This is a genomic window from Winogradskyella pelagia (assembly GCF_017581965.1).
Classification (GTDB): domain Bacteria; phylum Bacteroidota; class Bacteroidia; order Flavobacteriales; family Flavobacteriaceae; genus Winogradskyella; species Winogradskyella pelagia.
In genome coordinates this window covers 173,014-288,356 of sequence record NZ_JAGEVF010000003.1, presented here as the reverse complement: position 1 = coordinate 288,356, position 115,343 = coordinate 173,014, and the positions used below count along the sequence as shown (strand labels likewise).

Sequence of the window (115,343 nt, the reverse complement as noted above, 5' to 3'; positions counted from 1 at the left end):
TGCTGAAATAGCAGGTTCTGTTGCAATTACAAATGGTCTTATATACATAGAATTACCAACACCTGGTTTTATCCAATCGCTATCTAGTTTTAAAAGTTTTTCCAATCCTTCAAAAAAGAAATCTTTCCGAAATTCAGGGATGGCCAAACGCGCAGCCGATTTATTGATTCTGTTGAAATTTTGATCTGGTCTAAACAAGAATATTCTACCGTCATCATCCTTGTAGGCCTTCATGCCTTCAAAAACGGCCTGTCCGTAATGAAACACCCTAGCCGAAGGTTCAATAGTCATCGCTTGGTAGGGCATTATCTGTGGCGTTTGCCATTTACCGTCTTCATAGTCGCAGACAAACATATGGTCGGTAAATACACGGCCAAAAATTAGATTATCAAAATCTACGCTGCCTATTTTAGAAGTTTCAGATTTTACTATAACGATTTCGTTCGGGTTGGTTTCAATCATTTATACCTTCATTTTATGAGGTGCAAAACTACGAAATCATAAGCGTTAAAAAAAGGTAATATTATCTTAATATTCCGTAAATTTGCAATCTAAAATTAATCGATTTAAATCAATAAAAATGAAGAAATTAGTATTGATATTCGCTTTAGGAATATTAGCTTTTGGATGTAAAAATGAAAAAAAATCCACTGAAACAGTTGCTGTTGAAGAAAACCAGGAGATGGCGTACGCCTCTTTTGGAATGGAAATTAATGACGCCGAGGCACTAAATGCTGATCGCATGTTAGAGCAATACAAAGGCTTAAAAGCAGGTGATACTTTAGTTACAAAAATGCGAGGCAAGATAAAGGAAGTCTGTTCCGTAAAAGGCTGTTGGATGACTCTTGATCTTGATGCTGAAAATCAAGTCATGGTTAAATTTAAAGACTATGGTTTTTTTATGCCTTTAAATGCTGAAGGTGAAGTGGTAATAAATGGTAAAGCTTTTGTTACCCAAACTTCTGTGGATGAATTAAGACACTATGCTGAAGACGCAGGTAAGTCTGAGGAAGAGATTGCTGCAATTACAGCACCAAAATTAGAATACAGATTTGAAGCAGATGGTGTCCTTCTTAAGCAGTAGTTTACGTCTTTTTCTAGTTCTTTTAAGTATTTTTACGTTTAGCTGTAAAGACAACAAAAGTGTTGAAGAGGAGACCGAGTCTACTAACAATGACTTTATCATGTATCAGCCTTCTGAGATGGCTAATTTTATGAATGCCCTATATGCCTATAATCAAGGTATAAAAGAGCAAATAACAAATGGAGAAGTGCCAACGCATATGCCTTTAGATTTAATGACTTTGCATTCTGCGGAAATGACCAAAGGAAAAGATAGAAGTCAGGCTTGGCAGAATGTGGTAGATGTCTATATAGAATCACAAAAGCAAGTTGCTGATTCTTTGTCTTCTGAAGATCTAAAATTACGGTATAATGCAGCAATTAATAATTGTTTGGCCTGCCATAAGACAGAGTGCACGGGGCCTATTCCTAGAATACGTAAACTTTTGATTCAATAACTATTGAAGCGCAAAATAATTACCACTTCAGATGGGTCAAAAACGATTCAGATAGAAGATTGGAATGAACAGTATCATTCCATTCACGGTGCCATACAAGAAGCAAATCACGTTTTTATTAAACATGGTTTGCTTTTTTTTAATTCAAGAGAGAATAGAGACTCAGGTGCCTCCGAAATTAGTATTCTTGAAATGGGTTTTGGTACTGGGTTAAATACCTTCTTAACGTATATTGAAGCAGAAAAGCTATCCTCATCAGTAAATTATGTAGGCGTAGAGGCCTATCCTGTTAATGAAGAAGAAATTGCACAATTAAATTATCCGGAATTGGTCTCTTCAGCACATGCCGAAGTTTATACCAAATTACATGCTTCTCCTTGGGAAGTACCCGTATCCCTGTATTCAAATTTTAGCGTAGAAAAACTGCAAATAAAGTTTGAGGATGTCAATTTCTCCAATCAATTCAATATCATTTATTTTGATGCCTTTGGAGCTCGTGTTCAGCCAGAATTGTGGACAGAAGTCATTTTTTCTAAGATGTATAAGGCTTTAAAGGTGAATGGAATATTAGTTACCTATTCGGCAAAAGGAAGTGTAAGACGAGCTATGCAATCCGTTGGTTTTACTGTAGAGCGATTACCAGGTCCACCAGGCAAGCGGGAAATGCTTCGTGCACTGAAAAAATAAAAGGCTCTAACCTTTGTCCATTTGTACATCTAGAGTTTTATTTTCTTATAGTCAAACGTTAAATCCAATTTAAAGTCTCAGTACCAGCTTTCTGCCTGCAGTATCTTTGCAGTATGAAAAATAAGAGGGTTTTAATTACTGGGGCAACGGGCTTAATTGGAAAAGAAATTGTGAAGCAATGCCATGATGAAGGAATTAAGGTTAACTATCTAACAACTTCAAAAGCTAAACTATCAGTTGATGATGATTATAGAGGATTTTTGTGGAATCCTGCCAAAGGCGAAATCGATAAATCTTGTTTGGAAGGGGTTGACGCAATTATAAATCTCGTAGGAGCCTCAATTTCTAAGCGATGGACGCCAAGCTATAAAAAGGAAATCTTAGAGAGCCGTACAAAATCTTCAGAGCTTTTACAACATACCATAAGATTTAATAATTTTACTATTCAGCACGTAGTGTCAGCAAGTGCTATTGGAATATATCCTTCTAATCTTACCAAATATTACGACGAAGAAACAGATGAAACCTCAGGGTCTTTTTTAGGTGAAGTAGTTGAGGCATGGGAGGCTGCTGTAGATGGGTTTAAAGATTTAGGGTCGAAATTAACAAAAATACGCATTGGTTTAGTTCTTGCAGAAGATGGTGGCGCATTGCCAGAAATTGTTAAGCCTGTAAGAATTGGCGCTGGCGCCGCCTTTGGAAGCGGAGAGCAATGGCAAAGTTGGATTCATATCAAAGATTTAGCTCAAATATTTCTGCATACGCTTACTAATGGTCTAGAAGGTGTATATAATGGTGTAGCTCCAAACCCTGTAACTAATAATGAGTTAACAAAGTCTGTTGCTGAAGTTTTACAAAAACCTTTAATCTTACCTAATATCCCAAAATTTGCAATGAAATTGGCCTTAGGCGAAATGCATATCCTATTATTTGAAAGTCAGCGTGTTTGTGCAAAGAAAATTGAGGATAAGGGATTTCAATTTAGATTTGCCAATCTAAAACCAGCTTTAGAAGATTTATTGCTCTAGCCAAAAAAGCTTATTTGGTGCTGAAATTTAAAGATAAATATTTGTGACTAATCGCTCCACTGTAGGGTGCTCACTACCACCAGAAGGTTCTACGGTAATATTTAAGGATTCTGAGTGATTAATGTAATTCATGGCTAACAGCGGTTGGGTTTTATCAATTATACCCATATTAATCATTTCGCCATCAACATCGGCCCACATTTGGTAATCGTGATCAGCATCTAATTCTGGAAGCCCTTCTGTATTAATAACTACGGATTTTATGTTGTGATTAACATAGCTCACTAACTTTCCGTCAGGCATTAAATCGTTGCCTTCTAAAACATATTGTTTAGTCTCTGGATGCGATAGTACCGCATAAAACTCCGAGGATTCCTTATAGGTCTTGCTTAATTGGTCTAATTTAGAATTGAGCTCTTTTTTGTCAGTTTGAACGGTTTGGAAGTCTGATTCGAGCTTATTTAATTGAGAATACAACCAAATAGAACTCACTAAAAGCAATCCTGCAAAACTCGCTGCGATACCAAAATAAAATTTAAAAGAATTTGAACTTGGGAAAGCCTTTTCGTTTTGAAGTGAGGATTTAGATTGTCTTATATCTTTAATTAAATTGTCCTTAACAGATTTTGGTGGGGTTATAGCATTCTCAAATCCTAACTTTTCAAAATCTGCTTCAAGTATATCAAAATGCGCTTTTAGTTCTTTATCGGAAGCTAAAACCTGCTCAATATACTTTTCGTCACTTGGATGTAATTCTCCAAGAATGTATTGTTCTAAGATGCCGTCTTCTATAATGTTTTTCTTATCTCCCATCATCATTAAACATGTGTCAACATTAACAGAACAAATGAAACTGATTTGGTATAAGAAGTCCTTAGTTGTTTTAGGGCTTGCTTAATGTAAGACTTAAACGTTCCCAAGGGTACTCCCATTTCTTCGTGCGCCTCTCTGTGCGTTAACCCTTTAAAATAAACCATTTCAATAGCTATTTTATGATGGTCTTTCAATTTTGTAAGGGCACCTTTCAATTCTAAATGCTCTGCGTCAAATGAAATTTCTTCTTCTTTTTCTTTATATACACTAAAATCATCGGTTTGGATGAGCTTTATAGGTTTTCTCAAAAGATTTAACACCTTATTTTTTGCAATTCTATAGACCCAAGTGTAAAATCGCCCCTTGTCAGCATCGTATTGATATGATTTTTCCCAAACCGTTATAAAGGTTTCTTGAAGTAGGTCTTTAGCCTTACTCTCATCCTTGATCATTTTTAGGATAACACTGTAAATAGCACCAGAATACTTATCGTATAATAAGGCTAAAGCGCGCTCATCTTTTTGCTGTAGTTGTGTTATGAGCGTTTTATCGTCTTGCATTAGTGTTAAAGATTTCCCAAAAATAGGCTTTGTCTCATCCATCTCAAATGAGCATGTGTAAATATAAATGAAAGCACTTCAAAAAATAAAAAAAGTGTAAAAATAGTTTAACCTAAAATTTAAAAAATTATGAAGAAGTTTATTCTAGTATTAACCACTTTTGTGGCATTTACGGTAAGTCAAAACGCTACAGCGCAAAAAACAATTGTAGATGTTGCAGTTAGTAACGACAATTTTTCAACATTAGTAACTGCATTAAAAGCAGCGGATTTGGTAGGTGCATTGCAAGGAGATGGACCATTTACAGTATTTGCACCAACAAACGATGCTTTTGCAAAAGTAGACAAGAATGCTCTAAACAGTTTATTACAACCAGAGAATAAAAAAGCACTAGCTAACGTGTTAACTTACCATGTAATTCCGTCAAAATTAATGGCAAGTGATGTGGTTGCTGCCCTCAAAAAAGGAAACGGTAAAGTCGAAGTTAAAGCGTTAAACGGACAAGTTTTAACGGTAATGCAAAAAGACGGTAAAATATGGTTGAAAGACCAAAACGGCAATTACAGTGAAATCACAGCGACAGATGTAAAAGGAAGTAATGGAGTGATTCATGTAATTGATACTGTGGTAATGCCTAAATAAGTTTTAGTGTATTAATAATTTCAGTATTACCGCAGGTTGCTATTGATCAGATTTTGTGGTTGATGGTTTATGATTAATAGCAGCGGCAATTTATTTTTAAATTGCTATGAAAAGGAAAGCACCCGAGAAATCGGGTGCTTTTTATTTTTAAGTATGTAATAAAACAGAACTTAAATATTAAGTTTAAGCTCTTACGTATTTAGTTGGAGTTTAAACCAGAATCTTGAAATAAGTTCTAAATTTTATTTTTTAGGTTTAATAGGATATTTTTTCATCAACTTTTTAACGTTTTTTGGAATAGTTTTTTCACGTTTCTTAGATTTTTCGTTGACTTTTGAAGTTATAACACCTTGCCAGACCAGTTCTTTGCTACTGCCATTGTACATGTCCATTACAAAAGTTCCTTCTTTGTAATCATAATCTGAGTAAGTTGTATTTGCAGAGCCCATACCTCCATAACCCCAGCCCCAACGTCCGCGATATCCCATGCCTGTATTATAGGTTGTGTAGGCCGTGGTAGTGGTTTTTTCTTGTACAACTATAAAAAGTGTAATATCTAAATCGGCATTGGATTTCACTGCACTCATGGACCGTGCCTCAAGCTCTGCATTAATAGCATTTAGAATACGTTGTTTATCAAAATCGTTTAGAATTTTGTCACTATTTTCTTGCCACCCAACAATTCTATAGGTTTTAAACGCTTCAAAATCCGTGTCTTTGTTGTAATCTGCTTTGACCTGAGCATTAATAGTAATACTGAAAAGAAATACCAAAAGAAATAAATTTATAGTTTTCATAGAGTTTTAAAAATTTTAACGTTGAAATATTTTAAGTATACAATCTATAAATATTTTGCTTGAGAAACAATAACTGTTTGTAATTATCTCCATTGTAACATATTATTCATCAATTAAGAGTATTGAGTTAAAACTGCAATTTTGAATAAAAAAAACACCTGTACACGGGCAGGTGTTTTTAAGTAAATTAGTTATGATACTATGCTTTTTGGGCCACTAAAGTTACTTTAAGTTCAATGTCATCGTTAATGAACTTATCTCCTAAATTGTCAAAAAACGATTTAGACCCATATTTAATGTTCCATTTAGAGCGATCAATAGTAAAGGTTTCGCTAGTTAAAGTCATCATGTCACCTTCCATTGATGTTGTTACAGGAAAACTTATGTTGTTGGTAGCATCTTTCATGGTTAGATTACCAGAAAGCATGGTTTTACCATCAACAGTAGAAATACCAGTTACTTCAAATTTTGCATTAGGATAAGTTGCAACATCAAAAAAGTCGGCACTTGTAAGGTGGCCTCTAAGATCGGCATTACCATCCTCTTCTTTAGGGATGTCTAATACATCAATACTTGCCATATCAATGGTAAAGTTTCCACTTTCTATCTTACCATTGGCAATGTTAACGGTACCTTCGGAGACATTTATGGTACCATTATGTGATCCTGTTGGTTTAAATCCTTTCCACTCAATAACGGATTTGTTGTTAACAGCAGTGAATGTTATTGCAGAAGCTTCTGCAACCGCAGCTTCTTCTGCTTCTTTAGTTTCGGCCTCTTTGGCTTTATCTTTACAACTCGAAAATGTAACAATAGCTACTAAGGCTATAATTTTAAGGAATGAAGTTTTCATAATAATTATTTTCTTATGGTTTAGGGCGCAAAGGTAGCTATAAGAAAGGCACTACATTGATAAAAAAATGTTAATGACATTTTGACATTATTACAATAATGGCAGTACTTTTGCCAACCTGTATAAGATGACTTTAAACAAGAACTCAAAATGAGTAAAAAAGACAAAAAAATAAAAGCAGAAGAATCGCACATAGATGATGCGGCAACTGCGACCGCTGAATCAGAAGTAAAAGAGTCTGAAAAAGCTCAAAACACCGAAGAAAAGTTGCAAGATCAACTGGCTGAAGAAAAAGATAAGTTTATGCGGCTTTTCGCAGAATTTGAAAACTACAAAAAGCGCACCTCAAAAGAACGTATGGATTTATTTAAGACCGCTAGCCAAGATGTAATGGTTGCTTTGTTACCTGTTCTAGACGACTTTGAACGCGCTTTATTACATATAGAAGAGGATAAGGAGGCTGAAGAATTAAGAAAAGGGGTGTTATTAATATACAACAAACTTGTAAACACTTTAGAACAAAAAGGATTGTCTAAAATAGAGGTTAGTAAAGGTGATGATTTTAATGCAGATGACCATGAGGCAGTGACCCAAATACCTGCACCAAGTGAAGATTTAAAAGGCAAGATTATAGATGTTGTAGAAAGAGGTTATAAATTGGGAGACAGGGTTATACGTTTTCCAAAAGTGGTTATCGGACAATAAATAAGAGCTCTAAGTACACCTGCATAAATTATGAAAGAAGATTTTTACGATATACTCGGTGTTAGCAAAAATGCATCGGATTCTGAGATTAAGAAAGCCTATCGCAAGATGGCTCTAAAATATCATCCAGATAAAAACCCAGACGATAAGGAAGCCGAAGAAAAATTTAAGAAGGCAGCTGAGGCTTATGAAGTATTAAGCAATCCAGACAAAAAAGCAAGATACGACCAGTATGGTCATCAGGCATTTGATGGTGCAGGAGGCTTCGGAGGTGGCGGTATGAACATGGATGACATTTTCAGCCAATTTGGTGATATTTTCGGAGGTGCATTCGGAGGAGGTGGATTCAGTGGCTTTGGAGGAGGCGGGCGCCAGCGCGTCGCTAAAGGAAGCAACCTGAGAATTCGTGTAAAGCTAACCATAGAAGAAATAGCTAACGGTGTAGAGAAAAAAATTAAAGTAAAACGCAAGGTGCAAGCGCCTGGCACTACTTATAAAACATGCAGCACATGTAATGGTAGTGGGCAAGTTACTCGAATAACCAACACAATTTTGGGTAGAATGCAAACGGCTTCACCCTGTCAAACGTGTGGCGGTGCTGGCCAAACTATAGACAAAAAGCCTGATGGTGCAGATGCTAATGGGCTAATGGTTTCAGAAGAAACCGTTACTGTAAAGATTCCTGCAGGTGTTGTCGATGGCATGCAACTTAAAGTTACCGGAAAAGGAAATGATGCCCCAGGAAATGGTATAGCAGGTGACCTTTTGGTGGCCATACTAGAACAAGAACATCCAACATTAAAACGCGAGGGTGATAATTTACATTACGATTTATATGTAAGTGTGCCTGATGCCGTTTTAGGCACATCTAAAGAAATTGATACAGTCTCTGGAAAAGTCCGCATTAAAGTTGAAGCTGGTGTACAATCTGGAAAGATTTTAAGGCTTCGAGGTAAGGGGATTCCGAGTATTAATGGATATGGTAAAGGTGATTTACTTGTTCATGTAAATGTGTGGACGCCAAAAACTTTGAATAAGAAGCAAAAAGAGTTTTTTGAAAGTATGAAAGAAGACGAACATTTTGCACCAAAACCAGAAAGTTCGGATAAGTCTTTTTTTGAAAAGGTAAAAGATATGTTCTCTTAAAAACTGTCTGTTTAAGAAAAAATACTATCTTTGACTTATCGCTAATGCTAATTAGCGGTAATTTTTCTTTTTCATAGCAATTTTTTCCCATCCTTATCTTGTATAAGGGTGGGTTTTGTTTTTTAAGACTCTTTTTTTAAGAACATTTTAGGCTCTAAACTAGATGTAATTGGTTCTGGTATTCATCTTTATAGTTACCCTTAGATTTGTTTGGGTTTTTTATTGTAAACCTTTTAACTTTAATATCTTTACAGACTAACCGACGAAAATTTCAATATACATGAACGACTTATTAGTAGCTGATTCTGTATCCAAGAGTTACGGAAATTTTAAGGCGCTAAATGAAGTATCAATTGCGGTGCCAAAAGGTAGTATTTTTGGTCTTCTTGGTCCTAACGGTGCTGGTAAAACAACATTGATTAGAATAATCAACCAAATTACAATGCCAGATGAAGGTACGGTTGCTCTAGATGGTCAATTCCTGAGAGCAGAACATATTAAGGATATTGGATATTTGCCTGAAGAAAGAGGCCTCTATAAGTCCATGAAAGTTGGCGAACAGGCTCTGTATTTGGCCCAATTAAAAGGATTATCTAAAGTTGAGGCGAAGAAGCGATTAAAGTATTGGTTTGATAAACTCGAAATAGGGGATTGGTGGAATAAAAAGATTCAAGAATTAAGCAAGGGGCAGGCGCAAAAGATTCAATTTGTGGTTACCGTTTTGCATAAACCGAAATTACTCATTTTCGATGAGCCTTTTTCTGGTTTTGATCCAATAAATGCTAACCTTATTAAAGATGAAATTCTACAGTTGCGAAATGAAGGAGCTACGGTTATTTTTTCTACCCATCGTATGGAATCTGTCGAGGAACTTTGCGATCATATTGCGCTCATTCATAAATCGAATAAAATTCTAGATGGTCGACTCAATGATATTAAACGCAAGTTTAAGACCAACACATTCGAAATTGGATTACAGTCTCAGGACCCTAATAAGATTATGTCAGAAATCAAAGAGAACTTTGAGGTGTTGCCCGCTACCTTTAAGAACTTGCATGATGATATAAAAATTAATATAAAAATAGATGCCTCAACGTCACCAAATGACTTGCTCTCTTATTTAATGACGAAGGCTGAAATTCATCATTTTGTAGAGGTGTTGCCATCTGCTAATGATATTTTTATTGAAACTGTAAAAAATAACTGATAATGAATCATTTACCGCTCATTATAAAACGAGAGTATCTCACTAAAGTGAGAAATAAGTCATTCATAATTATGACCTTTTTGAGTCCACTAATAATGATTGGGCTCATCGCTCTAGTAGCTTATTTATCGCAATTAAATAAAGATAAAGAACGCACTATCTCCATACTTGATGAGTCCGGTTATCTCGGGGATGTTTTCAAAAATTCCGAGAACACAACATACAATTATCTGTTGGGAATGGATTTGGAAACAGCCATAACTCTCGTTAAAGAAAAGGAGGATTATGGGTTGCTCTATGCAAGCAAGACGCTCTCATTGGATGATGTTTCTGGTAGCATTAAGTTTTACTCTGAAGATTCACCTTCTATAACAGTAATCTCAGGCATAGAGAGTAAAATAGAACGCCATTTAAGGGAAGTGAAACTGCAAGCAGACGGTGTTTCTTTAGAGCAAATAGAGGCTTCTAAAACTCAAGTCAGTATAGCGCAAGAAAGTTTTGAGGGTAAAAAAAGTTCTAAGCTAGATAACATTGTTAAACTCGCTTTTGGCGGCTTAGCAGGCTATTTGTTGTTTATGTTCATTATTATTTATGGAAATATGATAATGCGAAGCGTTATTGAAGAAAAAACAAGCCGAATAATTGAAATTATAATTTCTTCAGTTAAACCAATTCAATTGATGCTTGGAAAGATAATTGGTACATCCTTAGCAGGCGTAACACAGTTTGCTATTTGGGTAGTTCTAGGAGGTGTTTTGTTGACTGTTGTTACCGCTATTTTTGGAATTGATATGTCTCAACTTCAATCACCGCAACAAGACTTGGTGAATCAAGCCATACAGAACCAAGGTGCACAAGCCATGGCAGAAAATATGATTATTGCAGTTAGTAATTTACCAGTTATCAATCTTGTTATTGCCTTTTTATTTTTCTTTATTGGTGGGTATTTGCTCTATAGTTCTTTGTACGCAGCTATTGGAGCTGCGGTAGATAATGAAACAGACACACAGCAGTTTATGTTACCCATTATTATGCCCTTGGTTTTAGCAGTATATGTTGGGTTTTTTACGGTAATTGAAGACCCTCATGGAACAGTTTCAACAGTATTTTCGTTCATTCCTTTTACGTCTCCAGTAGTAATGCTTATGCGAATTCCATTTGGTGTACCTATTTGGCAACAAGCCTTGTCGCTCATCATACTTGTTGCAACTTTTGTATTTACGGTTTGGATGGGAGCAAAAATATATAGAGTTGGGATTTTAATGTATGGCAAAAAACCAACTTATAAAGAGCTTTTCAAGTGGATAAAATATTAATCCAAATAAGAACATATTTTAATGTTAAGAATATAATATTAGATTTCTAAATAATGCAAGAGATAAAAGACATATTAAATTATACCTTTCATTTTTCGGAAAATATTTCCATAAGTGTAAAGGGAATTCTATTTGTCTCGGTAGTTATTTTGATTACCTCTATTATCCTAAAAGGAATACGTCGATTAATAACCCGAAACTTACCTACCGATGATAAAGCTAAGTTTGTAAGTCTTTTTTCATATGGTAAATGGGTTATTTATTTAATCATTTTTTTAATAACACTCAATACCATAGGCGTTAATGTTAATAGCGTTTTAGCCGCTTCAGCAGCATTGCTTATTGGCATTGGTTTAGCCCTCCAAACTTTTTTTCAAGACATTATTTCTGGGGTTTTTATTTTACTCGACCAAACAGTACACGTCGGCGATATTATTGAAATAGATGGTAAAGTTGGACGCGTGGAAGAAATTAAGTTAAGGACAACAAGAGCGGTCACTATAGACAATAAGGTTTTGGTCTTACCTAATCATTTATATCTTACAAATTCGCTTTTTAATTGGACACAGAACGGTACCTTAACACGTGAGTCTGTTGAAGTTGGAGTGGCCTATGGTAGTGACGTAGAATTAGTGAAGAAAATATTATTACAAGTTGCAAATGAAAATACGGACGTTTTAGAATTACCAGAACCTACGGTGCTTTTTACAGATTTTGGGGATAGTTCATTAAATTTTAAACTTATTTTTACACTCAACGATAGTTTTAAAGCTCCTTTTCCTAAAAGTGATATACGGTTTGCAATCGACAGATTGTTTCGTGAAAACAATATTACAATTCCGTTCCCTCAACGTGATGTACACATCTTCAATCAAAAATAGGGCGTACGGTTTATGAGTAATAAAATTAATTTGAAAGCCCTTGTAATTATTGTTGTAGGCTGTTGCATGCAGTTGCTTAATGCGCAATTAACTGATTTGGCTAGGCTGGAGTATTCATTTATACCAAGTAGCCGCTCAGAAGATCAGTATACAAGGCTCAGGGCTATGCTTAACTATCCCATAAAAATAAAAAATGACAGTTACTTTATTGTTGGTGGTGAGTATAATCGTATTATCCTTAATCTAAACGAACCATATCCTTTTGATACGAGGATCATTGATCGTCTCCATATTATTGACCTTAATCTTGGATACACTTTTAAAACCAGCGCGTATTGGCGTTTGGGCTTTCAATTTAACCCTAGAATTGCATCAACCTTAGAAACGAGTATAACAAATGAAGATATTTTTTTTAATGGTGGTGTCTTCGCCATTCATGACAAGACTGATGCTACGGATGTAGAGCGTCCTTTCAGGCTTATTGTAGGTTTAACTTATAATACTACCGTTGGTATACCTTTTCCTTTGCCTTTTGTTAGCTATTACAGAAAAATAAATCAAAAGTGGAGCTATACCGCTGGAATCCCAAAATCTAATGTTAAATATTTTGTTACTGAAAAAGCAATAATACAGACATTCGCTGCCTTAGACGGTTATTTTGCTAACTTGCAGCAATCCATAATTGTCAATAGAAAAAAGGCAGAAAACATATCTTTATCTGTTGCCGTAGCAGGTTTGGGGTTTGAATATTTTTTAACCAAACATCTTGTAGCCTATACCTACACCGGTTATACATTTCGTTTGGATAACGTTTTAAGAAACAATGATAGAGACGAGATATTTAGATTAAATAATCTCAATGCATTTTATTTAAGAACTGGAATTAAATTTAAAATCTAGTATGTCAAAAATTTTAATCATCGAAGATGAGGCAGCAATAAGACGAGTTTTGGTCAAAATTCTGTCAGAAGAGAACAAAACATATAGTGTAGAAGAAGCTGAAGACGGATTAGTTGGTATTGAAAAAATTAAGAAAGGCGATTATGATTTAGTCCTTTGCGATATTAAAATGCCAAAAATGGATGGTGTAGAGGTATTGGAAGCGGCAAAAAAGCTAAAACCAGAAATTCCAATTGTTATGATTTCTGGTCACGGTGATTTAGATACAGCTGTAAATACCATGCGACTTGGAGCTTTCGATTACATTTCTAAGCCACCAGATTTAAATCGTTTATTAAATACTGTAAGGATTGCGCTAGATAGAAAAGAGTTGGTTGTAGAGAACAAAATGCTAAAGAAAAAAGTTAGCAAAAATTATGAAATGATTGGTGAAAGTAAGGCTATTGATCGAATAAAAAATATGATCGATAAGGTTGCGCCGACGGATGCTAGGGTACTTATCACAGGTCCAAATGGTACCGGGAAGGAACTGGTTGCGCATTGGCTACATCAAAAAAGTGAGCGAAGCAAAGGACCAATGATAGAAGTAAATTGTGCTGCAATACCTTCCGAGTTAATTGAAAGCGAGTTATTTGGGCATGTAAAAGGCGCTTTTACATCTGCTAACAAGGATAGGGCAGGTAAGTTTGAAGCTGCAAATACAGGAACAATTTTCTTAGATGAAATTGGCGATATGAGTCTTTCTGCGCAGGCCAAAGTACTGCGAGCACTTCAAGAAAGCCGTATTCAACGTGTAGGTAGTGATAAAGATATTAAGGTTGACGTAAGAGTGGTTGCTGCAACAAATAAGAATCTTAAAAAGGAAATTGAGGAAGGAAAGTTTAGGGAAGACCTTTATCACCGCTTGGCGGTTATTTTAATTGAAGTGCCTTCGTTAAACGATAGGAGAGAAGATATTCCTTTACTGGTTGATTATTTCGCTAATAAAATATCTCAAGAACAAGGGAATACAAAGAAATCATTCTCGGCAAAAGCGATTAAATTACTTCAGAATTATGATTGGACGGGCAATATAAGGGAATTGCGCAACGTGGTAGAACGTCTCATTATTTTAGGAGGTAAAGAAGTAAGTGAAAGTGATGTTAGTGCTTTTGCATCTAAATAAAATGCTATGAAAGATATAAATATTAACGATTTTAGAATTTCATCTCAAATTAGAATACAGGATTTGCCAACAGCGGTTGACTTAGAAACTGATAAGAAGCACATTGAAAAGGCGTTAAGAAAGGTCAGTGAAGACCTCGCAGAAATCCAAAATACAATGTACGCACATGGCAAATATGCTGTTCTTATGTGTATACAGGGTATGGACACCGCAGGTAAAGACAGCCTAATAAGAGAAGTTTTTAAAGAGTTCAACGTAAGGGGAATCGTAGCACATAGTTTTAAAAAACCATCTCCAAAAGAGTTAAGGCACGATTACCTATGGCGTCATTATAAGGCGCTTCCAGCACGTGGTAAATTTGGTATTTTTAATAGAACGCATTACGAAAATGTTTTAGTTACGCGTGTACATCCCAAGTATTTGATGTATGAGAATATGCCTGATATTTTGAGTGTTGATGATGTAAATGAGAGTTTTTGGGATAAACGATTTAATGAAATTAATAATTTCGAAAAGCATATTGCTGAAAACGGAACTATAATATTTAAATTCTTTTTAAACATATCAAAGGATGAACAAAAATTCCGATTACTAAGACGTCTTAATAAACCCAATAAACATTGGAAATTCTCATCAGATGATTTAGATGAGCGTAAACTATGGGATAAATACCAGACTTGTTATGAAGATATCCTAAACCGAAGTTCTAAACCACATGCGCCATGGTTTAACATCCCAGCAGACGATAAGCCTACGGCAAGGTATTTAGTGGCAAAGATTATGTATGATACCTTAAAGAACTTTAAGGATATTCAAAATCCGGAGCTGCCGGCAGACGAAAAAGCAAATATTAATTATTATAAGAAACAACTAGAAAATGAATAAGACATTACTCTCTTTCAGACTAGCGCTAATTTGTTGTACGTTTGGCCTCTTGTTTTTCAGTTCAAATTTAAATGGACAATCAGATGAAGCGTCTATTAAAACATTCTACGACACGTCTTTAACTAACGGAATGAGCTATAATTGGCTAGACTATTTATCTAATACCATTGGAGGTCGATTATCAGGTTCTAAGAACGCAGAATTAGCTATCGAATATACAAAATCAGAACTAGAAAAGCTTGGGCTAGATAGAGTATGGCTTCAACCTGTTATGGTACCAAAGTGGGTTAGGGGAAATCAAGAAATGGCATATTTTGAGTCTAATGGAGTATTGAAAAAAGTCAATATTTGTGCTCTCGGCGGTTCTGTTGCTACACCAAATGGTGGGTTGAAAGCTAAGGTTCTTGAAGTGGGCTCTTACAAGGAATTAGCTGATTTAGGAGAAGAAAATGTAAAAGGTAAGATTGTATTTATAAACAGGGCACTACAACCAGAACTTATTAACACATTTCAGGCCTATGGAGGTTGTTCATCTGAGCGTTATAGAGGTGCGGCAGAAGCGGCCAAATACGGAGCCGTTGGCACTATCGTACGATCATTGAGTTCTAGACAAGACGACTATCCACATACAGGAAGTATGGGTTATGGTGATTTGCCAGTTAATCAGAGGATACCTTCTGCAGCGATTAGCACCAATGATGCAGTCATATTAAGTGAAGCGCTTAAAACAGATTCTAATCTAGATTTTTATTTCGAACAGAATTGCCAACAATTTGATGATGTCCTATCTTATAATGTTATTGGAGAGATGCGAGGAACGGAGTTCCCTGAAGAGTATATCGTTGTTGGAGGTCATTTAGATTCTTGGGATTTGGGTGACGGTGCTCATGATGATGGTGCTGGTGTAGTACAATCTATGGATGTTTTGAGATTATTAAAAGAAAGTGGCATCAAAACAAAAAGAACCATTCGCGTTGTGCTCTTTATGAATGAAGAGAATGGTTTGCGAGGTGGAAGAAAATATGCTGAAGAAGCAAAAGCCAATAACGAAAAGCATGTTTTTGCTTTAGAAAGTGATGCAGGTGGTTTTACACCAAGGGGATTTAGTTTCGATTGTAGCGATGTAATGTTTAATAAGGTGCTAGGATGGCAACCCTTATTTAAACCCTATTTGATTCACTATTTTGAAAAGGGTGGAAGTGGAGCAGATATAGGGCCTTTGAAAGATGGCAATGTTGTATTGGCTGGTCTGAGACCAGATTCACAACGTTATTTCGATCACCATCATGCTGCAAACGATACATTTGAACATGTTAATAAACGCGAATTAGAATTAGGAGCGGCAACTATGACGTCATTAGTTTATCTTATAGATAAGTATGGAACAGATACCATTTCAAAAAATAAAGAAATAAAGGATTGATGAAAATGACTAGAAGTTTTATTCTTGCTGCATTTACCGCACTATGTTCAGTGCTTACGGCACAAGATACATCTGAGAATCTACCCTTTAAAAACATCCCTGAATATCCCAATACCTTTAATGAGGGTACAGTTGCTGCAAGATTGGTAGATGCTTTAGGGTTTCGATTTTATTGGGCAACAGAAGGACTTACGAAAAAAGATTTAGACTATAAACCAAATGATGACAGTAGATCAACAATTGAGACAATAGACCATATATATGGGCTATCAAAAATTATTGTAAATTCTACTTTACAGAAAAATAACGAACAACAAAAGGAAAACCTAAGTTATCAGGAGCTTAGGCAGAACACTCTAAAAAATTTAAAAAAGGCCTCGGACATACTACGTCAATCACAGGATATTTCCCAGTTTACTATTAAATTTGGTAGTACAGAATATCCATTTTGGAACCAAATCAATGGACCAATATCAGATGCCATTTGGCATTGTGGGCAAATCGCAATTAATAGAAGAAGTTCTGGCAATCCAATTAATGCAAAGGTCAATCATTTTTTGGGGCAGGTATCCAACTAGGTCCGTGAACACGTTTATAATAGCGTCCTTGTTTGAGCTTTTTACGTTTTTGTCCTTTAAATTTAAATGGGATTGAAACGCTTCCCGCTTTTAAAAGTACAAAATGTAGATGTGGGGTTGTGGTAAAGCCTGTCATCCCAGATATACCAATTGGTTGACTATCTTCAATGCGTTCACCGACGTCAACAAGAGCACCTTCAAAATCTAAATGGACATAATGCGCTAAGCTACCATCATCGTGCACCACAATGATTTTGTTTCCTTTATCGGCGCATTTAGAAGAGCGGCAATATTCTTTAGAGTCTTCTTTGACAAAAACTACTGTTCCAGGGCGGGCTGCCGTAATAGTGTCACCAATTTGGGTTCCGATATCTATGGCATATTTGGAGTGAGTTTTATAATGCGAAAACTTACCGCCAAAGCTCTGAACTATTTTGTAGCGTTTACCTCTAGGGAATGGCAAAGAATATCTGTAATCTTTATCTATTTGACTGTTTGGATCTCCAAATGTGCCCTTAAATTCAATAAATCTGGTAACGTCAATCGCTGAAGTATCCTTTATCTTGCTTATTGGTAATGCTACAGCATTTTTCAAAGTATCTTTATATTTTACAAGTCCATATGGATTGACCTTTGTAAACCCTTTGGTGGAATCTAACGGTGTAAGATGTAGTTCTAGAGGAACTAAAAAAGGATTAACAAAGCTAATATAAACTGTGTCATTTTTAAGTACAGTTGTCCGTTTTACAGATTGACCAAAACAGTAACTGTTGATTATTAAAAGAATCAAACCTATGAAGTAAGGTCTTTCCATACCTTAATTTAGAAATTTTACTAAAATTAGTTAGACAATTTGAATTTTCAAAAACGTATAGAATTGGGTATAAAGCACTATGTTGTCAAAAATTTGTTATTCTAGAAGGGCTACATGTCTTCAGTCTCGTTGTTTTTGTCTTTTTTCTTTATTTTTAAATAGGCCGATAGCAATCTCATACCTAATCTTGCAAAAAGGATTATGGCAATAACCATTACCACATCAAATCCTGACATATTAATTCATTTAGTTGTTTAAATATAACCTAAAAGTCTATTGATTAAATGACTTTATGCCAGATTTAACGAATAGCTTTTAGTCTTTAACAACCCTTAAGCCTACGAAGTTGGATTTTATCATTTGAGTAGTATTACTGTCGTAATAGTCATAAGCGCTGTATCCATAAATACCATCGTTGTAATACTCTGCAACATTTCCGCCTAAATCATAAATCGTTGTTGAATTCACCTTAAATCCTTTCATGGTACCAACAGGTTTTAACAATGTAGATTTAACCATTTGCACTTTAGCTTTTAACTGCTCCGCATCGGCCGGTACTAGGTCGTATCCAGCCCAAGTATTCAATGTGTTTTCTGATTTTGCAGCTTTGTGAGCATAGTTATGTAATTTTTCAGCTTCCTTTTGATTTGGTAATCTGTAGGATTCGCCTGTGTGCTGAGATAACCACTTTAAATATCCATTGGCTTGGGTTCTATTTACAACAGCAGGTAAATTATCTTCGCCCACATTAAATGTAAATTCGGTGTCATAACTTTTAAATTGGGCATTAGTCACTTCAAACCGCCCAATAGTTAATGAATCTTCAGAGATTTCAACAGTTTCTGGAATTAAAGAGCCATTTAACATTTTACCATAAAGCCCATTTATCTTATTAGCCTTCTCTAAGGCTAAAAGACTTGCCAACGGGCTGTCTTTTTTAAAGGCTTCATTTTCATCACTTTGTTTACCAAGAAGGTATGTGTCTATCCATGCTAATTCCTCCTTCATTTTGCGGAGTTGATGTGTAATCTTACCTAGGCCATGTGGTTGACCAGGGAACCATAGAAACTTAACTGGAGCTTGTCCAACTTGTTGTAATCCTCTATAATATTCCCAACCTTGGTCTCTAGGAACAGCGCGGTCTTCACTGCCGTGGAAAATGATGGTTGGTGTTTTTATTTTTTCAATTTCAAATAATGGAGATTTTAATATATAATTCTCGTTATATGGTTTCCCATTGCGGTCGTCCCAAGGGGCACCACCAAAATAATGTTGGTCAAAACTTACTCCAAATCCGCAGGTACCATAATCTGAAGTCCAATTGACATCACCAGCTCCTGGTGCAGCAACTTTGAACATATCTGGATACCTAACCGTGAGCATGGTGGTAATAATGGCGCCATTAGACCATCCCATGGTACCAAGTTTGTCCTTATCAACTTTACCTTCGTCAGATAAAATATCAATAGCCTTTATGATGTCTTCCATTTCTGGTTCGTAATAATTCTCGCTAATGCTTTCAACAAAGGCCAAACCGTGATTGCTAGAACCATGATAGTTCGGTTTTAGAACAAACATGCCGCGTTGCGCTAAGATGTTTGGATAGGTACTCCACCGTTCTGACCAAGAATCTAAGTCTACACCAGCAGGACCACCGTGAATAGATAACATTATTGGGTAGCGCTTACCTTCCTCGTAATTTTCGGGATAGTATAAAATTCCTGTCACCTCTTCATCATTATACCCTTTCCATACCATTACCTCACTTTTGGTAATTGGTTTATTGCTTAGTGATGTATTCAATTTTACTAACTCTGTTTCATTAGATAGTTTATGTTCATCAAGTTCGGAAAGGTGATAAGAAGGTAATCGTGAAGCCGTTGAATATTCATATACTATATGTTTGCCATTGTCTGCAATGTCTAAAACTCTTACATGGTCATTTTTCTCTTTAAAATCGACAGCCTTCTTTTTCCAAGAATTGCCATTCTTTTTGTAATAGGCGAGTCGCCTAGTGGCTTTATTGGCCAAGGAAACCATTACATCATCCCCAACAACACGGTAGCCACCTGCATGACCGAGTTCCCAGTCTAAATCTACTTTGGTACTCGACATAGATTCTAAATTAAAATAATAGAGTTGGTTAATACCAGAACCATTGTATTTTGGGTTGTTTCCAAATTCTGAAGAAAAGTAGAATCCTTTGTGGTCATTGGTGAATTCAAAACCATAGGTAGGGTAATCAAACTCTTTTAGGATTTGAACAGTCTCTCCAGTCTCTAGGTTTTTTAAATATTGAAAAGGGTCTTTCTGCGCATCTGAAGCATAACTTCTGCTGCGTTGTACACCGTAAACTAACCATTTACCGTCTTTAGAAATCGAATATCCAGTTAGCGGTTTTTTATTAGTTGTAAGACGTAATATACGTTTATCTTTTAAAGCGTAGCTGTACACATGATTTGGTTTCCAATGCAAGGTGTCTTCGACTACGATAACATTGTCTTTAAGCTTTTCAGCTTCTTGTTCGTAAAGTGATTTTCCGTCATTAGACCTAAAAATAAGTGTGTTTTCATCTTTCCATGCAATACCAGAAATACCATTTTTAAACTCGTTGACTTCAATAGCTTCACCACCATATATACTCAGTTTCCATAACTTCTTTCCTTTGTCTCTAGATGATAAGAAATAGATGTTCTCTCCATCTTTTGAAAACAGTGGGCTGTAGTCATTTTCATCTCCGTTAGTTAATGGAATGGTTTTGTAGGTATCACCATCTTTAATGTCTAAACGTGTGAGGTATATGTTTGAGACAAAACGGTCTTTTTTCTTAACACCTTTACGCTTGGTCCATACAATCATGGAGTTATCTGGTGAGAACGATACCGAAGACATGGATTCCCTATTGATTATATTTTCTGGCGTCCAACGTGTCCCGTCATTTTTTTCTTGTCCGTAACTGGTAGAACAAAGTGCTATTAATAAAAATGTAATAGCAATCTCTATTTTTAATTTCATTGTGTGATAAATGTTATTTGATTAGTTGCCTTTAGCAGGTTCTGAAAATTTTGGAGGTTCAATTTTTAATTTCGGTCCAAGTTGTTTCATGAGTTCTGAAACGGCACGTTCAAGTTGAGGGTCTTTGTCGTTCTGTAAAGACTTAGCATCTTGACGCACCTCAATATCTGGAGCAATTCCTTTATTTTCGCCAATCCACTCATTATTTATTGGGTCAAAAACAGCATTATCCGGCGAGGTCACACGTCCACCATCTATAAGTAGATAATGCGTTGAAGATTTGACTAAGCCTCCCCAAGTGGTCATACCAATTAATTTTCCAGCTTTTTGTTGTCTAAATACCCAAGGGAAAAAATCACCACCAGAACCAGCGAGCTCATTTATTAATAACACCTTTGGTCCTAAAATTCCTGCTGGTAAGGTCATAGGCTTGCCATTAGGGACCTCATTTGTTAAGGCTGCCCTTAAACTACGTGTCATAAGGTCTACCATATAATCATCTAAAAGCCCTCCGCCGTTGAATCGTTCATCTATAACAGCACCTTCTTTATCTTGCTGAGCGAAGTAATAACGGTTAAAAGAAACAAAACCAGGACCTCCTGTATTTGGCACCCAAACATAGCCTAGTCTACCATTAGATAATTCATCGACCAATCTTCTGTTATCTTCAACCCAAGTGCGTTGACGAAGAGAATACTCGCTAGAAATCGGTTTAACAATCTCTGTCCAATGGTCTTTAAAGCTTGGTTTATCGTTAATATGAAGTGTAGTCTGTTTACCTACAGTTCCATCGAGATGCTCATATATATTATCACTACCGTTAAGTTCTTTCCCATTTATTCCAACAATATAATAACCTTCTTCGATGTTCATTCCAGGGTTATCTAATGGTCCTGTAAGACCTGGGTTCCAACTCTCCGTGGTATAAATTCTATTGATTTGCCACCTTCCATTATCAGGGTTTAAGTCTGCTCCTAACAAACCGACCTGATTTCTTTCGGTTTCTGGATAATCGCCACCTCCAACAAAACTGTGACCAACGGATAGTTCACCGTTAATTTGATCGATAACATAAGTGAGATCGGCTCTATGCTTTACAAAAGGTATAAGAGGTTTGTAGCGCTTATAGACTTTGTTCCAATCTCTACCGTGGGTATTAGGGTCATAGAAATAGTCTTTCTCATAGCGGATGGTCTCTTCAAAAATCTGTTCCCATTCCGCAGAACGATCCAGTTTCATTTGTAAGTTTACTTTAAGTGACTTAGCACCTTTAGCATTAGGTCCAGAAGTTTTGGCCACTTTCCAGTTACTACCAAATCGTGCTAATAGATGTTTTCCATTTGGAGTAACATAAACCGAACTTACATTGGCTGCAAACTCCTTCAACTCTTGATCTTTAAGAGTGAATTTATGCAATGTGGCGCCGCGACTATTAGGGATATTTTCAGATATAAAAATAGAACCTTTAGGACCTGCTATGATATTGCCATAATAGCGGGTAGGAATAGGAAGTGCTAAAGTGCGACGACCGATATCTTCAAAATCGATAACCATACCATCCTCTTTCTTTTCTTTTTCGTCCTCTTCTGAATCCTTTTTATCATCTTCTTCACTTTCGTCTTCAACCTCTTCTTCATCGCTTTTGGGTTTAAAAGGCGATGGGTCGTTTGCATCTAAATTAACGACATATGCTGCATAGGAGGCATCAGAGGTAATGGCACTTGTATTTGCCCAACCCGAACCTAATGCAACATTGGTACTAGCCAGAAAATACAATTGCTTGTTGTTTAAATCCCAAGCTGGTGAAAACGAATCTGCAAATTCATCTGTAATGGGAGTAGCTTTTTTATCTTGGATAGAATAGATTAAAATCTGTCTGAAATTATTAGAACTAGACTTTTCATAGGCAATCCATTTAGAGTCTGGCGACCATCTCAGTTGAATTCTACCACGATCGAGATTTGTGGTGCCTACATCGAATGTAGAGATTTTTTTAGTTTTAAGATTAACAAGTCTCAGTCTTACATCGTCATCTACAAAAGCAATGTAGTTTCCATCAGGTGACCATGAGGGATTCCATGCTAGCTTTGATTCGCCGATAGAGATTGATTCGGGCTCAGAAAGTCCGTCTTGCGAAGAAAGCATTAGTGCATATCCTTTTCTGTCGGCATCAGAAAACCAAGCAATTTTATCACCTTTAGGAGACCATAAAGGCCTTCTGTCTGCTGTACCTGAACTCTCTGTTATATTTCGTGAGTCACCAAATTCTAATGGTACAGTAAAAATATCACCTCTTGCATGCATTACAGCACGTTTACCGTTGGGAGATAGGGATACGTACCTAGAATCTCCGCTAACATTTTCCCATTTGGTTTCGGCCCATGGGAAGTCTCCAACAACATTAATGTTAAGCTGCTTTACTGCGCCAGAATTAATATCCATAGTATGCAGATAACCGTCGCGCTCATAAATCAGTGTTTTATCATGAGCTGAAATCCACTTTACATCTGAGCCTTTAAAATTGGTGACCTGTTGTAGTGATTTTGTTTCTGTATCATAGGACCAAATATTTGATGTCAAGTCGCGATCTGAAAGAAAATAAATCCCAGAACCAAACCATAAAGGTTTAATATCTGTGGTTTTGTTGTTAGGAAGCATTTCTTCAGATTGGGATGCTGTATCTAAAATAATCAATGGTGTATTTTGTCCACCTCTGTATGCGCGCCATTCTACATCCCAACGGTCCATTTTATCAATGATAAGACGTGTTCCATCTGGTGAAAATGCACCGTCATGACTCCATTGCTTTGTTAATAAAGTGGGTGAGCCACCTTTGACATTAACCGTATACAGTCTATTGTAGGGTCTAGGTGCTGTATCTCTTGAACTAGCTATTAGTATTGAGGTTCCGTCTGGATGCCATCCTCTAACTTCAGAACCAGAAGGATGCCATGTGAGTTGCTTTGGTTCGCCGCCCTCTTTAGAAACAACATATATTTGGTTTCTTCCGGATCGGTTAGATGTAAAGGCAATCCATCTACCGTCAGGGGAAAAATAAGGTTGTGATTCAACTGCAGCGGTACTAGTAATACGCTTTACATTAGATCCATTTCTATCTGCAATCCAAACATCACTACCATAGGTAAAAACAATGTTCGTATTGCTTAGATCTGGTTGTCGCAATAATCGCGTGCCTTGTGCAAAAAGAGGTGTGTTAAACACCCATAAAACAATAATGAAAAATGTACTTTTTAAGAAAAGCTTAGAATTTAAATTCATAATATTCGGTTGATTTTTTAGAGATTTAATTTACAAATAACTGAGCCACCATTTGTCTTTGTTAACTTTTTTATAGATCATATATTTTTTACAAATAGGGTAGAGGAGTAATACAATTCCTATCCACACCACATAAACTGTTAAAAGAGAATAACCATAACCCTGGAGTGCTCCAGACATTAGTTTGTTGTCATCAAGAATCATCAACTTCCAGTCTTTGCCAGTAATGATTAATCCAATAATGGCTGCGATATGAATAACAAAGATGTGAATGATATAATAGAAGAACGGAACACGACCAAAAACTGTTAGGAATTCCGTAAATTTTGATTTAAAATCTTCTATAAAAGCCAATACTAAAAATGTAGGTCCCAATGTAATTAGTAAATAACACAAAGAGGGAGGATACTTATTTACGTTAAAAAATGAGATGAACGTTTTTTCTGAAGTGGCTTGTACGGTCCAAGGAACAGGGTCAGCATAGATATTTAATCCCCTTAATGTAAAGAACAAAATCACCGAACTAAACCCTAAATACAACAGTATTTTTTTGCGTTTGATTTTTGGAAAATCTATATTGAATAATTGTCCAAAACAATACCCTAGGAGCATAGTTCCGATCCAAGGTAAAACAGGATAGGCGAACCAAACGAATCTATTTGGACTTAACGAAAGGCCATTGGGCTGATGCAAAATGTACCAAATTATAGACTTCAAAGATTCGCCCTGCATAGTAATACCATCTAATGCATTATGTCCGAGAACGATAATCGAACCAATAACCAGAACAATTTTTTTAGGAAGATAAATGACGAGACCAAGTACAATCATACTAAATCCAATGGCCCAAATAACTTGAAGATTAATAAAGCTATAAGTAACATCAAACCACCATAATAAATTATTTATAGCGATTTCTACAAAAATCAACCATAAGCCGCGAGTCATTAAGAATTTAGAAAGCTGAGGTTTAGACTTGTTTCTTCCATACAAAAAGGCTGAAGTGCCAGCTAAAAAAACAAATACAGGTGCACAGAAATGTGTAATAAACCGAGTGCTAAATAGAATAATGTTAGTGGACTCAAAGTTTTCTGGGTAGTTAGTGGTTAGGGCATTAATATGAAAATAATCTCTTACATGATCAAGAGCCATTAGTACCATAACGAGGCCTCTAATAACGTCTATAGAGCCAATTCTAGAAGTTTTGATTGATAACATAAAGTCTCTTTACAATAAAGACTAAGGGCACATAAAGGTAATAAAAAAAGCATTGCAGATATTGCAATGCCTTTTAATTAAAGAATGGTTGGTTAATAGTAAGTTTTTTCTTTATGTATTGTTAGTTTTCCGATATACTATCCTCTTCGGATTTAGCATTCTCCATTTGTTCAATGGCTTGCATTTCTAATACAATTTCACTAGGATCCCAATAGCCATATTGTCTAACAATTTTTCCATCTACAAAACGATAGGTCAAATGGACAGGCATATCAATGACCTTACCGGTCACGGCCACAGTACCTTGCCAATCTAGCCAGCAATTGACCCATGTCTCTCCATTATCAGTAACTACCATTTCATAATCCTGGTCTTCATCTAAAAAACCTCTTTTGGAGTAGTTGGCATCATTACCTTTGTGATAAGCCATAAGGTCCCCTTTTGAGAGAAAGTCCGTTTTTGTATTGAGATAAGACTTACAGGTATCGGCCATAACTTCCATACTGTAATCTTGAGCGTTATATTCTGAAATGAGCTGTTTTACGGAGTCAATTTCTGGAGATTGTTGTGTGTAACGCGTTTCTTTTTGTTGGCAAGCTGTAACAACAGCTAGTGCGCAAATTATTAATACGAGTTTTTTCATGTTTATATTAATTTTATTCTGATTTATAGGCTAGGTCTGGACGCATTCTGCCTTCTATTTCTTCCATATGCTGAATATTCTTAAACATTTCCCACATAGTGTTTTGGCCAGCTTCTCCCATTAAATCTTCATTGGCTTTAGACAATTCAGCCATATGCATCTCATTTTTCGCAGCTATAGATACTAGATAAAATTCGCGTTCAGCGCCAAAGCCACTTTTATAGACACGATAGTGCATTTTTGAATTTTTATCGGCAAACATTTTCTTTACGGCCTCAATTTTTTCGGTTACAACACTGCGATTTCCGGGAGTAAAGTAAATTTTATATTGCTCTCTGTAATTTTGACCTTCTGGTGTTAAGGTCATACCATTAGGCATATAGGAAAGCTCACCAACGAGGGTAACTATATAATCCCTTTCTATATCATAACACTTATCCATTCGCTGAAATAATGGCCAAACGGCATCACCACCAGCTTTGTTAGCAAGTTTTTCAGGCGGACTTGGTTTGTCCAAATCGGCCATTGAACTTATAGGATTAATAAAGTAATAATGGTTGTTGTTTCCTTGAAGGACCATCATATTGGTGTCGTCTATGGGATTATTCTCAAGGAGCTTACCAACTTCTGCGAGAATATTTTCGTATTCCATAGTCATCCCAGGTTTTACGACATCTTCGTGTACATGGAACATTTGTTGTGCAATAATTGAGCTAGAAAATAGGCACAAAACCCATAGACTCAGCATTAATCTTTTTGTTGTTTTCATTTTTTGAATTGTTTTTAGTTAATAGACAACCAAAACATAAAATTCAAAGAGAAATTCAATGAAATGTAAAGATTAAATTCACTGTTAGGGCAGTGTTAATGTAAAGGGTTTCTTACGGTAATTAATTAGTAATAAGGAGGTTATATCTTTCAATATAGTGAAATTTTATGAATTAGTCAGAATTGTACCTTGAAATTTGGTCTGGTCACCTTGCTTAAATCAAAATTAAAGGGGAATTTCAATTTGATTTTGAACTAAGTCTTCAAAGGATTCTCTTTTTCGGATGAGGTGACTTTCTCCATTATATATAAGGACTTCAGCAGGTCTATATCTAGAATTGTAATTGCTTGCCATAGAAAAACAGTAGGCACCAGCATTTTTAAAACAAAGGACGTCACCTTCTCGAATTTCTGCGATACGTCGATTATTTGCAAATGTGTCTGTCTCACAAATATAGCCTACTACAGAATAAAATCGCTCTTTCCCAGTTGGATTGGAAACGTTTAATATTTCGTGTTGAGACCCATAAAGCATAGGTCTAATAAGATGATTAAAACCTGAATCTACTTGGGCAAAAACAGTAGAGGTAGTTTGTTTTACAGAGTTGACTTTTGTAAGAAAAACACCAGCTTCACTCACGAGGAATTTTCCCGGTTCAAAAGCTAAGGTCAAGTCCTTGCCGTAATCTTTACAGAAGCTATTAAAGCGAAGGCTTAATTTTTGACCGAGTTCTTCAATATCTGTTTCAATATCTCCATCCTTGTATGGTACCTTAAATCCAGATCCAAAATCCGTGAACTCCAAATCTTTAAAATGAGCAGCCGTCTCAAACAAGATTTCACTAGCATACAAGAAAACATCAATATCTAAAATATCGCTACCTGTATGCATGTGAATTCCATTAATGCGCATTCCTGTGTTATCTACAATTCGCAATAAATGTGGAATTTGGTGTATGGAGATTCCAAACTTACTATCAATATGACCCACAGAAATATTGGTATTACCACCAGCCATAACATGTGGATTTATTCTTATGCAAACAGGAATGTGAGGATGTTTACTTCCAAACTGTTCGAGAATTGCAAGGTTATCAATATTGATTTGTACACCTAAAGCCGCAACTTCCTCAATTTCTTCTAATGACACTCCATTAGGCGTATAGATAATTGCCGATGGGTCAAATCCTGCTTTAAGTCCTAATAAAACTTCTTGTAATGAAACCGTGTCTAACCCAGATTCTAAAGTTTTAAATAGTTTTAAAACTGATATATTAGATAGTGCCTTTACAGCATAGTTTAGTTTTAAGCTTGGTACATCTTTAAATGCATTGGTGAGCCTTTGGTATTGTTTGATAATGGTATCGGCGTTATAAACGTAGATAGGACTTCCATATTCAGTGGCGATATCTAATAATTTTTGCTCCAAAGTTTTATTTTCAAAAATATGTGATAGTGATTTTTATTCTACAATTAATTTCGAGTTTTGTCATATTTACACAATTTGTTAATTATGTAACAATAAGATATTCTGAAGATTATTGCATTTCATGTATTTGTCAAGAAGTTTGTGCTTAAGAAAAATGATGATTTTAAAGTGATGGAGGGTTAAGTTTTAGACCACTTATATTATAATTTTGCTGTAATTATTCTAAATAATATCTTCCATTATTATCTCTGGTAAATCTTAATATAAAATTATTTTGAGTAACATTTTTACTATGCTTATTTTTGCACTACAAATCATGATCCATACGAAATGAATTTACACGAATATCAAGGAAAAGAATTACTAAGCAGTTTTGGTGTGCGCATCCAGCGTGGTATCGTTGCTCAAAGTGCAAGAGAAGCTGTAGATGCGGCCAAACAGCTAACCGCTGAAACAGGTACAGGATGGCATGTAATTAAAGCTCAGGTTCACGCTGGTGGACGCGGAAAAGGTGGAGGCGTTAAATTAGCCAAAAACCTTAATGAGGTAGAAGAGATTGCAGGCAAAATCATTGGAATGAATTTAGTTACCCCTCAAACATCAGCCGAAGGTAAAAAAGTACATCAGGTGCTCATTGCAGAGGATGTTTATTATCCTGGCGATAACGAGCCAGAAGAATATTACATGTCTGTACTTTTAAATCGTGGTACAGGCAAGAACATGATTATGTATTCGACCGAAGGAGGAATGGATATTGAGCAGGTTGCAGAAGAGACACCGCACTTAATTTTTACCGAGGAAATAGACCCAGCATTAGGCTTGTTACCTTTTCAGGCGCGTCGAATAGCGTTTAATTTAGGTTTGTCTGGTACAGCTTTTAAGGAGATGACCAAATTTGCAACAGCTTTGTATACTGCTTATACTAAATCTGATGCGTCTTTGTTTGAAATCAATCCTGTTTTAAAGACCAGCGATGATAAAATTTTAGCAGTTGATTCTAAGGTTACCTTAGATGATAATGCCTTATATAGACATAGGGATTTAGCACAGCTTAGGGATTTAAGAGAAGAAAATCCAATTGAAGTAGAGGCAGGGTCATTAGGCCTTAATTACGTTGACCTTGATGGTAACGTAGGCTGTATGGTGAACGGTGCCGGTTTGGCAATGGCAACCATGGATTTAATTAAACAAGCCGGTGGTGAACCAGCTAACTTTTTAGATGTCGGTGGTACTGCAGATGCTGCTAGAGTGGAGGCGGCGTTTAAGATAATTCTTAAAGACCCGAACGTAAAAGCTATTCTCATTAATATATTTGGGGGTATTGTAAGATGTGATCGTGTGGCACAAGGCGTAATTGATGCCTACAAAAATATGGGTAACATAACCGTGCCAATTATTGTGCGCTTACAAGGAACCAATGCCGATATCGCTAAAGATCTAATTGATAATTCTGGGCTTGACGTATTGAGTGCGACAGAATTCCAAGAAGCTGCTGATAAGGTACAAGAAGTATTGGCTTAGTTTCAAAAATCTTTAGGACTTGAATATAAAAATCTCACTTCGGTGAGATTTTTTGTTTGTGTAGCATTATAATATAGTTAGGATGTCTTCTTTTGTTTCTTGGGCATCGGTCCTCTTAAATGTATGATTAATCCATTTAGAAAATTTCTAAGAATCTGATCGCCGCACTCCATGTATTTTGGATGGTCTTCTCTTCTAAAAAAAGCGTTGAGTTCACTTTTTGAGATTCTAAAATCTACCAACTCTAATATTTTTACAATATCATCATCGCGCAGTTTATGTGCTACCCTGAGTTTCTTAAATATGTCGTTATTAGTCATTAGTGTTTTGTTTAAAATTAATAGAGCCATTTATAAGCTTGCCCAAAATAGGTGGACCATAAGAGTTCATTATGTTCGCCGTCTTTTATAATTTCAGTTTTAATGTGTTCCTTTGGTATATATTTTTCACTAAGCAATTTTGTCATATCTGCTATGTCGGATATCATGGTTTCGCTTTCTGCGGTCCCTGCTAAAAAATAAAATTTCGTTGATTTTGGAATTTTAGCAGATTTCACTTCTTCAAACACTTCTGGATTTATCCAAAATGCAGGGGAGAATACACCAGCTTTTCCAAATGTGTACGGATATTTAATTGCAGCATAAAAAGATATTAATCCTCCAAGAGACGATCCGAAAATAGTGGTATTAGAACTATTCGTTAGCGTCCTGTAGTTTTTGTCTATAAATGGTTTTAAGGTGTTTTTTATAAATAGCAAATAATTATTGCCATTGCCACCTCCATACTTTTCATTTTTAAAAGGCGTTAATTCGTCAATACGTTTTGCATTGCCGTGTTCAATACCAATAACAATGCTCTGGTTAGTGTGCGATGTGTCTAAATATTCATCAATTTGCCATTCTCCGGCATATGATGTTTTTGTATCGAAGAGATTTTGAGCATCGTGCATATAAATTACAGGATAGCGTTTTCTAGAAGATGCGTAGTTTTTTGGTAAATAGACCCATATTTGCTTTACGGTATCTAATTGCGGAGCAGTAATCGTGAATTTTGTAACTTGTTTAGATGCAGTACTTTGAGCTTCAATATCTGCACAAAAAACAACAGTTAAAATTGTTATAAAACAGCTTAAAATCCCCTTACTATAAGGCCTAATCGTTGATGAACGCTTAAAAATTCCGACTAAGTACATTTTATTTTTCGACAAGATACATTATATCAACGACAATAAAATATTACTTCGTTTTAAATTTACTTCATATTAAAATCCCTCATTAATGATTAACCGCGCTGAAAAACTGAGCTTGCTATCCGAGATGATTGCTTTCGCTCAAACAGATGACCATATTAAGTCCATAGAATATAATTTCCTCTTTAGTATAGCGAAACAATTAGAGGTATCTAAAGAAGACTTTGAATATTTATTCAAACACCCTGTAACCTACGTTCATCTAAAAACCCATAGCGAACGTATTGTTCAATTCCACCGACTCGTACTACTCATGAATCTGGACCACAAGGTTTCACCTAAACAATTGGTTAAAATCCATAATTTTGGGTTGCGCATGGGTTTAAGTCACGAGTCGATAAATCGGGTCTTAGATTTAATGGATAGTTTCCCTAATAAAATCGTACCACCAGATTTTTTAATAGATATTTTTAAAGTCCAGTATAACTAAAAGAAGTTTTTCTAGAGTTATTTTACTTTGAGCTTTTCTAAGCGCTGTTGATAAGCCGTGATTTCATCCCTGAATTTTGCAGCTTCCATAAAGTCCAATGCTTTGGCTGCTTGTTCCATTTGTTTGCGCTTCTCTCTGATTTTCTTTTCAAGCTCTCCTTTAGTTAAGTATTTGCTTTCGGGTTCAGCAGCAATTTTTGCATCAAGTTCTGTTTTGTAGGTGCTTACAGAATTTTTGGCTAGTGCACTGTCCAAACTTTTATTGAGTGCCTTTGGTGTAATTTTGTTGGCCGTATTGTAGGCGATTTGCTTTTCACGCCTGTAATTGGTTTCATCAATTGTGCGCTGCATACTTTTTGTAAAGGTATCTGCATACATTATCGCTTTGCCGTTAAGATTTCTGGCTGCTCTACCAACCGTTTGGGTTAGCGATCTGTTGGATCGCAAGAAGCCTTCTTTGTCAGCATCTAAAATAGCAACTAAGGAAACCTCTGGTAAATCTAATCCTTCTCGAAGAAGATTTACTCCAACGAGCACATCAAAAAGTCCTTTTCGCAGATCTTGCATAATTTCTACACGTTCTAAAGTGTCTACATCGCTATGTATATAACGACATCTTATAGAAATTCTGGTTAAATATTTGACCAATTCTTCGGCCATGCGTTTGGTTAAGGTCGTCACTAAAGTCCGTTCATCTTTTTCTATACGCTGTTGTATTTCTTCAATAAGGTCGTCAATTTGATTTAGACTTGGTTTTACTTCAATGATCGGGTCCAATAGTCCTGTAGGTCTAATAACTTGTTCTACATAAACGCCACCTGTTTTTTCCATTTCATAATCAGCAGGCGTTGCACTGACATAGATAACTTGATTTTGAAGCGCTTCAAATTCCTCGAATTTTAGAGGTCTATTGTCCATAGCCGCAGGAAGTCTAAAACCATATTCAACCAAGTTTTCCTTTCTGCTCCTATCGCCACCGTACATGGCATGTACCTGAGAAATAGTGACATGGCTCTCATCAACGACCATTAAATAGTCATCAGGAAAATAGTCCAATAAACAGAATGGTCTTGTTCCGGGAGCACGGCCATCTAAATACCTCGAATAATTCTCAATACCAGAACAATAGCCTAATTCCCTAATCATTTCTAAATCAAACTCGGTACGTTCTTTAAGGCGCTTTGCCTCTAGATGTTTACCTATGTCCTTAAAGTAATCGTGCTGTTTCACAAGATCATCCTGAATTAATTTTATGGCGTTTTGTAAAACATCAGGTGAGGTTACAAACATGTTGGCAGGATAAATATTGAGACGGTCATAGCGCTCTAGGACTTCATTGGTCTGTACGTCAAAGGCTTCAATTTCTTCTATTTCGTCTCCAAAAAAGTGAATTCTATAAGCGTTGTTGGCATAACCAGGAAATACATCAACCGTATCGCCTTTAATTCTAAAGTTTCCATTTTTAAAATCGGCCTCAGTTCTGGAGTATAATCCTTGAACCAGCATGTGTAAAAGTTTGGTTCGTGAAATAATCTGATCTCGTTCTAAACTAATAACGTTTTTTTGAAATTCTACTGGATTTCCTATGCCATAAAGACATGAAACGGAAGCAATTACTATAACGTCTCTGCGGCCAGATAGGAGCGAAGACGTTGTGCTCAATCGCATTTTCTCAATTTCCTCATTAATAGAGAGGTCCTTTTCTATGTATACGCCAGATACAGGTATATAGGCCTCGGGTTGGTAGTAATCGTAATACGATACAAAATATTCTACGGCATTATCAGGGAAAAACTGCTTAAATTCTGAATATAACTGTGCAGCCAGAGTTTTATTGTGAGCCAAAACCAATGTTGGACGTTGTACTTCTTTAATAACATTAGCTACCGTGAAGGTCTTACCAGACCCTGTTACACCAAGTAGAGTTTGGTAACGTTCATTGTTAGTGATGCCTTTTGCCAATTGTTCTATGGCTTCTGGCTGATCTCCAGTAGGTTTAAAGTCTGATTCTATTTTAAAGCGCATCCTACAAAGTTAAGATAAACAACGGCGCTTTTCAACTCTAAGCATAGATGAAACTCTTAAATTCATCCTAATTATGTGGATGGGAAAGCCCTAGCGCTTAAGTGAGAAGTGCCCTGTTAACTGAAACGTTTCGTTGCCTCTTTTAATATTTGCTAAATACCAATAATCATTGGATGGCATTTTTGCTCCTATAAAGGTACCGTCCCAACCTGCAGTATCACCATTTAAAACTTTGAGAAGTTTTCCATAGCGATTATAAATATGAACCGATTCAACTTGATCAATTTGTGTGTCAACACCAATAATGTGCCAGGTGTCGTTGTTTCCATCACCATTGGGTGTAAAAAACTTAGGAAAACCAAGTATAGCGGTCTCATCTTGAATTATTCCACAACCATTTTTATCCCTTACATAAACCGAATAAAATCCAGGTGACAGAAAAGAAAAGGTGTTACTACCTTGATATACACCATTATCTAAGGCATATTCGTAGTTACCTTCTCCATTTACTTCAACAGTTATAGAATTATTGTTGGAAGCTTCCTGAACGATAATGTTTGTTATCGTGGCTTCGTTTGATGCATCCACATAAATTAATCGTGAATGTGAACACCCTTGAGGGTGAGTAACCGTTACCATGTAATTCCCAATTTCATTGACTGAAATTTGAGAGTTGTTTATATTTAGATTTGTACCGTTTCTAAACCACTCGTAAGAAAAATTATTTGAGTTACCATTTGTAACACCAGCATCTAATAAAATTGTACTTGGAAAACTGTTTAAACAATAATACAGATTTTCATCTGGTTCTAATTGTGGAGTAGGATTTACCACTAAATCAATATTACTGTAAGCGTAGCAATTTCCATTATTTGTAATTTGCACATATAAAGTTTCCTCATTTGGCATGTTATTTTCAAACATTCCGATGATAGGATTAGTCTGATTAATCATATCATCCTGCGAGCTGTACAATGCAATGCCAGATTCAGCTGGAATTGTGTTCTGAGATTGAATAAAATTTTCAATATCAGTTGCATTAAATATCGCATAACCATCATTGTTCTCATCACAAATTTCATAATCATCTAGTACAACCTGATTATTTGCAACATCTAAAACGACTTCTGCAATCGAATAACAGCTATTACTATTTTCAACACGTGCATATACGGTTTGCAAAATACTTGTGTTGTTATATGAATTTGGATTTGTAATTGGATTATTATTTTGATTGGCATCAATAAAAAGCTCAAAAAAGTCAACAACATTTAACAAGCTATCTCCCGATGTTATGGCATTTGTAGCATCGTACAAATCATAAGTAGAATACCCATCTAAGTCTACATCACAATTAATTAGTGTAGTATTTGCAACTATTGGATTTGATGAATATTCAATTACAACTTCTCCAAAAAATGTACAATTAATACCATTAAATAACTCTAAACTATATGTGCCTGGTGTACTTACATCTAATGTTGGATTGGTTTCATCTATAAGTTGAACGCCATCCCTAAACCAGGTATAGGTACCATTTCCCGTGCCAGGAACACTACTAGTCAATGTTAATGTTTCATTTTCACAAAGCGCATTATTATTGGCATTAAGTCTGTTTGGTCCTAAATCTGCAGATAATCGAAAACTTCCCGCTTCAAGGAAAACAGCAGAATCATATCTATAATTAATATGGTCTGCTATAACAAGTTTTACATGGTACCTAACATTGGGAATAATATCTGCAACTGCACGTAGAACTTTGGTCTGGCCATTAAAATTTATAGGAGCGTTTATGCCATTCCAACTTCCAAAATAATCTTCATTTATGGGTGCACAACCTCCAGAACCTGGAATACCTGAATGTACAGTTGTAACTTTTATTGGTGTTGTTGTATCTGGAATCAGAGCGATATTATCGTATTCTTGCTCATTAGCTTGTCTAATGAGAAAACCAAACAAATCTGAAAATCGACAGGTATTATTATTACCTTCTTGGTATTCCTCTGATGCAAATAGAAACCTAAAACTTATTTGGGAGGCTTCAGCCGATGTGAAGTCGAATTCTAGTATGGTTGCGTTTATTGTTTGAGATTCATTTAGAATACGCTCTAAATCATCATCTCCAACCCAACCAGGAGCATCGTCATCACTTAAGGAGTCATTTGGACCTTCTACATTTTGTAATCGACCCGTACTTAAAACAATACCATTTGCTAAAGGGAAATTAGAGCCGGAAGCATCAAAATAACCATAGCTCTCATCAGTGCCATTAAAATTGCCACCAACGACATTTGTAACTACTACATCATAAATACAATCGCTTCCTATTAAAACGTCTTCAATGAGTTCTTGCGGCGAGTACAATTGTGCATCTACTTGCACATTTTGAGACCAAGACACAAATGTTGCTAGAAAAGAAATTAAAAACAGGCTTTTTTTCATGCAATGTAATTGGACCGCAAAGATACACCTGATTTAAACACTCTGTACCGAATATTTGTTAAACAATATTGGTCTTACGTACGTGACTAACGTTTTAGTGCGAAGTGCCCTTTTAACTGAAATGTTTCGTTGCCTTTTTTAATATCTGCTACAAACCAATAATCACTAGATGGCTGTTTTGCTCCGAGATAAGTACCATCCCAGCCTGAGGTATCAGCTGTGAGTACTTTTAGAAGTTTACCGTAGCGATTAAAGATGTGGATAACCGTTCCTGGTAATGATTCAACGCCAGCAAGGTGCCACGTATCAAACTGACCATCGCCATTCGGTGTCATGTGCTTTGGGAAATCAACAACGATAACTTCTCTGGTTACTTCTGCACATCCATTTAAATCTATAATGGTGATGGTATGATAACCAATTTGAACATTTTCAAACATATTAGATTCTTGTGGCGCTCCGTCATCTAATTGGTAAAGGTAATCTCCAATACCGCTGACCGTGACGGTTATATTGTTAGGGTCTGAGAAATCTATGGTTTCCGTAGCTTCAATAGTTGCAGTTTCAGAGTCGCTAACGTTAAACGTTTCAGAATTCTCACAGCCAAGTTGGGTAGTGACCTGGACCCAGTACTCACCAATTGCCGTAATCTCAATTTCTGGTGTAGTTGCCCCTGTTGACCATAAATACTGGTCTGTTGGGTTGTTGGTATTGGCCGATACAAGAAGGGGTAAATTGTCTAAACAAATAACCTGATTACCAATATCAAGCACAGGCAAAGGATTGATGATGGTATTAAATTGTGTGATACTAAAACAACCAGATGTATTATTTTCAACTCTAGCCCAAATAGTTTCGCCATCGAAGGCAAAATAATTAGTATCCAAAACGTTTAGACCTGTTTCTGCATTTTGCAGAGTATTGTGATAGGTCACTGTATAATCTGTTGGACTTTGACCACCTAAAATGATGGTGTTTTGTTGACTCAAATCGAATTCAAAAACACCATCGAAATCGTCATCACAGGTAATTAGATCTTGTGGTTGATTGGCTTCTGGTAGTGGATTTACATTAATGTTGAATTCGTAAATCCTATGACAATCTGTTTCGCTGAACCAAGCTCTTAAGTAAAGGGTGTCAAAATTTGTTAAATAGGTGTAATTGGTATCTATAGGATTAGAATTGCTCGAAGCATCTACTTCGTTTAAATAATAATTAATTTCTACTGCACTTGTGTCGTCAATAGCAATACTATTAATAAGTGTCAAATCAACACTGTTGAAATCATTAGCACAAATGTCAAATACTTCAAAATCATTGATAACAGGAGCTAGGTTTACAATAATATCTAGAGGTATTAGACTGTAACAATTTGATATCGTATTGGTTATTTTGATGTATACGGTTTGTGGATTTGAGGTGTTGCTATAATTTTCTGGATCAATAATAGGATTTGAACTTGCTTGAGCATCAGAGACACTCTCGTAGTAAACGATTTCAATATCATCTTGTCTTACGTCTAATATATCTAGTTCTGCATCGGTCAAATCTATGGTGACTATGCCATCATAATCATCATCACAAGTAATAAGGGGTTGTGATGGATTAGCTTCGGGAACTTGTATAATGTTGATAATAAATGACGTTATGGAATTACAAATAGTACCATTATCAATTTGAACAAAGATTTCTTGAGGATTTGAGGTGTTTGAAAAATTGAGAGGCAGTGGGTTTAGACTACTAGCAGCATCTGATTGTGATAAATAGAAACTTACATTTTCAATAGAATCAAAACCATTGGTAACTGTATTAGCAATGTTACTAAGGTCAAAATTCTCTATGCCATCGTTAGAACTATCATCACAAACAAAAATATCTTGAGGTTCATTAAATTCTGGATTGGTACCAACCTCAATCGTGAAAGAAGCTATAGCTAAACAAGTTTCATCCGTTATGTTTTCAACTCTACAGAAAATGATTTCTGGATTAGTAGTGTTTTGATAGGGTACTGTTTTGTTTATTGGATTTAATTTGTTTTCAGCATCATTAAGGCTACGATAGTAAGTAACAATTTTACCTGTTTGGGTGTCTAGTGCTTCTGTGTCCTTGGTTTCAAATAAAAAATCACCAATGCCATCGCTTTCATTTTCACAAATATTATAGGGCTCTAATTCGTTGTTTAGATTTCCTACATAAGGCAGTGTATTTACAATAATATCTAATTCTTCTACTGAGAAGCAACCTGTAATTGAATTTTCTATCCGTACAAAGAGTGTTTCGGTTTGTGCTTCGTAATTAGAAGTGTTGGTAATTTCATTTTCGTTAAGGTCAGCCTCTTGTTGTGTGTTGTAAAAGGAAATAATACGGTCTTGTGTTGAATTTATAATTTCTGGAATACTAACAGTTAGATCAATAAAGGATTGACCATCTCTATCAGCATCGCAAATTATAATGGCGTTTGGTGTAGCACTTTCGGGTGCTGGGAGCACTTCAATTTCAAAAGAATTAGAATCAGAACAACCAGTGTCATCAGAACTTATTCTTGTAAATAAGGTAAAAGGGTTGCTCGTATTAGTGTAGAGATTTGGTAACTCATTTTCATTAGCTTCAGCATCACTTTCCGTTAAGAAATATGAAACACTGAAACCACTTTGGCTTTGTGACACTAAATTGTCGAAGTTAGATAAATCTATTTCAGTAAAGCCATCTTGGTCTTCATCACAAACCGTAGCTGAACCAATAGAATCAAATTCTGTAATAGGATTTAAAATGAGCTCAATACTTGCTGCTTCAAAACATGTAGGGCTAGTAAGCGTTAGATATATGGTTTGAGGATTACTGGTATTAAAATAATCAACGGTTTGATCAATGTTATTAACGCCATTATCTCTATCGTCCTCGGTTTCGTAGAATTCTATAGTTATATCCGGAATTTCATTCATAATTCCAGACGCAATAGAAGCTAAATTAAAATCTTCGATACCGTCATTATTCACATCGCATCTTAAAACATCGTTGAGGTTAGTGGCAGTTAAGAGTAAATTTGTATGTATTTCTATTGGAGTTACTGCCGCACAACCTGTTATATTATCTTCTACCCTAATATAGACTACTTGCTCTTCAACAATGGTGTTACTATAATTGGTCTCGTTGGCAATAGCATTGATTCCGTTGGAAGCATCATCAAAGCTTGTGTGAAACGTAACGTTTACGCCAGTAAGTCCATCGAGAACTTCTGGGATGATACTTGTTAAATCGAAAAGTGCAAAACCGTCATGATCCGTATCACAGGCATCAATATAGTGCTCTTCTCTATCAATTACGGGTAGGTCTAAAACAGAAATATCAAATGACGTTGTTGTTCTGCATCCCGTTTGCGGATTAACTATACTTGCAAATAATTGTTCATTACTACTGGTGTTTACATATGGCATTGCTAAGGCGTTGCTCCCTGATTGAGCATCGGTTTGAGATATATGATAAGTAACAACTAAATTATTTTGGCCATTTGTAATTTCATTGTTCTTTACCGTTAAGTCTATTGTTGTAAAGCCATCAGTATCTTGATCATCACAAACCTCCAAAGGGGTTGGGTCAACAATAACAGGCAAAGAATTAACAATAAGGTCGAAACTTGAAAAGGCTAGACATCCATTAGTGTTGTCTTCTATCCTAACATAAATTGTTTGAGGACTTGTTGTATTCTGAATAGTTCCCGAAACAGAATTTGTATTATTTTGTGCTCCGGAAGATGATAGGTGATAAGAAATGCTGTAGCTCGCAGTTGGAACAGAAGCCAATACTTCAGAATCTTTTGTTGACAAATCAAATAGTTCAAAGCCATCATTGCTAAAATCGTCACATAATTCGAAATCTGTTATCGGATTGGAGGATTGTGTTGAACTTAGTTGAATATTGATATCATCCTCAATAATACAATTCCCACTCGCTAGTGGAATCTCAATCTCTACTCGGTAGTTTCCTGTCTGCAGTGCCGTAAGGGCTGGATTGTTTTCCCCATTTATTAAATTACCATTGAGGTACCAAGAGTAATTAGCATTGGGATTATTAATATTTCCATCTAAGACAACATCTGCTGCACAGGTTGAAAAATCGGCACCAAGGTCTACAGTAGCATCAAAACTGTTACCTTGAACGAAAACGGCGGAGTCGTAATTTTCATCTGTTTGGTCGGCGATAATAAGTTTTATCTGGTATTGCACATTTGGCTGTATGGTTGCGGTTGCAGAAAGTACAGTAGTTCTTCCATTATAATTAGTGTCACCCAAGTTGTAGCCTTCAAAAAACTGCTCGTTAGATGCGCTACAGAAGCCTACAATTTCATCGTGGATGGTTGTTGTATTTACTGGAATATTGGTTCCTGGTACTAAGGCTATGTTGGTAAATGGATTACCGCTGCCTACTTCGCGAATTAAAAAAGCAAAACCATCTGAATATTCGCAAGGAAAATCCGCAAAGTACTCCTCTGAGGCTAGGATGTAATTAAATTGTATTTGATTTGAAATTGACACAAAACTAAATTCAATGGAAGTAGCATTAAGTGTACCTGATATACCTAATGTAGAATCAAGATCGGTATCTGTGCCCCAAGTGTCGTTGCCCTCGTTTAAAACAGTCGTAATTTCTCCGTTTCCGGCTGAGTTAGCATTTCCCGTACTAAGGATAATTCCGTTTTCAAAAGGAAAATTAGAGTTGCCTCTTTCAAAATAGCCAAAACTGTTTAAACCAGAAACTGAACCATTTACGGGTGAAGAAATGTCGGAGACTTCAACGCAACCCTGGATGAGGTTATTTTGAATTAAATCCTCAATTGACGCACTAGTGTCTATTGAGACTTGCTGAGCATAGCTCATACCAAAAAGAAAGCTGGCGATCGCTATGAGGGCAAATTTAAGTTTTATCATGGTTGCGGTTAAGTTTATTGGTAATGTGTAATCTTCAGTTGGGGCTTAGGATGAACACTGTACCATAACATGCGCGGAAAAGTAGATGTAATTCAGATTAAATACAAAAAAATACGATGAAATACACTAAATGTTAACATATCTATTCCAGTTTAGCGATTAAACAACAAAAAGACCTCATAAAGAGGCCTTTTTTCCCAAATTGAATTGCTAAGATATAGTATGATATACTAAGTATCTCTTAACCTAAACTCAATGGCATGAAATTAAAAATTTAACAATTTAGTGTCAAATTATTAAGATGAAATACGCAAAACCTTAACAAAATTAGTAATTTACGTACACCCAGCCCACCATTGGTCGATAGTCAGAATCATTGAGGTTAAGTACAAAGTAATATGTACCCACCGGAACTCTGTTTCCAATTCCATTTATACCTCTATTAATGATTCCGGTCCAAGGCTGATCATTGTCACCTTCAAATATCAAAACACCATGCCTATTAAATATTTTCAGGTCATGGTCAACAAAAACATTGTAAAGCCCTTGAATGTTAAACCAATCATTGGTTTGATCATCATTTGGAGAAAACCCTTGTGGTATGCGAGGTGGACAATTTTCAATGATTAAGTCAAATGCTAGAATGCGATAACATGGAAAATCGGGAATTTTGATATATATAGTTTGAGGTATAGAAGTGTTATTGTAACTTGAAGGGTCTAAAATGCTATCGTTTCCGTTTTCTAAATCTTCTATGGATTCATAAAATTCAATTGTCTCTGGATGGTAGTCATTTCCTTCAATGGCTTGGTAAAGGTTAAATGTTGAGGTTGAAAAGCCTTCATTACAACCCTTAAGTGGCGCTAAAACTTCAATTTCAGGGCTGTTAATTAGCTCAATTACTCTTGTATTAGTATTGTTGGTTTCATCGGTCTCATCAACAATACCTGTCATATTGCCAATATCATCAACCATGGCTAAAACAGTTATTTCCGAGTTGACATCTTCAGGAATTTCTAAGACAATTGAGCCAATTTCATTTTCTCCAATAGGAATAGCTACGGTGGTCTGACTTTGACCAATTAAAACACCATCAAAATAAAAAGCAATGGGCGTGTTAGAAGGTAGTTGTTCTGTACTGTTGAGGTTAAAAACAGTATAGTCTAAAGCAATACTATTGCTATTGCATTGCACTGTTGAATTATCTAGTCTAATTGTGGCATCTGGTAACTTGCTGTTTAAAACCGTTATGATATTGTTTATAATGATAAGGTCTGCCCTGAAAATTCCAAAATCATCAAAGTCTCCAGTCGTCATGCGTATTATAGCTGAGGTATCACCAATGGCAATATTATTTTCAATGCTATAAACATCTAGATCTGCATTAAAAAAGTCCGTTGAGTTGGTAAAGGTATTTGTGCCATTAAAGGCATTGTCAGCTAAGTTTAAAGGAGGGTTTGAAATAATATTACCATTAATGGATAAAGATTCACCAAAATTGAGGGCGTTATCACCTTCCCAGGCTAAAAACCCAATTTTAGCACCTTCATTGTCGAATACATTAATATTATTGAGGTTGATCTCAATTTCTCCAACGTTTCTATTAATTATCTGTAGACCTTGAAAAAGACTGACTTGATTCAGCGGGAGAGATGTATCTTCATAAATCACATAGATGCTCCAGCCACCAAAATTGGTACGGTTTCCACAATATCCTGGATTTGAAAGTAAAACAGAATTTATATCTAAATCAGAAAAAGTATAGATACCATTGCCATTGGTGACTATAAAATCTGTTATATCCGCATAGGATGAAAAGTAAGTGAGTTCAACATTACTTTCAGTTGTATAATCTACGGTATACGTGTCATCAGCACTAAAAGGTGTACCGTTTAGAGATACATTTGAGTCGCCAGGGCCAGACCCAGCCCAATACAAATAGGCTTTTATGATAGTCTGGTTGGCATTAATATTTAAGCTAGCTTCAGAACTTTCTAATATGGTACAAAATGTATTACCGTTGTTTTCTAGTGGATTTAAAGTGTTACCAATGGCCAAATAATCATATCGACCATTAAATTGCTCGAATAATGAAACATCCTGCGCGTTCAGAGGGATACAATTAGCAAGAAAAAGATAACAGGTTATGAAGAATACCTTTTTCAACATTTGGTTTAATTGGTATGCTTAAATGTACGTAAATAGATTAGCGCTTCAAAGTAAAGTGACTGGTGAAGGTTCTGCCATCTTGCAAGGTTATACTAAACCAATAGTCACTTGTTGGCATTTTTTCACCATTGTAAGTGCCATCCCAACCTATACCTAAAGGATTAAGCTCTTTTAAAAGTTTTCCATACCTATCAAAAATGAGAATTCTTGAATTAGGTTGAAATTGTTCTGATACTCCTTTTATTTGCCAAAAGTCATTATAGGTATCGTTATTAGGCGTAAAAAATTTAGGAAATCCAATCACAGAAATATCTTCCTCTGCAATACCACAATTATTCTTATCTCTTACATAAACTGTATATAATCCAGGACTTAAATTCTCAAAAGTATTGTTGTCTTGGTAAGGACCGTTAATATTTTCAATCGCATAGTCGTAATCACCTTCACCTGAAACAAAAACGGTTACCGTGTTATTTTCTGTGGCATCAACGATTTCAACATCTGTCACTGTAGCGATATTAGATGGTAGCACGGTTATAGTCCTGGTTTTAGAACAGCCATTGGTATTAGATACGGTTACGGTGTACGTGCCAGGCTCATTAACTTCTATTTCAGTGGTATTTTCTCCTGTTGACCAATCGTAGAGGTAATTATTGGGTATATCGTTTATAACCCCACCGTCCAATATAATGGGCTCAGGAAAAAAATTAAGGCAGTATAAGGTCTCAAACTCTGTTTCAATATTGGGTAGTTCAAAAACCGTTAATTCAATTTCACTAATGCCGTAACAAGCATTAGAATTTTCAACTCTTGCAAATACTGTCTGGTTATAGGCTTGAGTATTTGTAAATGTGCTGTTCAGCGCATTGGTCTCTAAAAGAGCATCAGAATAGGTTTCGAAATACGTAATCACCAAGCCAGCAGGAGCACCCGCTAAAATAGTATCATTAGCATCGGCTAAATTAAAAGTGGTAAATCCATCCTCTGATCCATCGTCATCACAGAGCCCTAAACTAGCATTATTGGTTTGGGTGGCACTAACCTCTAATAACACCTCACTCATATTTGTACAGCCCGAGATATCGTTGGTCACCTTAGCAAATAATAATTGAGGATTCTCAAAATTTTGAAAATTAGACCCATCGATGGCATTGCTGTTATTATCAGCATCCATTTGAGACAAATAAAAATCAATGGAAACATCAGTGGCTCCAGCGATGATGTCGTTAGCTATTTCGTTAAGATTGAAACTCGTAAAGCCTTCTGGGATGCCGTCCTCATCACATTGAAACAAGCTTGCATTGTTGGCGATTGGTGCGTTGTTGATGATTAATGGAAAACTATCTGTACTATAACAGTCGGTATTGAGCGTGTTTTCAATTCTAACGAAAATTGTTTCATTTGCCATACCAGAATTGGTGTAAAGTAAGGGTAATGGATTATCGTTATTATCAGCGTCTGTTTGGCTAAGGTGAAAACTGACGGCTGTTTCAGTTTCACTCTGGCTACCTCTTACCAAAGGAATAATTTCATTAAAATCAACTTCGGCAATGCCATCCGTGATATCTCCGAGATTATCACAGAATTCAACTGTGTCATTTTGTATCACCTCTGGTGTGTCAAATATTTCAAGCTGAAACGAATTGACATCAAAACAAGCATTATTAGCTACATTATCAACTCTAACATAAATAGTCTGTGGATTGCTTGTATTTACAAATGGAAAGCTTATTGCATTTGTATTACTATTAGCATCAGCTAGTCTTTCATAGTAGCTCACTCTAAATTGATTAGGGTCTTGTGCTAACAAAGCCTCACTGTCTTTATTGTTAAAATCAAAAGTTGCCTGGTCGTCATTACCTGCATCATCACAGACTACAACATCAGTTAATGGATTGGCCACAGGAATATCAAAGATGCCAACCACAGCACTGCCTTCAATAGGGCATTCGCCATTATTGGGCTCAATAAAAACTTCATAAAATCCAGGCGTATCTATGACTAATTCAAATCCAATTTCTGGTAAAGGACTACCATTAAAGGTCCAGACATAATCTGCTCCAGGAATATCATCAGCACTCAAAGTATAGGTATCGCCATCACACAATTTTAGTTCAGTTGTGCTTTCACCGTTTCTTATGATATCTATTTGAGAATTAAATAAGGATTGTATGAAAGGAGGTAAACCAATTCTGCCAGTGTTTTGTCCATTACCGTTTACGTCTAACAAAACACCTTGCTCTTGGTAATCAGCAAATAACCCGTTTGCCTCTGGATTATTAATAACACCTAAATATCGAGATACTGCTGTATTTCCAGAAAAACTAAATTGTGCTCTATAGATTCGTCTGTCGATTCCTAGTTGCAATGCTCCAGCACTAATGGAATTAGACGTATGAATAACTTCTAGGGAATTTGGGATGTCTGGGCTTTCCAAGTCCCACTGTAATATTTGACTGGCGCCATTCCCAGAAGGGCCAATCCCAATGGTTGCGTAGGCTTTTCGGTTTTCGGCTGAAAACTCTACACCGTATGGACTATTATTATTTTGAGCACTATAAAGTTCTGAAGCATTTGTAACCTCGCCCGTATCATTATTAAAATCGAATAACCAAACACTACCACCAGCATCGCCTGCAAGGGTCTGTGATTCTCCATAATGCGCCACTAATAATTTAGAGCCATCTGGTGAAGCTTTAAGATAGCCTAAGGCATTTCGTCTATACCCTTCATAGGGAATATAAGGTCCAACTGTTGATATCACAGGTGTTGTATTGACACCAATATCGTCTACCTTGAAAGCGTAGAATTTATCTCCAAAATGGGTAACAACCCAAATGGAGGAGCAATCATTAGCACCTACAGCAGTAATTTTTTCAGAACATTTAAAGTCACTCTGAATTTGAACAGTTGGGTCGTATGTAATAAGTGGAATATTTTTTTCTACGACGTCAACGGCACCTAAACCACCATTATCAGTAATGTTAATTCTAGAATACATCAATCCATCATTAACACCATCGTTAGCAGTCTGCCCAGGTAGACCTGCAGAGTTGTTGTGATGTGGTTCATCAACTGTAAATATATAATAGAAATCTGGATCTTGCGGCTTTGGCACGATAACGCCTGAAGACGTACTAGAATCGTCACCGCGAAGTCCAGTGCCATTTAACATCACTTGGTGATTACGGTTCCAAACGGTACTTCCGTCTGAATAAAACAAAAGATTTCCATTTTGGTCTGAAATCGTAGTACAGCCTTCCAATGTATTAAGAGCGCCATTAGTTACGCCAGTTACTGTACCAGCTTCAGCATCAAAACGCACGCCGGCATTAGCACCAAAATACCAAAAGGAGGCTTCATTTTGGCTTTGAGCCAAAAAACTGAACATTAATAGGGTAAGTAGACAAGTAATTCTTATCATAATATCTTCAAAAAAGGCGCTGACTATGCGTTCCCTAAGTTGATTTCTTAAGGAATAATTAGATTTTCATAGCAACGTTTTCAAAGATATTATAAATCTCTCTTTTTTAGCAATCGATAAGACAAAAAGATAAAAAGTGCAGACCAGCCAACGACAATTACTATTTCATACCAATGAACCGCATAGTCATAAGCCATTTCAGTTTTCTCTGGGAATTTGGTCATTACAATACGTTGAATAGGTTGGTCTATTAATTTGTACATGGACTCTAAAGGCATAACGTTTTTAACCTTGAAGGCATCGTCACCGTTTCCAAAGATTTCATAGGCACCCCAAAACACGAGCCACTCTACGATATAAAGAACCACAAGAAAGGCTAAAGCAAATGCCGATCGCTTCACCAACATCCCAAAGAACAAACAGAGACTAAAGAAACCTACGAGCTTAACAAAATAGGCCAATAAGAACTCTATTTCTCTAACCACAATAGATGCTTCTGTATAACTCGAGTAGTACATGCCAATAAAAAATGTGGCCAATCCAATGAGTAGCGTTGCACAAAGCGAAAAGAAGACAATAGTGTAAAATTTAGAAAGAATAAATTCCTTTTTACTTAGGCCATCAATAAGATTTTGTTTTAAGGTTTTATTACTGTATTCATTGCCTATCATACTCACTACGACGATAGCAAAGAAAAATTTAAAATAAGAGGCAAAGAAGGTGGTGATATGCCAAATAATAGGAAAATTGAATATTCCCAGCTCACCAAGTTCTAGGGTAAAAAATCCAAAAAAGTTGATTTTAATAGAGGATAAAACAAGTACCGTAAAAGGAAGTATAAAGGATACGAAGATTAGGGCTCTACTTACCTTGTTGAGCCATAACTTCTGTAATTCTAATTGTATGAGACGTAACATAGTATTGATTGGTTAGGCCAATCCAAATTATTGGATTAAGCTGTTTTTTGATTGGATTCTAAATTGTCAGTTAACTGAAGGAACTGCTCCTCTAAGCTTTCTTTTCGTTTTACGAGATGTGAAAGTACTATACCTTTATCGAACATTACCTTATTAAACTCTGGTGCCGACATAGGCTCAGCAAGAAACCCTGTGATGAGTTCACCTTCAACTTTAACTTTACTGAAATTAGGATGTGTTTCTAAAAGATTCACCAATTCGTCGTGTTTTTCGCATTTCAGTTCAAAAAAGCCATGGCTGTTAATCATTTCATCAACGCGGCCTGAATACAACTTTTCGCCTTTTCGCAATACTACCACGTGTGAACATACCTTTTCCACCTCGTCCAATAAGTGGGACGCTAATAAAATTGTTGTACCATTTGCGGCAATGTCTTTAATGATTTGCCGAATTTGGTGTATACCTTGTGGGTCTAAACCATTGGTAGGCTCATCTAGAATAAGTATTTCTGGGTCGTTAAGTAGGGCAGAGGCTATAGCTAAACGTTGCTTCATACCCAAAGAATAGGTTTTGAACTTATGGTTTTTTCGGTCTAAAAGACCAACAATTTCTAACTTTTCCGCAATTTTACTATGGTCAACACCCTTGATTTTACAGACCAGTTTTAAGTTCTGTTCTGCTGTCATATAAGGATAAAAGTTAGGGCGTTCTATAATAGCACCAACTTGCTTTAAGGCATCATGGGTTGAGGTGTTGCCATCGAACCAAAGGAACTCGCCCGAGGTTTTATTCACCACGTTTAAAACGATACCTAGGGTAGTGGACTTACCACTACCGTTAGGTCCAAGTATGCCATAAACATTACCTTTGTTAATGGTAAAGCTCAGGTCCTTTACTGCAGTAAGGTACCCAAATTTCTTAGTGAGATTTTTAATTGTAAGGATTGGCTCCAAAGTGGATTGGTTTTTTGATTAGTTATTCATAAGACGAGTGAACTTTTTTTTTGTTACAAATCAATGGAATCTGAACTTAAAAGAAAGCTATTAATTAAGGTTTTGACAGATTTTTTAAATACTAACAATTTTTTTAATTTTGAGTTAAACGAATGAAGATGAGTTACATCCTCAAACCATTTAGACATATTTTTGATATTAAAGGCAAGGCCAGTCTAAAAGAATTTTGGTATTTCTTTTTGTTTACCTGGTTTGTCATTTATCCTGTTTGGATTCTTATCCGTGGACATTTCGACCTAAGTAGGGCGTTTGAATTTTGGGCACGAGTTGCTTTGTGCATTCCGTTAACCACTTTAGGATTTAGACGTTTAAATGACGCAGGCTATAACAAGTGGTTGTTTTTGGTGCCAATTGCAGGCGTTTTATTGGCAACAGCTCCCAAAAATTCTAATTCAGAAAGACAGAAACCATTTTGAAGGATAGCGTCTAATTCCAATTTTCGTCAAAATCGAGATTCTCAAAGTCATCCACATCCAAATCGTCTTCAAACTCGTTAAAATCATCTAAGTTTTCGGCTTCAAAGGATTTTTCTGGTGCACTATCTGGGATTTGGCCATGCACAAACATGAGGTTAGGGTAGTCAGTACCTTGAGCTTCTTCTACAATTTCGGCCAATTCTACGTAGAAGGTCCACATGTTTAAGAAGTCGTAGACATAAATGAGTTTGGGTGACGCTTCGTGCGCAACGTCCTTAATTATGGTACTGGCCATTACTTTGACTTTATTTTCAGCTTCGCTCATATCAAACATGGCAATTTCCTCACCTTGGTTCCATTCTTCATCACTGATATAAAAAGATGCCATTTCCATACCATCAAAACCAAAGGATTGTGTGATGATATTATGTAGGTCTTCCATAGTGTCACTCTCGCGAATTTCTAAATCGCGGAATACATCTTCTTCCTTGGTATCGTTGTCTAAGATGACTCTAAATCGGTATATCATGGGTGTGTTTTCTAGATTAAATATACAATTTAAGTTGCATTTAAGGTGGTCTTTATTCTACTGCTTTCTAAAATAATATAGAATTGAATGCCTATTAAAATAGCAGCAATCAATAGATGAATCGGTTGTGTTGAGAAAGGGAAATTAAAATAGTACATGGCAATTCCGGTTACAATTTCAAGGCCTATGCAGAGCATAACTAAATTTATTTTGTTGTAACCAAGATGCATAGTTCTATTAGTCCAAAATAGCCATCCATTTAATAAAAGTACAGCAATGGATAAGCTGCGGTGTACATAAAAATTTATGGGAGCCAGTTCACTGAAATCCCAATTGAGATAGCCACTTAATTTATTTTGAACATCTACAAATTGTCTCACCTGTGTTCCTAAAATAATCTGAACTAAGGTCAATAGGGTGGCAATAATAATAATGTTTCTGAAGGGTAAATTAAATTTTTGGTTCTTAAACTGAGATTTAGCAATGAAAATGAGATATAGTATAATGGCAACGATAACTAAAGCCATCACCATGTGCGTTGTTATTTTATAGGGTGCTAAATTAGAATCCACAACAGTTTTTCCTAACCACGCTTGGAAACCCATGCCGAAGACGGTTAGCAAAGACAGAATGAGAAAGCGTTTCCTGTCTTTCCATAACCATATAGCCATTATGGTAAATAGAAGTATGGGCAAACCAGATAAAGCTCCGAGTAACCTGTTAATATATTCTACCCAAGTATGAACTGGGTTAAAAATGGCATAATCATGCGCTGTGTAGGTCTCCCAATTAGTCAGGTCTAGGTTGTCTCCTGAAACAAAATCTGTTTTAGCGACTTGTAATTCCTCATTAACAATAATTACAATCCCTTTCTCATATTGGTGATTGGGTTTAAACTGCAAATCTTCAACGTCTGTTGGTGGAATATAGTATCCAAAACATTTGGGCCAGTCCGGACAGCCCATTCCAGAACCTGTCATTCTTACAATAGCACCTGCGGCTATTACTAAATAGACCAAAACCAAGGCTACTTTTGCAGTCTTCCTAAATCTCTTTTTCATCATCATAGCTTAATCCTAATTCTTTTCCCTTTTCTAACATCAGTTGGTACGCGGCACTGTGCTCATTTGGAATTTTACCATCCAAAATAGCTTCTTTTATGGTCTCTTTTATGGTGCCTATTTCGCGAGACGGCTTTAAATTAAACGCTTTCATAATTTCTTCTCCAGTTACAGGTGGCTGAAAATTTCTAACTCGGTCGCGTTCTTCAACCTCAAGAATTTTTTCCCGTACCACCTTAAAGTTGTTGTGATATTTTTTGAAGCGTTTTGGGTTTTTTGTAGTGATATCCGCCTCACAGAGCGTCATTAAATCCTCAACATGGTCACCAGCATCAAAGATGAGGCGCCGCACGGCAGAGTCCGTAACATCCGATGCTAATGCAATCGGTCTTGAGCTCATTAAAACCATTTTCTGAACAAATTTCATTTTCTCATTCAATGGCATTTTAAGACGTTTAAATAATTTGTATGTCATTTTTGACCCTACAAACTCATGGGCATGGAAGGTCCAACCCTGTTTTTTGGTGAATTTTTTCGTTGGTGCCTTGCCAATATCGTGCAATAGAGCGGCCCATCGTAACCACAGATTGTTAGTTGTTTTGGCAATGTTATCAACCACTTCTAAGGTATGGTAGAAGTTATCTTTATGGCGTTGACCTTCGACTTCTTCAATACCCTTAAGAGCTGTGAGCTCTGGTAACATAAATTCTAAAAGTCCCGTTTTTTCTAAAAGTATAAACCCAATTGATGGATGTGATGTTTCTAGAATTTTGTGGAGTTCAACTACAATACGCTCTTTGGTAATTATTTTAATTCGATGCTTGTTTCTTTTTATAGCATTAAATGAGGCTTCATCTATTCTAAAATTGAGTTGTGTTGCAAACCGAATAGCACGTAGCATACGCAAAGGGTCGTCACTAAAGGTAATATCTGGGTCTAATGGTGTTTTAATCAAACCCTTTTCGAGGTCCGAAATACCATTAAAAGGATCTAATAGGTCACCATAGTTGGCTTCATTGAGGCTTAATGCCATTGCATTAATGGTGAAATCTCGTCGGTTTTGATCGTCTGCTAAGCTACCTGTTTCTACAATGGGATTTCTACTATCTTTATTGTAGCTTTCTTTTCTTGCTCCTACAAATTCTACATCGATATCATCATATCTCAGCATTGCAGTACCATAGGTTTTAAAAATCTGAACTTTTGGTTTATGAGGTAAGGATTCGGCAACTTTCGATGCTAATTCAATACCACTGCCAACGGCGACAATGTCAATATCTTTAGAATGATCACGTTTAAGTATTAAGTCCCTTACAAACCCTCCAATGACGTAACAATCCACACCAAGCTCCAGCGCAGACTGGGATACGGACTTAAAAATATCTTTATGTAAAGCGTGCTTATAATTCATTTAATCCGACTATGTTTTGATTGGGATGTCGTGGCTTAATAAAGCCATGCAAAGATACGATTTAGGCTTTACCTAATGAAATGGGATTTGGCTGAAATATCAGTAGTAGTTCTGTGGAATTTCATTAACTTATTAAGGATGGGTTACTTCCGGATTATCTTTAAAATAATCTTCCACAAGGATTAGAGGGATATGCTTCACCTTAAATTTATTATGGTGCACGTAAAGAGAAGTTAAGCGTTCTGCCATAAACGCAAAAACGCGTTTTTGATAAGGGTCTTCGTTTGGGACCTTTATTTTGGCCTCTAATGCAAATAACACGCTAAACATCCATTCTGCGTAATCCATCATCCATTTAGATGGTGCAATAAACATATTACACATGTAAAATTTGTTGTAGCTATTATATAAATGTAAGTCAATGCTTTGCTCATATTCTGGATATAGCTCTTTTATAATATCCATACAGGTATCCCAGTCTGAAGTGCTGTGATGGTGTCTGTAATCTTCAGCTATGGTTGCAGGTTTTTTATTTACAGTGTAGGTACGCAGAGGAGGTAAAATTACATCATGATCCTGCAGCCAGTTGTTTATTATGGCTATACTTTTGGCTTCTTCTTTTTCAATTTTTTTTAGAAGCCTATGGTTTGATTTGACCTTTTTTTGCACCTTTTTTATTCTACACAGCCAGTTATCCTGAAATAGATTGAAGTAGCGTCTGTAATGCATTAGCCCTACAACATCTTCATCAGCAAAATTTTTCCACATCCAGTACAAGGCACTCATTTCACTGTAATTTGGATTTTTTTCAGTTATGTGGTCAGACCCTGAGTTGTCTAGAAAATAGCTTTTATCAATACGTTGCTCGGTATTCCCAGCACCAACCTGTATAGGCCGAATAATATTATTTTCTATTATGGATTTGTCTTTATGTGTAGCGACTAGAAGTTTCAAGCTTTTTGGGTATTAATGTTAATCGGTAATATGGTACAATGGCATTTCCTTAATTTTGAAATTGTGATGCCAAAAATACATGGCAGTCAATCGTTCTGATATAAAACCAAAAATTCGTTTTTGATAATTGTCTGTTGGAATGTCAATACGCCTTTCTAATTCAAATAGCACATCAAATAGCCATTTATAGTAGTCATTAAAAATGGTCTTAGACGCTATAAACATATTTGCCACATAAAAGCGCGAACTATCATCTAGGTAGCTTGTTATGCTATCCTCATATTTTGGGTATTTTTCTAAGATGATTTGTTTTGTTAAATCAAAATCCTCCTTTCTATGTCCTATGGCATAATTTTCAGATAGAGATACCTTTTTTCCTTCGTGACCAACCGTATAGTGAATAGGTAAAATTACATCGTAATCTTTGAGGATTTTCTCTATATGTTCTTCTTGTTTTTTTGGTGTTGTCCTATATAATTTAGATTTTTTGAATTTATCTAAACTAACACGTTTTTGTGTTGAAGGTGAAAAACTCAGTAGATTTTTGTAAAGGTTAAAGTAGCGTCTGTAATGACAGAGTCCAACATAATCGGCATCATGGTAATTTTTGGCAATCCAGTAGGCTGCGGTTAACTCGCAATAATTATCATTTTTACCAGATATATTGTCACCAGTATTATCTATTAAAACAGCGTCATCTAAATGTTCCTCGGTTCCTGGATTAACTCTAATCGTTTGGTAGAGGTCGTTAACTAAAGGAGGAACTGGTTTGTGGGTGACAACAAAAATTTTTACCATTAGCTACGAATTGAAAGATTCAATTTCTTTTTTAACCTTACTGAGGCTTGAGCCTATTATTTGGTGCATATCATAATACCTATATTCTGCAAGGCGCCCACCAAAAATAATGTTGGGTAGGGTGCTCGCTTTATCCTTGTATTTTTTATAAACAGCTTGGTTCTTTTCGTTGTTAATAGGGTAGTAGGCCTCCATCCCTCGCGTCCATTTTTGCGGATACTCTCTAGTTATAACCGTGTGGTTTTGTTTTCCAAACTCAAAATGCTTATGTTCTATGATTCTTGTATAAGGCACGGTCGAATCATTGTAATTTACAATGGCACTCCCTTGATGATTTTCTTCTTCTAGGATTTCACTTTCAAACTTTAGAGAGCGGTATTCTAAATTTCCAAATTCGTAATTAAAAAACTCATCTATTTTGCCTGTAAAAACAACTTTGTCTGCAAGAGCGTCTAATTCTGCTTTATTTTCAAAATAATCTACATTGGTCTTAGTGTCTATATCTTTAATCAATCCGTCGATAATAGCATTATAACCACCTTCAGGAATGCCTTGATACTTGTCATTAAAATAGTTATTGTCAAAGGTGTATCTTACAGGTAAGCGCTTTATAATAAAGGCTGGTAGCTCAGTAGCTTTTGTTCCCCATTGTTTTTCGGTATACTCTTTTATAAGCGTGTCATAAACATCCTTTCCAATCAATGAGAGCGCTTGTTCCTCCAGGTTTTTAGGATTTTTCACACCATATTTCTGTGCTTGTTCCTCGATAATTGCCTTAGCTTCCTTTGGTGTTTTTACGCCCCAAAGTTGATAAAAGGTATTCATATTAAAAGGTAAATTGTACAATTTACCTTTAGACATAGAAACTGGTGAATTTATATAATTATTGAAAGTTGCAAATTGGTTGACATAATCCCAAATGGCTTTGTCATTAGTGTGAAAAATATGAGGACCATATTTATGCACGTTGATACTTCTGACATCTTCACAATAGACATTACCGCCAAGGTGAGAGCGCTTGTCAATTATTAGGGAAGACTTACCAACTTTCTTTAATTCGTGTGCAAAAACACAACCAAAAAGACCTGCTCCTACGATTAAATAGTCATACGTTTTCATACGTGGCTAAAATAATAAGAAATTTGTGGTTTGTAGAAAGAATACGCTAATTTTGTTCGCATGAAGATTCAGGTTGGCTTCTTAGTTTCTTACGATTATGAGCTTTTAAAAAATGCTATCCCTCAGGTTTATGAGTATAGTGATACTATTTTTTTAGCTGTTGATATCAATAGAAAAACATGGAGTGGAAAGCCAATTGAGATTGCAGATTCTTTTTTTGATTGGGTAGAATCATTCGATGTTAATGACAAAATAGTCATTTATGAAGACGACTTTTCAAAACCAGAGCTCACAACTATGGAGTGCGAAGTCCGGGAGCGTAAAATGCTCGCAGACCAAATGGGTATGGGTAATTGGTTGATACAATTAGACGCGGATGAGTATTTTATAAACTTTAAAAAGTTTGTAGGTTTTTTAAAAGCAAAGAACCAATTATTAAAAAACCCTGAGATTAATCAAGTACAAATAAGACCATTTCATGTTACACTTTACAAAAAGATAGATAAGGGGTACTTGTACGTTAATGAAGCTACAAAAACCTTTGTAGCGACCAACTATCCAGACTATAGAGTAGGGCGTAAGACCAAAGGAAGGGTTATTTACACCAACAGTTTAATTTTGCACGAATGCTTGTCTCGCAAGCGGGAAGATTTAGTTTTTAAATTGTCTAATTGGGGCCATAATATTGATATAGATTTAGATGGTTTTATGAAGAAATGGGACACTGTTAACGAAACTAATTACAAAGAAATGACGGGTTTCTTTTACATGGAGCCAATGGTCTGGAAGCACTTAGACTTTATTGAAGGGTCTACAATCAAAGACGTACTCAACAACTTTAAAGGGCAAAAAGAAAAGGCATTATATAAGTCTCAGTTTTATTTGTTTAAGAAAAATTTAGGACAGTTTATAAAATCTGTATTTAAATAATTAGTTGAAGTCAAGTTTAGTCATATCAACCTATAATTGGCCAAAGGCGCTTCAACTTGTTTTGAAAAGCCTGAATGCGCAGACACGAATGCCAAATGAGCTGATTATAGCAGATGACGGCTCTACAGGTGCTACTAAAAAACTTATTGCGGAGTTTAAGAATACAACTAAAATTCCTGTTAGGCATATATGGCACGAGGATAATGGCTTTAGAAAAGCAGAAATTTTAAACAAAGCTATTGCACAATCCTCTGGAGATTACATTATTCAAGTGGATGGCGATTGCATTATGCATCCTCGATTTATTGAAGATCATTTAGGCTTTGCCCAGAAAAACACGTATTTGTATGGTAGCCGTGTAAATATCCAACACAACCATTTAGAGCAACTTTTTTCTGATCATCAGACGCGTTTCTCCATGTTTAGCAAGGGTATAAAAAAAAGGACTAGGGCTGTTCACCTCCCGCTATTGAGTTATCTCTATTTAGCCAAGCACAAGCATTCTAAAAAATATAGAGGTTGTAACACCTCATTTTTTAAGTCGGATTTTATAGCTGTAAACGGGTATAACGAAGATTTTAAAGGTTGGGGAAGAGAAGACTCTGAGCTCGCCATGCGATTTTATAACGCAGGCCTACGATCTAGACGATTGCGTTATAGAGGTATTGTTTACCATATTTACCACTACGAAAAACCCAAGGATAGGCTTGCGCTAAATAATGACATAGAGCAAAACACAATAAAGATGAAATTGGTTTGGGCAGAAAATGGAATTAATAAATACATTAAAGAATAGATGATAGTTGTTAGGTTAAGAGGAGGTCTAGGAAATCAATTATTTCAATATGCCATGGGTAGGCGCATAGCGCTACAATATAATACTGGTCTTAAGCTAGATTTAACCTCTCTTTTAAAGAAAAGCAACAGCCCTAGTGTAACAAATAGAGAATACCAACTTCATATTTTTAATATTGAAGAAGCGTTTCTTATACATCCGAAAATTATAAGCTTTCTGAATAAATATAAGCTCAACTTCGTTGTGCAATTAATAAAGTTTGTGAGGTCACTAGGCTGTGTTAAAGTGAAGGAAAAATCATTTACTGTTGATCATAATTTAATTACAACGCCCAAGAAAGACGCAATTTACAGCGGATATTGGCAAAGCGAAACTTATTTTAATGACATTGAAAGCCAGTTGCGTAAGGATTTAGAATTTAAGGAGGTTCTTTCTCCAGAGGCACAGCTATTACAAAATAAAATAAAAGACGTTACTGCAGTTTGTGTACATGTAAGACGAGGAGATTACGTGGGTAATGGGTACTTTCAAACTATGGATAATAATTATTTCAAAGCAGGAGCAGATTATCTAACGAGTCATAACGAGAACTTACATTTTTTCATTTTTTCTGATGAGCCAGAGTGGTGCAAAACCAATATAGATTTAGGCACAAATTTTACAGTTGTAGATTATAATACAAATGGTATTAGATATAAAGAAGACCTTGAACTCATGGCAAGTTGTGATCATTTTATTTTATCACCAAGTAGTTTTTCTTGGTGGGCCTGCTGGTTAAGTACACATGAAAGAAAAATGGTTGTTGCACCAAAAAAATGGTTTCCGGATGATACCGTAGATACATCGGATTTAATTGGTGAAAGTTGGAAAAGAATTTAAGTCTAGATGCAGAATAAACAAATTTATATTAACTATAAACCTAATGAGGAGCGATTAGATTACATTGTCAATAACTTTGATAATGAAGGAGAAAACTTTGGCAATCAAGATAGGAACCAGCTCAAATTATTCAAAGTCAATGACATCACTGCGAACATAAAATCCTTTAGAGTTCCTAATTTTATTAACCAAGTCGCTTATCGGTTTTTTAGAAAGAGCAAGGCTCAACGCTCTTATGAATACGCTTTAAGATTATTGAAACTCGGTATAGGAACACCGCAACCTGTAGCATTCTATGAATATGTAACGTCGTGCTTGTTTAAAAAAAGCTACTATATTTCGGAGCATCTGTCTTACGATTTAACTTATAGAGAATTGACTTTAGACTTAAACTATCCAAATCATGAGGAAATTCTAAGGGCATTTACAAGATTTACTTATCATTTACACGAAAAAGGTGTACATTTTTTAGACCATTCGCCAGGAAATACACTCATAAAAACAAAAAACAATAAGTATTCTTTTTATTTGGTAGATTTAAACAGAATGGAATTTAAAACTCTTGATTTTGAAACTAGGATAAAAAATTTTTCTAAACTCACGGTTCATAAGTCTATGATTGAAATAATGAGTGATGAGTATGCTAAATGCTGTAATGAAGACTATAATCGTGTGTTTGAACTTATGTGGTCTTCCACAAAAAAGTTTCAGCAGAAATATTGGCGTAAAATAAAGCTTAAGAAGAAACTAAAATTTTGGAAAAGATAACCTAAGCTTTTTTCTTAATAAGTTCCCTAAGTTTCACATATTTTAAAAATGTAATATTTGCTGTTTGATAACAAATCATAAAACCATTGAAACCATCTAAAAATCCTAATCGCAAAAAATAGGATTTAAAAAAAGCCCAAGAGGGATTCCAAATTATTTTTAGCAAGGATGCGGTCTTCCCCTCTTTAAAATAAGCTGCAGCAGCAATTGTAGAGAAGTATTCAGTTTTTTTATTGAACTCTGAATAGGATTGGTAGGTGTGGTGTAATATGTCTCCTTTGAGTTGTCCAATCTTATTTTTAGGATTGTGCAACACAATATTATCGTGAGGGTTAATACCTTTCCATTCTGCTTTCCTTCTATCGAAAACACGAAGTTTTTTGTTTGGGTACCAGTCTGAGTGTTTTATCCATTGACCGCAAAAGTTATTAAGTCTATTGCAGTAATAACCATCAAAACGCCAGTTTGATTTTAGATGCATTATCGACTGCCTTAATTCCTCTGAGAGCAGTTCGTCTCCATCAAGTGAAACAACAAAATCATTAGTGGCTTTATTAAGTGCAAAGTTCTTTTGCTCTATATAGCCCAAAAATTTTTGTTCAATAAACGTAACATCGTAACTGTTGCAGATGGCCTTGGTGTTATCAGTAGAAAAGGAATCGACAACAATGATTTCATCAACGACGTCCACTAAAGATTTGAGGCACTTTGAGATGTTTCTTTCCTCATTGTAAGTTATAATCACTCCCGAAAGTCTTATCATTAAAAATAATTAGATGGAGTAAAAATACTATTTTTGTTTACATAGGCATGTCAAGTATCTCAGTAATCATTAGTACATATAATCAGCCAAATCAGTTAGATTTGGTGTTGGCTGGATACGTGTGCCAAAAGTTTTCTGGTTTTGAGCTTATTATAGCTGACGATGGGTCAGATAAAAGGACATTGGATGTTATAAAAGCTTTCAGAAAAAATCATGATTTGCCTATTACGCATGTCTGGCAGGAAGATGACGGTTTTCAGAAAACAAAAATTCTTAACAAGGCTATTCTAAAGGCAAAATCAGATTACCTTATTTTTACAGATGGAGATTGTATTCCAAGAGATGATTTTGTTGCCACTCATTTTTCATTGAAAAAACCAAATTGTGCACTTTCTGGCGGGTATTTTAAACTTAATAAAAAGGTCTCCTCGTGCATAGATAAATCGTTGATTTATTCTCAAGAATGTTTTGAAAAAAACTGGTTGATTTCCCAAGGACAAGAAAAGTCTTTTAAAATGACTAAGCTAAGTCGATCTGCTGGTTACGCTAAAACGTTAAATATGGTCACGACAACCAAGGCTACCTTTGACGGTATGAATGTGTCTTGCTGGTTAAAGGATATTTTAGCAGTTAATGGTTTTGATGAACGTATGGCATATGGAGGTGAGGACAGGGAAGTTGGCGAGCGCATGGTTAATAATAGCATAAAATTTATCCAGATTAGATATAGTGCTATTTGCTTACATTTATATCACGATAGACCTTATAAAAATGATAGCTTCATAAAACAAAACCAAGCTATACGCAGCTTAACTCGTAAAAATAAAATTATTCAAACACCATTTGGTATCGTAAAGGGCTAGCACTAAAATATAATCAATTTTTCAATGTATTATATATCAAGAAATTATAAATCAATATTTAATGCTGCTGGTAAGGCAAAAACAGATTGCGAGGTATCTTTAGAAGCATTAGGATTTAAGAACTTAGGATTTAAACAATCAACTATACCAAATTCTGCCATTGGCACAATAAAGAATTTTTTTGGTATTACCATAGCTTTATTACGACTACCATTTAAATCAACGATTTGTACACAGTATCCAAATAATAAATTTAGAAAACTAATCTTGTTTTTCGCCAAAATTAAAAAGTGTAAAATAATAACAATAGTACATGATGTAAGAAGTCTAAAAGGAAGGGTTAAGGACGTAGAAAAAGAATTGTCTAAAATTGTCTGTTCGGATGTGATTATTGTACATAACGAATCCATGAAAGAATGGTTTTTGGTGCAAGGAACAACAATACCAATAGTGGTTCTAGGAATTTTTGACTATGTGTCTGAACAGGTGCCACGGCAAAACAATGAAAGACCTTTTAATGGTGTATTTGATGTAGCCTATGCAGGAGGGTTTGGCGACGGCAAGAATGCCTATATTTTTGAAATGGATTTACTGGAGAATGATAATTTTAATCTAAAACTATATGGCGTTGGATTTGATGCCAATAAAAGAAAGGTAGATGAAAAGCAATCAAAAATATTTTATCAAGGTGCATACCCATCAAATGAAATAGCCTATAAGATTGAGTCGGATTTTGGCCTTGTTTGGGATGGTATTTCAACAGAAGAATGTTCAGGTAATTTAGGAGCTTATTTAAAATATAATAATCCTCATAAGACCTCACTATATTTACTTTGCGGTATGCCAATTATTGTTTGGGATAAAGCAGCAGTAGCCTCATTTATTGAAAAAAATAAGTTAGGTATAACAGTTTCTAACTTAAAAGATTTAAACAATAAACTGAAAAATTTAACCGAGGAAGATTTTAAAACAATGAAACGTAACGTGGTTGAGGTGCAACAAAACGTATCTCAAGGGAAATACGTTGAAATAGCTGTAAGAGCTGCACTAGATATTTTAAATAGCTAATCGCTTTGTAAAAGAATCTAATTGAGCCTTAATTAATTGAGGCTCAAATGCTTTATACATTCGATATGCATTTTTCTTGTAGTGTTTTTCTGGCTGGGTGTATAGCTTTGGTTTAAAATCTTTCAAGTGAACTGACACGTTGGATGTACCATTTTCAAAAATACTCCAATCTTTTTTATTTATCCATGGTGAAAATATCGTAAAGGTCGGAATATTTAGTGCTTTGGCCATATTTACGGCACCTCCTTCATTGCCGATTAAGGCATCGCAATGACTTGTTATTGCTAAAAATTCTCTTAGACCTTTACCAAACACATCAAAAAAGATTTGAGATTGAGTTTTAGGATTACACATACTATAAATCGTTTGGGCCTCTTTTGCCTGTGTTGGAATATAATTAAACAGAATTTGAGCGTCCTTATTTTTCGCCGCCAGATTGTCAATTACTTCAGCCATATAAGCAAAAGGGTAAGTTTTCAGAAGACTACTTCCTAAAACACTGATCATAAATATGGGCCTGTCTAAACTCATATTGCTAGAGGTAAGTCGTTGTTCAGCCTTTTTTCTCTCTTCAGGAGTTAAATAGATTTTAGGTCGTATTGGTTTCTCAATTTCAATTTCTAACGGGCTAAGGAGTTGCAGTCTGTTTTCAATGGCCAATCCTGCATTTGTTTTAGGTTCACTATTATATTTTACGGTAACATTATATAGAAAAGCCGTATAGCTCTTATGTTTAGAAATTTTGGTTTTAGCTTTAGAAAAGGTTGTAATTAAATTACTGGACAATTTAGAATATGCATCGATTACAATATCATAATTAGAGTGCTTAATTTCCTGAAGAAAAGAAAAGAATTTTAATTTGCTCTTTTCAATTTCAGTTGTGTAAAAAATGAATTTATCTATAAAAGGATTGTTTTCAACAACGGGATAGGTGTGCGAATTAATTAAATAGTGCAATTCAGAATCCGGATATTTTTGTTTTATTATTTCAAAAAGAATGCTTGAGGTAAGTACGTCCCCAATCATCTTTTGCTGAATAATTAATATCTTCATAACCACTATTAAACGGCAACACCATACTCTCGAAGCGCGTTGTTAAGAGATGTTTTCTTATCAGTACTTTCCTTTCTCTTGCCAATAATAAGCGCACAAGGCACTTGGTACTCACCTGCAGCAAATTTTTTAGTGTAGCTTCCCGGAATAACGACTGACCTTGCGGGCACACGTCCTTTCATTTCAATAGGTTTATCTCCTGTAACATCAAGAATTTTAGTACTCATGGTAAGAACTACATTAGCTCCTAGGACAGCCTCTTTTTCCACATGCACGCCTTCAACAACAATGCATCGAGAGCCTATAAAAGCACCATCTTCAATAATTACCGGAGCAGCTTGTAATGGTTCTAAAACACCACCAATACCCACACCGCCAGAAAGATGAACATTTTTACCAATTTGGGCACAACTGCCTACGGTTGCCCAGGTGTCTACCATGGTTCCTTCATCTACATAGGCTCCAATATTTACGTAGCTTGGCATTAGAATAACCCCTTTAGAAATATAAGCACCATGTCTTGCTACAGCATGAGGTACAACTCGTATACCTTTGGCCTTGTAATTTCGTTTTAACGGAATCTTATCATGGTATTCAAATATTCCAACCTCATAGGTTTCCATTTTCTGTATCGGAAAGTACATAACCACAGCTTTTTTTACCCATTCATTGACCTGCCATCCATTTCCAATGGGTTCTGCAACTCTTAGACTTCCTTTATCAATTAAGTCTATAACTTCTCTTATTGCTTCAATAGTTGTAGTTTGTGATAACAAGGAACGGTCTTCCCATGCGCTTTCTATGACTGATTGTAATTGTTCCATGAGGCTTATTTTTTTGAGTTTTGTCAAAGATAAGATGTTGTTTAGGGCCAAAAGAAAGAATTTTTGAAAATTTTGTGACCTCTATTTTAAAGATGTGTCTTATTAATAATTAAATCATAGATAATTCTTCTTTATAGATTATCTAAGAAGTTAATTAATAGCTAATTATTTAAAACCTCTCTTCCCAAATTAAAGAGAGGTTTTTTTGTGACCTTTATTATGCTTATGGGTCTTATAGGTATGATTAAAATGATTTTAAAATAGAGGGTTAAAATCATAATTTAATTAATAGCTAATTAAACGCTTCTTTAATAAAGAGGCGTTTTTTGCTAAGGAGTTGTAACTTTGGGGTCATGGGAAGAATTTTAGCTATAGATTTTGGTACTAAACGTACAGGACTTGCTGTTACTGATGAGCTTCAGTTGATAGCCTCTGGTTTAACCACTGTAGATACAAAAGATTTAATAACCTTTCTCAAAAATTATATATCAAATGAGCAAGTAGATCTTTTTGTTGTGGGTTTGCCAAAGCAAATGGATAATACGACATCAGAAAGTGAAATCTATATAGGGGCTTTTCTCAAAAAATTAAACCAGGCCTTACCCGGTATTCCTGTAGAACGTGTCGATGAACGATTTACATCTAAAATGGCATTTCAATCGATGATAGATAGTGGGCTTAAAAAAAAGCAGAGACGAAATAAAGCGCTCATAGATGAAATCAGTGCCACGCTTATTTTACAAAGTTATTTGGCTTCAAAATCTTAAATAAGTATTGTACTTTTGCACTCGTAAATAAACAATTATGATTTTACCTATAGTGGCTTATGGAGATGCCGTTTTAAAGAAAAAAGCTAAGGAAATTGATAAGGATTATCCCAATTTGAGCACACTTATTGAAAATATGTATGACACCATGTATGGTGCATTTGGAGTCGGATTGGCTGCACCTCAAATAGGTTTATCTATAAGATTATTCCTAGTTGATACAGAACCTTTTGCTGAAGATGAGAGCTTTTCTGAAGCAGAAAAGGAACAACTTAAAGGATTTAAAAAGACATTTATAAACGCTAAAATCCTTGAAGAAGACGGTGATGAATGGGCCTTTAACGAAGGTTGTTTAAGCATTCCAGATGTAAGAGAGGACGTATTTAGAAAACCGAAGATAAAAATACAGTATCAAGACGAAAACTTTGATACTTATACAGAAGAGTATGATGGCTTAATTGCTCGCGTTATACAACATGAGTACGACCACATTGAAGGTGTACTATTTACAGATAAGCTATCCTCATTTAAAAAGCGATTAATAAAAGGAAAATTGACCAATATTTCAAAAGGAAAAATAAAAATTGATTATAGAATGCGATTTCCAGCAATGAGCAGAAAGCGCTAAAAAATAAGCTATGAGTTTAGATAAAATATTATCCATTTCTGGTAAACCAGGACTTTATCAAATTGTAACCCAAACAAGAAATGGAGCTATAGTAGAATCATTAATTGATAAAAAACGAATCACCGTTGGTGCTCACAGTAATATTAGCATTTTAAGTGAAATTGCCATTTACACACTAACCGAAGAAGTCCCATTAAGGGACGTACTAAAAAAGGTTAAGGATAAAGAAAATGCAGAGAAGACCTCAGTAAGCCATAAGGACGATAAAGACACTTTAGAAGAGTATTTTTTTAATGTATTGCCAGATTATGATGAAGACAGGGTTTACGCCTCTGATATAAAGAAAATCATACAGTGGTATAATTTGTTACATACGAATGACTTGCTTGATTATTTAGAGGCAGAAGAGGACGGTGATAGTTCTGAGGAAGAATAGATATGTCCGATAAAACAGCGCAATTAGAAGCTTTTGAACGCTTACTTGTTATAATGGATGAGTTGCGCGAACAATGTCCATGGGATAAAAAGCAGACCATGGAATCTTTACGCCATTTAACTATTGAAGAAGTCTATGAACTGGGTGATGCCATCCTTGATAAGGATTTAACTGAGGTTAAGAAGGAGTTGGGCGATGTTCTGCTGCACATTGTTTTTTATTCTAAAATTGGGAGCGAAACAAATACGTTTGATATAGCAGATGTGTGTCACTCAATTTGCGACAAACTGGTAGATCGGCATCCTCATATCTATGGTGATGTTAAAGTAGAAAATGAAGAGGACGTCAAACGAAACTGGGAGCAATTAAAACTCAAAGAAGGAAAAAAGAGCGTTTTAGAAGGCGTGCCCAAGAGTCTTCCCGCGATGGTGAAGGCAAACCGAATACAAGATAAGGTTGCTGGTGTTGGCTTTGATTGGGAAAAGCCAGAGCAGGTTTTTGAAAAAGTAGAAGAAGAGCTGACCGAATTAAGGGACGAAATTAAAAAAGGAGATAAAGCAGCTATAGAAAGCGAATTTGGCGATGTTCTTTTTTCATTGATTAACTACGCTCGCTTTTTAAATGTAAATCCAGAGAATGCTCTAGAAAAAACAAATAAAAAATTTATTAAACGCTTTCAGTATCTCGAGTTAAAAGCTAAGGAGCTCAACAGGGACCTTAAAGACATGTCCTTAACAGAAATGGATGTCTACTGGGAAGAAGCCAAAAAATTATAGGTTTTAACAGATTTAGAAGTCAATAATTGTTAAAACTTTATCAAAGTTGTTTTTTTAACATCCAAATATTTATTTCTAGACGTACTTATAATATAAAGGCAAATATTGTTTTTATAATCTTAGTAGAAAATCTTAATTATTAGAAGCGGTTGTAATTAAGGTTAATTTAGTTTAGTTAGGGCAAAACCCATCTGGTTTTAAAGCAGATGGGTTTTGATTTTTATTTATTTTAAGAGTTGGTATTTTAAGAATACATACTTTTTATTTTCGATAATTTAACTTTCCAAGTTTCTAATTCTGCTTTATGTTTATCTATATTTTTATGCACATCTTGCACTAGAGGATTAGTGTCATCTACATTAGAAAAGAACAATAGATTATTTTCTAATTGATTGATTTCTGACTTAACATCTCCAATCTTTTTCCTAATAAAATTTTGTTCGTTATCCAATAGCCTAGTGTCTTCAGAATTATTGGCTAGATTTTCAAGCTTACTTTCAAATTTAACCATCTCTAATTTAGACTTGTCCATTTTAAGTTTATCAAAGGCATTGTCTATGGCCTTATAGAACTTGCCATCAATATAACGTTTGTTTTGAGGCACATGACCAATTGATTTCCATTCGGCAATTTTTTCCTTTAAAACTTTGATATTAGATTTTGGATCATCACCAAGCTCTAACGTCTTTAAAGAGTCTAGCATTTTGGTCTTTTTGTCAAAAGCGTCATATAAGTGCTGGTTTTCTTCTTTTCGTTTGCTATGGATACGGTCAAAATAGTGATTGCAAGCCTGTTTAAATTGTTTCCAAACCTTGTCGCTATCCCTTCTTGGTACGTGACCAATTTTTTTCCAGTCGTTTTGGATTTTTTTCATAAGTGGTGTAACGACTTCAAAATCATCACTTTCCTTATTTTCTTCAGCTATTTTAATAAGTTCCTTCTTCTTTTGAAGGTTTTCGTATTGCTCTTTTTTTAAGCTTTTATAAAATTGATTTTTACCACGATTAAATTGCCTAACCGCATTTTTAAACCTTGCCCATGTTACTTCATTGACTTTTAAAGGTACTTTACCAGCGTTAAAAAAGGCCTCGCGCAGCGCTTCAATTTCTTTTATTTTCTTTTGCCATGCGCTGTGAGAGTTTATTTGAGGTTCAGCTATTTGTTCTATTTGGGCAATAATCTCGTTCTTGCGCTCAAGATTTTTTTCGTAAGCTTTATCTAAATCAACGTAATAAGCTTGGCGTTTGTCATGTATTGTTTTTGTGGCATGGCTGAAGCGTTCCCATATTTCATCGCGATGTTCTTTGGCTACTGGTCCGAGCTCTTCTTTCCAAAGTTTATGTAATACCTGTAGTTCTCTAAACGCTCTATTTATATTATCGTCTTCTGCTAATTCTTCTGCACGTTCAATGATTTTTAGCTTTTGCTCGTAATTGTGTTTAAAATCCATATCTCTCAAATCGTTATTGAGATGTAGGAAATCATAAAAGCGTTCTACGTGATGATGATAGGTATTCCAAGCATTGTTGTATTTATCCCTGGGAATTGGCCCAGCATGGCGCCACTTATCTTGCAGTTCTTTAAAGTGCTTGTACGTTGTATTTATATTTTCCTCGACATTAAGTAGGCCTTTTATTTCTTCGATGATTGCAAGCCTATTTTCTAAGTTTTCTTTTAAGCTTTGTTCTCGCTCTTTATAATAGGTATTAATGCCTTTTTTGTAGTCTTTATATAATTGGTTAAAGAGTTTTTTGTTGTCATTTGTAAAATAGAAGTCAATTTCATTACCACCATTATCAACAAATTCCTCTTTTTTCTCATCGATTAAAGCATTGAATTTTTCATTGAATTCGCGCTTTATTTCATTGACTTGTTTTGATATGGTCTGTACTTTATGATGCTTCAACAACCGGTTAAATTCAGTCACAAGTTTATCCATGGTCATAGAGTGATAATCCTTCTCTTCAACGTCATGGCGTTCAGCATTTGCCTCATCCTCAGCATCTTCTGCGTTGGATGCTTCAATTTCGTCGACATGCTCGTCTTGAGTTTTAGCGGCATGCTCTACTTCGATTAAAGGTTCCATTGTCTCAGTTTCCTCTACTTTTTCAGTAGTACTGCTGCCGGCCTCAGCTATAATTTCTAACTCAACGGATTCTTGAGTCTCAGTTTTTGAAACTGGATTTGTTTCTTGTGTAATCTTTTTAGAAATCGTTTCTTTTTTTCCATCTGCATCTTGCAGGTTATCAGTCTCAGACATGTCTGTAAAATTTTATTAGAACGTTAAAGATACTAACAACTACAAGAACTACAAAGGAAATGAGGGCTTAGCTACCACTTAGGACTTATGCCAAATCTCCCAAGATTTTTCTGCCTGAAGCTTTAACATGTCTAATCCATTGATAGTTTTGGCACCTTTAATATCACCACAGCTAAGAAATTTTGTTTGTTCTGGATTGTATATAAGATCATATAAAATATGTCTTGATGTTATGGCTTCATAAGGGATATCCGGACATTCATTAACATTAGGATACGTGCCAATAGGTGTGCAATTAATTATGATGGGATAAGAACTTATAATCGCTTCTGTTAAATCTAAATATAAAAACTTAACGCCTGGTTTTTCATTTCTAGACACGTAATCGTATTCTATCTTGAGTTTTTTAAGTGCGTAGGCTATGGCTTTGGAAGCTCCACCGGTACCAAGAATTAAAGCGCGTTTGTGATGCTTTTCTAAAAGAGGTTTTAGGGATTCTTTAAAGCCATAAAAATCCGTATTATACCCAATGAGTTTTTGATAGCGCGTAATTCTGATTGTATTTACTGCACCAATTTTTTTGGCACGTTTATGCAGACCATCTAGGAGGGGAATAACAGTTTCTTTATAAGGTATGGTAACATTTAAGCCTTTTAAATCAGGACTATTTTTGATAATGTCATCTAATTTATCAATATTATCAATATCAAAATTCACATAGCTGTGCGGTAAGTCTTGAGATTTAAACTTTTCTGAAAAGTAATTTCGTGAAAAAGAGTAATCAATGTCCTTACCTACAAGTCCAAATTTATGATTTGATTTTTCTTGTGCGCTCGCCATACCACTCTAAACTAAGTACAATTAATATTCCTAAGACAATATAAGCAATAGCAAGGTAAGTTTCTGTGTTAAACTCGGGCAAATAGCGTTCATAATTTGCAATAATCTGTTTTCCAGTAGAATCTAAAATTAATTCGCCATTAGTATCTATTTTGTAAATAGTCTTTTTCCAAGGCCACACAACACCTAAAGATCCAATTATAAATCCAACAATAGTAGCCAATGTTATATTTTTATAGTGGTGTAGAATGTAATTTAAGATATGTGAAAAGGTAACTAAACCTGTAACTGAACCAATAGTGAAAACAGCCAATACCTTTAGCAATCGTATTCTCACTTCGTTTTGGATAAATTCAAAGTTGCCACTGGCAACATCAAATAAGGTGTCGTAAAGTGCATTGACAGAATCTACTAATAATAAGACATAATTGCCTAATAGTATAAGGATGAACGAGCCAGAGAAGCCTGGCAAGGTCATGCCTGAGACGCTTATAATGCCACAGAAAAAAACAAAAATTAAATTATCGTTTTCTGTTGCGGGATCTAAAAAGCTAATACTGAGTCCGACGGCAGCTCCAATTATCAATGCCAAAATTGTTTTAGTATTCCAGTCGCCAAAGTCTTTATTAATGTAATAGATGGAGCCTAAAATCATTCCAAAAAATGTGCTCCAAACATAAAGCTCGTAATTGATTATTAAATAATCTAGGATTTTAGATACACTGAAATAACTTATAATCATTCCGGAGAACAGCAACATTAAAAACTTGCCATTGATATATCTATAGAAGCTTTTAAATCTGCCATTGAAAAGTAATTTAAAAGCTGTTTTGTTAATTCTTTGAAGTGAATAAATAAACTCCTCGTAAAACCCTGCGACGAAAGCAACAACACCACCAGAAACTCCCGGAACCTTATTTGCAGCTCCCATAGCTAGACCTTTAATAATAAGGAAAATGCGATCTTTAAGACTTCTAGTGCTTTCCACTTAATTTAATAGTTTCTTTTAAGGATTGTTTTTTTCTTTACCTAAATATTCTAAAATAAGAATAGTAGCGAATCCAATAACAATTAAAACAAGTGCTGACATAATTTGATTATCTCCATCGTATAATGAGGGAAGAATGCTTTTATCTAATAATGTTACCTCCTCACCCTTAGAGTTAATTCTAGTTTTTAGCACTTCTTTCCAAGGCCATATTTTATTAAGAGAACCTATCATGAAGCCGGTTAATATAGCCAGTGTAAGGTTTTTTTTGTGCTTAAACATCCAGTTTAGAGCTTTTGAGAAGACCTTGAGGCCAACGACTGCACCTAAACCTAATAATGCAAATTTTATAAAGGCGTCTTTGAATAAGTCGAGATTTCCAGTGGTAAGACCTTCTACTAAATTATTTATGGTATCTATTGCTGTTTGATACGCACCTAATATCAATAGAATAAATGCTCCGGATACACCAGGAAGTATCATGGCTATGATAGCTATAAATCCGCAAAACATGAGATATAAGTAGCTGTCAGGTGAGGCGAAAGGTTCTGCAAGGGTAATGTAATAAGATGTGATAGACGTTATGACAATTGCAATTATTACTGCTAAATTCCAGCGTTCTATTTGCTTTGCGATATATAAAATACTCGCTAAGACAAGCCCAAAAAAGAAGGACCATAAGAGTATAGGTTCGTTATGAAGTAACCACTTAATGAGCTTTGCAAGGGATAAGATGCTAACCGCAATACCTGAGAACAAGGCCAAAAGGAAATTTCCATTTATAGAACGCCAAGCTGATAGGAATCCGTCCGTTTTCCATACTTTAAAAACATTTAGACTAATGTTATCAATGCTTTCTATAAGCTCTTCATATATTCCTGAAATAAAGGCTATTGTGCCTCCAGAAACTCCAGGAACAACATCTGCAGCTCCCATAGCGATACCTTTGAACGTTATGATAAGGTAATCTAAAACACGTCTTTGCATTTCAAATTTTTAATAGAAAGGCTAAGGTATGGATTTTTTAGTTGGAAGCTTTTTTAGACTCTAAAATAATAGCTTTTACTATTGGCATTTGCTCTACATTTGGAAATAATTCGGAAATAATAAAGCTATATTCAGAATTTAAGAAAAGTGCGTTTTTAAGATGAAAACGACCTTTAGACTCTTCTGATACTTTAAAATGTAAACCTGCTAAACGGTATTCAATCTCAGCATTTTCAGGGTAAAACTCAAGTGCTTCTTTGAGATTTTTTAAAGCAATCTCATATTCACCTAATGAGATAAGTATATCGGAACGTTCTAACCAAGTGTCTAATTCGTAATTGCCAAGTTCTAAAGACCGTTTGTAGCCATGTTCGGCTTCTTCTAAAAAGTTAAGTCGTTTGTTTATTGTAGCGTAGAGTTTCCAATATAAAACGTTATCACCATCAATATTTACAGCACTTTTAATATAGTAGAGTGCCTTTTGGTAATTTAGACGTTTCATGTAAAACTTGGTAATTGCAAGCCAGCCTTTATCTAACAGCGCATCATCATCGATAGTTTTTTTGAAAAACTGAACAGCAAGGTCATCATTTCCAAGTTTCTCGTAGCAGTGGCCTATTCTCAATAAAGCGAAAGAGGTGGGCTCATCTAATGCAAGTGTAATTTTATAGTTCTCAATAGCTTGATGGTAAAGTTTCAGTTTTTCAAGAACTTTACCTTTTTCTATATAAGCACCTACAAAAGTATCATCTGATATTATGGCAAAATCAAAAGCAGCATTTGCTTTTTCGTAGTCTTTTATTGCAAAATATTGTCGTCCTAATTGATGCCATGCTACTTCACAATAAGGATTAGAGTCTATAAACCAGTTGAGATATTCTATGGCCTCCGAGTTCTTGTTTAAAAAATCATAGCAATACACGATATTGTGTAATGCGCCATAGTCAGTCATGTCAGTTTCAATACATTTTTTGAAATATATAATGGCATTTTGAAAATCATCAAGAAATAAAAACTCCATGCCTACAAGGGCATACAAATCTGAATTGTCTTCTGGAGTACTAGATAAATCAATAGCGTGCAGCAATGTGTGAATTGCTTTTTGGTGTAGGTCTTGCTTGGATAAGACATTGGCTTTTTGAATGAATACTTCTTCATTATTCGGCTCCAATTGATGAAGCTTTTCCAAAATTTCATCAGCTTCTACAAATTTATTTTCAATCACCAATATTTCTACTTGAAACAAACTTAAATTAATAGAGGAAGGGTGCTGCTCTTGTCCAAGTTTTATAGCACGCTTGGCTAGAGCAATTTTTCCGTTTTCTAAATAATGATGTATGATGTTTTCAAATTCGTTTGAATCAAAGAACAGGATATCGTTCGTTTTTAACATGGATTCAAATCGGGTGAGAGAAAGGTTTTCGTCTTCGTGACTATATTGCATAGGCGGTTTAATAATTCACTGAACTAAAATTAGGGGTATACTTAGCTATATCAAATGACTTTGGCGATTGTTTTTAACAAAATAATTAACACTATTTGAGACTACAATATTATGGTGCTTATTTACTGTACGTCAATAGTTTGGGATTGGAATAGTGAATCAAATTTCATCTAGAATTGAACAGATTATTTTACATCCTTCAATAATTTCTTCGTTAGAAATGGTCAGTGGAGGGGTAATTCTTATTGCCTTAGGTTCAAAAAGTAACCAAAATAATATGAGACCTCGTGCTTTAGCCTCAAGAATAAGTTTATCCGTTATTTCTGGATGTTCCGTTATTGCGGCTAGCATTAAACCTTTACCTCTTATAGTTTTTATATGTTTATGTTTTAAATGAGAGCGTATAAGTTTCTCCTTTTCTAAAGTCTGCTGCATTAAATCAGACTCAGTGATTTCTTTAAGTGTTGCAAGTGCGGCCGCTGCTATCACAGGATTACCACCAAAGGTAGTGATATGACCTAATTTGGGATTCTCACTTAATTGAGACATTAAAAGATTGGAGGCTGTAAACGCACCTATAGGTAATCCACCGCCAAGGCCTTTTCCTGTAACAACAATATCTGGAATACAATTGTAATTTTGAAATCCAAAAAGTTTACCAGTTCTACCTATTCCTGGTTGTATTTCGTCAAGAATTAATAAGGCGCCTACTTCATTACAGCGCTTTTGTACGTTTCTTAGATAATCATTTATAGGTTCAATGAAACCTGCACCACCTTGGATTGTTTCTAAAATTACAGCTGCAGTTTTTTCTGTGATTTGTCGTAAGCACCATTCACAGTTAAAAGCAATATGTTTTACATCTGGAATTAATGGTAAAAATGGTCTTTTGCGTTCTTGGAAATCCATTAAGCTTAATGACCCCAATGTATTACCATGATACGCGTTTTTGGCGGCTATAATTTCTGTTCTGCCAGTATAACGTCTTGCCAGCTTTATACTACCTTCAATAGCCTCTGTTCCAGAATTAACCAAATACGTTGTATCTAAAGGTTCGGGAAGATTTTTAGCCAGGAGTTTGGCGAGTTCTACAGCGGGCTTTTGGATAAACTCTCCATATACCATCACATGAAGATAACTGTCTAGCTGAGACTTAACTGCAGCTATTACTTTAGGATGACAATGACCTAAGCTGCATGCAGAAACACCAGCCACAAAATCTAGATATGATTTTCCGCAGACGTCGTAAATGTAAGAGCCTTTTGCATGACTAACCTCTAGGGCTAATGGATGCGTTGTAGTTTGAGCCTGATATTTGAAGAAGTCGTTAACCATCTTCAAATTTACTCATCTTTTGTTTTTGTTGGCGAATCTGTCTTTTTCTTTTCTTTTGTTTGCGAAACAGGAGCAAAGGCAGGTTTTTTCTTTGTTGATGATGGTGAGGCTGGGCTAGGTAAATTTCTGGCAGCCTTGTTAACTTTATTTGGTGCACTTTTACCAGCAGCTTCAACTCGCTCTTTTACCTCGTCGTCAATGAATTCCTCAGGAGGGACATAATCTCTTAAACCGCTTATTTTAGGCAAGTCTAGTGGTGGGTCGCCAATAAATAAGTCCTCTACTGACTTTGGTTGTTCTTCACCTCGCCAATCAAATCCACGTAAACGTTTTCCACTTCTAGGAAATTTGGATTCAGGGTAAAGTTCTCCATCAATTTGATTAATTAGACGGATTTCTTGTATTTCCTGTTCTTCTATTTGAATATTGATACTGCCCGATTTAGATTTGTTGATTCCTACCAATTCATTTGCGGAATTTCTAGAATAGTAAATCACTTCAGCATTCTTAATTATATCTACGTTGTAAAGTTCATTGTCCCTAAAAAGTCCGATAAGTCTTTGGCCTTTAATTTGATTGTAGCCATCTTCACTTAGACTATCGTTACTTACTAAAAAAGCATTGTTAAAGACCTTTAACGAATCTAACTTTTCCGTCTTTACGTTTGAGATAAGATGAATAGTGTCGCCAGTCATTTGATTTCCCATATTCCATAGAACAGGTTTTCGCGCGGTGGCAAATGCATCAGATGAGCTAAATCGACTTAGATTAATCATCTGGGTTAGTCCTGTATTGTGGTTAATATGTATAGAATCTGATTTACCAGCTAAATCGCTTTTATAAAGTCTTACATTGTAATAAGCGCGCGTTATTCTGTTATCCTGTTTTCCCGTAACCATTAAAGTATCAGCATGTACATAAACAGAGTCTTTTTCTTGCAAGGTAATTGCCAGTGCACGTTTTGTTATAAATACCGAATCTTGGTTGCGCCATACCTCGGCGTAGTGGCCTTTGACTATACTATTATTAATGGTATCCGTAACGGTAATGTTATTAGTTGCTGATGCAAAATTTCGATTTCTATCAAAATAAATACTGTCACCTTCTACGGTTCTATTGTCATAGTCTACACGAGCATTGCGTTGAAAATGGCCAGTATCGTTATTTGTATCGTAAAAGCCTCGTTCTGTGTAAACCTTACTGCCTTCGCCTACAATAGTGGACGGACCAAAAAGATACGCATAACCAGTATCCGGAAAAAAATCAAGACGTTCTGTATTTAATGTATAATCTGGATTCACCAATTCTACGTCTTGTATAAATTGGTATTTACGTGCATTTAAATAATAGCGTCCTATCTGGCTTGTTATTGTGCCAGACGTATCTCTAACTACCTTACCACGTGTTTTATAAAAGGCTTGTTGCTTAACACGATCAAAATATAGGGTATCTGTGCTCAATACGGATTGCGGCTCTGTTAGAACTACGTCTCCACTTGCAATTGCTAATTGGGTTATGCCACTATACTCCACGTATTTTGCAACCATGTTTATGGAGTCTCCTTGCTTAACTAAAACATTGCTAAAGGCCTCAATGAAATCTTGGTCTTCATAATAAATGGCCTTATCGCACCACATGTCTACGCCTTTGTGAATAAAATGAACTTGTTGTGATTTGTCTCTTAGAAAAACCTTACCACCTTCTTTGATATTAGGGTCTGTATAACCTGTACCTGCATATTCTATTGTAATGACCTCTTTTTCTTGCGCAAGAGCAACAATTCCTGTGAAAAGTAAAATTAAGCTAAGCCAATTTCTAAACGTATGCATGACAAAAGATTGTATTACTATGAAACCGCCAAAACTACCATTTAGTATGGTTTATGGTTTATTTAACAGGCTTAAGGTAGGGCTAAACTTCTTTTCTTACAATGGTCTGTTTTCTATCTGGTCCTACCGAAACAATTGTAATAGGAATTTGAAGTTCATTTTCTAAAAAGGCCACATAATCATTGAATTCTGTCGGCAATTCTGATACTTCATTCATTTGCGTCAAATCAGCTGACCAACCTTTAAGTTCCGTGTAAATAGGTTTTACATTTTTAGACTCAATGTTGTAGGGTAGATGTGAGATTGACTCACCTCTGTAGTTGTATGCCGTACAGACTTTTAATCGTTTAAACCCCGAAAGCACATCCCCTTTCATCATAATAAGTTGAGTTACACCATTGACTTGGCACGCGTAACGCAAGGCTACCAAATCTAACCAACCGCAACGTCTAGGTCTTCCAGTTGTAGCACCAAATTCGTGTCCAACGCGTGCCATTGTTTCGCCCTCTTCATCAAATAATTCTGTAGGGAACGGACCTGATCCTACGCGTGTAGTATAAGCTTTAAAAATACCGAAAACTTCACCGATATGACTTGGCGCAACACCTAAACCTGTACAGGCGCCAGCGGCAGTGGTGTTAGACGAGGTGACGTATGGGTAGGTTCCGAAGTCAATGTCTAATAAAGATCCTTGTGCACCTTCTGCTAAAATTGACTTGCCAGATGTTTGGGCTTGATGAATAAATTCTTCTGAATCAATAAATTTTAGTGATTTTAAAGTTTCGATGGCATTAAAGAATTCTGCTTCGAGTTCCTTTAAATCATATTGAATATCTACATTGTAAAATGAAATCATGGCTTCATGTTTATCAGCCAATGCTCTGTATTTCTCTTTCCAATCTACCAATTCAATATCACCTACTCTTATTCCATTTCTTCCCGTTTTATCCATGTAGGTTGGTCCTATACCTTTAAGCGTAGACCCAATTTTAGCTTTTCCTTTTGCAGCTTCACTGGCAGCATCTAGCAATCTATGGGTTGGTAGAATTATATGTGCTTTTCTAGATATGCATAGTGAACTTCTGTAGTCCACATTTTGCTCATCTAATTTATTTAATTCTTTTTTAAAAATTACAGGGTCAATTACAACTCCGTTACCAACTAGATTGGTGGTGTTGTCATGAAAAATACCTGATGGGATGGTGTGCAAAACATGTTTTTTTCCATTAAAAACTAAAGTATGTCCTGCATTTGGACCTCCTTGGAATCTTGCTATGATATCGTATTTTGACGTAAATACATCAACAATTTTCCCTTTACCTTCATCTCCCCATTGAAGTCCTAGTAGTAAATCTACTGCCATTGTTTAAAATTAGTTAGTCGTCTTTTTTACGGTTGCCGTAAAAATAGAGTGAGTGATTAGTTATGTTAATATCAAAAACCTCCTCAATGGTTTTTTTGATCGATTGAATGCGAGGGTCACAAAACTCAATAACTTCTCCTGTATCGGTTAAAATAACATGATCGTGTTGCTTATCGAAATATGACTTTTCGTAATGCGCCTGGCTTTGCCCAAATTGGTGTTTGCGTACTAAAGCACATTCAAGAAGTAATTCAATTGTATTGTAGAGTGTAGCGCGACTCACACGATAGTTTTTATTTTTCATTTTTATATAGAGCGATTCTATATCAAAATGTTCTTCACTATCGTAGATCTCTTGAAGTATAGCGTAGCGTTCAGGAGTTTTTCTATGTCCTTTTTCTTCTAAAAATTGCGTAAAAACACGTTTTACGATTTCCTGATTACTTTCTTCGGTTGTTGCATTCATAATTAAGCTGCAAATTTACACAATTTTTACACTCTCTTAACCTTATCAATACCATTAATTTTTTTCAGTTTATCCATGAGTTTTTTAAGTGTAGTTTGGTTTTGGACTTGAACTGTGATTTTGCCAGAAAACACACCGTCATCACTAGAGAAACTAATGCTTTTCATGTTAACATGCATGTTCTGAGATATAAGATTGGTAATATCATTAACCAATCCTAAATTATCTATACCTGAAAGTTCTATCTGGGAGGTATAAACCTGTTGCGAGGAATCAATCCATTTTGCTTGCATTATTCTGTAAGCATAATTAGACTGCAGGCTTAGGGCATTTGGACAGTTTTTTTTATGCACTTTTATGCCATCGTTAATTGTTAAAAAGCCAAACACTTTATCACCAGGAATAGGATTACAACAATTGGCTAGAGTATAGCTTAGTTTTTCTTCTTCCTTACCAAAAACCAACATGTCATACTTGGAGGTAATTTCCTCTCTGTTTATGTCTTTGGGAACTTCTGCTTTCCGAATTCGATTTTTAAAGTAGCTCACAATAGAACCACTCCTTGAGGAGGCAAAGGCCTTTAATTTAGTATTATCAATACTGCCGATGCCAACCCTGTAAAACAAATCTAAAGACGTGCTTAATTTAAAATAACTGACAAGTTCATTAACCGAGCTTTCATTTAGGGTAATTTTAAGTTGCTTCAGTTTGCGTCTTAAAATTTCTTTGCCTTCTTCCGCGATGAGTTTAGTATCCTCATTAAGTGCAGTTTTTATTTTGCTTCTAGCTCTTGCTGTTGTGGCATAGTCTAACCAATTAGCATTAGGTTTGGCGTTATCGGAGGTTAAGATTTCTACTCTGTCACCACTTTGTAATTCATGGCTTAGTGGAACAAGTTTTCCATTGACTTTTGCACCACGTGTTTTCATGCCAACCTCTGTATGGATGCTAAAAGCAAAATCAAGTGGTGTTGCACCCTTAGGCAATGACTTTAAATCTCCTTTTGGAGAAAAGACAAAAATCTCTTTTGAATAGAGGTTGAGCTTAAATTGTTCTACAAAATCAACAGCATCTGTTTCATTACTTTCTAAAGCTTCCTGTAAACGATTTATCCAAAGGTCTAAACTATCATCTTTATCATTATCGTTTTTATATTTATAGTGAGCCGCGTAGCCTTTTTCGGCAATTTCATTCATACGGTCACTACGGATTTGAACTTCTACAAAACGACTTTTTGGTCCAACAACGGTAATATGTAGTGCTTCATAGCCTGTTGATTTGGGTGAAGAAATCCAGTCTCTTAACCGAATAGGGTTTGGTGTAAAATGATCAGTAACAATAGAGTAGATTTTCCAAGCCAGAAACTTTTCGTTTTCTAAATCGGATTTATAAATAATTCTAACGGCAAACTTGTCATATACTTCTTCAAAGGAGACACCTTGTTTCACCATTTTACGTCTAATGCTAAATATGGACTTTGGCCTTCCCTTTATTTCATAATTTATGCCTTCTTTATTGAGTGAGTCTTCAATGACCTTAGAAAAGGATTTAATATAGGCGTCTCGCTCCTCCTTACTCTCTTTCATTTTCTCTAGGATATCATTGTAAACTTCTGGTTCGGTGTATTTTAATCCTAGGTCTTCTAACTCAGTCTTTATATTGTAAAGCCCTATTCTATGAGCTAAAGGGGCATAAATGTAAAGTGTTTCCGAGGCAATTTTTACTTGCTTATCAGCACGCATGGACTCCATAGTTTGCATATTGTGCAAACGGTCGGCAATTTTTATAATGATAACCCTTACATCTTCGTTTAAGGTTAAAAGCATTTTCCTAAAGTTCTCTGCCTGAAGCGAAACATCCATTTCTGTATCTAAAGAAGATATTTTGGTTAACCCATCAACAATACGCGCAACGGTCTCACCGAATAATTGTTCGATATCCGCAATCGTGTAGTTGGGATTATCTTCTACAACGTCGTGTAGAAGGGCAGAAGCTATAGATGTGGCATCTAAGCCAATCTCTTGGGCTACAATTTTTGCGACTGCAATAGGGTGAAATATGTAAGCTTCACCCGATTTTCTGCGTTGATCTTTATGCGCATCTAGAGCTACCTCAAAAGCCTGACGAATTAATTTTTTATCGTCTTTACTCAAGGTTTGGTAACTTACTTTAAGGAGCTCTTTGTAAGCTTTGGCAATAGCCGCATTTTCTTTTTCAATATCAACTTCAGTCATAAAACTAAAGTACTAAAACTAAAGGAATAAGCAATGTCTAATTATTGAGAAATACGCAAGATTTTTTAATGATACCTAATTACTTTTTTAAGTTATTAACACGATCCAACAACGTAGGGTGGGAATAATGCATAAATACATAGGCCTTATGAGGGGTTAGATTACTCAAGCTGTTTTTGGAGAGTTTTTTAAGCGAGGTAATTAAGGGCTCTGATTTGTAGGTGTTTTTAGCATAATCATCGGCTTGATACTCAAATGTTCGCGATACGTAGTTCATTATCAATCCTGTAATTTCGGAAATTGGTGCGTAAAGCAATCCAAAGGTGACTAGGCCTACATGAAAACTTGGTATTTCTACACCAATTGCATTGGATAATAGAGGATTAGAGATAAAGATTGACAGTATAAAAAGCGTTAATCCTGTTAGTAAAACAGACATTACCAGGTTAAAAATAATATGACGCCTTTTGTAATGCCCAACCTCATGTGCTAGCACCGCAACAATCTCTTCGTCACTTAAGTCATTGACCAAAGTATCGTAAAGCGTCACGCGCTTTTCTCTTCCAAACCCAGAAAAATAGGCATTAGCTTTTGTGCTGCGTTTGGACCCATCTATTATGAAAATTTTACTTAGGCTAAAACCCACAGATCTAGCATAGTCCGAGATTTTGTTGCGTAAATCACCCTCTTCTAAAGGTTTTTGTTTATTGAATAGTGGTACTATTAGTCTAGAGTAGAACATATTCATTACTACCGTAAAACCAGTTATAATGGCCCAAGTGTAAAGCCAAAACCAATCACCAGTAAATTGATAAAACCAAATTACAACGGCCATTAATCCTCCACCAATGAGTACCATCATTACAAGCCCTTTTATTTTATCTAAAACAAAGGTCTTTTTAGTCGTTTTGTTAAATCCAAAACGTTCTTCAATAACAAAAGTTTTATAGTACGAGAATGGTGTTGTAATAATATCACTGGCAAGCATTATAATGCCAAAAAACAGTAGTCCCACTACAATGGGATTATCTGAATACTGTCTTGCAATATTGTCAACAAATTCAAATCCATCAAACACCAAGAAGCTGAGTGTTAATACTAAGCTGAATAAAGATGACCATATACCAAACCTATAGTTTGCCAGCTTATAGGCTTGAGATTTCTTATACTCTTCTTCATCAAAAACATCATCTAGTTCGCTTGGAATAGGGTCGTTGTAGTGTTTGGCGTTTAAGGCGTTAAGAATTTTATCTTTTATGAAGTTGACTAAGATAATAGCAATTATTATGTAGAAAAGGGTTGTAGCACTCATTATGAGGTAAATTTACGTTGTCTTTTGGCCTCAAAAATAAGAATTCCTGCGGCTACAGACACATTCATAGAATCAATGGTTCCCTGCATAGGAATATGTATGTTTTGAGTGGCGGCATCTCTCCATTCTTGAGTTAAACCTGTAGCTTCTGTGCCAACTACAATTGCTGTAGGAGCGATGTAATCTTGTTGGTGGTAAGGTTCAGATTCTTGTAGAACAGCCGAATAGATATTAAAGTTTAAATGTTTTAGGTATCTTATTACTTCTTCTGAAGTTGCGATAGCAATCTGAGTGGAAAAGACACATCCCACACTAGCACGAACGATATTTGGATTATACAGATCTGATTTCGGATTCGCTATAATTACCGCATCAATATTGGCAGCGTCTGCAGTACGCAATAAAGCACCTATATTTCCTGGTTTTTCGGGCGCTTCAGCAACCAAAATCAATGGGTTTTTAGAATGTAGTTTTAGATCTCTCAAAAGATGCGACTTGGTGCGCACTACAGCAATAACACCTTCCGTGGTGTCTCTGTGGGCTAACTTTTGAAAGACCTCTTTAGAAATTTCAATGATTTCGATTCCATATTTTGCCATAGCCTCAGCTTCACTTTCCGAAAATAAATCTGGGTAAAACAATAGTGTTTTTATTCTATAACCAGCTTTTATAGCTAAGGACAATTCTCGTTTTCCTTCTAAAACAAAAAGTTCATTCTTTTTGCGCTCTCGAGATTTTTCTTTCAACAGGACCAACTGTTTTACCAATGGATTTTGGGTGCTTGTAATAGCTTTTATCATATATTTGGAATGAATCCTCTTATATTGCAAAAGTACTAGTTTATTAAGAATGAAAGTAAAATCTAGAAACCTTGTTTATTCCATTGTCTGTTTGGTGTTAATTTCTGCAGTTCATCTTAATGCACAGGTAGTAGCTAATCCACCACCGGATTTGGAAATCTGCGAAAATGTAGAGTTTCAATTTCAATCAGATGGTTTTGAGTTTGTAGATTTAACCCAACAAGATGTATTTATTATAGGTGCCCAAACTGACGTTTCAGTGACTTATTTTACCTCATTGCAAGATGCCCAAACCTTTAACTCACCTATCACACAACCAGGGAACTATTTAACAAATACCACTGAAATATTTGCAAGTTTAGATGATAATAATAGCAGCGATTATGATATAACATCCTTTACTGTAATAATTCATATTCCTCCATTTGTAAATGCGTCAGAGGCAATCGTTTGCGACGATGAGGTTCTCGATGGCATTACGGAATTTACCTTTGAAGATGATTTTAAATATTTCCGCAGTTTACAAGACGCTCAAAATGATATTAATCAATTACCTGAAACCTTCAGTAACTTAATTCCATTTAATGATCAAGTTTATAGAAGATTAGATGATGTTAATGGCTGTTTTGCTATTGCAGTTATGTTTCTAGAAGTTAGTATTGAGCCAGTTTTAACAACTCCAACTGCTCTCCAATCTTGTGGAAATAACGGAGTTGCCGTTTTTGATTTAACATTAAAGAATGAAGAGATTAGGGAGAATAGTCAGTTTTATGAGTTTGAATATTACTATAATAATCAGATTATCAATAATCCAACGGAATTTGTTAATACCACCAATCCGCAAGTAGTTGAGGTGCTGGTTCAAGGAACTAATTCTAATTCCTGTTCTAACATTGTGAGTTTAGAACTGATTGTTAATGAAGGCGAAAATCCTGAAATAACTAATATTCCAACACAATTTTTGTGTCCTGATGATCAAGGTGTATTTGATTTAACCTCTTATGAAAACCAACTTGTTAGTAATACTACGGATTTATCGTTTACCTATTATTTGGATTATGTAGATATGCTACTTGGTAATAATCCAATAGCAGACCCAAATAATTTTGAAATCCCTTTGGATGGAATAATTGTATTTGTAGCTGTTGAAAATGTAAATTCAAATTGTAAGTCGTACAGTACTATTAAATTTGACTTTTTAACCAATTGTCAAATTTCTTGCAATGCGCCAGTTAATATCACACACTGCTACGGACGCGGAAATAAATGGTTTACTTTTAGAAGTGAAAATGGTTCGCCCTTAATTTTGAGCTTCAATGCTGGTAGTATTCATATTGAAGATGACCTCTATGTAGTGGACTCTGATGGTACTGTACTTTATGATGATTCTGGTTATACTGTAGGTGATCCCTTTATAAATGACATTAGTGGGCTCGTTTTTCAATCGACTGGAGATCTTCTAAGATTTCAGATACAATCAAGAAATAATACCTCAAATAACTGTGAGGAGGGCACGGGATATATACCATGGAATTTTGACGTCTTTTGTTCTGATAATGTGGGGCAAATTCAGCTTCAGGCTTTTTATGATGAAAATAATAATGGCCAATTAGATACTAATGAAGCTTACTTTAATGAAGGTGAATTCACTTATGAAATTAATGACGATGGGAATACAACTACGGTTCAAACCTCAACTGGACAGTTCGGTTTGTTTAGTTTTAATGACACGGACACATATGACCTGACATTTAATTTATTCACAGAAAATGAGAATTGTTTTTTAGTTTCCCCACAATCATTTGAAAATATTACAGCCAGTATCGGAATGTCGGAAACCTTTAGTTTTGCTGTAACAGATTCCCAAAATTGTCACGATTTAAGTGTCTCGCTCATTAATCCGTCTGCCCCTCCAAGACCAGGTTTTAATTATTACAATACACTGAATCTTGAGAATGTTGGTACAACGATAATTTCTGGTAGTGTTGAGGTAGTATTCGATAATCAAGTGTCATTATTATCTACAAGTACAGACTCTGGATATACAATAAGTGGCACTAGTGAAGGATTCAACCTCGATTTTCTTGATTTAAATCCAGGAGAAACAATTTCCGTTTTTGTTAATTTAAATTGTTCTGTCTCTGCATTTTTGGGTGATATTATCACTAACGAAGCAAATTATGTTAACGCAATTAATGATTTAAACGATGAGAATAATACCTCAACTTTGGTACAAGAAGTCGTTAATTCCTATGACCCAAATAATAAATATGAATCAAGGGGACCACAAATTGTCATTGATGATTTTGGCACAGAGGATTATCTGTATTACACCATTAATTTCCAAAATCTAGGAAATGCAGATGCTATTAATGTGAGAATAGAAGATGTTTTGAGTCCTAACTTGGACCCATCAACCGCTCGTATGGTTAGTTCAAGCCACGATTATGTTTTTGAGCAAACTAATAATACGTTGATTTGGACGTTTAGAAATATCAATCTACCAAGTGCCGACCAAGATTTTGATTTGAGTCAAGGGTATGTCTCATTTAAGATAAAACCTAATGCAGGATTTCCTCAGGTTGGCCGTACTATTTTAAATAGTGCATCTATTTTCTTCGATTTTAATTCTGCTATTAACACTAATAGCTTTCAAACTGAATTTATTGAAGCTTTATCCGTCGATGATTTCACAGCTATGGAAGTTAAGCTTTTTCCAAACCCAGCAAAAGACAATGTGATAATTCAATTTAATAGTCCCTCTAATGACTGCGACATTGAAATATATGATTTACATGGAAAATTGATAAAAGCACTGTACAGTAATGAGCAAAAGGAGTTGATAATTGGTGTTTCAGACTTAGGGTCAGGGTTTTATTTTATTAAATTGAGGCAAAATCAACAGGCCTTTACTTACAAGCTTTTAGTTAGATAACCTCAACAACTGGTATTATTCACTTCTTGTTGTAATGAAGTATGTACCAATACGTCAAAAGGGAAATAATTCATTACCAATGAAAGCCACAATTACCACAATGTTCGCATTCCTTGTTTTAGTTGGATGCAAAAACAACAATGAAGCAAGAAAGCCATTACCAAAGGATATATCTAAAACAGATGTAACCACGAGTATCTATCCAGAGCGTATTACCAAAGTTTTTGATGCTCACGGTGGTATCGATACATGGAATACAATGAAAACGTTGTCATTTACCATGAATCGTCCAAACGGTAAGGAGATTACAACGACCCATCTAAAAACTAGAGCAGAACGTATTGATACACCAACATATACTTTAGGCTTTGATGGGACTCAACTTTGGCTCGACGAAAAAAATGGAGAATCCTACCAAGGCCGACCTTGGTTTTATAAAGGTTTGATGCTATATTTTTACGCCATGCCTTTTATAGTTGGTGACGATGGGATTAATTATGCAGACACGGAACCATTAGTCTTTGAAGATGTAAGCTATCCAGGTGTGTTGATATCCTATGAAGCCAACGTTGGTGAATCTCCAGATGATGAATATATTATTTATTACGACGAGCAAACTGGGCAAATGGAATGGCTAGCCTATACCGTAACTTTCGGAAAAGATGGAAAAAGTAAAGATTTTCATTTTATAAGATACAATAATTGGAAAGCGGTAAACGGCTTAATACTTCCCAAAAGCATGGATTGGTATAACTACGAAAACAATATGCCAACTAAAAAACGTAATACGGTTGAGTTTAGCGACATAATCCTGTCTCGTGAAACGCCCAACGACTCTCTTTTTGTGAAACCAGTTTCTGCAAAGTATATTGAAAGACCATAAAAAAAAGCGAGCATTAAGCTCGCTTTTCTCCTTAATCGTTTATACCGTACTTATCGGAATAGCGCTTGGCTAATTCTGTTTGGTGGGTTTCTAAACTGAGCTTTCGGCCATCTATAAAAGCATGTGTAACTTTATTGGTGCGCATATCTAAAGCATCGCCTTCACTGATAAAGAGTGTAGCACTCTTTCCAACTTCTAGCGTTCCGAAGCGGTCATCGATTCCTAAAATCTTAGCTGGATTTATTGTTATCAATTGTAAGGCTTGTTCCTTGCTTAATCCATAAGCCACAGTAGTACCTGCATAAAATGGAAGGTTTCTAGAATTCATACGTTCCATCTGTCCGCTAGGCTCAAGAGCTACAAGTACACCTGCATCAACTAAATGTTTTGCCAATTTAAATGGTAAATCATAATCGTCATCTTCATTGTTGGGTCGCGTATGTACGCGTCTTAAGAAAACTGACACGTTATTGTTCTTTAAAAAACTAGTGACTTTATGAGCTTCGTAACCGCCAACTATAGTGATATGTTCAACACCTTGCGTTTTTGCAAAATTCACTGCATCGGTAATGCTCTTTTCATCATTAGCATTAATGTACAAACGTTTTGTCCCATCAAAAAGTCCCGCTAATGCTTCAAACGGTAAGTGTACTTCAGGCTTATTGCCCTTATTATAACTTTTAGATTCGTTGAAATAATCATGGAGTTCTTTAACTTCCTTAGCATAGTCTTTGTTTGGTTTTAAACCAGGGTCTTCACCCAACCACCATCGTCCACGACTAAAGCTACTAGGCCAGTTCATATGAATACCATTATCCATTTGAACTACAGCATCCTCCCAATTCCAAGCATCATATTGCACTACAGATGAGGTTCCCGCGATTCTGCCACCTCGCGGAACAACCTGTCCTAAGAGTACACCGTTAGGGCGCATGGACTCCACAATTTTAGATTCGCTATTATAAGCAATTATACTTCTTATATGCGGATTAAATGCACCTAATTCAGACAAGTCATTAGATGCTTTTACAGCATCTACTTCAACTAGTCCTAGAGTTCCATTGGCTACAATAAATCCAGGATAGACATGTTGGCCTTTAGCATCAATGACATCCATGGCCTGAAGCGTCATGGCATTATTTTGACTGCCGTCTAGTACTCGGCTTATTTTTCCATTACTCATAACAATAATGCTATTTTCAATGACACTACCATCACCAATATGAGCAGTAGCGCCCATAATTGCAATATCTCTTCCTTGCTGAGGTGCAGGGGTTTGTTGTGCAAAGCCTAAACTGTAACAGACTAGGGTAAAGAGTATAAATATGTTTTGTAATTTTTTCATTTTAGTTCTTTTAAATAATTAGTCCATTGAATCGCAATGCAACAATTCCTTTTCTTTCTTCTTAACAGGTTGCGTTTTTAAACCTTTGTTTTTATCCTGAAGCATGAGATTAATGAGTGCACTTTTCTCCTTTTTAATTGCCTCTCGCATTTGCTTGTCACGGTCAATATCGAAATAAGTAACACCTTCAATAATCGTTTTCTCAGCTTTAGCATAAATAGACAACGGGTGGTTAGACCATAGGACTATATCAGCATCTTTACCCTCTTTAATACTTCCAACTCTATCATCTAGGTGTAATAATTTCGCTGGGTTTAATGTTACCATTTTAAGAGCGTCTTCCTCACTAACACCACCATATTTGATTGCTTTTGCTGCTTCTTGGTTAAGGCGTCGAGACATTTCGGCATCGTCACTATTTATAGCTGTAACGACGCCTACTTTATGCATAATAGCCGCATTATAAGGTATGGCATCATTAACTTCGTATTTGTAGGCCCACCAATCGCTAAATGTTGAACCTCCAACTCCATGTTCTTTCATTTTGTCAGCTACCTTATAGCCTTCGAGTATGTGCGTAAAAGTATTGATGCGGAAATCAAACTTTTCGGCTACTTTCATTAGCATATTAATCTCACTTTGAACATAAGAATGACAAGAAATGAATCGCTCACCATTTAAGATTTCAGCGAGGACTTCCATTTCGGTATCCTCACGATACGGCTGCCCACTTTTCTTTTTCTCATCATAGGCTTTAGCTCGTGTAAAGTAGTCTATAAAAACCTGTTCAACACCCATTCTCGATTTTGGGAATCGCATATTACTTGTAGAACGCGATTGTTTTACATTTTCTCCAAGTGCGAACTTGATAAACTTCGGAGAATTATTATATACTAAATTATCGGCAGATTCTCCCCATTTGAGTTTAATGATGGCAGAACGTCCACCAATTGGGTTTGCAGAGCCATGTAATATTTGAATAGAGGTAACACCTCCTGCTAGATTGCGGTACAAATCAATATCTTCGTCATCAATAACATCTTCAATGGTCACTTCCGCAGAAGAGTTTTGACCACCTTCATTTATGGAAGCAGCTCCGATATGAGAATGCTCATCTATGATGCCGGCCGTAATATGTTTTCCTGTAGCATCTATTACTTTGGCGTTTCTCCCTGAAAGGTCTTTCCCTATTTCGGATATTTTACCATCCTTTACTAAGACATCTATATTTTTCAACACACCTGCATCTTCGTTGGTCCAAACCGTTGCATTTTTAAAAAGTAGGGTTTCTGATTTGGGCTTGTCTTCAAAACCGTAAGCTATATTTGGATACGTTATTGGGCTCATGTAGGGTTCTGATAAGGATTTATCCTTTTTGCCATTTGAGTCTTTTTTTGTTTGCTCACTTGATTTTTTGGCCGCATAAAAACTTGTGGTATTTCCGTTTGGCATTATTGCCTTTCCATTAAGGCTATTCCCTGAAGCAGCACTGGCAGCGATGCGTATGTATTCCTTTGAAGTACTATCTGCAGTTTTAAACGTTAGGTTTACCCAATCATTAGCGTAACTCATTTTTGTGGTGAAATTTGTTGTTCCACTTTCTAATGTAGCACTTGGTTTACTTGTGCTATTTTTTACGGATAACGTATAATCTTTGCCTGATAATTTAAACGAATAATCTCCGTCTATATTGGTGGTACTCATATTTTCAATAACATGAGGGGTACCTTGAACCCAATTTTCATAAAGCTTAGTTTTCTTATCAAAAATATCACCATCTGTAATTAAGAAATTGGCATAGCTACCAGACTTGAGAGTTCCTAATAGGTTAGATTTTCCAAGTAAACTAGCTGGTAATACAGTTAATGCTTCTAACGCTTTTTCTTTAGATAGGCCACTTTCAATGGCTTTCATTAAATTGGATTTAAAACTCTTTTTAGATTTTAATCCATGGGTTGTTAATACAAATGGAACTCCGTTTTCTGCCAATAACCTTGGATTGTGAGGTTCTTGATTCCAACTTCTCATATCACTTAAAGACAAAGAATTGGCCAAAAAAGGATTTTCAACGTCATAAGCTAATTGAAAATTAATCGGTAGAATTAAAGTAGCGTTAGTGCTTTTAATGTCATTAATTCTCTCATATTCGTCCCCACCAGCAAGAATAGTATATTGCACATTAGATTCATCTCCGACCTTATCAGCTCGCATAACGTTAGCTCTGCTGTTAGCTTCAAAAATTTGAAGTAATCCTGTGTTTTCGTTTAAGGCTTCTAAAGATAAATCTCTTGTGTCTACATTACCGGCAGCATACCAGTTGGCATCATTATACATTTGTCTTAGTAGAGCCATACTACCCATAATAGAACTTGGGTAAGACTGTCTTGAGCGCACACTTTTACTGAATGAAAAATGCTGTGAGACTTCACCATCCACAACTCTTAACGAGTTATCAGCATCATTATTTAGAGCAATTAACGCACCAGTGCCTCGTACAATGCCATCTGGCATATGCGTGTTCACCACACCAAAACCAAGTTTGTGCATTTCTGATGCTGCTTTTTGGTCGTACTCAAAACTGGCCATAACGTCTTGTTCTGGCATTACATGGTCATTCCAATAGTACCCACTTCGACTTGGACCATATCTAGGACCGTTTCCACTTCGTTTGGGTTTTTTAACCCCAAACGTGGTATATAAATCAATGAAGGATGGGTAAATGGTTTTTCCATCTAAGTCAACGACGGTTGTATTATCTGGAATACTCACAGATTTACCAACATTGACCACTTTACCTTTTCTAATGAGTAATGTACCGTTAGAAATCACTTCACTTGGCGATACATAAATGGTAGCGTTTGTAAATGCGGTATAATTAGAATTTTTGGCAATTACTCCCGAGTTACTTGGAAAGTAATCTTGTGCGAATAGAGAAAAACTGCACATAAAAATGAGCAGTCTAAAAAAGATTTTCATCATATAATAAGGTTAGTTAAATAATTGAAGTCTAAAGATAAGGATATAGCTTGTGCGTTAGGTTTTTGTTAAGAATTTTTAACGTTTACAATAAATTGGTCTTAAAATAATTGACCAATAAAGCTACTACGTAGCTGTAACTTTTCATACCATCAGCCTGATTGTTCACTTTTAAGAAGTTGTCAAAAGTGGTTTTAAAAATGGGTTCCAATGGATTTTCATAAGATTTCCAAAAGTCCTGTACTTCCATGTAATTTGCCAAGATGCCTTTATTAATTAAAGGAAGAAGTTCGTAGTATAAATCTGGATTTCGTCTGTGTAATTCATAAATGCAGTACCGCAAGGCAAACGTGTAGCCTGAATATTTAAAATATGTATCTTCGTTGTTAATTGCAGCCAAGCAACCAATAAAATTGGCCTCATTTTCTGCTGCATATCCCAATTGATGAGCGATTTCGTGGCAAGTTGTAGTCGGAAACTTATAGGTTGGTATTAATCCGTCAACTTGAGCTTCGTTAGTAAAAGGATTGAGGTAACCAGAAAATCCCATATAAGTTAGAGGAAGGCTATAAATTGATTTTTTTAAGCTTGGTGGAGAATAATGCCAATCACTATAGTCTACTTCTAGCATGTCATAGCCATTTTTTGCCATGTTGAAAATTTCCGATTTAGTGTAAGGGAGTATCACTTTTGCCGAATCTGATTCTGATAGTTGATTATGCAATTGATTAGACTTCTCAATAAGCTGAGAAGTGAAAGCAAACAACTCTTCGGTAGAATAGTCAGATGACATATTTAATGACTTATATAAAGGAGGCCTGTAATAATTGTAGGCCCAAAGCATATGAAATGAAAAGTAAATAATTGACAAGGAGGCACTAATATCCAATAGCCATTTAATTGTATCATTACCGATTCGTTTTCTGTTTACTATGAGCCACCTAAAGATATAAATTGTGGCAATAGTATAGAAGATATCACCAACTGAAAAAGGTATCCAGCCAAAAGCATAACGCATCAATTTAGAGATTAGGGGATATAGGCCTTTACTATAGGTATTTTCAACAAAATCGGGAGATTGCTTCAGAAAGTAAATAATAACAAACTGAATACCTAGAAATAAAGTTAAGATGAACTTTTTATTCTTGAGCATAGGTCAAATATATGAAAAACAGTTAGGGTTGATTGGAGATAAAACTTAAATTCTTATCTCAGAATTTGTCTTGTGTTGGGATTGAATCTAATCTTAAAGTATGAATTATTGCAAGCAGTATTTTGTAACTTTGGCCAACAAAATATAAGACTTATGAATTCAGAAATACGCGCCTTAGAACCCAAGGCCTTGTGGAATAAATTTGCCGATTTAAACGCCGTACCTAGACCTTCTAAAAAAGAAGAACGTGTCATCCAATTTATGAAGGACTTTGGTAAAAACTTAGGCTTAGAGACCTTAGAAGATGAAGTGGGTAATGTAATAATAAGAAAGCCAGCTACAGCTGGAATGGAGGACCGTAAACCTATTGTAATTCAGTCGCACCTGGATATGGTACATCAAAAAAATAACGATACTGTATTTGATTTTGATACCCAAGGTATTGAAATGTATGTGGAAGGCGATTGGGTAAAAGCAAAGGGTACGACATTAGGAGCTGATAATGGATTGGGAGTGGCCACCATAATGGCTATTTTGGAGAGCGATTCTATTGCGCATCCACATTTAGAAGCTTTATTTACTATTGATGAAGAAACTGGAATGACAGGTGCCAAAGGCTTAAAAGGTGGTCTTTTAAAAGGTGAGATTCTATTAAATTTAGATACAGAAGAAGATGACGAAATAGGCGTCGGTTGTGCTGGAGGAATTGATGTTACGGCGACTCGGAATTATGCAGCTGAATTAGCGCCTAATCATACAATTGCCTATAACATAGATGTAAAAGGGTTACAAGGTGGTCACTCTGGGATGCAAATACACGAAGGTTTAGGTAACGCAAATAAATTAATGAATAGGCTACTTTTCGGAGGGTATGAAAAATTTGGACTACGCATCGCCGAAATCAATGGTGGAAGTTTAAGAAATGCCATCCCAAGAGAGAGTAGGGCTGTTGTTCTAGTAGACGAATCTAAAAAGGAAGCTTTTGAGCAGACATTTGAAGCTAGAGCTAAAGACATAAAAAAGGAATTCAAAACCATTGAGCCGGATATGGTCATAGCGTATAGTGTAAGTGAAATGCCACGTCAAGTACTACCTGCAGAAGTTCAGGAGGCACTTTTAAGAGCTTTGTATGCCGCACACAACGGAGTATACAGAATGAGTCCTGATATTAAAGACTTAGTGGAGACGTCTAATAATATTGCTCGTGTTATCATAAAAGAGGGTAATATAAAAATTGGGTGCTTAACACGGAGTTCCGTTGAAACTTCTAAGTGGGATTTGGCGCATGCCTTGCAATCTGCTTTTGAGCTTATGGATTGTGAGGTTACATTTTCTGGTGATTATCCAGGATGGGCACCAAATATGGATTCTAATATTTTAAAGGTAATGGTACCAATTTACAAGCAACTTAACAATGGCGAAGAACCTCATGTCGCAGCCTGCCACGCAGGGTTGGAATGTGGCATTTTAGGACAGAATTATCCAGATATGGATATGATAAGTTTTGGACCTAATATTAAAGGAGCGCATTCTCCAGATGAACGTGCCCAAATTTCATCGGCCCAAAAGTATTGGAACTTTGTAATTGAAATTCTCAAAAACATTCCAAAAGCCTAAATAAAAAAGCTGGTTAATGAACCTCACTAACCAGCTTTAATTCTTTTATTAATATTATTTAACACCTACCAATTCAATATCAAAAACTAAATTAGTTTTTGGAGGAATTACAGGTGCTCTTCCAGCCTCGCCATAACCTAGATAATAAGGGATAAATACTCTTGCTTTATCTCCAATCTTCATGTTGAGCATAGCTTCTCTAAATCCAGCTACTAAACCAGCTGTTTCATTATATGGCATAGTGAAGGGTGCATATCGTCCTGCTTCATCTTGGCGTTCATCATATTTACCGTATTTTTCAGCAACGTCTTTCCAAGTTGTCCAAAACAATTCGCCAGACTCAAAATAACCTGCACAATCAATGTTTACCATTTGTGAAGAATTTGGTTGTTCGCCACTACCTTCTTCGGTAAATATCATAGCCATTCCTGTCGGTGACTCGATACGGCGTCCCTTTAACTCATCATTTTTCTCAAGCCATTCTTTACAAGCTATTTCAGCCTTGGCTTTAGTCTCTTTTAACGCTTCTTCAGCTTGGCGTTTAGCTTCTTCCTTCCGCTCTTCAATTTGTTCTTTAAGCTTAGGGAGTTGGTCGTTAAACACTTTAGGTGCATCAAACTTTTTTGCCTCAGCACCTTTTCTAACGATATTTAACTCTAGGATGACCACATCTTCAACTGGTTTATTACGACCAGGAACTACTTTAACATTTGATATAGAATCTTGTACCTCCATACCTTTTACTATTTCTCCAAAAACGGCATGACAGCTGACTCTTGGTTGGTCACATTCCTTTAAAGTACCATCCTCATTGTATGCGTCTAGATATGGTGTAGGGACCTCTGTAATAAAAAATTGAGAGCCATTGGTATTAGGGCCAGAATTGGCCATACTTAAAACTCCTGGTTTGCTGTGATTGAGCTCTTTAACGAATTCATCTTCGAATTTATAACCTGGGCTGCCACTACCTGTTGCAGTTGGGTCACCGCCTTGAATCATAAAATTATTAATAACACGATGAAACGTCGTGGAATCATAGTAACGTTTTCCTTTGAATTTTTCAGATACCAAAGGATGTGTACCTTCCGCTAAAGCCACAAAATTGGCAACTGTAACAGGTGTTTCTTTAAAATATAGTTTTGCAACCATAGTGTCTTTATTGGTTACAAATTCTGCATATAATCCATCTTCTAAATCTGGATAGTGTTCTTGGCAAGAACTAGTTAATAGTGCAGATAGAATACAAATTGATAAAATTGCTTTTTTAATCATTGTTTTTAATTATTGTATTTAGGGTTACTTCACAAATCAGAGGAACATTTGTTCCTATTTTATTGTCGTCTCCATAATAGCCAAAGGCTTTTTGTGATGGAAAGATAAACGTAATACGCTCGCTTGGCTTCATTAATTTGAGACCTTCTCTTAAACCAGTGAAAAGTTCCTCTTTATCCATTACGTAGGTTTTATTGGTATTACCATAAATTTGTTGACCTTGAAGATTTGAGACATTAAACTCAAAATCCACAATATCACCAATCTCTGGTTGTAACGAGTCGTTTTCAATTTTAGTGTTATAGAAATACCAAAAACCACTTTTAGAGGCTAGGTATTCAATAGAAGGATTATTGGCTATAATCTTTTCAATTTGTTGCTGTTCTTTGGCATTAAGCTTTTTATTGCGCTCAGCAGATTCCTTTAAAAAAGAACCTGATTGCACAGACTCAGGCATTCTTGCCTCTGGAGACTTACAGCTGCATAGTAAGCTAGTGATTAAACATATTGAAAATAGGTACTTTATCATTGGGACAATTCTTCTTTATACTCAGGTAATATACTAATAAATTTATCAACCGTATTTTGTAGTGGAAGATAAGATCTTCCTCCAGCGGCATTGGTATGGCCTCCACCATTAAAATGAGCTCTCGAAAATTCGTTAACAGAAAACTGACCTTTGCTACGGAGTGAGATTTTTATGATGGAATCTTGCCGATTTTCTATAAAAATCACCGCGAATATTATGCCTTTTAATGATAAGGCATAATTAACTAAGCCCTCGGTATCGCCTTTTTTAAATCTAAAGGTGTCTAGCTCTTCTTGTGATAAGGTGATATAAGCTGTACGATATTCTGGTAGTACTTCCAGATTTTGCATAGCACGTCCTAAAAGCTGTAAGCGTGTGTATGAATTAGTATCGTATACCGCATTGTGAATTTGGTGATTCACCGCTCCTTTTTCTATTAAGTCTGCAGTAACTCGATGTGTTCTGCTAGTTGTTGATGGAAAACGGAAGGACCCTGTATCCGTCATAATACCGGTGTATAAGCAGGTAGCTATTTCAGGGTTAATAAGATCAGCCTCTTCCAACATTTCTATAAAATTATATATCATCTCACAGGTTGAGGACATCTTAACGTCAGAGTACATAAAAGCCGCATAGTCGTCTGGTTGCTGATGGTGGTCAATCATTATTTTTAAGGCTTTAGAGGCTTGTATGGTCCTTCCAAGCTCGTCACCAGCACGGTGTAGAGCGTTAAAATCTAATGTAAATATGATATCAGCGTGCTCAATTTTTTCCTGACAGGTTTCTGGTTGCTGCTCAAAATTTAAAACCATATCATCTCCTGGTAACCACTTTAAAAAATCTGCATAGCTATTAGGAGCAACCACGTGCACCAAATGGTTTTTGTATTTTAAGAAATGATAAAGTCCTAAAGATGAACCCATGGCATCACCATCTGGATTTTTATGAGGTACAATAACAATGTGCTTAGAGCTGCTTAATATCTGTATTATATCTTTAATCTGTCCTTTAATCATAGTTGGCGAAGATACAATTTTTTAGTATTTGCTTGGGTTGCTAAATTAAAGAAATACATTACTTTTGCATCGCATTTCGCGAGATGTTGCTTGCGAATAGATATCATAAATTAAAAACGATTACATGGCAACTAACAGAACATTTACAATGTTAAAGCCAGATGCTGTTGAAAAAGGACACATTGGCGCAATACTAGAAAAGATTACCGCTTCAGGTTTTAGAATCGTAGCGATGAAGCTAACACAGATGACCAAGGCTGATGCTGAGACATTTTACGCTGTTCATAATGAGCGTCCCTTCTTTCCGGAGTTGGTAGAGTATATGACCCGCGGCCCTATAGTTGCTGCAATTTTAGAAAAGGATAATGCTGTTGAAGATTTTAGAACTTTAATTGGCGCAACCAATCCTTCTGAAGCAGCAGAAGGTACTATCCGAAAGCTGTATGCTGCCTCTATTGGAGAAAATGCAGTTCACGGAAGCGATAGTGATGAGAATGCTGCCATAGAAGGTGCGTTTCATTTTTCAGGACGTGAAATGTTCTAAGCTAATCATGTCTTTTAAAAAATGGACTCTCACAATTGAGGGTCTTTTTTTTGTTTTTCAATGGAAGACAACCGAATTTATATTGACAAATCGTAACCTTACATTAGCGGTATAAATTTAATCAATATTTAATATCAGTGGGATTTCGCTACCCAATGAATTTAAAATTTATGGGCTCGGGGAAGATTGATTTTTTTAATGAGATTCTTCCATCTTGGGTCGTTGCTCATGGTTCTCGAAGCAGGATATGTCAACACTTCCAAAAGAACGGGGTCTTTTATGGCGACAGCTTTTTCTAAAAATTCAAAGGCTTTATCATGATTGCCTCTAAATGCATATAAATCAGCAACATTTGCTGGGTCGGTTTCACTTTCTTTTTCTAAAAACTCTTCAAAAAGTTTATCGGCTTTAGCAGTCTCACCTATCGCAAAATATATATAGTTCCTTCCATACAAACTGAAGAACGGATGAGTCTCTTGTTTAATCTCTTCTAAAGCTTTCTCCGTTTTATTTTGAGCAAGATAAACTATGCTCTTCATGTAATGCAATATTTGTGAGTTTGGATAATATTTAGAGTAGGTATTAAAAGCGCTCAAAGCTTTGTCTAATTTACCAAGTCTATAATAGGTGAAACCCAAATTGAAATAATTAGTGTATATCAAAGGGTCATTAGCAATTGCTTGTTGAATTAGGGCAACAGATTTTTCTAAATCTCCAAGGGTATATAATGCCGCAGTACCTAAAATCACTGCGTTATTCGGTTGCAATTCCACAGCTATATTCATGTTTTTTAAGGATTCTTCAAAGCGCCATACTTTATTTTGAAGACTTCCGAGGGTTGTATAGGCCTCTGCCAAATCTGGATTCAATTGAAGGGCTTTTTCTGCAGCTTCAATGCCCTGATATATTTTTTCGGCACTGTTACCTATATTAAAATTATAGACGCCATTGTTATGAATGTGCGCTAAGGCATCCCATGCTTCGGCATAGCTCGAATCTATAGCTAAAGACTGATTGATTAAATCTTCTGCAGTTATATAGCCTTCTTTGGTATTTTGATTTGTGAAATGCCTAGCTTGAAGATACAGGTTATAGGCTTCTACCTTAGGTTTGTAAAGATTTGGACGCTTGCCCAACAGAGAAGATTCTAGCTGGTTACTGACTTCTTGGGCAATGTCATCTTGAATTTTGAAAATACTATCTAGTGTTCTATCATAAGTATTAGACCACACATGAGAACCATCTTTGGTATTAATTAATTGTGTTGTAATGCGAACCGTGTTGCCAGCTTTCCTAATACTGCCTTCTAATATATAGGAGACGTCTAAATCTTTACCAATTTCTGTAGCTGTAGCATTTTTATCCTTATAAGAAAAGGAGGATGTTCTGCTTATAACCTTCAAGTCTTTAATCCGTGCTAGAATATTTAGTAGCTCTTCGCTAATCCCATCTGAAAAATATTCATGATCCTTGAGCGGACTCATATCTGCAAAGGCCATAACGGCAATAGATTTATCACCATAATCTACGACATTTACAGGTTTATTACTAAACCGATCATAAATCAAGACAATGATTGCGAGTGTTAATGTGAAGATAATTAACTTATTTAACTTATTTCCCGTTTGGGAAGTGAGAGAAGATGAAGGTGGAATATCTTCTGTTTTCTTTATTCCATCTGGTGTTAGTTCATAAATCCACGAGAAAACCAGCCATATTGGGAATCCAATTAATAAAAGTATAAGTGCGGCTTTAAGAAAATAAGGAGGGACATCAAAGGCAGGAAAAACGATGGAAAGTACTTGCGTAATCAGCCAAGCCACAACAAGGTATGCTATGCCGGCTTTTATGACGTTTCTTCTTTTGAGTTCTCGCCAATATTTGTACAAACTCATAGCTTAGGGATTAATATAGTTTTAAAGTTAAGCTATTTTTTGGTTCTAAGAGAAAAGCTAGTTTTTGTGAACGACTCACTATAAGCACCTCTTCATTATGTTACACTTTGGGTTTATTTAGATTTATGCACTTCAAGCTCAATTTCAATCATAAATTCTGGTATGGCTAATTCCTTTACGCCGAGCCATGATCCAGTTGGGAATTGGTTTTTGTAGATTTCATTGCGATAGCCTGAGACCTGTAAAAATGCTGGCATATCTGTAGTAAAAATATTTTCTACTACCACATCATCAAAAGTACAGCCATAATGGTTTAGGACTTTTTCTAAATCAGCATAACAATTTTTCATCTGCTGCTCCAAATCACCAATGGCAGTTGGGTTGCCCTCATTGTTCATGCTTACTGCTCCAGATATCTTTATACTATTACCAATTTTTACGGCATGCGAATAGCCGTAAGCTTTTTCAACTTCTGGCCGCAGAAGAAAATACTCAGGAACTTCAGATTCTACTATTATTTCTTTCTCAATGTCTTTAGTAACATTCTTTTGGTTCTGTTCGCAGCTATAGAAAATAATAGCTAATGCAATACATAAGATTTGTTTCATTTTATTATGATTTTAGTTTAATTGTTTAAATTGACGCTGTATATCTTTTGCAGTTTTTAAATCAGTGCTATCGTCATCAGTATAGTTTGAAATATACTCATTAATTGCTTTAAGACCAGAATTCTTATTTAAACCACTTTCAAGTGCAATCTTCGCAATTTTTAAATTAAACGATTGAGAGAATTCAGGGGCTTTGGTTTTCCAGTTTTCAGCAAAAGCGATAGCCTGTTTTGGCTGCTTCATCTTTTTGTGAAGCAAGTCTATAGGTCTTCTGTAATAGAAAAAGCTGGTATTTTGTTTATAATACATCTCCAAATGTATACTCCAATATTTCAGGGCATTATCATAGCTCTTGGCATACTCATAAAATTGGGCATAGGTGGCATAGAAATGATCGGATTTACCTAGAAGTTCGATCTCGTAGTTCATAACTTTTTCAATGTCACTATCATTTCTTGTCATCGATTGCATAAGGCTGAGATCATCTTGGTTCACTTGAAAATCAATACCATATATACGTTGCATCTTTTTAGAATGATTGTTTATAAAATCAATACTACTAATACCTTTTGAAACTAAAGAGTCTATGAGTTTGCCATTCCAATCATTGTAGTGTTGATATTCTGAGAAAATGTGAGCAATACCGTTACTTAATCCATGCCCTACAATGCCGAGATGGTCGGCATCATAGAGCTTGTGCTGTGTTTTGATATTAAGATTTTTATTGACTTTGAATATACTATCTAATTGTAGCCCAGACTCTAATCGAGGAGTAGCGTCTCTTTTACCTGATGCGACAGAATAGAAGATAGGATTTTCTGTAGGTTCTTTAATCCAGGCTGCAAATTCTTGGAGTTGATTTCCAAAAAGGTTTTGGCTCAATGCTACAAACCCTTTAAAGGGTTGGTTTGATTGAGTTATGACCTTGGCAGAAAATGATGCCGAATTAGAATGCCCTACTAACGTGTTAAAGCCAGATACTGAGTAATTGGAGTTGATATATGGTATTGCATCTTCAACTAAAAATTTATAAAATTTTCTACTTCCTTTTTCAAACTCACCTGTAGACCAGTTTAGACCCAAATCTGCATTTCTAGCTTTATGAAAGATACCAACGACTATAGTTTTTGGGATTACATCAAATTCCATTAAAACATTGGACTGCTGCACGGTAGGTTCAAACATCCATTCGCCATCTAAGGTATAGATAACGGGGTACTTTGTAGTCTCTGAATAATCCTTTGGGAGATAAATCTTTAAGGTTCTATAATCTTCAATATGCGAGGAGTAAATAGAATCTAGAAGGTATTTATTAGTTTTAATTTCAAACTTTTTTTCTTGAGCAACAAGTATTGAAGCGAAGGTTAAGAGTATTAAAAGGAATAGTTTTTTCATTTCTGATCCAGTGTTTTTAAAGATGTGATAATTTTTCATTTTAATTTTTTCAATAATTCAACAACCTCTATTTTGGTTTCATTTAAAATCTTATTGTACCAATTTAGCTGTATGTAATGAAAGTGGAAATCATCGAGCATTTTAGTATATGAGGCGCTAGTGATATTGTTAAAAGAACCCGTTCTTCTATTATGGATATATTTTTCACTCAGATTACTCCACCTAGCATCTACAATTTTCGCATTATCAATTAACCTGTCATAATTAGAACCATATAGTTTTATAATACTTTGAATGAGTTTTTTTTGTCTGTAGGTGTTAATTTCATTTCCTGCTAAAGCAGATTTAAAGGACCCTGAAACAGGGTAGAACGTGCGTTGCCCAGAAAAGAGATAAATGGACATTAAAGAATCTATTTTTATTTTATTTTGTTCATAATCTTTTGAATAACTATTATTTAAGACATAATAAGCATCAATTTTAGGTTTCGTATAGTTTTGGACGTAGGTTATAAACTCTAAATCTTGCTCAAGGTCATCTTTCACACCATTATAAAATTCCTGTTCTGCTATACCTTCTTTTCTGTTTTCATTCCAATTATTAATAGATAATGCAATTAAAATCCCAATGACTACTAAGATAATTTCGCCAATGGCGTATTTAAAGTATTTACCTGTTTTGTTTTTACTTATAAGTTCGTAGCGGATTTTACGGAAGAATTTAAGCATGGTTTAGCGATTGATTATAATCTAAAGCAACAAAAGGTTAAACGAAGTTTTGGTTAATAAGAATGAAAAGATAGTAAATTATTGAGCATTAATTAGATAAAAGACATTACATCATGCGCTTAAAATAGCAGTAGTCAATTGTCTGCACTAAATTGTGCTACGCTAAATAGCTTTTATTACTTTATAGAATAAGAAATTTAGAATCCATTTGATTTTAAATCTAAACAAGGCGTGTCAATTCAAAATTATGTGCGTTGTGGTTATATGGTCTTTGTTTTTTAGAAATCTCATTAATTGAAAGATTTAATTGAAACACTTTTAAGAACTATAGCAAAGGCTTTGCATTATATGTAATATGATTTATTTTTAATTTTAACCAAGTCCAGTTTCCGCTTTCCAATTTCCAGCTAGCTTCGCACGCAACAGGAATATTTATTCCATTCCGTTCTTCTATTTTGGTTGCAATTACTGTCCATTCGATAGGGTCAATAGCATTAGAATCTTGATAGCGCATTGCCTTAAATTTTTCAAAATTTCCATCTTTATCAAAATAAAATGTGCCAGAACCTTTAGTTCCGTTATACTCCATAGTAGCTTTTGCGGAAAACTCATCAATTGATTTCCATGTAATGTATGGGCTTAAAGCCGCCGAAGGAAACCAAACTATTTCAGCTAAATAGCGTTGCAAAGTGGCTTGGTTTATCTTCTCATTTTGTTTTGAATTTGCAACAGGTATGAGTGAGAGTAGTTTAATTATCATTTCACCTTTTCCATCTTCGAATTTGTCTCTGCCGACCACTTCTAAGAAAGAATTCATTTTAAGATTTACGGACCAATTGAAGGCTGGAGGATCTGTTGTGAAATATTGTTGGGCATTTGCCTTGTTCCATTCTTTTTGATTGGGTTTCATTAGCATTTGTAAATCTTGCTCGAGGTAAACAGAATTTATTTGGTCTTTACCCATTATGCCACTATTTAATAACCATTTTCGGACTACATTAGGGAGTTCTATAATCATGGAATCTACAACAACGGTGCTGGTGCTGTTATCTGAATTTTTAATTAGTCTACTTGTTTCTGCATTTACGATTTTTCCAAAATTAAATGTTGAGTATGCTACGATTATTGAAACAAGAATAATAAGATTTAAAATGGTTCCGAATTTAGTTTCGCTCCAGTAATTTATAATTAAAAATTGAGAAATAATTACACCAATTAAACCCACAGTCCACCAATAGTTGCTTTGTATAATGAGCATAACTGTTGTAACTATAAAAAGTATAAAGGTTAATAACCACAATATTCCGTTGGTTTTAGAAATTGGCTGGGAAATGGCATTGAATTCTGTGATTCCAAAAGCCTTTAAAAAACCGAATAAGTGAATGATTCCGTGTATTCCAATCAAAAAGGTTAGAACTAAACGCATTAGTTTAAATATTTTATTAATGGCAGCTACCTATCTTTTGCTAGCCACGTTTACGGTCAATCCAAGCCGCTATACCTGCCAAAATAAAAAAAGCAGCTAAGGCAGAAAATGTCAATGCATTAATATTGTCATTGGTCGGTAAAACGAAAAAATTGAGATAATTCAATATGAGCAAAAAAAGGCCAAATGCTATTGACAAATAATTACCACCTGGTTTTATAACTTTAGTGTTTTTGTAGTAATACCAAATTCCAAGGCTTAACAACAAGGCTTCTATACCAAAAGTAGCCCATTTACTATTCCATAGGCCAAAGCCGAATTTAGGTTCGCCATAGATAAAAGGCAAATCTGCGGTATGGACCAACAAATCCGTAAACCAATGGGAAAGAACAGCCAAGCCCATAACAAGAGCAATGGATTTAGCTTTTAGCTTATTGCGAACTAAACCAAAACGATAGATTGTGTAAAACAATAATGCCCATATTACACTACCTAAAAGACCGTGGGAAATAGGGTATTCCATCTTAAAATTGTTCACGGCCGTAAAGCCCTCAACAAATTCTAGATGTTCTATGCCTAAAATTACAAATGGAAAGAACAGAATGTCTACAAATTGAGTGGCAATAAATAGCATACCCAATGAGGCCTTAGGTTCTTTGCCCTTTAAGGCAAAAGCTGCTGCATAGTGCCCTACAAACATATTTATTCTTTTTTGCGTTGCGCAGCAAAGGTTCCATTAGGTTGAATAAACTTAAGCTCGGTGATAGAACCGTTTTTTTCTGTAAATTCCACCTTATAGCCTTCTAGAACTTTAAAATTAAAGCGGTGTTTGCCTACAGGTACCATCTCATATTCAGGCTGTCCAGGGACAAAGACATAGAGAACCTTGTCATCTTTAAGGTAGGTTTTTATCTCGGTACCCATTAAATCGTACAAACCAACGTAGCTTTTAAGAGTATCTTCATCAATCTCAATGGTATTAGGCGTACGCTTAAAGGAAATAGGGTCAATGGTGGGTTCAATTTCCACTTTTAGATAATCAATATCACCTGCAAAATTTGTGGTAAAGTTCACCTTAAGAGATTGGCCTATGGCAGTGGTATCAATTTTTCCTTCATTGACACTTAGTAATTCAAAAACATCGTAATGATGATGACGAAGGTAGTTTCGCTCTCCGTTAAGGGTTGCAAATAAAGAATCGCGCTCTAAAACGATATCAAATTTACCGTAGCCTTTATTTTCATAACTACCTGTATATTCAATATTTATATGCGATGGTCTCGTATTTTTTACATTAGACTGCTCTGTTTTTTCTTCGGCTTCCTTCATTTTTTCTAGTCCTTCTTCGACGTCCTTTTTATACTTACCGGCCCAATCGGTCTTTTTTAATTTTAGCATATGGTCTGCAGCTATATTACGCGCTAATCGTGGCACAGCAGAACCATTTTGATTGGCCAATACTACAACGCCCAAAGAATCAGTAGGGTATAAGGCCACACTAGCTGTGAATCCGTCGATATTGCCACCATGCTCTACCGTGTAGTGCCCTTTGTAAGAGTGTAGAAACCATCCATAGCCATAATTTGCAAACTGCACATCTGGTAATTCTTCATTTGGCACTCCTGCAGCTGCTACAGCTTGGGAGCTCATGGCCTCTTTTACATAGTCTTCTGGGATAATTTGTTGGTCCTTGTATTTACCATTATTGATCCAAGTGATAAGCCATTTGCTCATATCGTTGACACTACTATTAATACTCCCAGCGGGAGACATGCCGGCAATGTCGTAATAGTCCATTTTAGTAATATTTCGATCCTTATCCAGTTCGTAGCCAAAAGCAGCATTGTCACTTTCTTTCATGCCCGAAATTATGGTTCTAGAATTAGCCATGCCTAATGGCTTAAAAAATTTGTGTTCTATTAGCTCTTCCCAAGTAGAGTCGGTCAGTTTTTCTGCAATAACGCCTTGTAACAAAAAGCCAAAATTATTGTAATACCATTGTTGGCGCACACCTGCAAAAGGTTCTTGGTACTTTAAGCGCATTATTAAGCTGTCCTTATCATGGCTTGGAAAAAAGTACCAGGCACCATCATGCCGAGGTAAACCTGTGGTATGGCGCATTAAATCTTTAATGATAACATTGTTGTTTAGTTCGTCATTATAAAATTCCAAATCAGGAACATACGCCCTTGGTGAATTGTTAAAGTCTATTTTGTCTTCCGCCCTTAAAAGTCCTAATATTGAAGAAGTAAAGGCCTTTGTCGACGATCCAATAGCAAATAGGGTATTGGCATCTACAGGAATTTTATTTTCAACATCCCTGTAACCAAACCCTTTAGCGTAGACTATTTTGTCACCCTCTACGATGGCAATGGCAAAGCCTGGAGCTTTACTTGTTTCTAAAATGGAATTCAATTCTTTTTCCATGCCTTTTAGGCGTTTATCGGATTGTGAAAAAAGAAAACAGGTAAAACAGATAAGGGTAATGCTGAGTAATCGCGTTGGCATAAGATTGAATTTAGTTACTACTTTGTGTTCTATGAGTACTTAAAGGTGTCTGTAAGTTACTTATTTTTCCTATATTTTTTTAAAAATTACAATTCATCATGGAAAAAACACAATTCGGTAAGGCTTCTTTTAAATATCTTTATCTGTGGAAGATATTTGTATCACATAATAAAATGAACAACATGAATACCTTATTGCGCTTATTAGTTATTGTTTTAGTTCAGATATTTTCAACACAAGTTGATGCTCAAACTACTTTTAATGTTACTGTTACAGTGAATGACTTGGATAGTAGTGACGGTAAGGTCTTTATTGCACTTTACGCTTCTGAAGCGGATTTTTTAGAGAATTCATATCAGGGTACTACAAGTATAATAACTGACAAAACGTGCAAGGTAGTATTCACGGATATACCCCAAGGCGTATATGCTGTATCTATTTTCCATGACGAAAATGATAATGGCAAAATGGACACCAATTTTATGGGTATACCTAAGGAAGATTATGGATGTTCTAATGATGCTTCAGGATTTATGGGACCACCAAAATGGAAGGACGCCAAATTTGACCTGAACCAGAATTTAGAAATAGCGATTAACTTATAAACTCACATTAACATGAAACGAATCATCTTACTACTATTTTTAACCATTTCCGGGTTAAGCCTTGCACAAAGCAATTATGAAAACGGAATGCGAAAAGCTTTTGAGCTTTGGAGTGCTGATAAAACGGAAGAGGCTGAAAATCTGTTTGAGCGTATTGCAAAAGCCGAAAAAGACAATTGGCTGCCACATTACTATATTGCACAAATCAATAGTCTAAAAAGTTGGGGGGTTACAGATGAGGCTGTTTTGAAAGCACAATTAGACAAAGCTCAAGAACATCTTGACATAGCAATGGGTTTAAGCGAGAATAACCCAGAACTTATGGTTATACAAGCACAGGTTCTTACCAATTGGATTGCCTTTGATGGTATGACCTATGGCATGAAGTATTCTGCTAAAATATCGGAGCTATACAATAAGGCCCAAGCTATAGCACCAAATAATCCTAGGGTAGCTTTTGGTAAAGTAGAGTGGGATATGGGTAGTGCTAAATATTTTGGTCAGGATACAGCACCATTTTGCAAAAAAATGGAGGCAACGCTAACTCTTTTTGAGAATTTTGAGGCTAGAAGTGAATTTCATCCTAGCTGGGGAGAACAGCGCGCTAAGCAGGCAATTACAGAATGTAAATAGTGCTATTTTATAATTTAAATTACAATGAAACGATTTTTTAAAACAGTATTTTCTGGAATCCTAGTAGGGGTAGTAATTATGCTTGTTGATCAGGCTATACGTTACTTCTCTGGTTTAGGTCTCGCATTTAACAATCAGTTTTTTAGAACGTTTCTGTACTATTTAATTTATTCAGTACCGTTAACTTTGGTTAATTCAGAGTACTTCGACTATATCAACCAAAAGGTAGTATGGCAAAAATATGACAAGTACAGAATAGCTATTGGGTTCTTCGGCTCGGTTTTTATTACACTTATTACCATATTTTTTGTTCGGGCTTTTATTGAGATAATCATTGAAGGTGAGAGTCTTTTAGAATTTTGGACTTCTGAACGTGTTGAATTCTATCTGAGTGCCTTACTGATTACCCTTGTCATCTCATTATTTTTTCATGCGGTTTTTTATTACAAGGAATTACAGAAAACTAAAGTAAAGGAGCAAAAAGTTATTGCAGGAGCAGCCAGTGCAAAATTTGATGCCTTAAAAAATCAACTAGACCCTCACTTTTTATTTAATAGCCTTAATGTTTTAACAAGTCTTATAGAGGAAAACCCGAACAGTGCCCAAAAATTCACAACCTCATTGTCTAAAGTCTATCGCTATGTTTTAGAACAAAAAAATAAGGAGTTGGTTACCGTAGACGAAGAGTTAAATTTTGCTCGGACTTATATGTCCTTGCTAAAAATGCGATTTGAGGATAGTATCATTTTTGAAATCCCAGATAAAGCCTCAAATCCTGAGAGTAAGGTGGTACCGCTATCATTGCAATTATTGCTAGAAAATGCGGTTAAGCACAATATGGTAACTTCTAGTAAGCCTTTACATATAAAAATCTATGAAGACGGAAATTACCTCGTTGTAATGAACAATCTTCAACCAAAGCAAATTGTAAAAAAGAGCAGTGGCGTGGGCTTAGAAAATATAAAGCAGCGTTACGATTTATTGTCAGATAAAAAAGTAGTCATCAATCAACGAGATAAGGATTTTGCGGTTGGCATTCCAATGCTCACTAAACAAGTATCAATTATGAGAAGAACATTACCAAGTCCAGAAAGGCTAAACGACGATTACGTGCGTGCACGTAAAAAAGTAGAAGAACTTAAAGGGTTTTATTACAGCCTTTTATCTTACGTTATTGTAATCCCATTTCTCATTTTTATCTGGTATAAGTTTACACCTTATACCATTCAATGGTTTTGGTTTCCTATGGCAGGCTGGGGATTAAGTCTGGTATTTCAGGCATATCGCGTATTTATAGATAATGGTGCCTTTGGTGCACGTTGGGAAGAACGTAAGATTGAGGAGTATATGCGTCAGGATGACGAAAACCGTATCAAGTAATACCAAAGTATCATGGAAGAAAGTAGAAATTTAAAGTATATCAGAGCAAAGAATCGTGTACAGCGCGAAAAAGGATTTTATAACCACCTAGTGGTCTTTATCTTGGTAAATATTGGGATTACGGCATTTAAAATTTATGGTAATCTATCTAGTTGGGATGATTTCACCAAAGAATTGATAAGCCTAAATGTCTTAAGTACTTGGGTAGTTTGGGGCTGTATTTTACTGTTTCACTTCTTTATGGTCCGCTTTGGTGGCCAATGGGAAGAGAAAAAAATCAATGAATATATGGACAGGGAAATGTCCAATGAATAAAACAAATTATCATGGAAAAATATAGTATAGAACCATATGAAGATAAAAATGAAACGTCCGATTATAGAAGGGAGGAAGCTTACATGAGGGCAAGGAAAAAAGTAGATTCCCTGATAGGCTTTTACTGGCACTTGGCTGTATATATTATCGTTAACGCCTTTTTAATATTATTGATAGGTCTTAATTCTGACGATGGCTTTGGAGGTTTTGGACCCTATGCTACGGCCATATTTTGGGGTATAGGATTGCTCTTTCATTTTTTAGGTGTTTTTGGACCAGACTTTATTTTTGGAAAGGATTGGGAACAGCGAAAAATAAAAGAATTTATGGATAAAGAACACAAAGATTGGAATTAGAATTCAGAAACCGCAACTCATGAAGAATTTAGCATTTCTTTTTATTTCGGGTCTTTTAATGCAGCTTGTAGCTCAGGAGCGTTTTGTAATAACTGATGTCAAAGTTTTTGATGGTGAAACAGTAATCGAGAAAACCTCAGTTCGTGTTGATAATGGCTTAATTTCAGAAATAGGACCTACAGTAGATACAACTGGCATTGTAAGAATTATCGATGGTGCAAATAAAACGTTGATACCTGCTTTATCTAATGCTCATGTTCACGCTTGGGCACCTCAATCCCTGCAACAAGCGGCTAGGGCAGGTGTTTTAAACGTTATGGATATGCATGGTGTAGAACCTTATCAGGTTGTAATGCGTCAATTAAAAGATTCTACCAATTATGCAAGATTCTATGTAGCAGGTTATGCCGCTACAGTACCAGAAGGCCACGGTACACAATTTGGGTTTCCCGTACCTACTTTGTCTGGACCAGATGATGCTAAAACGTTCATTGAAGGCAGAATTAAGGCCAATGTAGATTATATTAAAATTATTGTAGAACCTTGGAAAAAGACCTTAGATTCTGAAACCGTTACAGCTGTTATTGAAGAAGCTCACAAGGTCCAAAAAATAGCGGTTGTACATGTAAGCAGATTAGAAGATGCTATTGACGTCTTATCTAATAATGCCAATGGCTTAGTACATATTTGGTGGGATAAACCTATTAGCGATCAGCAACTGAATAGTCTAAGCACAGACAAAACATTTTTTGTAATTCCAACTTTGTTGACAACACTTAAGGCTTTTGAGAGTATGGGAGAAGCGGCTCAAAAATTTATGAATAAAACTCAGCTATTAGCTGAGATAAAAAAATTACACGAAGCAGGAATTCTTTTACTTGCAGGTACGGATCCACCTAATTTAGGTATCAATTATGGTACGGATTTATATAAGGAGTTAGGACTTTTACAAGAAGCTGGCTTAAAACCAGTTGAGGTGTTAAAAGCAGGAACAAGTAATATAGCAAGTGCTTTTAGTTTAAAACATATAGGCTATATAAAGAAGGGTTATTTCGCGGACCTTTTATTAATAGATGGCGACGTGACTGAAGATATTTCTACAATAGAAAAAATACAGAGTATCTGGAAAAAAGGAGTCAAAGTCAACTAAAAATTAATCAAAAGATGAGCACAACATTTAAAGATAAGCAGCGCAGAGACGCTGCAATGAAGAGCTTACGACGGCTCAAACTCTTTTATGTTCATTTCGTTGGATACATTGTATTGGTGAGTCTTATCCTTTACAATTTATATATTGTTCAAGGTGAGTATAAAGACAACATTATAGCCCTAAATATTATCACCTTGGTGCTCTGGACCATGTTTATTAGCTTACATGCTTGGCGTGTTTTTAAGGGTAGATTATTGTTTAGCAAGCGCTGGGAAGAGAAAAAAATGAGTACCTATTTAAGTCAAAATGAAACGACTGAAAAAGCAGAAAAACAAGAATGAATTATCTGAACGATATCATACAAGGTACCATAGGTTGGTTTCATTTTACAACTTCGGTAATGGCCATGATAACCGGACTTGTTGTCATATTTAATCCAAAGGGAACCATTTTTCACAAGCGAGTGGGATATGTTTATGTGGTCTCTATGCTGGCCTTAAACATCAGCTCTTTTTTTATTGTAAACTTTGGAGGATTTAGTCTTTTTCACTTTTTTGCTATTGTTAGTTTAGCCAGCATTTTTGGTGGTATGTTTCCAACACTTCAAAAGAAAAAGAATTGGCTTGGATATCATTATTATTTTATGAGCTGGTCTGTTGTTGGTTTGTACTGTGCCTTTTGGTCAGAGGTGGGAACACGCTTCGTTGGAAATATGAAAGAATTTTGGTGGATGGTGCTTTTAGCAACGGTACTTACAGCAATGATAGGCGGAATAATTATTAATAAAAAAGCTAAAAAAATTAATCTTTAAATATGAACGTAATAATCATCGAAGACGAAAAACCTTCAGCACGTCGCCTTCAGCGCATGTTGAAAGCCATTAATATAACCGCTGAAACCATGTTGCATTCCGTTGAGGAAGCGCTAGAATGGTTTCAGAAAAACCCGCATCCTGATGTAATTTTTTTAGATATTCAGCTCAGTGATGGATTGTCTTTTGAGATCTTTGAAACTATAGATATTAAATCGGCCGTAATTTTTACTACTGCTTATGACGAATATGCCTTACAAGCATTTAAACTTAATAGTATCGATTATCTATTAAAGCCTATAGATGAGGACGATTTAAAAAAGGCAGTTGAGCAATACACAACCCAGAAAAGTTATAATCAAGCTGTTACTCTAGACTTTAATGACATTAAAAAACTATTGGTTAACCCTATTGAGCGTGAGTATAAAAAGCGGTTTTCGGTCAAAGTGGGGCAGCATATTAAGCTCATAAATGTTGAGGACATTGAATGTATTTACTCTGAAAATAAAGGTACCTATGCCTACACTAATGAAGGCAGAAATTACCTTTTAGATATGACCTTAGATCAATTGGAAGATGAACTAGAGCCACATCTATTTTTTAGAGTGAGCCGTAAATTTTATGTAAACATCAATGCCATTAAAGATATAATCAGTTATACCAATTCTCGACTTCAAATTAAATTGAATCGTTTTAATGAACATGATGTCATTGTTGCAAGGGAACGTGTAAAGGAGTTTAAAAATTGGTTAGAATAACTTCACAGAAACTTTAATTCTCTTTCTTCTTGTCAATTCTGTTTTCGTCAAAGGCAGATGGTAAAAGTTTAGGAATAAACTTCACAAATAATGGCATAAGTAGCATACCGCCAGGAAGCATAAATATGGCTAAACTAGGAATAGACTTAAAAATATCCATGAGTTGTGTCTGTACCTTCTTCTGCTCTTCATCTGTAAGATTACGTTGAGTAGATTTAGCCAGCAACGCTAATGCCTCTTTACTTTCGGTAAGTTCTTTAATTAAGCGTTTACTGTTTCGTTTAATAAGTTTAGTTACAACCTTGCTGCTGTTGTCATATAAACTTTGGGCCAAATTTTTAGAACTGAGAAACGCAACATCATTTTTGTGGTCTTCATAAAACGTATTAATACTATCGATAGAATTAGAAATGATACCGAAATCTACATCTAAACTAGCCTTCAACTTATTCAAAAATTCTAATTCATCTTTGTCAATAACCTTATCGCTCCAAGAAGCCATGCAGACCAAATCAATGACATACCATTTTTCTAGAGGGTCTTTAATACTGTCTATCGCATTTTCAAGGGAGGGAAGACTTGAATTTTTGTGGCGTACAGAACTTTTGAATAACCTTATGAGGTTATCATCATATTCAGACTTGATTTGCTTTGCCTCAATTACTGAAAACACAATCGTCTCAATAGAAGATTCTATAGTATTGACGTAAGTCTTTGTGTTCTTTTTTTGGTCGAGATAATGTTTGTAACCCAAAACATCTACAAATAGAAGGGCATTGATTAAAAAATAATTGAAGCTTTTTGCCAAAAAATTATCATCTATGTGAATACGTTTATGAATTATATCTTCTAGTAAACCATATGTAGATTTTTTTGAGAACAAATCTTCAAAAAAAGAGCGCTTTTGTTCGCTTACAGTTTTGTAATAATCAATAAGGCTATCTTCAAAATTTATTGTTTGCGCCGCATTTTCATACATGTAGAAGAAACTCAGGAGTAAATTAATTTTACATCGCTCTTCTTCCGATAGTTCAAAGGATTCAATAATATCCGTGACGAGGTTGATGTTGGTGCCATAAATGAACCCAGTAGAACGCACGGTGTTATAGTATTTTACATCATCTTTTTCTGTAAAATCCTTTAAGGCACTCTCGTTGAGTAATTTTTTTATCCATCCATTTGCCGAAGGATTCATAGGCTAAATGTTTCTACTTTAAAGATAGTTTTTATTTTAATTTGCTCTGTGCGGTTAAAGTTTAAGTATCAGCTAAACAAAAAGCCATCCCTAAAGATGGCTTAAACATATGTTTTGATGCTGTTATTCAATAATCCCCGCACAACTAATACGTGCACCTGCGGCACCAGATGGTTGAGAGGTAAAGTCATCAGCACCAGCGTGCACAATTATGGCTTTACCCATAATGTTCATAGTAGGGTCATCGCAACCAAGACACCACTTATCTGTAGTCATGGAAATAGTGCCAATACCATCAGAACCAACTTCGAAGTTACCGATATCGCCTCTATGAAAACCGACTTCATCGCCCCATTTTCCGTGTGGTTCAGCAGTTGGGTTCCAATGACCTCCAGTTGATTTGCCATCTGGAGAGCTACAATCTGCTGTTTCATGTATGTGTATGGCATGTGTCCCTTCCGAAAGCCCAGTCATATCTGCTGTCATCATTATTTTACCCTCTTTTTCAGTAAATGTAACGGTACCAGATACATTACTATCGCTTTTTGGATTTAAGGTTACAGTTAGTGTTTTTGACATATTGGTGTCATTGACAACTTCTTCAACCTCAGTTTCTACAGTCTCTTCAGTTTTTTTTGTTGCGTTTTTACAGGCTGTTGCCAAAATTAAACTTAATGCCAATACAGCTAATACTTTAGTTTTCATGTTGGTTTGTTTAGATTTTTTATAAAGTTAAGGATATGACATCGTTTAGGCAAATCTTTAATTTTGCTTCAACCATTGTTTAGGGTCCGTAATTCCTCGTTTTAGGTTGGTTGTAAAGATTAAGGATTTATCAATTTTAGTTTGAGAAGATTTATAACGGGAAATCGCATAGATAATGCTACGTTGTTTTCCTGGGGTGAGAGATTCGAAAATAGTGAAGGCCTCATAGTCGCTTATTAAAACAGCTTCAAATTCTTCCGAAAGCTCAACACCATATTTAGAGTTATCTTCAAATACCTGGAGGGTAAAATAATCGTTAGGGAATATATCCATTTCTGCTTGTTTGGCCTTGCTAAAGTAAATGCGGAATAGTCCTGATTTTTCATATTTCAAGGCTGCGTAAAACTCAAGCTTTTTATCTTTAAAGGACGCTTTAACTTTAATGCGTTTATGCTTGTTGGTGATAAATTGAGCAATGTATTCACTAGGTAAAATAATACTTTGTTTGTTAGCAAGAGATACTTCAAAAGGAATACTTTTTAACATATCGCAGTAAATAAAGGGGTTACATGACAAATATCATATTATTTAATGATTGCTGGAAGTAATTTTGAGAATGATTAATTAGTATGTGCCACAACCTAGTTCAGAAATACAATGTAGCAGGTCCACGCTACACAAGCTATCCCACAGTTCCATATTGGGATATTATGTCTTTTTCTTCAAAGAAATGGAAAACGTCAATTATGCAAACCTTTGAAGAAAGTAATACCAAAGAAGGTCTGAGTATTTATGTTCATTTACCTTTTTGTGAGAGCTTGTGTACCTTTTGTGGTTGCCATAAGAGAATAACTAAACGTCATGAGGTGGAGTTGCCCTACATTAAAGCTCTCCTAAGGGAGTGGGAGCTTTACAGACGTTTATTTAATAGAAAACCGAAAATTAAAGAGCTGCATTTAGGTGGAGGCACACCTACATTTTTCACTCCGCAACATCTTAAGTTTTTTGTTGAAGAATTACTCAAAGTCTCAGATTTGGACCCAAATTATGAGTTTAGCTTTGAAGGTCATCCTAATAATACCTCGCGAGAACATCTCGAAACACTTTTTGAATTAGGATTTAGGCGCGTGTCCTTTGGCGTGCAAGATTATAATCCAAAGGTTCAAAAGGTGATAAATAGAATACAATCGTTTGATAAGGTAAAGGAAGTTACTGAACTAGCTAGGCAAATTGGTTACACTTCAGTTGGACACGATATCATTTTTGGATTACCCTTTCAAACGGAAACAGATATTATTAAAACGGTAAGGCATACAGAAGATTTAATGCCAGATAGAATAGCCTTTTATAGTTATGCGCATGTACCGTGGATTAAAGGAAACGGTCAACGAGGCTTTAAGGATGAGGATTTACCTAATCCAGATTCTAAACGTCAGCAGTACGAAATTGGTAAGAAATTACTTGAAAATGCGGGTTACGTAGAAATAGGAATGGATCATTTTGCTCTGAAAACCGATGACCTTTATAGGGCCATAGAGAATGAAACACTCCATAGAAATTTTATGGGTTATACGGCATCTAAAACACAAGCCATGATAGGCCTTGGTGCATCTGCAATAAGTGATAGCTGGTATGGTTTTGCTCAAAATGTAAAATCCATTGAAGAGTACTATCATTTGATAGAGGAAGGTATTCTTCCGGTATACAGAGGACATATTTTAACATCTGAAGATTTGGTAATCAGAAAACATATTCTAAATCTAATGTGCCATCTTAAAACCTCATGGTTACATCCAGAAATGGTCTTTAATGAATTACCAGAAGTATTAATAAAGCTTAAAGAATTTGAACAAGACGGATTGCTGCGGTTTGAACGTAAGCAAATTTCCGTTACAGAAAAAGGGCGACCTTTTATTAGAAACATTTGTTTGGCGTTTGATTTATTGCTACAGCGTAAAAAGCCAGACACCCAATTATTTTCAATGACCATTTAAAACTACAGCTATGAAACGTATAATAGTACCAATAGATTTTTCCGAACACTCCGAGTTTGCTCTCGAAGCCGCAGCCAACCTGGCTCAAAAGTATGGCTCTGAGCTTTTTGTTTTACATATGTTAGAACTCTCAAATGCTATCTTAACTTCAAATGGCACTAACATTAATGAAGAAGCTGTGTTTTATTTAAAACTAGCGGAACAAAAGTTTGATGCTTTTTTAGATAAACCTTATCTCAAGGGAATTAAAGTAAATCGTATTGTGAAGCATTTTAAAGTCTTTAGTGAAGTGAATGATGTTGCTAACGAACATGATGCCAACCTAATTGTAATGGGTTCGCATGGTGCTAGTGGTGTTAAGGAGGTCCTTGTTGGATCTAATACAGAGAAAGTGGTACGCCATGCAGACATTCCTGTTTTGGTTATTAAACATAACCCCATATTATTAGATTTTGAGAATGGTGTCTTTGCCAGTGATTTTTCTGATGAAGCTATTACGCCTTATCTCAATGCCAAGGTGACATTTGAAAAGCTTGGAGTAAATATGCATTTGGTTTACGTTAATTCTCCAGATGGTAATTTTAGAAGTTCAACGGAAATCGATAAAAAAGTGTCGTTATTCCTGAAAAAGGCAGATGGTAGCTTAGATAATTTAACAAAGGTGCATATTGTATGTGATTACTCTATAGAAAAGGGTATTTTAAATTATGCAAATGTCATTGGTGCCGATTTAATAGCAGTGGCTACTCACGGTCGTAAAGGATTAGCTCATTTCTTCGAAGGCAGTATCTCTGAGGATATTGCCAATCACTCTACATTACCCGTAATGACCTTTAAAATATAGTTCTTGATGTTTATTTGTTAGTAATGTTTAATTTATATCAAGAGAAACGCCAATGTTTTTACTTTGGCGTTTTTTTATGTCTAAAGAATTCTAATTTTTAATGACAATTAATTGCGCTAGTAGCCATTTCTACAACAGGGGCAGGGGATAAGTATGGAATACCTAACCCAAGACCTCGAAGGATAAATAAAGCACCAATGATAATTACAAATACGGGTACAGCTTTTTGTATACGCTGTTTTATATTGCTGTTCAAGAATTTTCCTAGATAGATAGCTGAGGTCATTAAAGGTATCGTTCCAACTCCAAATAAAATCATATATAAGCTCCCTTGGAGAATACTGCCAGTAGCCACAGCACCAAAAACTGCCATGTAGACTAATCCACAAGGTAAAAATCCGTTAAGGAAACCGATTGTTATAAATGTATCTGCAGTTTTCTTTTTTAAGGCTTGTCCAAGACTAGTTTTTACTTTGGAAATCAATCGATTCAAGGGTCTTGATAAATTGTATTTTCCTAAGGTTTTGTAAGGGACAATTACTAATATTATCATTAAAGCACCAACAATAATTGAAAGTTGTTGTTGAAAACCAAACAGGTAAAAACTCTTGCCTACAATACCAAATAAAAGTCCTAGAATGCTATAAGCCAATAGTCTCCCAATATGATAAACTGTAATTTGAC

Annotated in this window: 103 protein-coding genes (2 of these 103 only partly in view); 43 read left to right on the top strand and 60 right to left on the bottom strand. The window is 35.6% G+C overall.

From position 1 onward, the window contains the following. Positions 1-462 carry the start of a branched-chain amino acid aminotransferase gene (locus tag J4050_RS05735; protein WP_208153173.1) on the bottom strand. Its footprint begins 609 nt before the window's first position, so the window shows 462 of its 1,071 coding nt (coding positions 1-462); its start codon is at positions 460-462; its stop codon lies off the left edge, out of view. 118 nt (positions 463-580) lie between these two features. Between J4050_RS05735 and J4050_RS05730 the strand changes: the two genes are divergently transcribed. The 4 genes from J4050_RS05730 to J4050_RS05715 all read left to right on the top strand — a co-directional run bounded on the left by J4050_RS05730 (position 581) and on the right by J4050_RS05715 (position 3,235). Next, positions 581-1,084 (top strand): DUF4920 domain-containing protein, encoded by a 504-nt coding sequence (locus tag J4050_RS05730; RefSeq protein WP_208153171.1) that lies wholly within the window; start codon positions 581-583, stop codon positions 1,082-1,084. Next, positions 1,062-1,520 (top strand): hypothetical protein, encoded by a 459-nt coding sequence (locus J4050_RS05725; protein WP_208153169.1) that lies wholly within the window; start codon positions 1,062-1,064, stop codon positions 1,518-1,520. The genes J4050_RS05730 and J4050_RS05725 overlap by 23 nt, the downstream gene beginning before the upstream one ends. A 3-nt stretch (positions 1,521-1,523) precedes the next feature. Continuing rightward, a complete protein-coding gene (gene mnmC2, locus J4050_RS05720; RefSeq protein WP_208153167.1) occupies positions 1,524-2,207 on the top strand; it encodes a tRNA (5-methylaminomethyl-2-thiouridine)(34)-methyltransferase MnmC2 in 684 nt (227 codons plus the stop codon). A gap of 113 nt (positions 2,208-2,320) precedes the next feature. Then, positions 2,321-3,235 (top strand): TIGR01777 family oxidoreductase, encoded by a 915-nt coding sequence (locus J4050_RS05715; protein ID WP_208153165.1) that lies wholly within the window; start codon positions 2,321-2,323, stop codon positions 3,233-3,235. 27 nt (positions 3,236-3,262) lie between these two features. Here the strand turns inward: J4050_RS05715 and J4050_RS05710 are convergent, their stop codons facing one another. Beyond that, positions 3,263-4,054 (bottom strand): anti-sigma factor, encoded by a 792-nt coding sequence (locus J4050_RS05710; RefSeq protein ID WP_208153163.1) that lies wholly within the window; start codon positions 4,052-4,054, stop codon positions 3,263-3,265. Then, a complete protein-coding gene (locus J4050_RS05705) occupies positions 4,054-4,608 on the bottom strand; it encodes an RNA polymerase sigma factor (protein WP_208153161.1) in 555 nt (184 codons plus the stop codon). Before J4050_RS05705 ends, J4050_RS05710 begins: the two co-directional genes overlap by 1 nt. 129 nt (positions 4,609-4,737) lie before the next feature. Between J4050_RS05705 and J4050_RS05700 the strand changes: the two genes are divergently transcribed. Further along, a complete protein-coding gene (locus J4050_RS05700; RefSeq protein ID WP_208153159.1) occupies positions 4,738-5,250 on the top strand; it encodes a fasciclin domain-containing protein in 513 nt (170 codons plus the stop codon). A 242-nt stretch (positions 5,251-5,492) separates the two neighbouring features. Here the strand turns inward: J4050_RS05700 and J4050_RS05695 are convergent, their stop codons facing one another. Beyond that, positions 5,493-6,047 (bottom strand): DUF4136 domain-containing protein, encoded by a 555-nt coding sequence (locus J4050_RS05695; RefSeq protein ID WP_208153157.1) that lies wholly within the window; start codon positions 6,045-6,047, stop codon positions 5,493-5,495. Positions 6,048-6,246: 199 nt separating this feature from the next. Next, the gene (locus tag J4050_RS05690) at positions 6,247-6,900 is read right to left on the bottom strand and encodes a YceI family protein (protein ID WP_208153155.1); all 654 of its coding nucleotides are present in this window, start codon (positions 6,898-6,900) and stop codon (positions 6,247-6,249) included. A gap of 150 nt (positions 6,901-7,050) precedes the next feature. On the opposite strand from J4050_RS05690, the gene J4050_RS05685 reads away from it, so the two are divergent. The 10 genes from J4050_RS05685 to J4050_RS05640 all read left to right on the top strand — a co-directional run bounded on the left by J4050_RS05685 (position 7,051) and on the right by J4050_RS05640 (position 17,106). Then, on the top strand, positions 7,051-7,605 hold the full coding sequence (locus tag J4050_RS05685; protein ID WP_208153153.1) for a nucleotide exchange factor GrpE: 555 nt from the start codon (positions 7,051-7,053) through the stop codon (positions 7,603-7,605). A 30-nt stretch (positions 7,606-7,635) separates the two neighbouring features. Beyond that, the gene (gene dnaJ / locus J4050_RS05680; protein ID WP_208153151.1) at positions 7,636-8,751 is read left to right on the top strand and encodes a molecular chaperone DnaJ; all 1,116 of its coding nucleotides are present in this window, start codon (positions 7,636-7,638) and stop codon (positions 8,749-8,751) included. A gap of 280 nt (positions 8,752-9,031) precedes the next feature. Further along, a complete protein-coding gene (locus J4050_RS05675) occupies positions 9,032-9,958 on the top strand; it encodes an ABC transporter ATP-binding protein (RefSeq protein ID WP_208153149.1) in 927 nt (308 codons plus the stop codon). Between the two features lie 2 nt (positions 9,959-9,960). After that, entirely contained in the window at positions 9,961-11,274 is a 1,314-nt protein-coding gene (locus tag J4050_RS05670; protein WP_208153146.1) for an ABC transporter permease, read from the top strand. A 53-nt stretch (positions 11,275-11,327) separates the two neighbouring features. After that, the gene (locus tag J4050_RS05665) at positions 11,328-12,155 is read left to right on the top strand and encodes a mechanosensitive ion channel family protein (RefSeq protein WP_208153144.1); all 828 of its coding nucleotides are present in this window, start codon (positions 11,328-11,330) and stop codon (positions 12,153-12,155) included. Between the two features lie 12 nt (positions 12,156-12,167). Continuing rightward, positions 12,168-13,055 (top strand): DUF6268 family outer membrane beta-barrel protein, encoded by an 888-nt coding sequence (locus J4050_RS05660; protein WP_243878559.1) that lies wholly within the window; start codon positions 12,168-12,170, stop codon positions 13,053-13,055. Between the two features lies 1 nt (position 13,056). Continuing rightward, entirely contained in the window at positions 13,057-14,220 is a 1,164-nt protein-coding gene (locus tag J4050_RS05655; RefSeq protein WP_208153142.1) for a sigma-54-dependent transcriptional regulator, read from the top strand. 6 nt (positions 14,221-14,226) lie between these two features. Further along, entirely contained in the window at positions 14,227-15,105 is an 879-nt protein-coding gene (locus tag J4050_RS05650; RefSeq protein ID WP_208153140.1) for a PPK2 family polyphosphate kinase, read from the top strand. Then, positions 15,098-16,528, top strand: coding sequence for a M20/M25/M40 family metallo-hydrolase (locus J4050_RS05645; protein ID WP_208153138.1), 1,431 nt, complete (start codon positions 15,098-15,100; stop codon positions 16,526-16,528). Before J4050_RS05650 ends, J4050_RS05645 begins: the two co-directional genes overlap by 8 nt. Next, positions 16,528-17,106, top strand: coding sequence for a hypothetical protein (locus J4050_RS05640; protein ID WP_243878558.1), 579 nt, complete (start codon positions 16,528-16,530; stop codon positions 17,104-17,106). The genes J4050_RS05645 and J4050_RS05640 overlap by 1 nt, the downstream gene beginning before the upstream one ends. On the opposite strand, the gene J4050_RS05635 is transcribed toward J4050_RS05640, so the two are convergent. The 8 genes from J4050_RS05635 to lysA form a co-directional block, all read right to left on the bottom strand. Continuing rightward, positions 17,075-17,920, bottom strand: coding sequence for a M23 family metallopeptidase (locus J4050_RS05635; RefSeq protein WP_208153136.1), 846 nt, complete (start codon positions 17,918-17,920; stop codon positions 17,075-17,077). The two genes, J4050_RS05640 and J4050_RS05635, sit on opposite strands and share 32 nt — an antisense overlap. Before the next feature lie 110 nt (positions 17,921-18,030). Beyond that, positions 18,031-18,156, bottom strand: coding sequence for a hypothetical protein (locus J4050_RS15355; protein ID WP_279588371.1), 126 nt, complete (start codon positions 18,154-18,156; stop codon positions 18,031-18,033). A 79-nt stretch (positions 18,157-18,235) separates the two neighbouring features. Further along, on the bottom strand, positions 18,236-20,935 hold the full coding sequence (locus J4050_RS05630) for a S9 family peptidase (RefSeq protein ID WP_208153134.1): 2,700 nt from the start codon (positions 20,933-20,935) through the stop codon (positions 18,236-18,238). A 21-nt stretch (positions 20,936-20,956) separates the two neighbouring features. Next, the gene (locus J4050_RS05625; RefSeq protein WP_208153132.1) at positions 20,957-24,214 is read right to left on the bottom strand and encodes a S41 family peptidase; all 3,258 of its coding nucleotides are present in this window, start codon (positions 24,212-24,214) and stop codon (positions 20,957-20,959) included. A gap of 30 nt (positions 24,215-24,244) precedes the next feature. Beyond that, complete coding sequence (locus J4050_RS05620) at positions 24,245-25,432, bottom strand: acetyltransferase domain-containing protein (protein WP_208153130.1); 1,188 nt, start codon at positions 25,430-25,432, stop codon at positions 24,245-24,247. A 121-nt stretch (positions 25,433-25,553) separates the two neighbouring features. After that, positions 25,554-26,075 carry a lipoprotein gene (locus J4050_RS05615; protein ID WP_208153128.1) on the bottom strand — a complete coding sequence of 174 codons (522 nt, stop codon included), beginning with the start codon at positions 26,073-26,075 and terminating at the stop codon, positions 25,554-25,556. Positions 26,076-26,088: 13 nt separating this feature from the next. Further along, entirely contained in the window at positions 26,089-26,844 is a 756-nt protein-coding gene (locus J4050_RS05610; RefSeq protein ID WP_208153126.1) for a hypothetical protein, read from the bottom strand. Between the two features lie 225 nt (positions 26,845-27,069). After that, entirely contained in the window at positions 27,070-28,272 is a 1,203-nt protein-coding gene (gene lysA, locus J4050_RS05605; protein WP_208153124.1) for a diaminopimelate decarboxylase, read from the bottom strand. A 330-nt stretch (positions 28,273-28,602) separates the two neighbouring features. Between lysA and sucC the strand changes: the two genes are divergently transcribed. Continuing rightward, positions 28,603-29,793, top strand: a complete 1,191-nt coding sequence (sucC, locus tag J4050_RS05600) for an ADP-forming succinate--CoA ligase subunit beta (protein WP_208153122.1) — start codon at positions 28,603-28,605, stop codon at positions 29,791-29,793. A gap of 77 nt (positions 29,794-29,870) precedes the next feature. Here sucC and J4050_RS05595 read toward each other — a convergent pair whose 3' ends face one another. Together J4050_RS05595 and J4050_RS05590 are read right to left on the bottom strand one after the other, a co-directional pair. Next, entirely contained in the window at positions 29,871-30,113 is a 243-nt protein-coding gene (locus J4050_RS05595) for a DUF1456 family protein (protein WP_208153120.1), read from the bottom strand. A gap of 17 nt (positions 30,114-30,130) precedes the next feature. Next, positions 30,131-30,985, bottom strand: a complete 855-nt coding sequence (locus J4050_RS05590; RefSeq protein WP_208153118.1) for an alpha/beta hydrolase — start codon at positions 30,983-30,985, stop codon at positions 30,131-30,133. Between the two features lie 85 nt (positions 30,986-31,070). Here J4050_RS05590 and J4050_RS05585 point away from each other — a divergent pair, with 85 nt between their 5' ends. Further along, on the top strand, positions 31,071-31,472 hold the full coding sequence (locus J4050_RS05585) for a TerB family tellurite resistance protein (RefSeq protein ID WP_208153116.1): 402 nt from the start codon (positions 31,071-31,073) through the stop codon (positions 31,470-31,472). A 17-nt stretch (positions 31,473-31,489) separates the two neighbouring features. Here the strand turns inward: J4050_RS05585 and uvrB are convergent, their stop codons facing one another. The 7 genes from uvrB to J4050_RS05550 all read right to left on the bottom strand — a co-directional run bounded on the left by uvrB (position 31,490) and on the right by J4050_RS05550 (position 48,326). Then, positions 31,490-33,496 carry an excinuclease ABC subunit UvrB gene (gene uvrB / locus J4050_RS05580; RefSeq protein WP_208153114.1) on the bottom strand — a complete coding sequence of 669 codons (2,007 nt, stop codon included), beginning with the start codon at positions 33,494-33,496 and terminating at the stop codon, positions 31,490-31,492. 90 nt (positions 33,497-33,586) lie between these two features. Continuing rightward, positions 33,587-35,938 (bottom strand): T9SS type B sorting domain-containing protein, encoded by a 2,352-nt coding sequence (locus tag J4050_RS05575; RefSeq protein ID WP_208153112.1) that lies wholly within the window; start codon positions 35,936-35,938, stop codon positions 33,587-33,589. A gap of 86 nt (positions 35,939-36,024) precedes the next feature. Next, entirely contained in the window at positions 36,025-40,863 is a 4,839-nt protein-coding gene (locus J4050_RS05570) for a T9SS type B sorting domain-containing protein (protein ID WP_208153110.1), read from the bottom strand. Positions 40,864-41,190: 327 nt separating this feature from the next. Then, positions 41,191-43,032, bottom strand: a complete 1,842-nt coding sequence (locus J4050_RS05565; RefSeq protein ID WP_208153108.1) for a T9SS type B sorting domain-containing protein — start codon at positions 43,030-43,032, stop codon at positions 41,191-41,193. A 37-nt stretch (positions 43,033-43,069) separates the two neighbouring features. Beyond that, positions 43,070-46,456 carry an FIDD domain-containing protein gene (locus J4050_RS05560; RefSeq protein WP_243878557.1) on the bottom strand — a complete coding sequence of 1,129 codons (3,387 nt, stop codon included), beginning with the start codon at positions 46,454-46,456 and terminating at the stop codon, positions 43,070-43,072. A gap of 89 nt (positions 46,457-46,545) precedes the next feature. After that, positions 46,546-47,373, bottom strand: coding sequence for an ABC transporter permease (locus J4050_RS05555; RefSeq protein WP_208153106.1), 828 nt, complete (start codon positions 47,371-47,373; stop codon positions 46,546-46,548). A 35-nt stretch (positions 47,374-47,408) separates the two neighbouring features. After that, positions 47,409-48,326, bottom strand: a complete 918-nt coding sequence (locus tag J4050_RS05550; protein WP_208153104.1) for an ABC transporter ATP-binding protein — start codon at positions 48,324-48,326, stop codon at positions 47,409-47,411. A 158-nt stretch (positions 48,327-48,484) separates the two neighbouring features. On the opposite strand from J4050_RS05550, the gene J4050_RS05545 reads away from it, so the two are divergent. Next, a complete protein-coding gene (locus J4050_RS05545; RefSeq protein ID WP_208153102.1) occupies positions 48,485-48,802 on the top strand; it encodes a DUF805 domain-containing protein in 318 nt (105 codons plus the stop codon). Between the two features lie 10 nt (positions 48,803-48,812). Here the strand turns inward: J4050_RS05545 and J4050_RS05540 are convergent, their stop codons facing one another. From J4050_RS05540 to glf, 6 genes are all read right to left on the bottom strand, one after another. Continuing rightward, positions 48,813-49,331: an IS1096 element passenger TnpR family protein gene (locus J4050_RS05540; protein WP_208153100.1), complete on the bottom strand. Its 519-nt coding sequence runs from the start codon at positions 49,329-49,331 to the stop codon at positions 48,813-48,815. A 29-nt stretch (positions 49,332-49,360) separates the two neighbouring features. Next, positions 49,361-50,398 carry a COX15/CtaA family protein gene (locus tag J4050_RS05535; RefSeq protein ID WP_347879103.1) on the bottom strand — a complete coding sequence of 346 codons (1,038 nt, stop codon included), beginning with the start codon at positions 50,396-50,398 and terminating at the stop codon, positions 49,361-49,363. Then, positions 50,376-51,803: a CCA tRNA nucleotidyltransferase gene (locus J4050_RS05530; RefSeq protein WP_208153098.1), complete on the bottom strand. Its 1,428-nt coding sequence runs from the start codon at positions 51,801-51,803 to the stop codon at positions 50,376-50,378. Before J4050_RS05530 ends, J4050_RS05535 begins: the two co-directional genes overlap by 23 nt. A 132-nt stretch (positions 51,804-51,935) precedes the next feature. Continuing rightward, on the bottom strand, positions 51,936-52,757 hold the full coding sequence (locus J4050_RS05525; protein WP_208153096.1) for a DUF4422 domain-containing protein: 822 nt from the start codon (positions 52,755-52,757) through the stop codon (positions 51,936-51,938). A gap of 18 nt (positions 52,758-52,775) precedes the next feature. Beyond that, entirely contained in the window at positions 52,776-53,555 is a 780-nt protein-coding gene (locus tag J4050_RS05520; protein ID WP_208153094.1) for a DUF4422 domain-containing protein, read from the bottom strand. Positions 53,556-53,558: 3 nt separating this feature from the next. Then, positions 53,559-54,674: a UDP-galactopyranose mutase gene (glf, locus tag J4050_RS05515; RefSeq protein WP_208153092.1), complete on the bottom strand. Its 1,116-nt coding sequence runs from the start codon at positions 54,672-54,674 to the stop codon at positions 53,559-53,561. Between the two features lie 60 nt (positions 54,675-54,734). On the opposite strand from glf, the gene J4050_RS05510 reads away from it, so the two are divergent. The 4 genes from J4050_RS05510 to J4050_RS05495 are packed head-to-tail and all read left to right on the top strand — an operon-like array spanning position 54,735 to position 58,047. Next, a complete protein-coding gene (locus J4050_RS05510; RefSeq protein WP_208153090.1) occupies positions 54,735-55,604 on the top strand; it encodes a hypothetical protein in 870 nt (289 codons plus the stop codon). Between the two features lie 4 nt (positions 55,605-55,608). Continuing rightward, positions 55,609-56,400: a glycosyltransferase family 2 protein gene (locus J4050_RS05505; protein ID WP_208153088.1), complete on the top strand. Its 792-nt coding sequence runs from the start codon at positions 55,609-55,611 to the stop codon at positions 56,398-56,400. After that, on the top strand, positions 56,401-57,279 hold the full coding sequence (locus tag J4050_RS05500) for an alpha-1,2-fucosyltransferase (protein WP_208153086.1): 879 nt from the start codon (positions 56,401-56,403) through the stop codon (positions 57,277-57,279). Between the two features lie 6 nt (positions 57,280-57,285). Beyond that, positions 57,286-58,047 carry a lipopolysaccharide kinase InaA family protein gene (locus J4050_RS05495; RefSeq protein ID WP_208153084.1) on the top strand — a complete coding sequence of 254 codons (762 nt, stop codon included), beginning with the start codon at positions 57,286-57,288 and terminating at the stop codon, positions 58,045-58,047. A gap of 1 nt (position 58,048) precedes the next feature. Here the strand turns inward: J4050_RS05495 and J4050_RS05490 are convergent, their stop codons facing one another. Further along, positions 58,049-58,810 (bottom strand): glycosyltransferase family 2 protein, encoded by a 762-nt coding sequence (locus tag J4050_RS05490; RefSeq protein ID WP_208153082.1) that lies wholly within the window; start codon positions 58,808-58,810, stop codon positions 58,049-58,051. 47 nt (positions 58,811-58,857) lie between these two features. On the opposite strand from J4050_RS05490, the gene J4050_RS05485 reads away from it, so the two are divergent. Continuing rightward, entirely contained in the window at positions 58,858-59,673 is an 816-nt protein-coding gene (locus J4050_RS05485) for a glycosyltransferase family 2 protein (RefSeq protein WP_208153080.1), read from the top strand. 24 nt (positions 59,674-59,697) lie between these two features. Next, positions 59,698-60,741, top strand: coding sequence for a glycosyltransferase (locus J4050_RS05480; protein ID WP_208153078.1), 1,044 nt, complete (start codon positions 59,698-59,700; stop codon positions 60,739-60,741). On the opposite strand, the gene J4050_RS05475 is transcribed toward J4050_RS05480, so the two are convergent. After that, the gene (locus tag J4050_RS05475; RefSeq protein WP_208153076.1) at positions 60,730-61,794 is read right to left on the bottom strand and encodes a glycosyltransferase family 9 protein; all 1,065 of its coding nucleotides are present in this window, start codon (positions 61,792-61,794) and stop codon (positions 60,730-60,732) included. The two genes, J4050_RS05480 and J4050_RS05475, sit on opposite strands and share 12 nt — an antisense overlap. 8 nt (positions 61,795-61,802) lie before the next feature. After that, positions 61,803-62,618: a 2,3,4,5-tetrahydropyridine-2,6-dicarboxylate N-succinyltransferase gene (locus J4050_RS05470; protein WP_208153074.1), complete on the bottom strand. Its 816-nt coding sequence runs from the start codon at positions 62,616-62,618 to the stop codon at positions 61,803-61,805. 353 nt (positions 62,619-62,971) lie between these two features. On the opposite strand from J4050_RS05470, the gene ruvX reads away from it, so the two are divergent. Genes ruvX through mazG form a run of 4 tightly spaced genes read left to right on the top strand, consistent with a single transcriptional unit; the run spans position 62,972 to position 65,225 of the window. Continuing rightward, positions 62,972-63,385, top strand: coding sequence for a Holliday junction resolvase RuvX (gene ruvX / locus J4050_RS05465; RefSeq protein WP_208153072.1), 414 nt, complete (start codon positions 62,972-62,974; stop codon positions 63,383-63,385). Between the two features lie 37 nt (positions 63,386-63,422). Next, positions 63,423-64,013 carry a peptide deformylase gene (def, locus tag J4050_RS05460; RefSeq protein ID WP_208153070.1) on the top strand — a complete coding sequence of 197 codons (591 nt, stop codon included), beginning with the start codon at positions 63,423-63,425 and terminating at the stop codon, positions 64,011-64,013. A gap of 10 nt (positions 64,014-64,023) precedes the next feature. Further along, the gene (locus J4050_RS05455) at positions 64,024-64,449 is read left to right on the top strand and encodes a DUF5606 family protein (protein ID WP_208153068.1); all 426 of its coding nucleotides are present in this window, start codon (positions 64,024-64,026) and stop codon (positions 64,447-64,449) included. 2 nt (positions 64,450-64,451) lie between these two features. After that, positions 64,452-65,225, top strand: coding sequence for a nucleoside triphosphate pyrophosphohydrolase (gene mazG / locus J4050_RS05450; protein WP_208153066.1), 774 nt, complete (start codon positions 64,452-64,454; stop codon positions 65,223-65,225). A 244-nt stretch (positions 65,226-65,469) separates the two neighbouring features. Here the strand turns inward: mazG and J4050_RS05445 are convergent, their stop codons facing one another. From J4050_RS05445 to J4050_RS05390, 12 genes are all read right to left on the bottom strand, one after another. Beyond that, entirely contained in the window at positions 65,470-67,485 is a 2,016-nt protein-coding gene (locus J4050_RS05445) for a DUF349 domain-containing protein (protein WP_208153064.1), read from the bottom strand. A 78-nt stretch (positions 67,486-67,563) separates the two neighbouring features. Next, positions 67,564-68,325 (bottom strand): shikimate dehydrogenase family protein, encoded by a 762-nt coding sequence (locus J4050_RS05440; protein ID WP_208153062.1) that lies wholly within the window; start codon positions 68,323-68,325, stop codon positions 67,564-67,566. Then, positions 68,294-69,313, bottom strand: a complete 1,020-nt coding sequence (locus J4050_RS05435) for an undecaprenyl phosphate translocase family protein (RefSeq protein WP_208153060.1) — start codon at positions 69,311-69,313, stop codon at positions 68,294-68,296. Before J4050_RS05435 ends, J4050_RS05440 begins: the two co-directional genes overlap by 32 nt. Before the next feature lie 18 nt (positions 69,314-69,331). Further along, on the bottom strand, positions 69,332-70,300 hold the full coding sequence (locus J4050_RS05430; RefSeq protein WP_208153058.1) for a DUF368 domain-containing protein: 969 nt from the start codon (positions 70,298-70,300) through the stop codon (positions 69,332-69,334). A 37-nt stretch (positions 70,301-70,337) separates the two neighbouring features. Next, a complete protein-coding gene (locus J4050_RS05425) occupies positions 70,338-71,744 on the bottom strand; it encodes a tetratricopeptide repeat protein (protein ID WP_208153056.1) in 1,407 nt (468 codons plus the stop codon). A 159-nt stretch (positions 71,745-71,903) separates the two neighbouring features. Continuing rightward, positions 71,904-73,079 carry an aspartate aminotransferase family protein gene (locus J4050_RS05420; RefSeq protein WP_208153054.1) on the bottom strand — a complete coding sequence of 392 codons (1,176 nt, stop codon included), beginning with the start codon at positions 73,077-73,079 and terminating at the stop codon, positions 71,904-71,906. Between the two features lie 8 nt (positions 73,080-73,087). After that, entirely contained in the window at positions 73,088-74,908 is a 1,821-nt protein-coding gene (locus J4050_RS05415) for an OstA-like protein (protein ID WP_208153052.1), read from the bottom strand. 82 nt (positions 74,909-74,990) lie between these two features. Next, positions 74,991-76,271 (bottom strand): adenylosuccinate synthase, encoded by a 1,281-nt coding sequence (locus tag J4050_RS05410; protein WP_208153050.1) that lies wholly within the window; start codon positions 76,269-76,271, stop codon positions 74,991-74,993. Positions 76,272-76,284: 13 nt separating this feature from the next. Then, the gene (locus J4050_RS05405; protein ID WP_208153048.1) at positions 76,285-76,737 is read right to left on the bottom strand and encodes a Fur family transcriptional regulator; all 453 of its coding nucleotides are present in this window, start codon (positions 76,735-76,737) and stop codon (positions 76,285-76,287) included. A gap of 26 nt (positions 76,738-76,763) precedes the next feature. Further along, on the bottom strand, positions 76,764-78,971 hold the full coding sequence (locus J4050_RS05400) for a RelA/SpoT family protein (RefSeq protein ID WP_208153046.1): 2,208 nt from the start codon (positions 78,969-78,971) through the stop codon (positions 76,764-76,766). 79 nt (positions 78,972-79,050) lie between these two features. Next, positions 79,051-80,283, bottom strand: coding sequence for a M48 family metallopeptidase (locus J4050_RS05395; RefSeq protein ID WP_208153044.1), 1,233 nt, complete (start codon positions 80,281-80,283; stop codon positions 79,051-79,053). Next, entirely contained in the window at positions 80,283-81,080 is a 798-nt protein-coding gene (locus J4050_RS05390; RefSeq protein WP_208153312.1) for a TrmH family RNA methyltransferase, read from the bottom strand. The genes J4050_RS05395 and J4050_RS05390 overlap by 1 nt, the downstream gene beginning before the upstream one ends. Before the next feature lie 52 nt (positions 81,081-81,132). Here J4050_RS05390 and J4050_RS05385 point away from each other — a divergent pair, with 52 nt between their 5' ends. Continuing rightward, a complete protein-coding gene (locus J4050_RS05385) occupies positions 81,133-84,018 on the top strand; it encodes a T9SS type A sorting domain-containing protein (protein ID WP_208153042.1) in 2,886 nt (961 codons plus the stop codon). 34 nt (positions 84,019-84,052) lie between these two features. Then, complete coding sequence (locus tag J4050_RS05380) at positions 84,053-84,901, top strand: DUF6503 family protein (protein WP_243878555.1); 849 nt, start codon at positions 84,053-84,055, stop codon at positions 84,899-84,901. Between the two features lie 31 nt (positions 84,902-84,932). On the opposite strand, the gene J4050_RS05375 is transcribed toward J4050_RS05380, so the two are convergent. The 3 genes from J4050_RS05375 to J4050_RS05365 form a co-directional block, all read right to left on the bottom strand. Further along, the gene (locus tag J4050_RS05375; RefSeq protein ID WP_208153040.1) at positions 84,933-86,246 is read right to left on the bottom strand and encodes an amidohydrolase family protein; all 1,314 of its coding nucleotides are present in this window, start codon (positions 86,244-86,246) and stop codon (positions 84,933-84,935) included. Positions 86,247-86,264: 18 nt separating this feature from the next. Then, on the bottom strand, positions 86,265-89,222 hold the full coding sequence (locus J4050_RS05370) for an amidohydrolase family protein (RefSeq protein ID WP_243878565.1): 2,958 nt from the start codon (positions 89,220-89,222) through the stop codon (positions 86,265-86,267). 85 nt (positions 89,223-89,307) lie between these two features. Then, the gene (locus J4050_RS05365) at positions 89,308-90,375 is read right to left on the bottom strand and encodes a DUF3810 domain-containing protein (RefSeq protein ID WP_208153038.1); all 1,068 of its coding nucleotides are present in this window, start codon (positions 90,373-90,375) and stop codon (positions 89,308-89,310) included. 153 nt (positions 90,376-90,528) lie between these two features. Between J4050_RS05365 and J4050_RS05360 the strand changes: the two genes are divergently transcribed. After that, positions 90,529-91,992: an aminoacyl-histidine dipeptidase gene (locus J4050_RS05360; protein WP_208153036.1), complete on the top strand. Its 1,464-nt coding sequence runs from the start codon at positions 90,529-90,531 to the stop codon at positions 91,990-91,992. Positions 91,993-92,046: 54 nt separating this feature from the next. Here the strand turns inward: J4050_RS05360 and J4050_RS05355 are convergent, their stop codons facing one another. The 3 genes from J4050_RS05355 to J4050_RS05345 are packed head-to-tail and all read right to left on the bottom strand — an operon-like array spanning position 92,047 to position 94,809. Further along, complete coding sequence (locus J4050_RS05355) at positions 92,047-93,264, bottom strand: peptidylprolyl isomerase (RefSeq protein ID WP_208153034.1); 1,218 nt, start codon at positions 93,262-93,264, stop codon at positions 92,047-92,049. Then, the gene (gene gldI, locus J4050_RS05350; protein ID WP_208153032.1) at positions 93,257-93,793 is read right to left on the bottom strand and encodes a gliding motility-associated peptidyl-prolyl isomerase GldI; all 537 of its coding nucleotides are present in this window, start codon (positions 93,791-93,793) and stop codon (positions 93,257-93,259) included. The genes J4050_RS05355 and gldI overlap by 8 nt, the downstream gene beginning before the upstream one ends. Continuing rightward, positions 93,790-94,809, bottom strand: a complete 1,020-nt coding sequence (locus J4050_RS05345) for a DHH family phosphoesterase (RefSeq protein ID WP_208153030.1) — start codon at positions 94,807-94,809, stop codon at positions 93,790-93,792. Before J4050_RS05345 ends, gldI begins: the two co-directional genes overlap by 4 nt. Before the next feature lie 124 nt (positions 94,810-94,933). On the opposite strand from J4050_RS05345, the gene J4050_RS05340 reads away from it, so the two are divergent. Beyond that, on the top strand, positions 94,934-95,353 hold the full coding sequence (locus J4050_RS05340) for a nucleoside-diphosphate kinase (RefSeq protein WP_208153028.1): 420 nt from the start codon (positions 94,934-94,936) through the stop codon (positions 95,351-95,353). 161 nt (positions 95,354-95,514) lie between these two features. Here J4050_RS05340 and J4050_RS05335 read toward each other — a convergent pair whose 3' ends face one another. From J4050_RS05335 to J4050_RS05305, 7 genes are all read right to left on the bottom strand, one after another. Next, a complete protein-coding gene (locus J4050_RS05335; RefSeq protein ID WP_208153025.1) occupies positions 95,515-97,248 on the bottom strand; it encodes a tetratricopeptide repeat protein in 1,734 nt (577 codons plus the stop codon). Between the two features lie 113 nt (positions 97,249-97,361). Further along, positions 97,362-97,856, bottom strand: coding sequence for a RidA family protein (locus J4050_RS05330; protein ID WP_208153023.1), 495 nt, complete (start codon positions 97,854-97,856; stop codon positions 97,362-97,364). 12 nt (positions 97,857-97,868) lie between these two features. Continuing rightward, positions 97,869-99,251 carry an alpha/beta hydrolase-fold protein gene (locus J4050_RS05325; protein ID WP_208153021.1) on the bottom strand — a complete coding sequence of 461 codons (1,383 nt, stop codon included), beginning with the start codon at positions 99,249-99,251 and terminating at the stop codon, positions 97,869-97,871. Positions 99,252-99,286: 35 nt separating this feature from the next. Continuing rightward, entirely contained in the window at positions 99,287-99,979 is a 693-nt protein-coding gene (locus J4050_RS05320) for a DUF6090 family protein (RefSeq protein ID WP_208153344.1), read from the bottom strand. A 325-nt stretch (positions 99,980-100,304) separates the two neighbouring features. Beyond that, positions 100,305-101,405 carry a DUF6920 family protein gene (locus J4050_RS05315; RefSeq protein ID WP_208153020.1) on the bottom strand — a complete coding sequence of 367 codons (1,101 nt, stop codon included), beginning with the start codon at positions 101,403-101,405 and terminating at the stop codon, positions 100,305-100,307. Positions 101,406-101,445: 40 nt separating this feature from the next. Continuing rightward, positions 101,446-102,105 (bottom strand): hypothetical protein, encoded by a 660-nt coding sequence (locus tag J4050_RS05310; RefSeq protein WP_208153018.1) that lies wholly within the window; start codon positions 102,103-102,105, stop codon positions 101,446-101,448. A gap of 2 nt (positions 102,106-102,107) precedes the next feature. Then, positions 102,108-103,913: a serine hydrolase gene (locus tag J4050_RS05305; protein ID WP_208153016.1), complete on the bottom strand. Its 1,806-nt coding sequence runs from the start codon at positions 103,911-103,913 to the stop codon at positions 102,108-102,110. A gap of 98 nt (positions 103,914-104,011) precedes the next feature. Here J4050_RS05305 and J4050_RS05300 point away from each other — a divergent pair, with 98 nt between their 5' ends. From J4050_RS05300 to J4050_RS05260, 9 genes are read left to right on the top strand one after another with little or no spacing between them, the layout of a single operon-like run. Further along, positions 104,012-104,518: a DUF2141 domain-containing protein gene (locus J4050_RS05300; protein WP_243878554.1), complete on the top strand. Its 507-nt coding sequence runs from the start codon at positions 104,012-104,014 to the stop codon at positions 104,516-104,518. 12 nt (positions 104,519-104,530) lie between these two features. Next, complete coding sequence (locus tag J4050_RS05295; protein ID WP_208153014.1) at positions 104,531-105,151, top strand: tetratricopeptide repeat protein; 621 nt, start codon at positions 104,531-104,533, stop codon at positions 105,149-105,151. Between the two features lie 24 nt (positions 105,152-105,175). Beyond that, positions 105,176-106,531 (top strand): histidine kinase, encoded by a 1,356-nt coding sequence (locus J4050_RS05290; RefSeq protein ID WP_208153012.1) that lies wholly within the window; start codon positions 105,176-105,178, stop codon positions 106,529-106,531. Positions 106,532-106,543: 12 nt separating this feature from the next. Continuing rightward, positions 106,544-106,846 (top strand): 2TM domain-containing protein, encoded by a 303-nt coding sequence (locus J4050_RS05285; RefSeq protein WP_208153010.1) that lies wholly within the window; start codon positions 106,544-106,546, stop codon positions 106,844-106,846. An 11-nt stretch (positions 106,847-106,857) separates the two neighbouring features. After that, positions 106,858-107,202, top strand: coding sequence for a 2TM domain-containing protein (locus J4050_RS05280; protein WP_208153008.1), 345 nt, complete (start codon positions 106,858-106,860; stop codon positions 107,200-107,202). 19 nt (positions 107,203-107,221) lie between these two features. Beyond that, positions 107,222-108,352: an amidohydrolase family protein gene (locus tag J4050_RS05275; protein ID WP_208153006.1), complete on the top strand. Its 1,131-nt coding sequence runs from the start codon at positions 107,222-107,224 to the stop codon at positions 108,350-108,352. 14 nt (positions 108,353-108,366) lie between these two features. Further along, a complete protein-coding gene (locus tag J4050_RS05270) occupies positions 108,367-108,693 on the top strand; it encodes a 2TM domain-containing protein (RefSeq protein ID WP_208153004.1) in 327 nt (108 codons plus the stop codon). Next, a complete protein-coding gene (locus tag J4050_RS05265) occupies positions 108,690-109,163 on the top strand; it encodes a DUF2306 domain-containing protein (RefSeq protein WP_208153002.1) in 474 nt (157 codons plus the stop codon). The genes J4050_RS05270 and J4050_RS05265 overlap by 4 nt, the downstream gene beginning before the upstream one ends. Before the next feature lie 2 nt (positions 109,164-109,165). Continuing rightward, a complete protein-coding gene (locus J4050_RS05260) occupies positions 109,166-109,921 on the top strand; it encodes a LytR/AlgR family response regulator transcription factor (RefSeq protein ID WP_208153000.1) in 756 nt (251 codons plus the stop codon). A 13-nt stretch (positions 109,922-109,934) separates the two neighbouring features. On the opposite strand, the gene J4050_RS05255 is transcribed toward J4050_RS05260, so the two are convergent. From J4050_RS05255 to J4050_RS05245, 3 genes are all read right to left on the bottom strand, one after another. Further along, positions 109,935-111,116: an LETM1-related biofilm-associated protein gene (locus J4050_RS05255; protein WP_208152998.1), complete on the bottom strand. Its 1,182-nt coding sequence runs from the start codon at positions 111,114-111,116 to the stop codon at positions 109,935-109,937. Between the two features lie 123 nt (positions 111,117-111,239). Continuing rightward, on the bottom strand, positions 111,240-111,821 hold the full coding sequence (locus J4050_RS05250; RefSeq protein ID WP_208152996.1) for a superoxide dismutase family protein: 582 nt from the start codon (positions 111,819-111,821) through the stop codon (positions 111,240-111,242). Positions 111,822-111,878: 57 nt separating this feature from the next. Beyond that, positions 111,879-112,367: a YdeI/OmpD-associated family protein gene (locus J4050_RS05245; RefSeq protein WP_208152994.1), complete on the bottom strand. Its 489-nt coding sequence runs from the start codon at positions 112,365-112,367 to the stop codon at positions 111,879-111,881. An 83-nt stretch (positions 112,368-112,450) separates the two neighbouring features. Here J4050_RS05245 and hemN point away from each other — a divergent pair, with 83 nt between their 5' ends. Continuing rightward, on the top strand, positions 112,451-113,815 hold the full coding sequence (gene hemN / locus J4050_RS05240) for an oxygen-independent coproporphyrinogen III oxidase (protein WP_208152992.1): 1,365 nt from the start codon (positions 112,451-112,453) through the stop codon (positions 113,813-113,815). Positions 113,816-113,825: 10 nt separating this feature from the next. After that, positions 113,826-114,659 (top strand): universal stress protein, encoded by an 834-nt coding sequence (locus J4050_RS05235; RefSeq protein WP_208152990.1) that lies wholly within the window; start codon positions 113,826-113,828, stop codon positions 114,657-114,659. Between the two features lie 97 nt (positions 114,660-114,756). Here the strand turns inward: J4050_RS05235 and J4050_RS05230 are convergent, their stop codons facing one another. Continuing rightward, positions 114,757-115,343 carry the 3' portion of a sulfite exporter TauE/SafE family protein gene (locus J4050_RS05230; RefSeq protein ID WP_208152988.1) on the bottom strand. Its footprint extends 115 nt past the window's final position, so 587 of the gene's 702 nt are visible here — the last part of the coding sequence; the start codon falls outside the window, past its right edge — the gene reads right to left on this strand; it ends in the stop codon at positions 114,757-114,759.

What these genes read in the sequence shown, in the direction of transcription:
- J4050_RS05730 (WP_208153171.1), top strand. Translation starts at nt 581, where the DNA reads ATGAAGAAATTAGTATTGATATTCGCTTTAGGAATATTAGCTTTTGGA.
- J4050_RS05725 (WP_208153169.1), top strand. Translation starts at nt 1,062, where the DNA reads ATGGTGTCCTTCTTAAGCAGTAGTTTACGTCTTTTTCTAGTTCTTTTA.
- J4050_RS05715 (WP_208153165.1), top strand. Translation starts at nt 2,321, where the DNA reads ATGAAAAATAAGAGGGTTTTAATTACTGGGGCAACGGGCTTAATTGGA.
- J4050_RS05710 (WP_208153163.1), bottom strand. Translation starts at nt 4,054, where the DNA reads ATGATGATGGGAGATAAGAAAAACATTATAGAAGACGGCATCTTAGAA.
- J4050_RS05705 (WP_208153161.1), bottom strand. Translation starts at nt 4,608, where the DNA reads ATGCAAGACGATAAAACGCTCATAACACAACTACAGCAAAAAGATGAG.
- J4050_RS05700 (WP_208153159.1), top strand. Translation starts at nt 4,738, where the DNA reads ATGAAGAAGTTTATTCTAGTATTAACCACTTTTGTGGCATTTACGGTA.
- J4050_RS05695 (WP_208153157.1), bottom strand. Translation starts at nt 6,047, where the DNA reads ATGAAAACTATAAATTTATTTCTTTTGGTATTTCTTTTCAGTATTACT.
- J4050_RS05690 (WP_208153155.1), bottom strand. Translation starts at nt 6,900, where the DNA reads ATGAAAACTTCATTCCTTAAAATTATAGCCTTAGTAGCTATTGTTACA.
- J4050_RS05685 (WP_208153153.1), top strand. Translation starts at nt 7,051, where the DNA reads ATGAGTAAAAAAGACAAAAAAATAAAAGCAGAAGAATCGCACATAGAT.
- dnaJ (WP_208153151.1), top strand. Translation starts at nt 7,636, where the DNA reads ATGAAAGAAGATTTTTACGATATACTCGGTGTTAGCAAAAATGCATCG.
- J4050_RS05675 (WP_208153149.1), top strand. Translation starts at nt 9,032, where the DNA reads ATGAACGACTTATTAGTAGCTGATTCTGTATCCAAGAGTTACGGAAAT.
- J4050_RS05670 (WP_208153146.1), top strand. Translation starts at nt 9,961, where the DNA reads ATGAATCATTTACCGCTCATTATAAAACGAGAGTATCTCACTAAAGTG.
- J4050_RS05665 (WP_208153144.1), top strand. Translation starts at nt 11,328, where the DNA reads ATGCAAGAGATAAAAGACATATTAAATTATACCTTTCATTTTTCGGAA.
- J4050_RS05660 (WP_243878559.1), top strand. Translation starts at nt 12,168, where the DNA reads ATGAGTAATAAAATTAATTTGAAAGCCCTTGTAATTATTGTTGTAGGC.
- J4050_RS05655 (WP_208153142.1), top strand. Translation starts at nt 13,057, where the DNA reads ATGTCAAAAATTTTAATCATCGAAGATGAGGCAGCAATAAGACGAGTT.
- J4050_RS05650 (WP_208153140.1), top strand. Translation starts at nt 14,227, where the DNA reads ATGAAAGATATAAATATTAACGATTTTAGAATTTCATCTCAAATTAGA.
- J4050_RS05645 (WP_208153138.1), top strand. Translation starts at nt 15,098, where the DNA reads ATGAATAAGACATTACTCTCTTTCAGACTAGCGCTAATTTGTTGTACG.
- J4050_RS05640 (WP_243878558.1), top strand. Translation starts at nt 16,528, where the DNA reads ATGAAAATGACTAGAAGTTTTATTCTTGCTGCATTTACCGCACTATGT.
- J4050_RS05635 (WP_208153136.1), bottom strand. Translation starts at nt 17,920, where the DNA reads ATGGAAAGACCTTACTTCATAGGTTTGATTCTTTTAATAATCAACAGT.
- J4050_RS15355 (WP_279588371.1), bottom strand. Translation starts at nt 18,156, where the DNA reads ATGTCAGGATTTGATGTGGTAATGGTTATTGCCATAATCCTTTTTGCA.
- J4050_RS05630 (WP_208153134.1), bottom strand. Translation starts at nt 20,935, where the DNA reads ATGAAATTAAAAATAGAGATTGCTATTACATTTTTATTAATAGCACTT.
- J4050_RS05625 (WP_208153132.1), bottom strand. Translation starts at nt 24,214, where the DNA reads ATGAATTTAAATTCTAAGCTTTTCTTAAAAAGTACATTTTTCATTATT.
- J4050_RS05620 (WP_208153130.1), bottom strand. Translation starts at nt 25,432, where the DNA reads ATGTTATCAATCAAAACTTCTAGAATTGGCTCTATAGACGTTATTAGA.
- J4050_RS05615 (WP_208153128.1), bottom strand. Translation starts at nt 26,075, where the DNA reads ATGAAAAAACTCGTATTAATAATTTGCGCACTAGCTGTTGTTACAGCT.
- J4050_RS05610 (WP_208153126.1), bottom strand. Translation starts at nt 26,844, where the DNA reads ATGAAAACAACAAAAAGATTAATGCTGAGTCTATGGGTTTTGTGCCTA.
- sucC (WP_208153122.1), top strand. Translation starts at nt 28,603, where the DNA reads ATGAATTTACACGAATATCAAGGAAAAGAATTACTAAGCAGTTTTGGT.
- J4050_RS05595 (WP_208153120.1), bottom strand. Translation starts at nt 30,113, where the DNA reads ATGACTAATAACGACATATTTAAGAAACTCAGGGTAGCACATAAACTG.
- J4050_RS05590 (WP_208153118.1), bottom strand. Translation starts at nt 30,985, where the DNA reads ATGTACTTAGTCGGAATTTTTAAGCGTTCATCAACGATTAGGCCTTAT.
- J4050_RS05585 (WP_208153116.1), top strand. Translation starts at nt 31,071, where the DNA reads ATGATTAACCGCGCTGAAAAACTGAGCTTGCTATCCGAGATGATTGCT.
- uvrB (WP_208153114.1), bottom strand. Translation starts at nt 33,496, where the DNA reads ATGCGCTTTAAAATAGAATCAGACTTTAAACCTACTGGAGATCAGCCA.
- J4050_RS05575 (WP_208153112.1), bottom strand. Translation starts at nt 35,938, where the DNA reads ATGAAAAAAAGCCTGTTTTTAATTTCTTTTCTAGCAACATTTGTGTCT.
- J4050_RS05570 (WP_208153110.1), bottom strand. Translation starts at nt 40,863, where the DNA reads ATGATAAAACTTAAATTTGCCCTCATAGCGATCGCCAGCTTTCTTTTT.
- J4050_RS05565 (WP_208153108.1), bottom strand. Translation starts at nt 43,032, where the DNA reads ATGTTGAAAAAGGTATTCTTCATAACCTGTTATCTTTTTCTTGCTAAT.
- J4050_RS05560 (WP_243878557.1), bottom strand. Translation starts at nt 46,456, where the DNA reads ATGATAAGAATTACTTGTCTACTTACCCTATTAATGTTCAGTTTTTTG.
- J4050_RS05555 (WP_208153106.1), bottom strand. Translation starts at nt 47,373, where the DNA reads ATGTTACGTCTCATACAATTAGAATTACAGAAGTTATGGCTCAACAAG.
- J4050_RS05545 (WP_208153102.1), top strand. Translation starts at nt 48,485, where the DNA reads ATGAGTTACATCCTCAAACCATTTAGACATATTTTTGATATTAAAGGC.
- J4050_RS05540 (WP_208153100.1), bottom strand. Translation starts at nt 49,331, where the DNA reads ATGATATACCGATTTAGAGTCATCTTAGACAACGATACCAAGGAAGAA.
- J4050_RS05535 (WP_347879103.1), bottom strand. Translation starts at nt 50,398, where the DNA reads ATGATGATGAAAAAGAGATTTAGGAAGACTGCAAAAGTAGCCTTGGTT.
- J4050_RS05530 (WP_208153098.1), bottom strand. Translation starts at nt 51,803, where the DNA reads ATGAATTATAAGCACGCTTTACATAAAGATATTTTTAAGTCCGTATCC.
- J4050_RS05520 (WP_208153094.1), bottom strand. Translation starts at nt 53,555, where the DNA reads ATGGTAAAAATTTTTGTTGTCACCCACAAACCAGTTCCTCCTTTAGTT.
- glf (WP_208153092.1), bottom strand. Translation starts at nt 54,674, where the DNA reads ATGAAAACGTATGACTATTTAATCGTAGGAGCAGGTCTTTTTGGTTGT.
- J4050_RS05510 (WP_208153090.1), top strand. Translation starts at nt 54,735, where the DNA reads ATGAAGATTCAGGTTGGCTTCTTAGTTTCTTACGATTATGAGCTTTTA.
- J4050_RS05500 (WP_208153086.1), top strand. Translation starts at nt 56,401, where the DNA reads ATGATAGTTGTTAGGTTAAGAGGAGGTCTAGGAAATCAATTATTTCAA.
- J4050_RS05495 (WP_208153084.1), top strand. Translation starts at nt 57,286, where the DNA reads ATGCAGAATAAACAAATTTATATTAACTATAAACCTAATGAGGAGCGA.
- J4050_RS05490 (WP_208153082.1), bottom strand. Translation starts at nt 58,810, where the DNA reads ATGATAAGACTTTCGGGAGTGATTATAACTTACAATGAGGAAAGAAAC.
- J4050_RS05485 (WP_208153080.1), top strand. Translation starts at nt 58,858, where the DNA reads ATGTCAAGTATCTCAGTAATCATTAGTACATATAATCAGCCAAATCAG.
- J4050_RS05480 (WP_208153078.1), top strand. Translation starts at nt 59,698, where the DNA reads ATGTATTATATATCAAGAAATTATAAATCAATATTTAATGCTGCTGGT.
- J4050_RS05475 (WP_208153076.1), bottom strand. Translation starts at nt 61,794, where the DNA reads ATGAAGATATTAATTATTCAGCAAAAGATGATTGGGGACGTACTTACC.
- J4050_RS05470 (WP_208153074.1), bottom strand. Translation starts at nt 62,618, where the DNA reads ATGGAACAATTACAATCAGTCATAGAAAGCGCATGGGAAGACCGTTCC.
- ruvX (WP_208153072.1), top strand. Translation starts at nt 62,972, where the DNA reads ATGGGAAGAATTTTAGCTATAGATTTTGGTACTAAACGTACAGGACTT.
- def (WP_208153070.1), top strand. Translation starts at nt 63,423, where the DNA reads ATGATTTTACCTATAGTGGCTTATGGAGATGCCGTTTTAAAGAAAAAA.
- J4050_RS05455 (WP_208153068.1), top strand. Translation starts at nt 64,024, where the DNA reads ATGAGTTTAGATAAAATATTATCCATTTCTGGTAAACCAGGACTTTAT.
- mazG (WP_208153066.1), top strand. Translation starts at nt 64,452, where the DNA reads ATGTCCGATAAAACAGCGCAATTAGAAGCTTTTGAACGCTTACTTGTT.
- J4050_RS05445 (WP_208153064.1), bottom strand. Translation starts at nt 67,485, where the DNA reads ATGTCTGAGACTGATAACCTGCAAGATGCAGATGGAAAAAAAGAAACG.
- J4050_RS05440 (WP_208153062.1), bottom strand. Translation starts at nt 68,325, where the DNA reads ATGGCGAGCGCACAAGAAAAATCAAATCATAAATTTGGACTTGTAGGT.
- J4050_RS05430 (WP_208153058.1), bottom strand. Translation starts at nt 70,300, where the DNA reads ATGCAAAGACGTGTTTTAGATTACCTTATCATAACGTTCAAAGGTATC.
- J4050_RS05425 (WP_208153056.1), bottom strand. Translation starts at nt 71,744, where the DNA reads ATGCAATATAGTCACGAAGACGAAAACCTTTCTCTCACCCGATTTGAA.
- J4050_RS05420 (WP_208153054.1), bottom strand. Translation starts at nt 73,079, where the DNA reads ATGGTTAACGACTTCTTCAAATATCAGGCTCAAACTACAACGCATCCA.
- J4050_RS05415 (WP_208153052.1), bottom strand. Translation starts at nt 74,908, where the DNA reads ATGCATACGTTTAGAAATTGGCTTAGCTTAATTTTACTTTTCACAGGA.
- J4050_RS05410 (WP_208153050.1), bottom strand. Translation starts at nt 76,271, where the DNA reads ATGGCAGTAGATTTACTACTAGGACTTCAATGGGGAGATGAAGGTAAA.
- J4050_RS05405 (WP_208153048.1), bottom strand. Translation starts at nt 76,737, where the DNA reads ATGAATGCAACAACCGAAGAAAGTAATCAGGAAATCGTAAAACGTGTT.
- J4050_RS05400 (WP_208153046.1), bottom strand. Translation starts at nt 78,971, where the DNA reads ATGACTGAAGTTGATATTGAAAAAGAAAATGCGGCTATTGCCAAAGCT.
- J4050_RS05395 (WP_208153044.1), bottom strand. Translation starts at nt 80,283, where the DNA reads ATGAGTGCTACAACCCTTTTCTACATAATAATTGCTATTATCTTAGTC.
- J4050_RS05385 (WP_208153042.1), top strand. Translation starts at nt 81,133, where the DNA reads ATGAAAGTAAAATCTAGAAACCTTGTTTATTCCATTGTCTGTTTGGTG.
- J4050_RS05380 (WP_243878555.1), top strand. Translation starts at nt 84,053, where the DNA reads ATGAAGTATGTACCAATACGTCAAAAGGGAAATAATTCATTACCAATG.
- J4050_RS05375 (WP_208153040.1), bottom strand. Translation starts at nt 86,246, where the DNA reads ATGAAAAAATTACAAAACATATTTATACTCTTTACCCTAGTCTGTTAC.
- J4050_RS05370 (WP_243878565.1), bottom strand. Translation starts at nt 89,222, where the DNA reads ATGAAAATCTTTTTTAGACTGCTCATTTTTATGTGCAGTTTTTCTCTA.
- J4050_RS05365 (WP_208153038.1), bottom strand. Translation starts at nt 90,375, where the DNA reads ATGCTCAAGAATAAAAAGTTCATCTTAACTTTATTTCTAGGTATTCAG.
- J4050_RS05360 (WP_208153036.1), top strand. Translation starts at nt 90,529, where the DNA reads ATGAATTCAGAAATACGCGCCTTAGAACCCAAGGCCTTGTGGAATAAA.
- J4050_RS05355 (WP_208153034.1), bottom strand. Translation starts at nt 93,264, where the DNA reads ATGATTAAAAAAGCAATTTTATCAATTTGTATTCTATCTGCACTATTA.
- gldI (WP_208153032.1), bottom strand. Translation starts at nt 93,793, where the DNA reads ATGATAAAGTACCTATTTTCAATATGTTTAATCACTAGCTTACTATGC.
- J4050_RS05345 (WP_208153030.1), bottom strand. Translation starts at nt 94,809, where the DNA reads ATGATTAAAGGACAGATTAAAGATATAATACAGATATTAAGCAGCTCT.
- J4050_RS05340 (WP_208153028.1), top strand. Translation starts at nt 94,934, where the DNA reads ATGGCAACTAACAGAACATTTACAATGTTAAAGCCAGATGCTGTTGAA.
- J4050_RS05335 (WP_208153025.1), bottom strand. Translation starts at nt 97,248, where the DNA reads ATGAGTTTGTACAAATATTGGCGAGAACTCAAAAGAAGAAACGTCATA.
- J4050_RS05330 (WP_208153023.1), bottom strand. Translation starts at nt 97,856, where the DNA reads ATGAAACAAATCTTATGTATTGCATTAGCTATTATTTTCTATAGCTGC.
- J4050_RS05325 (WP_208153021.1), bottom strand. Translation starts at nt 99,251, where the DNA reads ATGAAAAAACTATTCCTTTTAATACTCTTAACCTTCGCTTCAATACTT.
- J4050_RS05320 (WP_208153344.1), bottom strand. Translation starts at nt 99,979, where the DNA reads ATGCTTAAATTCTTCCGTAAAATCCGCTACGAACTTATAAGTAAAAAC.
- J4050_RS05315 (WP_208153020.1), bottom strand. Translation starts at nt 101,405, where the DNA reads ATGCGTTTAGTTCTAACCTTTTTGATTGGAATACACGGAATCATTCAC.
- J4050_RS05310 (WP_208153018.1), bottom strand. Translation starts at nt 102,105, where the DNA reads ATGTTTGTAGGGCACTATGCAGCAGCTTTTGCCTTAAAGGGCAAAGAA.
- J4050_RS05305 (WP_208153016.1), bottom strand. Translation starts at nt 103,913, where the DNA reads ATGCCAACGCGATTACTCAGCATTACCCTTATCTGTTTTACCTGTTTT.
- J4050_RS05300 (WP_243878554.1), top strand. Translation starts at nt 104,012, where the DNA reads ATGGAAAAAACACAATTCGGTAAGGCTTCTTTTAAATATCTTTATCTG.
- J4050_RS05295 (WP_208153014.1), top strand. Translation starts at nt 104,531, where the DNA reads ATGAAACGAATCATCTTACTACTATTTTTAACCATTTCCGGGTTAAGC.
- J4050_RS05290 (WP_208153012.1), top strand. Translation starts at nt 105,176, where the DNA reads ATGAAACGATTTTTTAAAACAGTATTTTCTGGAATCCTAGTAGGGGTA.
- J4050_RS05285 (WP_208153010.1), top strand. Translation starts at nt 106,544, where the DNA reads ATGGAAGAAAGTAGAAATTTAAAGTATATCAGAGCAAAGAATCGTGTA.
- J4050_RS05280 (WP_208153008.1), top strand. Translation starts at nt 106,858, where the DNA reads ATGGAAAAATATAGTATAGAACCATATGAAGATAAAAATGAAACGTCC.
- J4050_RS05275 (WP_208153006.1), top strand. Translation starts at nt 107,222, where the DNA reads ATGAAGAATTTAGCATTTCTTTTTATTTCGGGTCTTTTAATGCAGCTT.
- J4050_RS05270 (WP_208153004.1), top strand. Translation starts at nt 108,367, where the DNA reads ATGAGCACAACATTTAAAGATAAGCAGCGCAGAGACGCTGCAATGAAG.
- J4050_RS05265 (WP_208153002.1), top strand. Translation starts at nt 108,690, where the DNA reads ATGAATTATCTGAACGATATCATACAAGGTACCATAGGTTGGTTTCAT.
- J4050_RS05260 (WP_208153000.1), top strand. Translation starts at nt 109,166, where the DNA reads ATGAACGTAATAATCATCGAAGACGAAAAACCTTCAGCACGTCGCCTT.
- J4050_RS05255 (WP_208152998.1), bottom strand. Translation starts at nt 111,116, where the DNA reads ATGAATCCTTCGGCAAATGGATGGATAAAAAAATTACTCAACGAGAGT.
- J4050_RS05250 (WP_208152996.1), bottom strand. Translation starts at nt 111,821, where the DNA reads ATGAAAACTAAAGTATTAGCTGTATTGGCATTAAGTTTAATTTTGGCA.
- J4050_RS05245 (WP_208152994.1), bottom strand. Translation starts at nt 112,367, where the DNA reads ATGTTAAAAAGTATTCCTTTTGAAGTATCTCTTGCTAACAAACAAAGT.
- hemN (WP_208152992.1), top strand. Translation starts at nt 112,451, where the DNA reads ATGTGCCACAACCTAGTTCAGAAATACAATGTAGCAGGTCCACGCTAC.
- J4050_RS05235 (WP_208152990.1), top strand. Translation starts at nt 113,826, where the DNA reads ATGAAACGTATAATAGTACCAATAGATTTTTCCGAACACTCCGAGTTT.